The organism is Gleimia hominis, assembly GCF_032085515.1.
Taxonomy (GTDB): domain Bacteria; phylum Actinomycetota; class Actinomycetes; order Actinomycetales; family Actinomycetaceae; genus Gleimia; species Gleimia hominis.
Window position 1 is genome coordinate 1 of sequence record NZ_JASXSX010000004.1, and the last position, 108,120, is coordinate 108,120.

General features: G+C 58.0%; 80 protein-coding genes, 2 tRNA genes and 1 riboswitch. Of the genes, 35 read left to right on the forward strand and 47 right to left on the reverse strand.

What is annotated here, in order from left to right; all coding sequences use genetic code 11:
* The first annotated feature begins 662 nt into the window (after positions 1 to 662).
* Entirely contained in the window at positions 663 to 2,159 is a 1,497-nt protein-coding gene (locus tag QS713_RS07875; RefSeq protein ID WP_313274226.1) for a DUF1846 domain-containing protein, read from the forward strand.
* On the opposite strand, the gene QS713_RS07880 is transcribed toward QS713_RS07875, so the two are convergent.
* The 5 genes from QS713_RS07880 to QS713_RS07900 all read right to left on the reverse strand — a co-directional run bounded on the left by QS713_RS07880 (position 2,115) and on the right by QS713_RS07900 (position 9,206).
* On the reverse strand, positions 2,115 to 3,899 hold the full coding sequence (locus tag QS713_RS07880) for an ABC transporter ATP-binding protein (protein ID WP_313274229.1): 1,785 nt from the start codon (positions 3,897 to 3,899) through the stop codon (positions 2,115 to 2,117). The two genes, QS713_RS07875 and QS713_RS07880, sit on opposite strands and share 45 nt — an antisense overlap.
* Positions 3,896 to 5,704, reverse strand: coding sequence for an ATP-binding cassette domain-containing protein (locus QS713_RS07885; protein ID WP_313274231.1), 1,809 nt, complete (start codon positions 5,702 to 5,704; stop codon positions 3,896 to 3,898). The genes QS713_RS07880 and QS713_RS07885 overlap by 4 nt, the downstream gene beginning before the upstream one ends.
* 198 nt (positions 5,705 to 5,902) lie before the next feature.
* Positions 5,903 to 6,715, reverse strand: a complete 813-nt coding sequence (locus tag QS713_RS07890) for a carbohydrate ABC transporter permease (RefSeq protein ID WP_233187391.1) — start codon at positions 6,713 to 6,715, stop codon at positions 5,903 to 5,905.
* A gap of 62 nt (positions 6,716 to 6,777) precedes the next feature.
* Positions 6,778 to 7,740, reverse strand: coding sequence for a carbohydrate ABC transporter permease (locus QS713_RS07895; RefSeq protein WP_102216629.1), 963 nt, complete (start codon positions 7,738 to 7,740; stop codon positions 6,778 to 6,780).
* A gap of 152 nt (positions 7,741 to 7,892) precedes the next feature.
* The gene (locus tag QS713_RS07900) at positions 7,893 to 9,206 is read right to left on the reverse strand and encodes an ABC transporter substrate-binding protein (RefSeq protein WP_313274233.1); all 1,314 of its coding nucleotides are present in this window, start codon (positions 9,204 to 9,206) and stop codon (positions 7,893 to 7,895) included.
* A gap of 249 nt (positions 9,207 to 9,455) precedes the next feature.
* On the opposite strand from QS713_RS07900, the gene QS713_RS07905 reads away from it, so the two are divergent.
* Positions 9,456 to 12,668 (forward strand): glycoside hydrolase family 2 TIM barrel-domain containing protein, encoded by a 3,213-nt coding sequence (locus QS713_RS07905; RefSeq protein WP_313274235.1) that lies wholly within the window; start codon positions 9,456 to 9,458, stop codon positions 12,666 to 12,668.
* A gap of 22 nt (positions 12,669 to 12,690) precedes the next feature.
* On the opposite strand, the gene QS713_RS07910 is transcribed toward QS713_RS07905, so the two are convergent.
* From QS713_RS07910 to QS713_RS07970, 13 genes are all read right to left on the reverse strand, one after another.
* The gene (locus QS713_RS07910) at positions 12,691 to 13,524 is read right to left on the reverse strand and encodes an energy-coupling factor transporter transmembrane component T family protein (protein WP_313274237.1); all 834 of its coding nucleotides are present in this window, start codon (positions 13,522 to 13,524) and stop codon (positions 12,691 to 12,693) included.
* Positions 13,521 to 15,272 (reverse strand): ABC transporter ATP-binding protein, encoded by a 1,752-nt coding sequence (locus QS713_RS07915; protein ID WP_313274239.1) that lies wholly within the window; start codon positions 15,270 to 15,272, stop codon positions 13,521 to 13,523. The genes QS713_RS07910 and QS713_RS07915 overlap by 4 nt, the downstream gene beginning before the upstream one ends.
* Positions 15,273 to 15,311: 39 nt before the next feature.
* Positions 15,312 to 15,863 (reverse strand): ECF-type riboflavin transporter substrate-binding protein, encoded by a 552-nt coding sequence (locus QS713_RS07920; protein WP_313274242.1) that lies wholly within the window; start codon positions 15,861 to 15,863, stop codon positions 15,312 to 15,314.
* Between the two features lie 54 nt (positions 15,864 to 15,917).
* Positions 15,918 to 16,757 carry an SAM hydrolase/SAM-dependent halogenase family protein gene (locus tag QS713_RS07925; protein WP_313274244.1) on the reverse strand — a complete coding sequence of 280 codons (840 nt, stop codon included), beginning with the start codon at positions 16,755 to 16,757 and terminating at the stop codon, positions 15,918 to 15,920.
* Between the two features lie 67 nt (positions 16,758 to 16,824).
* On the reverse strand, positions 16,825 to 18,186 hold the full coding sequence (locus QS713_RS07930) for a peptidase U32 family protein (protein ID WP_313274247.1): 1,362 nt from the start codon (positions 18,184 to 18,186) through the stop codon (positions 16,825 to 16,827).
* A 21-nt stretch (positions 18,187 to 18,207) separates the two neighbouring features.
* Positions 18,208 to 19,086 (reverse strand): heme ABC transporter ATP-binding protein, encoded by an 879-nt coding sequence (locus QS713_RS07935; RefSeq protein ID WP_313274249.1) that lies wholly within the window; start codon positions 19,084 to 19,086, stop codon positions 18,208 to 18,210.
* 2 nt (positions 19,087 to 19,088) lie between these two features.
* Positions 19,089 to 20,129 (reverse strand): FecCD family ABC transporter permease, encoded by a 1,041-nt coding sequence (locus tag QS713_RS07940; RefSeq protein WP_313274252.1) that lies wholly within the window; start codon positions 20,127 to 20,129, stop codon positions 19,089 to 19,091.
* 5 nt (positions 20,130 to 20,134) lie between these two features.
* Positions 20,135 to 21,223: a heme/hemin ABC transporter substrate-binding protein gene (locus QS713_RS07945; RefSeq protein ID WP_313274255.1), complete on the reverse strand. Its 1,089-nt coding sequence runs from the start codon at positions 21,221 to 21,223 to the stop codon at positions 20,135 to 20,137.
* 165 nt (positions 21,224 to 21,388) lie between these two features.
* Positions 21,389 to 23,008, reverse strand: a complete 1,620-nt coding sequence (locus QS713_RS07950) for an HtaA domain-containing protein (protein ID WP_313274388.1) — start codon at positions 23,006 to 23,008, stop codon at positions 21,389 to 21,391.
* A gap of 972 nt (positions 23,009 to 23,980) precedes the next feature.
* Positions 23,981 to 24,053, reverse strand: a tRNA-Ala gene (locus tag QS713_RS07955).
* A 98-nt stretch (positions 24,054 to 24,151) separates the two neighbouring features.
* Complete coding sequence (locus QS713_RS07960; protein ID WP_313274257.1) at positions 24,152 to 25,219, reverse strand: hypothetical protein; 1,068 nt, start codon at positions 25,217 to 25,219, stop codon at positions 24,152 to 24,154.
* A gap of 55 nt (positions 25,220 to 25,274) precedes the next feature.
* Complete coding sequence (locus tag QS713_RS07965; protein WP_313274259.1) at positions 25,275 to 25,961, reverse strand: GNAT family N-acetyltransferase; 687 nt, start codon at positions 25,959 to 25,961, stop codon at positions 25,275 to 25,277.
* Positions 25,962 to 25,975: 14 nt separating this feature from the next.
* A complete protein-coding gene (locus QS713_RS07970) occupies positions 25,976 to 27,187 on the reverse strand; it encodes a molybdopterin molybdotransferase MoeA (protein ID WP_102216645.1) in 1,212 nt (403 codons plus the stop codon).
* A 213-nt stretch (positions 27,188 to 27,400) separates the two neighbouring features.
* Here QS713_RS07970 and QS713_RS07975 point away from each other — a divergent pair, with 213 nt between their 5' ends.
* The gene (locus QS713_RS07975; RefSeq protein ID WP_313274263.1) at positions 27,401 to 28,003 is read left to right on the forward strand and encodes a 5-formyltetrahydrofolate cyclo-ligase; all 603 of its coding nucleotides are present in this window, start codon (positions 27,401 to 27,403) and stop codon (positions 28,001 to 28,003) included.
* 94 nt (positions 28,004 to 28,097) lie between these two features.
* Positions 28,098 to 28,643 carry a large conductance mechanosensitive channel protein MscL gene (mscL, locus tag QS713_RS07980; protein WP_313274265.1) on the forward strand — a complete coding sequence of 182 codons (546 nt, stop codon included), beginning with the start codon at positions 28,098 to 28,100 and terminating at the stop codon, positions 28,641 to 28,643.
* Here the strand turns inward: mscL and QS713_RS07985 are convergent.
* Both QS713_RS07985 and QS713_RS07990 read right to left on the reverse strand, forming a co-directional pair.
* Positions 28,640 to 28,840, reverse strand: coding sequence for a hypothetical protein (locus tag QS713_RS07985; protein WP_313274266.1), 201 nt, complete (start codon positions 28,838 to 28,840; stop codon positions 28,640 to 28,642). The two genes, mscL and QS713_RS07985, sit on opposite strands and share 4 nt — an antisense overlap.
* Entirely contained in the window at positions 28,833 to 33,308 is a 4,476-nt protein-coding gene (locus tag QS713_RS07990; RefSeq protein ID WP_313274268.1) for a prevent-host-death family protein, read from the reverse strand. Before QS713_RS07990 ends, QS713_RS07985 begins: the two co-directional genes overlap by 8 nt.
* Positions 33,309 to 33,407: 99 nt before the next feature.
* Between QS713_RS07990 and QS713_RS07995 the strand changes: the two genes are divergently transcribed.
* The 13 genes from QS713_RS07995 (at position 33,408) to QS713_RS08055 (ending at position 46,603) form a co-directional block, all read left to right on the forward strand.
* Positions 33,408 to 34,208, forward strand: a complete 801-nt coding sequence (locus tag QS713_RS07995; protein ID WP_313274270.1) for a hypothetical protein — start codon at positions 33,408 to 33,410, stop codon at positions 34,206 to 34,208.
* Positions 34,209 to 34,428: 220 nt separating this feature from the next.
* On the forward strand, positions 34,429 to 34,911 hold the full coding sequence (nrfH, locus tag QS713_RS08000) for a cytochrome c nitrite reductase small subunit (RefSeq protein WP_102216650.1): 483 nt from the start codon (positions 34,429 to 34,431) through the stop codon (positions 34,909 to 34,911).
* Between the two features lie 8 nt (positions 34,912 to 34,919).
* Positions 34,920 to 36,374, forward strand: a complete 1,455-nt coding sequence (locus QS713_RS08005; protein ID WP_313274273.1) for an ammonia-forming cytochrome c nitrite reductase subunit c552 — start codon at positions 34,920 to 34,922, stop codon at positions 36,372 to 36,374.
* Positions 36,364 to 37,422 carry a tetratricopeptide repeat protein gene (locus QS713_RS08010; protein WP_313274275.1) on the forward strand — a complete coding sequence of 353 codons (1,059 nt, stop codon included), beginning with the start codon at positions 36,364 to 36,366 and terminating at the stop codon, positions 37,420 to 37,422. Before QS713_RS08005 ends, QS713_RS08010 begins: the two co-directional genes overlap by 11 nt.
* Complete coding sequence (locus QS713_RS08015; RefSeq protein ID WP_313274277.1) at positions 37,419 to 38,114, forward strand: cytochrome c biogenesis CcdA family protein; 696 nt, start codon at positions 37,419 to 37,421, stop codon at positions 38,112 to 38,114. Before QS713_RS08010 ends, QS713_RS08015 begins: the two co-directional genes overlap by 4 nt.
* A 225-nt stretch (positions 38,115 to 38,339) precedes the next feature.
* Positions 38,340 to 39,746, forward strand: coding sequence for a cytochrome c biogenesis ResB family protein (locus QS713_RS08020; protein WP_313274279.1), 1,407 nt, complete (start codon positions 38,340 to 38,342; stop codon positions 39,744 to 39,746).
* Positions 39,743 to 40,645 carry a c-type cytochrome biogenesis protein CcsB gene (gene ccsB, locus QS713_RS08025; RefSeq protein WP_313274281.1) on the forward strand — a complete coding sequence of 301 codons (903 nt, stop codon included), beginning with the start codon at positions 39,743 to 39,745 and terminating at the stop codon, positions 40,643 to 40,645. Before QS713_RS08020 ends, ccsB begins: the two co-directional genes overlap by 4 nt.
* Positions 40,646 to 40,654: 9 nt before the next feature.
* A complete protein-coding gene (locus QS713_RS08030; protein WP_313274282.1) occupies positions 40,655 to 41,221 on the forward strand; it encodes a TlpA family protein disulfide reductase in 567 nt (188 codons plus the stop codon).
* Positions 41,222 to 41,243: 22 nt separating this feature from the next.
* Positions 41,244 to 41,861: a nucleoside/nucleotide kinase family protein gene (locus QS713_RS08035; protein WP_199171092.1), complete on the forward strand. Its 618-nt coding sequence runs from the start codon at positions 41,244 to 41,246 to the stop codon at positions 41,859 to 41,861.
* 321 nt (positions 41,862 to 42,182) lie between these two features.
* Positions 42,183 to 43,169: a carbohydrate ABC transporter permease gene (locus QS713_RS08040; RefSeq protein WP_313274285.1), complete on the forward strand. Its 987-nt coding sequence runs from the start codon at positions 42,183 to 42,185 to the stop codon at positions 43,167 to 43,169.
* The gene (locus QS713_RS08045; RefSeq protein ID WP_313274286.1) at positions 43,166 to 44,047 is read left to right on the forward strand and encodes a carbohydrate ABC transporter permease; all 882 of its coding nucleotides are present in this window, start codon (positions 43,166 to 43,168) and stop codon (positions 44,045 to 44,047) included. Before QS713_RS08040 ends, QS713_RS08045 begins: the two co-directional genes overlap by 4 nt.
* A 50-nt stretch (positions 44,048 to 44,097) precedes the next feature.
* Positions 44,098 to 45,390 (forward strand): ABC transporter substrate-binding protein, encoded by a 1,293-nt coding sequence (locus QS713_RS08050; protein ID WP_313274289.1) that lies wholly within the window; start codon positions 44,098 to 44,100, stop codon positions 45,388 to 45,390.
* A gap of 103 nt (positions 45,391 to 45,493) precedes the next feature.
* Positions 45,494 to 46,603 (forward strand): ABC transporter ATP-binding protein, encoded by a 1,110-nt coding sequence (locus tag QS713_RS08055; RefSeq protein WP_313274291.1) that lies wholly within the window; start codon positions 45,494 to 45,496, stop codon positions 46,601 to 46,603.
* Positions 46,604 to 46,737: 134 nt separating this feature from the next.
* On the opposite strand, the gene QS713_RS08060 is transcribed toward QS713_RS08055, so the two are convergent.
* The 4 genes from QS713_RS08060 to QS713_RS08075 form a co-directional block, all read right to left on the reverse strand.
* A tRNA-Arg gene (locus tag QS713_RS08060) sits at positions 46,738 to 46,810 on the reverse strand.
* A 181-nt stretch (positions 46,811 to 46,991) separates the two neighbouring features.
* The gene (locus tag QS713_RS08065) at positions 46,992 to 47,915 is read right to left on the reverse strand and encodes a universal stress protein (RefSeq protein WP_313274293.1); all 924 of its coding nucleotides are present in this window, start codon (positions 47,913 to 47,915) and stop codon (positions 46,992 to 46,994) included.
* 287 nt (positions 47,916 to 48,202) lie between these two features.
* On the reverse strand, positions 48,203 to 48,967 hold the full coding sequence (locus QS713_RS08070; RefSeq protein ID WP_313274296.1) for a C40 family peptidase: 765 nt from the start codon (positions 48,965 to 48,967) through the stop codon (positions 48,203 to 48,205).
* 7 nt (positions 48,968 to 48,974) lie between these two features.
* Positions 48,975 to 49,113, reverse strand: a riboswitch (cyclic di-AMP (ydaO/yuaA leader).
* A 242-nt stretch (positions 49,114 to 49,355) separates the two neighbouring features.
* Entirely contained in the window at positions 49,356 to 50,048 is a 693-nt protein-coding gene (locus QS713_RS08075) for a metal-dependent transcriptional regulator (RefSeq protein WP_313274299.1), read from the reverse strand.
* Positions 50,049 to 50,321: 273 nt separating this feature from the next.
* Between QS713_RS08075 and serC the strand changes: the two genes are divergently transcribed.
* Positions 50,322 to 51,464: a phosphoserine transaminase gene (serC, locus tag QS713_RS08080; protein ID WP_313274301.1), complete on the forward strand. Its 1,143-nt coding sequence runs from the start codon at positions 50,322 to 50,324 to the stop codon at positions 51,462 to 51,464.
* A gap of 128 nt (positions 51,465 to 51,592) precedes the next feature.
* Here serC and QS713_RS08085 read toward each other — a convergent pair whose 3' ends face one another.
* The 4 genes from QS713_RS08085 to QS713_RS08100 form a co-directional block, all read right to left on the reverse strand.
* Positions 51,593 to 53,092, reverse strand: coding sequence for an MFS transporter (locus QS713_RS08085; RefSeq protein ID WP_313274303.1), 1,500 nt, complete (start codon positions 53,090 to 53,092; stop codon positions 51,593 to 51,595).
* A 255-nt stretch (positions 53,093 to 53,347) separates the two neighbouring features.
* Complete coding sequence (locus tag QS713_RS08090; protein ID WP_313274305.1) at positions 53,348 to 54,841, reverse strand: NCS2 family permease; 1,494 nt, start codon at positions 54,839 to 54,841, stop codon at positions 53,348 to 53,350.
* 67 nt (positions 54,842 to 54,908) lie between these two features.
* Positions 54,909 to 55,832: a DUF3027 domain-containing protein gene (locus QS713_RS08095; protein ID WP_313274308.1), complete on the reverse strand. Its 924-nt coding sequence runs from the start codon at positions 55,830 to 55,832 to the stop codon at positions 54,909 to 54,911.
* Positions 55,825 to 56,202: a cold-shock protein gene (locus QS713_RS08100; protein ID WP_102216664.1), complete on the reverse strand. Its 378-nt coding sequence runs from the start codon at positions 56,200 to 56,202 to the stop codon at positions 55,825 to 55,827. The genes QS713_RS08095 and QS713_RS08100 overlap by 8 nt, the downstream gene beginning before the upstream one ends.
* Positions 56,203 to 56,333: 131 nt before the next feature.
* Between QS713_RS08100 and QS713_RS08105 the strand changes: the two genes are divergently transcribed.
* The 3 genes from QS713_RS08105 (at position 56,334) to QS713_RS08115 (ending at position 61,085) form a co-directional block, all read left to right on the forward strand.
* The gene (locus QS713_RS08105) at positions 56,334 to 57,806 is read left to right on the forward strand and encodes a hypothetical protein (protein ID WP_313274312.1); all 1,473 of its coding nucleotides are present in this window, start codon (positions 56,334 to 56,336) and stop codon (positions 57,804 to 57,806) included.
* 245 nt (positions 57,807 to 58,051) lie between these two features.
* Positions 58,052 to 60,166 carry a TPM domain-containing protein gene (locus tag QS713_RS08110; RefSeq protein WP_313274313.1) on the forward strand — a complete coding sequence of 705 codons (2,115 nt, stop codon included), beginning with the start codon at positions 58,052 to 58,054 and terminating at the stop codon, positions 60,164 to 60,166.
* 193 nt (positions 60,167 to 60,359) lie between these two features.
* A complete protein-coding gene (locus QS713_RS08115) occupies positions 60,360 to 61,085 on the forward strand; it encodes a PspA/IM30 family protein (protein WP_313274315.1) in 726 nt (241 codons plus the stop codon).
* A gap of 12 nt (positions 61,086 to 61,097) precedes the next feature.
* Here the strand turns inward: QS713_RS08115 and QS713_RS08120 are convergent, their stop codons facing one another.
* Complete coding sequence (locus QS713_RS08120; protein WP_376779581.1) at positions 61,098 to 62,018, reverse strand: sugar-binding transcriptional regulator; 921 nt, start codon at positions 62,016 to 62,018, stop codon at positions 61,098 to 61,100.
* 209 nt (positions 62,019 to 62,227) lie between these two features.
* Here QS713_RS08120 and glpK point away from each other — a divergent pair, with 209 nt between their 5' ends.
* The 4 genes from glpK to QS713_RS08140 all read left to right on the forward strand — a co-directional run bounded on the left by glpK (position 62,228) and on the right by QS713_RS08140 (position 68,399).
* Positions 62,228 to 63,763 carry a glycerol kinase GlpK gene (gene glpK / locus QS713_RS08125; RefSeq protein WP_313274320.1) on the forward strand — a complete coding sequence of 512 codons (1,536 nt, stop codon included), beginning with the start codon at positions 62,228 to 62,230 and terminating at the stop codon, positions 63,761 to 63,763.
* Positions 63,764 to 64,258: 495 nt separating this feature from the next.
* Entirely contained in the window at positions 64,259 to 65,851 is a 1,593-nt protein-coding gene (gene glpA, locus QS713_RS08130; protein WP_313274322.1) for an anaerobic glycerol-3-phosphate dehydrogenase subunit GlpA, read from the forward strand.
* Positions 65,848 to 67,128, forward strand: coding sequence for a glycerol-3-phosphate dehydrogenase subunit GlpB (gene glpB, locus QS713_RS08135; RefSeq protein ID WP_313274325.1), 1,281 nt, complete (start codon positions 65,848 to 65,850; stop codon positions 67,126 to 67,128). Before glpA ends, glpB begins: the two co-directional genes overlap by 4 nt.
* 2 nt (positions 67,129 to 67,130) lie before the next feature.
* Positions 67,131 to 68,399 carry an anaerobic glycerol-3-phosphate dehydrogenase subunit C gene (locus tag QS713_RS08140; RefSeq protein WP_313274328.1) on the forward strand — a complete coding sequence of 423 codons (1,269 nt, stop codon included), beginning with the start codon at positions 67,131 to 67,133 and terminating at the stop codon, positions 68,397 to 68,399.
* A 220-nt stretch (positions 68,400 to 68,619) separates the two neighbouring features.
* Here the strand turns inward: QS713_RS08140 and QS713_RS08145 are convergent, their stop codons facing one another.
* From QS713_RS08145 to QS713_RS08165, 5 genes are all read right to left on the reverse strand, one after another.
* Positions 68,620 to 69,579, reverse strand: a complete 960-nt coding sequence (locus QS713_RS08145) for a metal ABC transporter permease (protein ID WP_313274332.1) — start codon at positions 69,577 to 69,579, stop codon at positions 68,620 to 68,622.
* Positions 69,579 to 70,532: a metal ABC transporter permease gene (locus tag QS713_RS08150; RefSeq protein WP_313274334.1), complete on the reverse strand. Its 954-nt coding sequence runs from the start codon at positions 70,530 to 70,532 to the stop codon at positions 69,579 to 69,581. The genes QS713_RS08145 and QS713_RS08150 overlap by 1 nt, the downstream gene beginning before the upstream one ends.
* Complete coding sequence (locus QS713_RS08155; RefSeq protein ID WP_313274336.1) at positions 70,532 to 71,320, reverse strand: metal ABC transporter ATP-binding protein; 789 nt, start codon at positions 71,318 to 71,320, stop codon at positions 70,532 to 70,534. Before QS713_RS08155 ends, QS713_RS08150 begins: the two co-directional genes overlap by 1 nt.
* Positions 71,321 to 71,727: 407 nt before the next feature.
* Positions 71,728 to 72,945 carry a metal ABC transporter substrate-binding protein gene (locus QS713_RS08160; RefSeq protein WP_313274338.1) on the reverse strand — a complete coding sequence of 406 codons (1,218 nt, stop codon included), beginning with the start codon at positions 72,943 to 72,945 and terminating at the stop codon, positions 71,728 to 71,730.
* Positions 72,946 to 73,213: 268 nt separating this feature from the next.
* On the reverse strand, positions 73,214 to 74,953 hold the full coding sequence (locus QS713_RS08165; protein WP_313274340.1) for a pyruvate dehydrogenase: 1,740 nt from the start codon (positions 74,951 to 74,953) through the stop codon (positions 73,214 to 73,216).
* Positions 74,954 to 75,326: 373 nt separating this feature from the next.
* Between QS713_RS08165 and codB the strand changes: the two genes are divergently transcribed.
* Both codB and codA read left to right on the forward strand, forming a co-directional pair.
* Positions 75,327 to 76,685, forward strand: coding sequence for a cytosine permease (gene codB, locus QS713_RS08170; protein ID WP_313274342.1), 1,359 nt, complete (start codon positions 75,327 to 75,329; stop codon positions 76,683 to 76,685).
* The gene (gene codA, locus QS713_RS08175; RefSeq protein ID WP_313274344.1) at positions 76,669 to 78,054 is read left to right on the forward strand and encodes a cytosine deaminase; all 1,386 of its coding nucleotides are present in this window, start codon (positions 76,669 to 76,671) and stop codon (positions 78,052 to 78,054) included. Before codB ends, codA begins: the two co-directional genes overlap by 17 nt.
* A gap of 246 nt (positions 78,055 to 78,300) precedes the next feature.
* Here the strand turns inward: codA and QS713_RS08180 are convergent, their stop codons facing one another.
* The 9 genes from QS713_RS08180 to QS713_RS08220 form a co-directional block, all read right to left on the reverse strand.
* Positions 78,301 to 79,815, reverse strand: coding sequence for a xylulokinase (locus QS713_RS08180; protein ID WP_313274346.1), 1,515 nt, complete (start codon positions 79,813 to 79,815; stop codon positions 78,301 to 78,303).
* A gap of 117 nt (positions 79,816 to 79,932) precedes the next feature.
* Positions 79,933 to 80,718, reverse strand: a complete 786-nt coding sequence (locus QS713_RS08185; RefSeq protein ID WP_313274348.1) for an SDR family oxidoreductase — start codon at positions 80,716 to 80,718, stop codon at positions 79,933 to 79,935.
* Between the two features lie 69 nt (positions 80,719 to 80,787).
* Positions 80,788 to 82,317 carry a lysine--tRNA ligase gene (lysS, locus tag QS713_RS08190; protein WP_313274391.1) on the reverse strand — a complete coding sequence of 510 codons (1,530 nt, stop codon included), beginning with the start codon at positions 82,315 to 82,317 and terminating at the stop codon, positions 80,788 to 80,790.
* Between the two features lie 49 nt (positions 82,318 to 82,366).
* Entirely contained in the window at positions 82,367 to 82,807 is a 441-nt protein-coding gene (panD, locus tag QS713_RS08195) for an aspartate 1-decarboxylase (RefSeq protein ID WP_313274351.1), read from the reverse strand.
* Entirely contained in the window at positions 82,808 to 83,650 is an 843-nt protein-coding gene (panC, locus tag QS713_RS08200; protein WP_313274353.1) for a pantoate--beta-alanine ligase, read from the reverse strand. It abuts the gene before it with no gap.
* 281 nt (positions 83,651 to 83,931) lie between these two features.
* A complete protein-coding gene (locus tag QS713_RS08205; RefSeq protein WP_313274356.1) occupies positions 83,932 to 85,671 on the reverse strand; it encodes a glycerol-3-phosphate dehydrogenase/oxidase in 1,740 nt (579 codons plus the stop codon).
* Positions 85,672 to 86,009: 338 nt separating this feature from the next.
* Positions 86,010 to 86,888 (reverse strand): Rossmann-like and DUF2520 domain-containing protein, encoded by an 879-nt coding sequence (locus tag QS713_RS08210; RefSeq protein WP_376779580.1) that lies wholly within the window; start codon positions 86,886 to 86,888, stop codon positions 86,010 to 86,012.
* Positions 86,878 to 88,713: a PH domain-containing protein gene (locus QS713_RS08215; RefSeq protein WP_313274361.1), complete on the reverse strand. Its 1,836-nt coding sequence runs from the start codon at positions 88,711 to 88,713 to the stop codon at positions 86,878 to 86,880. Before QS713_RS08215 ends, QS713_RS08210 begins: the two co-directional genes overlap by 11 nt.
* Positions 88,714 to 89,205: a PH domain-containing protein gene (locus tag QS713_RS08220; RefSeq protein WP_313274364.1), complete on the reverse strand. Its 492-nt coding sequence runs from the start codon at positions 89,203 to 89,205 to the stop codon at positions 88,714 to 88,716. It abuts the gene before it with no gap.
* A 247-nt stretch (positions 89,206 to 89,452) separates the two neighbouring features.
* Here QS713_RS08220 and QS713_RS08225 point away from each other — a divergent pair, with 247 nt between their 5' ends.
* The 4 genes from QS713_RS08225 to QS713_RS08240 all read left to right on the forward strand — a co-directional run bounded on the left by QS713_RS08225 (position 89,453) and on the right by QS713_RS08240 (position 93,436).
* Positions 89,453 to 90,184, forward strand: a complete 732-nt coding sequence (locus tag QS713_RS08225; RefSeq protein WP_313274394.1) for a response regulator transcription factor — start codon at positions 89,453 to 89,455, stop codon at positions 90,182 to 90,184.
* A 5-nt stretch (positions 90,185 to 90,189) separates the two neighbouring features.
* Positions 90,190 to 91,692, forward strand: coding sequence for a sensor histidine kinase (locus tag QS713_RS08230; RefSeq protein WP_313274367.1), 1,503 nt, complete (start codon positions 90,190 to 90,192; stop codon positions 91,690 to 91,692).
* Positions 91,693 to 91,763: 71 nt separating this feature from the next.
* Positions 91,764 to 93,011 (forward strand): HD domain-containing protein, encoded by a 1,248-nt coding sequence (locus tag QS713_RS08235; RefSeq protein WP_313274369.1) that lies wholly within the window; start codon positions 91,764 to 91,766, stop codon positions 93,009 to 93,011.
* Positions 93,012 to 93,145: 134 nt separating this feature from the next.
* Entirely contained in the window at positions 93,146 to 93,436 is a 291-nt protein-coding gene (locus tag QS713_RS08240) for a WXG100 family type VII secretion target (RefSeq protein WP_102216698.1), read from the forward strand.
* A 217-nt stretch (positions 93,437 to 93,653) separates the two neighbouring features.
* Here the strand turns inward: QS713_RS08240 and groL are convergent, their stop codons facing one another.
* Together groL and QS713_RS08250 are read right to left on the reverse strand one after the other, a co-directional pair.
* A complete protein-coding gene (groL, locus tag QS713_RS08245) occupies positions 93,654 to 95,276 on the reverse strand; it encodes a chaperonin GroEL (RefSeq protein WP_313274371.1) in 1,623 nt (540 codons plus the stop codon).
* Positions 95,277 to 95,506: 230 nt separating this feature from the next.
* Complete coding sequence (locus tag QS713_RS08250) at positions 95,507 to 96,100, reverse strand: LytR C-terminal domain-containing protein (RefSeq protein WP_313274373.1); 594 nt, start codon at positions 96,098 to 96,100, stop codon at positions 95,507 to 95,509.
* Between the two features lie 215 nt (positions 96,101 to 96,315).
* Between QS713_RS08250 and QS713_RS08255 the strand changes: the two genes are divergently transcribed.
* Together QS713_RS08255 and QS713_RS08260 are read left to right on the forward strand one after the other, a co-directional pair.
* Entirely contained in the window at positions 96,316 to 96,996 is a 681-nt protein-coding gene (locus QS713_RS08255) for a uracil-DNA glycosylase (RefSeq protein ID WP_313274375.1), read from the forward strand.
* A 10-nt stretch (positions 96,997 to 97,006) separates the two neighbouring features.
* The gene (locus tag QS713_RS08260; RefSeq protein ID WP_313274378.1) at positions 97,007 to 97,864 is read left to right on the forward strand and encodes an SGNH/GDSL hydrolase family protein; all 858 of its coding nucleotides are present in this window, start codon (positions 97,007 to 97,009) and stop codon (positions 97,862 to 97,864) included.
* A 169-nt stretch (positions 97,865 to 98,033) separates the two neighbouring features.
* Here the strand turns inward: QS713_RS08260 and QS713_RS08265 are convergent, their stop codons facing one another.
* Complete coding sequence (locus QS713_RS08265; protein WP_313274380.1) at positions 98,034 to 100,421, reverse strand: Rib/alpha-like domain-containing protein; 2,388 nt, start codon at positions 100,419 to 100,421, stop codon at positions 98,034 to 98,036.
* 469 nt (positions 100,422 to 100,890) lie between these two features.
* On the opposite strand from QS713_RS08265, the gene QS713_RS08270 reads away from it, so the two are divergent.
* Both QS713_RS08270 and QS713_RS08275 read left to right on the forward strand, forming a co-directional pair.
* Positions 100,891 to 102,366 (forward strand): NAD-dependent succinate-semialdehyde dehydrogenase, encoded by a 1,476-nt coding sequence (locus QS713_RS08270; protein WP_313274383.1) that lies wholly within the window; start codon positions 100,891 to 100,893, stop codon positions 102,364 to 102,366.
* A gap of 306 nt (positions 102,367 to 102,672) precedes the next feature.
* The gene (locus QS713_RS08275) at positions 102,673 to 105,048 is read left to right on the forward strand and encodes an ExeM/NucH family extracellular endonuclease (protein ID WP_313274385.1); all 2,376 of its coding nucleotides are present in this window, start codon (positions 102,673 to 102,675) and stop codon (positions 105,046 to 105,048) included.
* A 149-nt stretch (positions 105,049 to 105,197) separates the two neighbouring features.
* On the opposite strand, the gene QS713_RS08280 is transcribed toward QS713_RS08275, so the two are convergent.
* Complete coding sequence (locus QS713_RS08280) at positions 105,198 to 107,987, reverse strand: class I SAM-dependent DNA methyltransferase (RefSeq protein WP_313274386.1); 2,790 nt, start codon at positions 107,985 to 107,987, stop codon at positions 105,198 to 105,200.
* Positions 107,988 to 108,120 lie beyond the last annotated feature (133 nt).

Here is a 108,120-nt window from a genome sequence, read left to right on the forward strand (position 1 = left end):
AAACAAAAGAAAAAACAAAAACAAAAAGCAAAAAAAGCCAAGAAAACACACTATCAAGTTCACAAACAACCCCACCAGCGAGTCGGTTTGAAACTCTCCGTTTCGCGCCTCGCTCGCGGCGACAGATATAAACTTTACTGATGGCGTCTAACCGCGTCAAGCTCGGGTTGAGTGAGTCGTAACACATCGAGTTTTGCCTATGGCTTGTCAGATGATCTCCATGATGGTTTGCAGATAGTTTTGCGTTGTTTACGCGCTTAACCGACGTGGGATGGGAGCGTAGCTGGAGGAGTTGGTTGTTTACGCGCCTAGCCGACGTGTGGTGGGAGCGTAGCTGGAGGAGTTGCTAGGGCCTCAGGAATCTGGTTGAAAAATGAGAATGAAAGCCATAACTAGGCGTTATAAACTTAAGGCGCGTACGCACTAGACTAGCGGGGCGTAGGCAATGCCGGCGCAGGCAATACGCGGACAGCGGGCAAGCAACACGCGGACGGCGCGCAGGCAATAAACTCGAGGTGCGGATGCGAAACGTCGCTGCCCATACAGGTTGGATATCGCTGTTTAGGCTGGCTATATCTGGAACTGGGCGGACTCGTTAGCAAAGCTTGCGCCATTAGTTCCAAAGCAGTCACGGAGTTCCAGAGCAGTCACGGGAGTTAGGCATGACAGTTAGTCAGACCGGGTTTGACCGCGAGCGTTACATCGCTTTGCAGTCTGAGCATATTGAGCAGCGACGCCACGACCTCGGGGGCAAACTGTATTTGGAAATGGGGGGCAAGCTGTTCGATGACCTCCACGCGTCGCGCGTGCTGCCCGGTTTTACGCCCGACAACAAGATCGTCATGCTGGAACGAATCAAAGATGAAGTGGGAATTCTTGTTGCCGTTAATGCGCACGACCTAGAGCGTGAGAAAGTGCGTGCGGACTTCGGGATTTCTTACGAGGACGACGTGCTCAGGCTCATTGACGCGTTCCGCGAACGCGGGTTCCTCGCAAAAACGGTGGTGATCACCCGGATGAGTGAACGTTCGCAAAAGGCCCAAGAATTCAAACACCGCCTAGAAAACCTGGGGTTAACGGTAAAAATCCATCGGACAATTCCCGGCTACCCGGCGGATACCGACCTGATCGTATCCGAACAAGGGTTTGGGCAAAACGAGTACGTGCAAACAGAACGCAACCTAGTGGTGGTGACCGCCCCGGGGCCTGGGTCAGGTAAGCTCGCGACCTGCCTATCGCAGATTTACCACGACCACATCCGCGGAATCACATCCTCATACGCAAAATTTGAAACTTTCCCCATCTGGAACCTGCCACTGGACCACCCGGTGAACCTGGCGTACGAAACCGCAACTGCCGACCTGAACGACGTCAACTTAATCGACCCCTTCCACTTAAGCGCCTACGGCAAACAGGCAGTTAACTACAACCGGGATGTGGAAGTATTCCCACTGCTCGCCGCCCTGTTGGAACGCTTAAACGGAAAATGCCCCTACGCCTCCCCAACGGACATGGGCGTGAACATGGTCGGCATGTGCATCAGTGACGACGCGGTGTGCCGCGACGCCGCAAAACAAGAGGCGGTACGCCGCTACTACAAAGCACTGGTGGCCGAAAAGGTGAACGGACGCGACCCGGTTGAATCCACGCGCATCCGCACCACCATGGCGAAAATGGGGGTGCAGAAGCAATACCGCAAAGTCGTTGAACCCGCCCTGACTCGCGCACAGCAAACCGGCGGGCCCGCTTCGGCCATTGAGCTGAAAGACGGGGCGATTATTACGGGTAAAACCTCCGCACTGCTGGGCTGCTCGGCGGCGATGCTGCTGAACGCACTGAAATATCTAGCGGGTATTGACGACGAAGTGCGCCTGCTGTCCCCCGAAGCGATCGAACCTATCCAGACTCTTAAAGTTACCCACCTTGGCTCACGCAACCCGCGTTTGCACACCGATGAGGTGCTAATCGCCCTGTCTACCTCTGCCGCGCGGGACCAGAATGCCCGCAAAGCACTCGATCAGATTCACGCGCTGCGGGGCTGCGACGTGCACACCACCACCATTTTAGGCAGTGTGGATGAAGGGATTTTCCGCAACCTCGGGGTGCTGGTGACGTCAGAACCGGATTTTGCTCGCAAGAGCCTGTACCGCAAACGCTGAATCCCCCACCTGTTCCTCCAGGTTCTTTACCACTGCCTGAGGACTGCCCTGCGCGACGACCCGGCCGCGGTCCAACACCACCACCTGATCCACGTGCGCGAGGTGATCGAGCTGGTGAGTGATCTCAACGATCGTGACCCCCGGGTGGCGTTCCCGCAGTTTCCGCCGCACGCGCCCAGCCAACGCGGGGTCAAGGTGAGCGGTGAACTCATCGAGGAACAAGACCTTAGAGTTACGCAACAACGCCTGCGCCAGCGACACGCGTTGCCGCTGCCCACCGGACAGGGCTTGGCCGCGCTCACCCACCGAGGTTTCTAAACCGTTAGGCAGAGCCCGGACCTCATCGGCAATACAGGCATCCGAAAGCGCCTGCCACAACTCCTCGTCAGACGCATGCGGATTCGCTAACCGCAAGTTGTAGGCAATGGAGTGGTTGAAAAGTCGAATATCAGACGTTACTAGGGCGACCGTGCCACGCAGATCATCCACCGGCACATCCCGCACATCGACCCCACCCAAGCGGATCTGCCCCGCTTGCGGATCAAAATACCGCAGCGCGAGGCGCGCCAACGTGGACTTACCCGACCCGGTTGCCCCGATTATCGCGGTCCACTGCCCCGCATTTGCCCGCAAGCTAACCTCACGAATTGTCGCGGCTTCATTTCGCGCCTGAGGGTAGGCGAAAGTGACATCGTCGAAGCGTAGGTCAAGTGGCCCGGTGGGCAGTTCGTCTTCCCCGTCTTCTAGCTCCAAGGTGCGCGAGCGGAGGGCAAACACGCGGCTGGCGCTCGCAAGGGCAGCGTTGAGTTCCACGGACAGTGCGGACACGTCATCGATCACTCCCCAGGCTCGCAGCACCGCGAACGTGAGCACCAGGAGGTTCTCCAGCGGCATCTGCCCGGTGAGTACGTATCCGGAGCCCACCGCTAGTAGCAGCACAGGTGCACCGAACCTCAGGCATAAACTGAGGGCTTTACGGATGCCTTCCCACGCTCCCGCGCGCGTCATGAGTGGCAGCATTCGCGCGGTAATTGCTTGCAGTTCTTGTTCGCGCGCTGCTTCGCGTCCGTAACCGGCCACTTCGCGGGCCCCGTTGATGGAATCCGTGAGGAACGTGGTGGCGTGCGCGCGGGTGCGCAGCATTTTGCCGGTGATCTCGTAGCTTCGTTTGTTACCCAGCATTGGCACCACTAGCGCTGCTACCACCAGGATGGCGACAACGAGAGCGGTTATGACCAGGGGGTTCATTACCGCACTCACGATGACGATCAGCAGTGGAATCAAAACCGCGGTGATTGTGGGCGCAATTGTATGGGCAAAAAACACTTCGATGTGGTCAATGTCGCGCGTGAGTCGGCTCAGCAGCTGCCCGGAATGGGAGGCGTACATGATGGCTGGTGCCTGCGGGTAGAGCCGTTCGAACGCGTCTGCGCGCAGCAGTTCCAACGCTTTGAAAGCCACGTAGTGCCCGAGGAACTGTTCCAAGTACCGCAGCAACGCTTTCGCCACCGAGAGCGCCACCATTATGCCCCCCAGTTTCCACAAGTAGGTGCCGCTACCACCCGGATTTTGCGCGAGGGTGAACACGGCGTGCACCGGGAGTATGAATAGGGCGAGTGCGCAAACTTGGTCGAGGATACGCGCTAGCGTGGACCCCCAAAGGGGTGATAGTACGGGGCGGGTTACCGTCAGAAGCCAGCGTGCGATCTGGCGACGGGAAGCGGGTTGCGTTTGGCTCATTTTCCAGCTCCTCGGCTTGCGGCGACGCGGGTTTTTTCGACCCGCCCGTTTTCAACTTGGTAGACGCAATCCATGATTTCTAGGGTTTGAGGCCGGTGCGTCGCCATGATGATCGTATGCTCACCGGTGAGCGCCTGGATCGCTTCTAAGAGTTTACGTTCCGATTCCAAATCTACTTGGGATGTGGGTTCATCCAGCAGTATCAGCGGGCATTCGGACACGATTGCGCGCGCGAGTGATAGGCGTTGCGCTTGCCCTGAGGACAGCCCGAGCCCACCTTCACCCAGGCGAATATCCAGGACCGTATCCGCCTCCGTGCGCGCCGCGAGTTCGCCCGTGAGGCCCACGGTTTCCAGAGCGTGCAGCATCTGGTTTGTTGTTGCCTGAGGGTTAGCGAGCTTTAGGTTGTAGCCGATGGTGCCAGTGAAAAGCCAGGTGACTTGATCTACGTATGCCGCGCGAATTCCACTGTTAGCACCGCTGGCGGACGCGGTTGCGTGCTGCACTGCCACGCGACCGGATTGTGGCGTGACTTCGTTTGCAATCAAACGCAGCACAGTGGTTTTTCCCCCTCCGGACGGCCCTACGAACGCGACCCGCTGCCCCGTTTCGATAGTGACATTTACATCACTAACTCCGCTGTCTCGACCCGGGTACGTGTAGGAAACGTGGTCGAGCACAACCGCAGGATCCGCCGCATCTGCGCTCGAGTCGCCTGGGTTGTGAAAGCGGCCAGCACCACGCACCATGTTTGCGTCCCGGTCATCTTCCGCATTTTTGTCTGAAGTCGCTTTATCTGCAGCTTGCCGCTCGTGCAGGTTTTGCCGATCGTACAGGTATCGTCCAATCGCTCTTTGCGCTGCCATGCCAGCCATGCCGATGTAAAAGAACGCGCCGACGTGGTCGATGGGTTCCAGCAGCAGCATCGCGAGCCCGAGCATGGTTACGCCTTGCCCCAAACTGATGGTCCCGTGGGTTAGCTGCACCGCCGCCAGCATGGTCGCCATCGTGACGATTGACAGGGAGAAAGCGATATCAACCGCGAAAATCAGAACCTGGTTCCCCCGCAGCAATCGCATGGTTGACCGACGATTGGTTTCCCCCACCCGGTTTAGATACTTTGCTACGCGCTCTGCCGCCCCCAGTAGCCTGAGGGTAACGAGCCCGGCAATGGCATCTAAATACTCGGCTGCTAATGTGCCGCGGGCCCGGCGGGAGCGGTGCGAAGTTTTAGAGAAGAACTTTTCGAACCCAACTACTGCAAGCGGGACGAGGGGTACGAACACGGCCATTACGATTCCCGAGAGTGGGGAAACAGCTACCCCCATGGCGACTAACACGAATACTGGCGCGGTGAAGGAAGCGATGATTTCCGGTAGGAACCCCTGGCGGTATGCCATGAGTTTTTCTGCTGACTGGGTGGCTAAACTAACCACTCGCCCCGCCTGCTGGTCACGTCCACCGTGCGCGTGCGCAAAAGTTGCCGTTTGGATGCGTGCCTGCACCCGCGCCTCCTCAATGGTTTGGCTCCGGTGCAGCACAATCTGTTTGCAAATATTTGCAGCTCCGATGCAGGCAACCGACAGGCTCGCGAGCCCCCATGTGAGGCCCGTGACCGCAGTGCCGCCGTGCAGCGCATCCACGCCTTTCCCCACGCAGACCAGAACCACGCAGGTGGCGGCGGTACTGACCCAAGTTAGCGCGATTACCAACCTGTTAGCCCGGCGCGCCCTCTGGGTTATGAGGAGCTTTTTACTCTGTTTGGCAGCTCGGTTCTGAGCTTTAACCATGGATATTACGCCCATGATCCCCTTACCTGTGTACTACAAACGGCACGGCAACTAAGGGTAGCCTAACTCGAGCTCGAGTTAGGTGTCAATGTGTCAGCAAGCCGCCGCTGGTCCGGCAACCAACCTCTCCCCGACACGCCGGTGTACCACTACGCAGATACCAGTGCCCGACCGGTCAGCCGTCGGCCGAACCATAACCGAGTGGCCCGCGATTTAACCTTTCACAGAGCCGCTCATTAGCCCACCGACGAAGTATTTGCCGAGCGCGATGTAGACAATCAGCGTGGGGAGCGACACGATTAACGCCCCCGCCATTGACGCCCCGTACTCCGTCATTATCGCACCGTTGGCGAGGTTGTTGAGCGCAAGTGTCACCGGCCCGCGTTGCGTTCCTCCACCGAAGAACAAGGCGAACAGGAAGTCGTTCCACGCGGCGGTGAACTGCCAGATCAACACCACCACAAACGAAGGCAGAGAAATAGGCAATACAACCGACCAGTAGGTACGCAGCATGCCCGCACCGTCTACCCGCGCAGCCTCAATCAGTTCGCTGGGCACGGACTCGTAGTAGTTACGGAAAATCAGCGTGGTGATTGGAATGCCGTAGACCACGTGGCACAGAATCAGGGCGGGAATTCCCTGCGGCACCTCCATCGCCAAAAGCATTTTCAGCAGAGGAATCATGAGCGCCTGGTAGGGCACGAACATGCCGAACAGGATCAGGGTAAACACCACGTTTGCGCCCGGAAATCGCCAGCGCGAAAGCACGAATCCGTTCATGGATCCCAGCATTGCGGAAATAATTGATGAGGGAATCACCAGTGCGAATGTGCGCGCAAGCGCGGGCGCTAGAGCGTGCCAGGCTTTCGCCCAGTTACCAAAATTCCACTGTTGCGGCAGCATCCACGTGCGCGATGGGTCCGCATCCCCTGCACCTTTGAACGAGGTGACGAACAGGACATACACGGGGATCAGCACGAGTGCTAAAGACACGATGAGGGCCAGGTAGCGAAAGGCCTTCCCCACGTTTACCCGGTGGTTCTCACCGGCTGCTTTTACCGTGGGGCCGGATTTTAGAGTTACAGTGCTCACCGGTCACTCCTTGCATCGTGAATCAGGTAGGGAATAATCGCGAGCGCCACCAGGATCAGCAGCACCGCACCAACGGCGGCGGACATGGAGTAGTCACCGTCCGTCATGTAGTTAAACATGTCAATTGCCGGCACTTTGGTTGAGAACGTACGCTGGTCGGTTATGGACATGATCAGGTCGAATGATTTTAGCGACATGTGTCCGATAATGATCACTGCCGAAAGCGCCACGGGCGCCAGTTGCGGGAAAATGATCTGCTTGTAAATCTGCCACTCGGACGCACCGTCCACGCGCGCGGCCTCACGCAAATCATCTGGAATCCCCCTAAATCCAGCTAGGAATAAGGCCATTACGTAACCCGATAGCTGCCAGATCGCGGGGATTGCGATCGCTAGAATCCCAAAGGAAATGTTCGCGGTCCACTGGTTTTGCAAGAAATCAAGCCCCAAGATTTGGAACAGGCGGTTAAGCCCTGAGGCCTGCTCGCCCTGCCCGGAGTTCAGCAACCACTTCCACACCACACCAGAAGCGATGAAGGACACAGCCATGGGGAACAAGAAGATCGAGCGGAAAATGCCCTCGCCTTTAATCGGTTTTTCTAAAATCCACGCCCACAAGAAACCGAGAATCAGCGTGCCCGCCAGGAACGCGACGGTTAACAGCACGAGGTTCTTCAGGGAGTGGCGGAAGTCCGCATCTGCGAACAACTCTTTGTAGTTTTCAAACCCGATGAAAGAACTGGCTTTCGCTCCCGTGGACTGCGCTACGGTGTGCGCATCGATCATGGACATGTAGAAGTTGTGTCCAATCAACCCATAGACGAAGAAACCCACCAGCAGTATCGACGGGAGGATCAGCAGGATGGGTGGGCCAAACTTGCGGATCCACTGCGAAAATGTGATGCGGTGGCGAGCGCGCGGGCGCGTCTTGGTTGCCTTGGTCTTAGCTGTATGTGTCATACGTTTTTCCTTGAGTTACCCGTTCTTTCGGGCCAATAAGTGGGCCTAGTTTGCAGACCCGCTCGTGAATACTGAGTTCGGGCGGTGCCATCCGTTGGGGTGGGGTGAGTGCCGCACCTGGCCCCACCCCACCTCAACTTGATTCCGGTTCGTTATTTACCTACGGAATCTGTGGCTTTCATCAGCGCCTGCTGGAACGCATCCAAATCCGAACCGCCTTCGACGAACTTGGAAACCGCGTCGTTAATGTCGTTAGAGACCTTAACGGGCAGGGCGGCGCCGTGCGCGATCGACGACACAATCGTGTCTTTACCAAACGATTCCATCGCGTTTTGCTGGTATTCAGAGAACTTCCCTTTCTCCTCATCCGTCAGGTCTGCGCGCGCCGGGATGGAACCTTTAACGGTGCTGAACGCGATCTGCCCGTCCTTTGAGGAAATCGTGGTTAACCAAGCTTTAGTCCCACCGGGGTGTTTTGCACCCTTGGGAAGCGTGAAGGAGTCCGCGAGGAAGTCGAACACTCCATCGGTGCCGGGCACGGGGAAGTAAACGTAGTCTTCACCAGCTTTCTTCTTCTGCGTGTCGAACGAGGCCACCGCCCAGTCACCCATCACGTGGTACGCCGCTTTACCGTCTACCACCGGTTGCATGGCCGGCTCCCAATCCTCAGAAATCAAAGATTTGTCGGTAAAAGAAATGATCTTCTCAAAGTGCTCAAGGGCCTTCTTTACCCCGTCTGAATCCCACTTGGTTTTACCATCAAACAAGCCGTTGTATTCTTCCGCCCCGAGGTCTGCGATGAGGATTGTTTCTAGCAGCTCGGTTTGCGTCCATGCCATCCCCACGGTGATTGGGGTTTTGCCAGCGGCTTTGATTTTCTCCATGTCGGCAATCCACGCGTCAATGTCCTTCGGTGGAGTCTTCGCGTCCACGCCGGCTTCTTCCAAGACCTTCGGGTTTGCCCACACCACGTTTGCGCGGTGCACGTTAGATGGAACTGAGTACAGCTTCCCATCAACTTTGAGCTGGTCAATAAGGGTTTCTGGGAAAGCGTCTTTGAGGCCCAGCTCGTCGTAAAGCCCCGTTAGGTCCTCAATCTGATCCGCATCAATGTAGTCCGACAGTTCCGCACCCGCGTGGGCTTGGAACGTGTCCGGGGGGCTACCTGCCGCGAGGTCCGCCGCGAGCTTTTGTTTCGCTTGGCTCCCACCGCCACCGGCGATGGCTGCGTTCACGAACTTGGTTTTAGGGTTCTGATCTTCGAACACCTTCGTCAGGGCCTCAAGCCCTAACTTTTCGGAACCAGCTTCCCACCAGGTAGCTACTGCAACCTCGGAAGCGTCTCCTTCCCAAGGTTTCTTGTTGTCGGATGCTCCGGAGTCAGAGCCGCCACCTGAGCCGGATCCACAAGCGGCTAGGAGCAGTGATGATGCTCCCAGTATGGCCAGTAGTCGCGTTTTACGCATTCTGTTTACCTCTTTGTAACTGACATTATTTGGGTTGTACGAACCGCCTGGGGTTACCCACGCACAAGGTTCTGCGCGTGGATGCGTTCAAAAACGGTTCCGGAACGTTGCTTAGCAAGGCGCTTTCTTCGCAGCCGTCGTCGCCCGGTCCGGCGCTTGCCAAGCATTAACCTGAGTTGATTATGTCATCTTTCGACGCGTTTTTTGATGGTCTCGAGGTCCTAATTGCGTCAATGTTAAAGTGATCAGGTGAGTACTTTTGAATGCAACGCTGCAGATCAACGGTTTGACGACGCCCTCTTCGTTCCGCAGGGTGGGCGGGTGTGCCCACCGCGGTCGTATCCGCCCGCACACGCAAACCAATCCCTCAACGGGGTGTGGAACTTTAAGCTACATAAAACGGATCCCACGCCAACTAGCTTCGCGGCGGATTCAAAAGTGAGCGTGCCCGCGCCTGAGCAAGCCGCGGACGCCCGCCCCATGCCGGTGCCGGGGCACTGGGTGCTGCCGCCCGGCACTTTTGGCACGCCGCAGTACACGAACGTGAACTTCCCGTTCCCCGTGCTGCCGCCCCTACCGCCCGACGAGAATCCAACGGCAGATTACTGGACGACGTTCACTCCCACAGGTTCTGTACCGGGTGACGCCGCGCAAGCAGACGAAGAACACCGCGTCGTACCAGAAGAACAGGGTGGGGCGCGGCAGGTGCGGTTGCGTTTTGATGGGGTTGAATCCATGCTGCACGCGTGGTTGAACGGTACTTACTTAGGGTTTTCCACCGGTTCGCGGCTCGCGGTTGAGTTCGACATTTCCGACCTGATCAAGCCCGGTACTAATCTTCTGCAGGTCCGTGTCCCCCAGTTTTCCCGCGGTTCTTACCTGGAGGATCAAGACCAGTGGTGGCTGCCGGGAATCTTCCGGGACGTGTCGGTGCAGTACGTGGATGCCATTGAGGACGTGTGGGTAAACACCGATTACACCGACGGTCAGGGGCGTATCCGCCTGCGCGTGCGCACGGACGCGAACGACGCTGCCGCGCGCGTGAACGACACGGCGCTCGCGGTGTCGTGGCGGCGCGACGGCAAGTGGTTGGATTCCAACTGGGTCAGCGTGGGTGCTGTGCAGCCGTGGGAAGCGGACCGGCCGGTGCTCTACCCTTGCTCCGTTACGGTCGGTACGCAAACCCGCGAGCTACCGGTCGGGTTCCGCCGCGTGAACATCGACCACGGGGTGTTGAAAGCAAACGGTCACCCGTTGAAACTCGTGGGGGTCAACCGCCACGAAGTGCGTTCCACCGCCGGGCGCGTATTTGACGAATCTTTTGCCCGCCGCGACCTGCAAGCCATGAAAGCCTTGGGGATTAACGCAATCCGCACCTCCCACTACCCGCCGCACCCACGGTTTTTAGACCTGTGTGACGAACTGGGTTTTTGGGTGATGCTCGAATGCGACGTGGAGACCCACGGGTTTGAAGGCTCCGACGGGTCGTGGCCGCAAAATCCCTCAGACGACCCGCAGTGGCGCGCCGCATTCCTAAATCGAATCGAACGCACATTTGAGCGCGATAAAAACCACGCTTCCATATTCTGCTGGTCCCTAGGCAACGAATCCGGTACCGGCCAGAACCTGCAGGCGATGAGCCAGTGGTTACGCCACCGAGACCCGCACTGCCTCATACATTATGAAGGTGACTACGGGCTGCGGTACTCGGACTTTTATTCGCGCATGTACGCAACTGTGGAAGAGGTGGAGGCGGCTTTGGACACCTCCCACGGCGCCCCCATTGCGGTGCCGAACCACCCGGCGGCACGCATAACGGATACGGATGTGCAGCGCGTGCACGCCAGCCCCGTGCTTTTGTGCGAATACTTGCATGCCATGGGCACCGGTCCCGGTGGGGCAATTGACTACCGCAAGTTCTTTGCCCATCCTCGGTTCGCCGGTGGGTTCGTGTGGGAGTGGCGCGATCACACACTCATTGCCAACGGCCAGTGGTGCTACGGCGGGGATTTTGACGAACCGGTTCACGACGGCAACTTTGTGTGCGATGGCCTGGTTGATTTAGAGACTATTCCCGATTCTGGGGCGTTGAACTGGGCGAACCTGTATGCCCCACTCACCCTGGAAGAAACTGATGGGCGCTGGCAGGTGCGTAACAACTGGTACCGCCATCCCCTTTCCGAACTGTATATTCGTTGGAATACGCTGCCGGGAACGCCGCCGCAAACAGGGCAGGTTCCTTTGCCGGAGGTTGCGGTAGGTGAAACCGTCCCCTTAGATTTCGTGCAGGAACTAGATTTGCCTGAGGGCGCTCGGTTGCGCGTTGCCATAATGGATACCCTTTTGCCGGGGCTCGGCACCTACCCGGGGCCGCAGGTGGAGCCCGTGGCCGGTTACCGGCCCGCGCCAGTGGGGTATTGCGACAACGACGGGGCCCGCACGGTCACGTTCACGCAATCCTCAAGCCGGCCCTCCCCCGTCGATACCGAGCAGACTGCGGCCTCGCCGGGCGGGTTTACCGTGGATGAACGCGGCCTCCTCAAGCGGGTAGGAAATGTGGAACTACCCGGGTTGAGCCTGGCTGTCTGGCGGGCTCCAACGGATAACGACCGCGGGCATGGGCCCAGTGACTACTGGGGATTGCGCGAACCGGGCCAGTTGGGCGGCGGGTTGAACCAGGCGGGGCCGTCTAACGCGGACCGCTGGCAGGCCGCGCGGCTGCACCAGATGACCCGCAAGTTCCTGGCGCTAACAGAGGAAGACGATGCAGTGGTGGTGCGCGAATACTGGGCTCCCCCAGCAACCGACTTCGGGGCCTACACCACGGTGCGCTACGAGCCGGCGCAAAACGGCGTGCGCGTCACCTACCGGTTCAACCCCGTTGGCCCGTGGCCCGCAGCGATCAGCCGGCTGGGCGTTTGCACCTGGCTGCCGGACACAGCTTGGCAGGTGCGGTGGCAGGGCGCCGGGCCGGGCGTTAACTACCCCGACCTTGCGCACGCAAACTGGCAGGGCGTATTCACCGCGCCGGTGAGCCAGATGGTGGAGCGGCACGTCAGACCTCAAGAAGCGGGAAATCGGGGGCCATTTACGTGGCTGGAACTAACCCGCCTAACAGCGGCAGACGAGCCAAGAACAGGTGTAGCCGACACGTCGAAACCCGCGGGGGCAAGCGGAAGCACGCATTCGAGCGCGCACACTAGTAAGGATGGGCTGGCGGTTAGGGCGCAAGACATGTCGTTTTCCGTGTCGCCGCACTCTGCGCGCACGCTCGATGAGTGTACGCATTGGGATCAGCTCCCCCAGTCGGAGCGGACATACTTGTGGATTGATGCGGCCCAACATGGGATTGGAACGCGTTCGTGCGGCCCGGATACGCGCCCGCAGTACGCCCTGCGGCCCGTCGCAACGGAGTTCAGTTTCACGCTCAGTACGCTCAACGCGCTCAGCGCAGTCGAATAAGCTCCGGCCGGGCGGGCTTAGGCTACGAAATGAATGGGTTCCAGAACCGCCCGTGGTTCACGAACCACAGGGCGATCGTGCCGGCCAGCAGCAGCGCGGAGAAGCCGATTAGCAGCCAATCAGGGAGCCGCAGTTGCCGCCGGGCATACCAGGTGCGGCGCTTTTCGCGGCCGAATCCGCGCAGTTCCATCGCGGACGCAACGGATTCAATGCGGTCTAAGGAACTGAGTAGTAATGGCATGAGGATGGACACGAGGTTGCGCACGCGCTCCCTCAAAGGCGCATCAGAAGACGTGTCCATCCCCCGGGCCTGCTGTGCTTTAGAAATGGTGTTGAAATCTCTTTGCACGTCGGGAATGTAGCGCATCGATAAGGACACGGCGTATGCAAACCGGTACGGCACGCCAACGGAGTTCAAGGACGACGCGAACTCGGGTGGGCGGGTAGTGGTGATGAACAGCAGCACGCTGGGCAGCACCGCGAAATACTTCAGGGCGACCGCTGCTTCGTAAAAGATCTGTTCCCACGTGAGTGACCACCGTCCCGGCCCATCCCAAATCGCGTGGCGAGTGCCGAACAGTTCCACCCCGTACTCGGGGGCGAACACGTAGATCAGCACGATGTTCAGCAGCATGAACCCAGTGATAATACCAAGCACCAGCTTCAGGTCCGCTAGTTTTATGCGCGACAGCGCCCACGCCACCAGGTTGATAGCGGCGAGGAACCCGAGCAGGCGAACGTCGAACGTGATCATCGCAGCCACCACCAGGGCCGCAACGAAAATTAGTTTGGAGGTCCCGGCCAACCGGTGCAGCAGCCCCGGCCGGTTCACGTATCCCAGGATTGGTGTGCTCACGCGCGGATCCCCCGTTTCTGCCGGTCCACTTCTATGAAACGCCGCACCAGTTGCGATGGGTCCGCAACCGCGCAGGTTTTCGCTAGTTCGTAAAGGCCCGTAGTCACCAGGTCCGCTCGCTTAGTAATGGTTTCGTCGGTTAATACTTTTGAGGGGTGGTCGTCAGCAATGATCGCACCGTCACTCACCACGAGTACCCGGTCGGTGTACTCCACTGCAAGGTGCATGTCGTGAGTAATGAGGATAACCGTGGTTCCCTGCTGGTTCACGCGAGCGAGGAAATCCATGAACTCGGTGTAGTGCGCGAAGTCTTGCCCAGCGGTGGGTTCGTCAAGGATCAGTACGGAGGGTTCCATCGCGAGGATCGCGGCGATGGTGACGCGTTTTTTCTGCCCGTGGCTCAGCGCCGAGATTGGCCAGGACCGGTACGGCCACAAACCACAGGTTTTGAGGGCGTTTTCAACTCGCCGGTGCGCGTCACTACCGGTGATCCCTCGGGCTTTTAATCCCAGTTGCACTTCGTCGCGAATCATGGGGCAAGACAGCATCTGTCCGGGTTCTTGCAAGACGAAGCCCACGTGTTGCCCGCGTTTTGTAAGCGACCAGTTGGACGCGTCCTCACCATTAATCGAAACGGTGCCCCCGGCAAGGGGAATGAACCCGCACACGACTCGGGCGAGCGTGGACTTGCCCGCCCCGTTTGAACCCACGATCCCCACCATCGCCCCGTGGGGAATGTCGACGGAAACGTCTTCCAAAGCTACTACGTCAGCCTGTTCCCCACTGCGTTCGTAGGTGGCGTGCACGTGTTGTAAGCGCAGCGCCGGCGTTTGTGCAGCAACAGTTTCGCCGCGGGTCTCGTTGCCGTCACTCACCCATTCGCGCACCGCTTGTTTTTGCGTTTCAGTGAGGTTCATGCGGCGCACGTTCGCGGGGTGGGCAGCGGCGTCCACGTCCACCCCCGCGTACCGCAGCGCAGTCACGTGCAAGGGCGGGCGAATCCCATGTTCTTCGAGCAACCCCGATGCCACCAGTTGGTCGGGCGTAGTGTCCGCCACGATCTGCCCGTTGTCCATGAGGATCAGCCGGTCCACATCGCGGTGCAGCACGTCTTCAATGCGGTGCTCCACAATAACTATGGTGCGCCCACCTTGGTTGTGCAGGCGGTCGATCAGTTCAATGGTTTGCCGCCCAGACGCTGGGTCTAGCATCGCGAGTGGTTCGTCGAACAGGAGGATGTCCACGTCATCCACAAGCACACCGGCCATGGCGACGCGTTGTTTTTGCCCACCAGATAGGTCCTGAGGGGACGCGTCCAGGTAGGGTTCCATGTCCACTGTCCGCGCGGCGTGCTGTACGCGCGGGAGCATGTCCGCGTGGGCTACCGCTTGGTTCTCCAGTGAGAACGCGATATATTCCGCTACTGTCAGGGACACGAACTGGTTTGAGCTGTCTTGCAGTACGGTCCCCACGTGGGTTGCTACCTGCACCAGACTTGCCCGGTTCGGGTCCATGCCCGCCACTTGGATCTGGCCAGTGTGTTTACCTTTGTAGTGGTGTGGGATTAGCCCGTTGAGGGCGTGTAGCAGTGTGGATTTACCGCATCCAGATGGCCCGACGATCGCGATTTTTTCGCCCGCGTTAACCCGTAGGTTTATGTCCTTGAGGGTAGGTTTTGACTGTTCGCGGTAGGTGAATGAGTAGTTTTCGAGCTCGATTATTGGTTCGTGTGCTCGCTTGGTCGCCATTTATTCCTCTAGCTCGTTAACTTTCGCGCAGCCCCGTGGTTAATCCTCTAGTTTGAGCGATCCGCTCTTGGTGCGGGTGCGGGCGTACACGATGAGGATTAGTGAACCTATCACGCAGGTGGTGATGGAGTTTGACACGAACGCGAGCGCGCCTTGGGTGAATACTTTGCTGGCTGGTTCTGAGTAGATGAGGATGTCCCCCAGTGGGGCAACCAGTATCCACGCGAGGGCGTGTGCGATCACTACCGCCACGTTGAACCGCACCAGGGTTTTCTTCCCGAGCTCTCCCTCCCGCACTTTGTTGTGCAGCATCGCGGCACCTACGATCAGGCCGAATACTACGGACGCGATCTCCCACGACGCCCAGATTCCGTAGCCGGTGGCGTCTATTAGCACGTGTCCGATAGCGCCGATTGCGAGGCCAGAAACGGGGCCGTAGAGCGTGGCGAACAGTGCCAGCACTGCGTATTGAATGTTGATGGACGTGTTGGGGATTGGGGCGGGGATTATGAGGAACCGGCCGAGTACGAAGAAGATGGCCGCTCCAATCCCGATTGCAACCACCTGGGTGATGGGCGATACCTTATTCATCGGTTTCCTTTCGAGGTTTCATCTGGGGTGTCTTATCTGGGAAATAACTCGCTGTTATTTAACGTGTGTGAGGGAAACGTGCCAGGCGCTACCGGTGTCGATATTGAATGCCCGGGCGTACGAACCGCGGTTGATAGCGGCGGCCATGCGGTCTAGGGAGTTGACGTAGATTAGTGACTCCCCTACTTCTACGGCTGCGAAGCTGGGGGCGTAGATCATTTGGTTCGAGTGCACAACCCGGCCTTGGTGCATTACGCGCAGTTGGAACCGTTCGCCGAACTCGGGGTTGATTTCGTTGAACAGGGTGCGGGGAATCGACGTCCACAAAGACCCGTAGCGCACGTCGAGCGCGTCGATGTTACCGTAAACCGTGTCGCCGTCGCGGTAGGGTTTGTCCCACGGTAACCGCACCATGTCTGCGACGTTCAACTCCCGCCCCACCTGCTCGTAGTTGATGATGCCGGCAGCTAGGCGGGCTCCGGTGTAAGCGTAGATGTCGCGCCCGTGGAACGTGTATGAGGCTTCGGAGCCTTTGCGGCGGTTGCTGTGCTCATCGATTTCGCGTAGTTGCTCTACCCCAAAGATGGCGTCCACGTGCGTGAGGGTGCCGTTGTCTGGGGTCACTACGTAGTGACCTGTTTTGGTGCGCGCCACAACGGAGAGGCGATCCGACCCCACTCCCGGGTCAACCACAGACACGAATACGCTTCCTTCGGGCCAATAATCTATTGCTTGAGCGAGCCGGTATGACCCTTCCCAAATGTCGTACGGGGGGATGTTATGCGTGAGGTCAAAGATCCGTAAATCTGGTTTAGTGTCTATAGCAACGCCGTACATCGCTGCCACAGCTCCGTCGTCTAATCCGAAATCTGATTGTAAAACTAATGAGTGCACGCCTCTAGTATTGCAACTCCAATCTGAATTTAGATTTTGCGTCATCTATTGAGACAGGCGCTGTACCTCACCCTCCGTGGTAGAGGTTAGCCCGCACCCGCACCATCGCCCCCTCCGGAATGGAATGCTCACCGCTGTAGGGCAGAGAGAATACGTGGGCGGGATGGTTGATTTCACTCACTGCGTTCCCCTCGGCATCTTGCAGGCCTGAGGACGGCACGCGCATAACCACCGGAGCTGTGCCCGGGAAAAGGATTTCAATCTCTTTACCCGGAACTAGTTTGTTCTTGGCATGCAGGTAAAGGCGTTGGGCCTGCGCGTCAAACTTGGTGACGATTCCCGCGAGCAACCACGTATTAATGTAACCTCCGCGTTTCACGTTTTCACTCGCCGGGTTGTCCGGATAGTAAAACCCCGTCGAATAGGTCCGGTGCGTCACTTTGTTGGGTTCCTGGGCGAGCCATGGGGAGAACTTAACCGGGGTCACTGGGCGCGCTCCCGTTTGTGGTTTGTGCACTTGGTCGTGAAATGGTTGCAGTTGCTCCCCACTGTCGGTTTCAAAACCGCGTTGCCGCATGTATTCGTTCACTGCGGTTTTGTATGCGTTCGTCATTGCTGCAACGTAGTAGGCGCTTTTCGCACGGCCTTCAATCTTGAGGGACGTGACCCCAGCATCCAAAATGTCATCCACGTGCTTAATGGTGTTCATGTCATTGGAGTTAAACAGGAACGTCCCCTGGTCCGTGATCTCCACGGGAATGAACTCCCCGGGTTTGCGTTCTTCCACCACGTGGTACTTGTATCGGCAAGACTGGGCGCAGTCCCCGTGGTTGGCGTCCCGCCCCGTGGTGTGCTGGGAGATCAAGCAGCGGCCAGAAAACGCCATGCACATGGAGCCGTGCACGAATGCTTCCACTTCTAAATCCGGTGGGGTGTTTGCCCGCAGTTCCCGGATCGCGTCCAAGCTCAGTTCCCGCGCCAGAACCACGCGGCTGGCACCTAGTTGCGCCAGAGCGTTCGCCGCCTGGTAGTTAGTGACTCCCGCCTGGGTGGAGATGTGAATCTGCGTGTTCGGAGCGACTTCCCGGGCCGCCATGAGCACCCCAATGTCCGTTACTATTAACGCATCCACCCCGATGTCTCCCAGCTGCCCCATGTACTCATTCATGGACGCGACTTCTGCGGAACTGGGCAGAATATTGCAGGTTACGAATACGCGCCCACCCCGCGCGTGAGCGTATTGCACGGCTTCAGCCACGTCCTCCAGCGTGAAATTCTTAGGGGCACTGCGCATGCCGAACTGCTGGCCACCGAAGTAAACGGCGTCCGCTCCGAAGTCGAACGCGGTTTTTAAAGTCGCTAAATTACCGGCCGGGGCCAGCACTTCTGGGCGGGTACGGCGGTGGATACCGGGGAATCTTTCAGTCACGAACCATAGTGTAGCGAACCGCTACGTGGACGCTCCTTTTTTTGGTAGCCGCTGCTTTTTTGGTAAGAACACGAGTTCACCGCCCGGTAGTTGCTCCACGCGGATCGGCCAACCGTATGCTTCTTCTAGTGCGCGCGCGGTAAGAACGTCTTTTGGCTCCCCGAATGCGGCAATCCGCCCGTCCTTCATGAGGGCTATTTTGGTGCAGTATGCTGCGGCGAGCTGGATGTCGTGCATCACCGCGATCACTGTGCGCCCTTCTTCTACTAGTTCGCAGCAGTTCGCCATTAGCCGCTCCTGATGCGCCACGTCCAGCGCAGCGGTGGGTTCGTCCAAAAAGATCAGGTTGGCTCGCTGCGCGAGCACGCGGGCGAACGTGACGCGTGCGGTTTCCCCACCCGACAGTTGCGTCACTTCCCGGTCTTTGAGGTGTTCCACGCCCGCCGTTCTAAGCGCGTCTTGCACTACCACCCGCACCTCTTCTTTGGTTACACCCCACGGCGTGCACCCCATCTGCACGATGTCCTGCACTAGAAACGCGAATGGGAACGCGCTGGTTTGCGGCATCACAGCCCGGGTGCGCGCCAGTTCTTTCGGAGCATAGTCACTCACTTCCCGGCCCCGTAGCAGCACCCGCCCACGTTGCAGCGGCAAGTCCCCGCACAGGGTTTTCAGCAGCGTCGTTTTTCCCGTCCCGTTGGGGCCGAGCAACCCGATGAGTTCACCCTCATGCGCATAAAAATCCACGCTATCTAATACTTGGTTAGATCCGTACGAAAACGACACGTTGTTCGCTTCCACGATTTTTTTGTTACCAACCATTTCCATTTCTACCGGACTTCCCACGTTGCCAACCGTTTCCACTTCTACAGGCCTTCCCACGTTGCCAACCGTTTTCATTGCTACAGGCCTTTCACCTTGAGGTTCGTGCGCAGGAGGATGAAGAACGTGGGGCCACCTACGAGGGCGGTGAAAACCCCGATGGGAAGGTCCGCGAATGAGATGAGGTTGCGGGCCGCCAGGTCGGACAGGGAAATGAGGAGCGCCCCACCGAGGATCGATGCGGGCAGGAGCACGCGGTTTATTGGCCCCAGCACTAACCGCAGTACGTGCGGCACAACGAGCCCAACGAAACTAACTACCCCCACGTATGCAACTGCCGCTGCGGTGAGCAATGCGGTAACGATAATTGCTTGCAGACGCAAGGACCTCACGTTGGTGCCCACGTGGCCGGCAGCTGCTTCTCCGAGCGCGAGTGAGTCCAGTGGGTGCGCTAAAAACACGGCCCAAATAATCCCAATGGTACCGGCAACTGCTACGGTTCCCACCTGAGTCCACGACGCCCCGTTGAGGGACCCCATTTGCCAGAACACGATTTGGTCGCGCGTAGTAGTGGGAGCGATGAAAGTGGCGATCGCGGTTAGGGCACCGCACACGGCGGTGACGGCGATACCCGTTAGGACCAGGGTGATCACGCGCGTGCCCCCACTACCGCGGGAAAGCGTGTAGACGAAGAAGGAGGCCAGTAGGCCGGTGAGGAACGCGGCGATCGGAACTGAATACCCGCCCACCGCGGTGGGGGCAAATACGATCGCCACGGCGGCCCCCACTGACGCACCGGAGGACACGCCCACCACACCCGGTTCAGCCAGGGGGTTTGAGAACAGCGCTTGCATCACGGTGCCTGCTACCGCGAGTGCCGCTCCGACGATTACTCCTAGAGCAACGCGGGGGAACCGGATGCTCCACAGAGTGGATTCCACCACCGGGTCCAGGGGAACTTGGGTGATTCCGAACGCGTTCGTGATGGCATGGAGCACTTCTTTAATTGGCACTGGATACTGCCCTATCGCCACGTTCAGCAACGTGGTTACCAGCAGGGCAGCGACCAGCACGATGAAGGTGATTAAGCGTCGTCTAGTTCGGCGCGCAACTTGGTCCATGCGGCTTATTTGACCCCGTAGATTGCTTTCGCGATGTTCAGCAGCACTTCCCCAGATTGGGGTCCGTACGAAAGGGCGATGCCATCTGGGATGGCAACAACGCGCTGGTTTTTACCCGCAGTCGTTTGGGCAACGCCGGGGCGGGCCATGAAGCTGTCCATCCCTCCGGCTGATTCGATGCCGCCAGTCATCGCGAAGATCACTTCTGGGTTGAGTTTAGCGAGCGATTCCGCGTTGGCTGGCACCAGGTCGCGGATATCGTTTTCCCCAGCTAGATCCCGCACCCCAAGGGACTTGAGAAGGCTGGAGGACATGGATCCGAGTATGAAGAAGATACCTTGTTTGCCCCGCACGTACAGGAACGCGCCCCCTAGGGGCTTTTCTGGTGCCCAGGTTTTGATTTTCTCTTCTGCCGCTTTGATCTCCTCGTCCGTGCGTTTAGCGAGGGCGTCACCGGCTTCATCTACGCCAAGTGCTTGCGCCACGTGTTTGGTGAGTTCACCGGTTTTTTCAAAACTGCGTTCACCGTCCATGAGCACCACGGATACCCCGTTTGTGGCACGCAACTGTTCGATCGCTTCGGGCGGACCTATGGAGTGGTCCACGAGAATGAGAGTGGGTTTGAGCGCGAGGATTGCTTCGACGTTTAGTTGGTGTCCGTTTTCGGTTACCGTAGGCAAGTCTTTAAGTTGTTCTTCGGTGGAACTAACGGTTTTCCCAACGATGTTCTTGCCGTACCCGAGGGCGATGACTGTGCGCGACAGGGTGCCGTAAAGATCTAGCGCGAGGATGCGGCTAGTGTCGTTGACAGTCACTTCTTTACCTTCGAAGTCCGTGATTGTCGCCGGTAGTTTTTGTTCGTATTTGCCATCTATGACCTCGGGGTCTTTCAGTTCCGGTACGGTCGTGAGGCCTTTGATGGCACGAGGGTCCGGGAGGTCCGGTGTTTTTTGAGAGGCGCTTGCCGACTGCGTGGGGGCGGTTTTTTCTGGCTTAGTTTCCGCGCTCCCGCACGCGGTGAGGATGAGGAGTGCGAATGCGAGCACGGCGGCGATCAGGCTGATGGTGCGAATCTGACTCTTCGTTTTTAGCATGAGGTGTCCAATCTGCGGGGCGGAGGTTTCCCTCCGCCCCCTTCGGTGTCGCCAGCCAGTTCCAAGTGGTCGGTGGTTAGTGCGGAATCTGGCTGGCGTTCCGGTTCTTGTGGTACCTAGCCGTCACCTGCAGTTTTGGTGAGCAGGTTCGTCTAGGCGATCTGGTTAGGCGCGGCGGTGGCGTAGCACTAGTGCACCGGCGCCTACTACCGCTAGGAGGACACTCGCGTACACGAGGCTGATGTTGTCCGCACCGGTTGAAGCCAATCCACCTGCCTGCTGGCCATCAGCCACCTTGTTGCCATACGCGTCGTATTGAATGAGCTCCCCAGTATTTGGGTCACACGCCGAAGCGGGGGTGGTCGATACGCTCAGTGAGAAGTTATCCATCTTCTCTCCCACTTCGTAGAACCCAGCGAATCCAGCTGCTCCCTTGGCCGTCAGATTCACTGAGGAAGCCGACACGCTCAGCTGATTCCCACTAGCGGTAACGTTCGACAGCGCTACGTTCGCGAAGTGGATCCGCCCGTAGTTCACAACTTTGCCATCAATTCCCGCTGAACTGATGTTGAGGTAGATAGCGCCGCTGTTGCCGTTAATCTGTACCGATGGGTTAGAAATCTTGGTGTTCAAGATACCTTTGTGGCCCGTAAAATGAACGGTACCTTTGAAGTGGAGCGTACCTTGCTTTTTGGCTTTGTCGTACAGGCCGCCGCCCGTTTGGAATCCGAATGCGGAACCCGACCAGGTGGCCCCATTGCTTAGGTCCCAACCACCTTTAGCGATTGATCCGCGGATGTAAGACGTGAACGAGGAACGGAGCGGCCAGCTCATTGATCCGGCCGTGACCCGCACGCGATTCCCATCAACCTTGCATTCTTTCTTTGTAGATGCTTTGGACTTGTTTTGTTTTGCCGGTTTCTTATTCGGCGTGGCAGGAGCCGGCTTGTGCTGCTTAGGCTTCTCAGTAGTATTGTTTCCAGGCTTCTCAGTGGTATTGTTTCCGGGTTTCTCTTCGGAGTTGTTGTTTGCCCCTGGTTCCTCAGTTGGTTTTGATTCCTCTGGATCGTCATTCTCGGGATCGTTTGCACCCGGATTCTCGGGTTCCGGCTTTTCTTCAGCTGCTTTGCTTTGCTGCAGGGTTACTTCGATTCCCGACATGTCTTTACCTGCGTCGTAGAACCCACCGAAAGCTGCCACCCCGGATTCTAGGAGCGTTCCGCTTTTGGCTTTGAATGTAATTTGGTCGCCTTCAGTTTCAACGTTAATTTGAGGGATGCTTGCGATGTCTACGCGTTTGTAATCGACCAGTTCCCCTTTGGTGGTCGTATCTACGTACTTGCGGGATTTAACCTCGGCGGAAATCACGCCGCTTTGCGTGCCACCAGCTGCTTTATCGCCGCCAGTTAGTTTAATGGTGGGGTTCGCGATGGTCATTTCTAGGATCCCACCGTGCCCCGTCATCTGGACTGTGCCGTGGAATCTAATTTCTCCGCCTGGTTTGTTGGGATCTAGTTGCTGACCCGTTTCAGTTTTGAAGTTAAAGCTTTGGACTTTGCCGTTACCATCTTTGATTGTGGAGGCGCCATCAGAAACCTCAATTTTACCGTGGGCAATGGGGCCCTGAATGTAGCCCAGAAAACTGTCGCGCACAGCCCAGTTAAGATCCCCCGTTACCATCTTTTTGTCTGAGGCCGCACGCTCGTTTTGCGCACTGCTTGTCGCTACAACTGCTCCACCATTAGATGCAGCTGTGTCCACCGCATATGCGGGCAACACTCCCATGCTGGTCACAAGGGCTGCTAACGCGATAATGGAAGAGCTTTTCCGCGTTAAACTCCGTCTGGTTGACACGTTTACTGTTTCCTTTCAGTTATTCAAATGCCTAAGTGCACGAAAGTCCGTTCAAGACGTGCCTACATAAGCGAGTTACCTGAATAAATGCATGGATTCTACGAATAAAACCCATTCCACATATTCAGGTAAGCCTTGCCTAATTTAACATAAGAATAGCTGTTGTGTAACCCCCGACGTACCGTACATGTATTGGCCGCAAAGATCCGGTGGTGCCTGACATATTCTGACCGCATGCCGCGCGCTTAGAGGTATTAACGACGATGTGGTGTTGATTTAGCACGAGTTAAGGTTGCAAAGAAATTAATGGCGGCTTACCAGTTAGCATCGAAGGTTGACAAGAGAGTGCTTCTCGATTCTGCTGCGACCTATGTCAACCCGCTCCCGTTGGTGTGCCTCCACGTTTTCTTTAAGTTGGTGTGCCCCCTGTCTTCTTTAATTTGATGAAAATGGGAGGTTTTGAGCCCGCTGAGAAAGGTTCGACCAAAAGCCAAGGATCTTGTGGTCCGCCTTGCCAAAGACCGGATTATTCCTGAGGGTGGGCGGTGCAGACTGAGTGCTAAGTCGACAGCACCGAAGCTGGGGCGTGGCATACGGGTCGCCAGTGGATCCAGGCGCTCAACCAAGCTACTTAACTTTAAACCAGGGTGAATAAGATCTTGCACTCACGATTAATGCTCTTCTTCTCGCACAGAAAAAGTGCAGGATACGCAGGCAATCAAACCAACTGAAGATTCCTGTTGTATTACCTGGTGTGCGGAGTTGCGGCGTTTAGGTGACTAAGAAGAATAATCATTTATACGCAGCAGTAAGTAGGGTACTACGACACTGATCTCACGTTAGCTGGATTTAGTTCGGTGGGATCGTCTGCTTCTGAACGCCCACACCTAAGAAATATGGTTGTGGAGCTAGGGGGATTCGAACCCCCGACCTTCTCATTGCGAACGAGACGCGCTACCAACTGCGCCATAGCCCCTTAGAGCATAAATAATCTTACACTCTCACCACGTCAAAAGCACATTCGCTCAGTGTGTTCTCCCGCACGCTCAAGAATGCTTCTGACGTGGCGCAAGATCACTGGGCACGACGCTGCTGCAAAACCTCTTCAAGGTCAAACGCAACTGGAGCGTTCTGCGCAGCCTCATCAGACGACACCGCATCCGTACCCATCGGTGTTGCCGCAACCGGCCGGGCAGGCACCTTCGCTACAACCTGGTCGCCCTCAGACACGACATCAATCTCCCACTGCCTACGCGGCGCCTTCGGAGCCTTCTGGTACAGCGGTGCCGGCACCGGACGGGGAATCCACCCGCCGGGAAGCGTCCCCTTAGATTCAGCACCCTCCTCAGGGGAATCATCAAGATTCGTATGCTCACCATCAGTATCACCATTGGAGCCCACAGGAGTTTGCGAATCGCCCGCAGCATCCGAATCAGCTGACGAACCATCGGCTTCCGGCACGTCGCTAGAACGCTCATAAGATTTAGAGGCATGTTTGTCAATCCGCGTGCGCAAGGATTCCCACCGACCTTGCTCGCGTTCAATGTTAGACCGCAAACGCTCCAACACAGCATCCTCGTCAGCAGCGGCAGATGCGGACCGTCGGTATGCCAAACGCCCCTCAACAACCACGCCAATCAACGCCACGGTTGGAACAACCACCCACGCGGGTGAAAACGATCCGAACACCGCAGCTACCACAAACGCAACCAGGAGCATCAAAGAAAAGCCCGCCGCGAAAAGACGCCGCTGCCCAGCCGCGTTCTCACGTGCAATCCGCGCCGCACGCGCGGACCGCAACCGCGCCAACTGCCGCGACGTGGCAGGAACCTCACGAGACGTATCACTCAGCCTGCTCATAACACCGACTTCCCTACTCTGCACCCCGAAACCATCACGCTCCCGACCAGCCCGAGGCCACTGGCCGCCCGGGGATGACGCCAACAACCGTGGTTGCTCACGGCGCACCTCCCCGCACACTTGCATTCGGCGAACATTCCAGTCCAACACCGTTAACCCCGAAGAGAAACGCGATTCAACCGGTAGATTCACCTTGTATTCACGAGCACGAATCAAGTTAGGCATTGCGTAACCGCCCAGCAGTAGTGCAAACACCACCACCAGCCACCCAACAAAACTCACTCCCCTATAATTACATGCTTGTGATTCGTTTTTTAGTGCCCCCTCGGCGTGTCCTCTAGACGCTCGGGCGCGAGCCATACAGCGCCGCCACCAAACCACCCTCAGGCAAGGTCTGCTCATCAATCGCAAAAGAAGCATGATCACGCCACCGGCCAGCAATACACATGTAGCGCTCACGCACCCCCTCATACCGCAAACCCAAACGACGCACAAGACCAATTGAAGGTCCGTTCTCGGGGCGAATATTAATCTCCACCCGGTGAACCCCAAGCTCACCAATCAGCAAATCAATACACGCGGCCACAACAAACGTGCCAATCCCCTGCCCCGCGTACTTCTCTGCCAACCAATACCCCAGCGAAGTGGAGCACAACGCGCCCCGCACCATGTCGGACGCCGTTACTAAACCCGCAACTTCCCCATCTACCTCCACCATCATCGGCAGCGTAGTGCCCTCACGGACCTCCCGATCACACCGCTCCTGATACTGCGCAAGCGTGGGCAACTGCTCAGTAGATTTTGGTGGCAAACTCGCCTCCCACGGCGACAAAAAACGCCGGTTTTGGGCACGCACATCCTCCAACCGCCGATGATCATCACCCAGCGCAGGACGCAAAACTATCGTTCCCACCCCCACCGGGCCCTTAACGTACCCGCGGCCCACCGGGTCCTCAAACACCAACAGGCACTGGTTGTACGGCACTCCCCACACGCGTGCCGACCCGTGCGAAAACCAGTGCAATAAACCGCGCATACTCAATCCAAAATCATGCACGCCAACGTGTCGCCCGGCTGCACATCAGTCACATCCTCCGGCACAACCGCGAGCGCATTAGAATTCGCCAACGCCGACAGCAGCAGGGCCGTCGGCGTGCCCTGCACCGTTGCCCTGTACCCGCCGCGGGGTTCGCCCGACAGGCGGACCCGCACAAACTCGCGCCGCCCTTTAGGGGAATACCAGCCACTATCCACCCGCGCGTGCACAGTGGGGCGATTCAGCTGACTCCACCCCTGCATCGCCCGAACCGCGGGGCGGACATACACCTCAAACCCCACCTGTGCCGAAACCGGGTCGCCCGGCAAGCAGAAAATCGGGGTGCCATCCCCCACCTTGCCCACGCCGAGTACGTGACCGGGCCACGCCGCCACGGAATCGAACCGGACGGTGCCGAGCAACCCCAGTACCTCCCGGACCGTGTCCCCGGACCCGTACGAAATCCCCCCGGTCGTCACAATCAGGTCCGCACGCACCAACTGGTCTTCGATTGTTTGCCGCAGCGTAGCGCGCTCATCGGGTACCGCTGCCACCCGGAACGTTTGCGCGCCCGCGTCCGCAACCGCTGTGGCGAGCGCGTGTCCGTTCGCGTCAAACACAGAACCGGGGCGCGCCGGCTGGCCGGGTTCCACGATTTCGTCGCCAATAGAAATGATCACTACGCGCGGCCTGGGGTGCACCAGCACCCGGTTGCGCCCAACCCCTGCGATCAGCGCGATTTGCCGCGATGACACGCGCGTGCCCCGTTTGATCACCACGTCCCCGGCCCGCACATCTTGCGCGCGGGGGCGGATATTCTCCGCTTCCACTACTTCGCGCGTCACCTGTACCTTCGCTTCCCCAAGGTCCGTGTGTTCCAAGGCCACAACCGCGTTCGCTCCAGTTGGAATCGGGGCGCCTGAGGCGATGCGCACCGCCCCGTTTTTAATGGTCGCCATCGGGTCCACATCACCTGCGTGCAGTTCCGCGGTGACGTTCAGTTCGATGGGGTTGTCTGCACTTGCTCCTTCGAGGTCCCCGGTGCGCACCGCGTAACCGTCACACCCCGCCAGGTCCGCTACGGGGAGGTCGAAGGGCGCTTGCACGTCTTCTGCGAGGACGCATCCGATCGCGTCCGCTAAAAGCACTTCCAGAGGTGGTTGCGGCCCCACCGCTTCTTGACAATCGCGGTAAAACCCGGCAACGGTGCGCATCTATAGCTCCAGTTCCTCTTCTGTTCCCTACCTATGGTGCAACTTTGCTGGGTAACCGCGTGTAGCTGCCCTGCAAATCTAGTTGCTGTGGTTTCACCTGTGGGCAGCGTGGATTCTTTAGTGCTGCGCGCAGTGAAACTAACGCTTCAAGTACGTTAGTTTACCATTGTGTGCGCGCCGGTTCGCAGTTCATCCACATGGGATAATGAGGTCATGGAACCCACTAAGCGCGCGTGGCGAAACCAGATGCGGGGCCTGCACGCAGCGCACCTAGGCGAGCAGCGCGACGTGTCGAAGATGCTGCTCGACTGCCTGGATCACTGCGCTGAGCGTCTTCGCCAGTTAGTTATTTTTCGCCCCCTAAAGCACGAAGCCACTTTTTTTAGTGCGCTTGAGGCCTGGCACACCGCACACGTGAGCCTTTACGAACCCGTGGTTTGGCAGGCGGAAGGGCGGAAAATTGCGGAACTTCCGGTGGGTTTTAAACCCGTTGGTGCCTCACTTGAACACGCGGGTACCGAGTTGCACGTTAAGCCGAACGCGTCGGCCGAAGGTCTGGGCGGTGCCCCGCGAGTGGACGCCGTGTTGCTGCCCGCTCTGGCGGTTGACCGGACCGGCACCCGCTTGGGGCAAGGCGGTGGCTGGTACGACCGCGCCCTGCCAGGGCTGATCAGTCAAAACCCCGAGGTACCTTTAATTGGGTGCGTCCCCTCTTACGCGCTCCTGCCCGCACACACGCTTCCACGGGAGGCTCATGATATTGCCCTCACGCACTTCGTGACCCCATTCGAGTGGGGTGCAGTAAAAGACAACTAGCGGGGTTTAGATACAGCCCCGCAGGCACATGGCCGCCCAGCCGCGCCGCCCCGCAGGCACATGGCCGCCCAGCCGCGCAGCCCCGCGGGAGCTCATGGCGGCAGGTAAACTGGCACACGGACGAATGTTAGTTCCGAGAATGATGGATGCGCTGGAGGTTAAGTTGTTTAAAGGTTTCAAAGAGTTCATTTCCCGTGGGAACGCAATCGACCTGGCGGTCGGCGTGGTTATCGGCGCAGCGTTCTCCGCGATTGTGAACGCATTGGTGGAGAAGTTCATTAACCCTCTCATCGGTGGATTAATTGGTAAACCGAACTTCGATAACTTCTTGGAGTTCCACATCGGTGACGCCGTCGTCCTGCCGGGCGCGATTTTGACAGCGCTCGTGAACTTCCTGATAATCGCGTTTGCCCTCTACATGTTCATTGTGCTGCCTATGAACAAGTGGAACGAGCACGCGAAAGCCCGCAAAGATGCGCAAGAAGATGCTGCGGAAGAAACCCCGGATGCGGACATTGCTTTGCTAACCGAAATCCGGGACCTGCTGAAAGAAAACGCGGTCCACGCAAACCAGACGCACCCGCGGGCCCGAGGAAAACACAGCGCCGAACCGGTGGTTGACGCGCGCACCCGCGACTAGTGCACCTGCCAGTGGGGTGGGACGTCCGCGAGAATCTGCTTATCTCGCGGCGTTAACCTCGCCTCGCGCTGCACCTCATGGGATACGCGGGTGGGCCGAATCTGTTCCCAAGATGGGGCGCGCCCCTGCGCAAGTGCCTGCTCATCTACTTTAGATAGCTGCACGGCGCGGCGGCGTTTCTTACCGCTTTTAGTCATCTGAATCCCCTGCAGAATCTGCGCTCGGGTCCGTTCCCTGCAGCTCGTCGTTATCCACGGCCTCATCCAACGCGTCTTCTGACTGCGCGCTGAGCCACTCTGAATCCGAAAGCGCCTCAAACTCCAACATGGGTTCCTCCGGCGGTTCCACAGGTGTTTGCGCTTCAGAAGAACCTTCCGAAGTTTCGGCTGCTTCCTCAGCCCGCGTGTCTTCGGGCGCCGGCGAGGTCGACTCGGATGCTGGCACCTGAGAATTCGCTTCGAATGCTGGCACCTGGGGGGTCGACTCGGATGCTGGCACCTGCGGGCTCAGTTCAGATTCAACTGACTGCGCGTTGTCCACTGGTTCGCTCGCGTGCCCCTGTTCCAAATCACCTTTATTACCACCGGGGTTCGTGCGCATAACCACGTTCGTGAGCACCGCAGTGATTGGCGCGCCCCGCCGCGTAAGGCCAATTGCGGAGGTGAGTTCCTCCACCATTTGCGCGGTTGTGCGCCGCTTACCATCGGAACGCACCCAACGGGCCACGTCATCTAACTGATCGTCACTGTAAGCCGCTAACGGTAATCCGCGCGCCACTTTCAGTTCTTGCTCCCGACCCCGGTTCGGTGCTTCCCACACGTGTTCCCCACCGTGGATCTGCGCATCCGCCTTCATGCGCACGCGCCGCATGGCAGCCGTTTCCATGCCCGGTTCCACCAGTTCCTCATCGTCATCATCAACCACAATGGGTTCCGGCACCTGCGAATACGCGTCTGACTCGGCGTTCGAACCCGGCGCGTCCGCCGCCGCATCCGCATCAGTGCCCACGCGGCGTTCCAGCGCGTCCATCACCATGTTCAAAATCGTGTCCGCTTCTTTTTGAGGGTCAATGAACACCACCATCGCTAACTCGGTGCGCACAGACCAGCCGTACTCCTCAAGCAGTGCGGGCCAGAACCGGTCGCGGCGGCGCAGCGAAGGCTCGTTCACATAATGCGCGTCGTCGGTCAGTACCGCCACCAGCAACTCACCGGGTAACTTCGGGTGGCCAAGAGCAAGTGGAATCCGGAAGCTCCCCTCCACCCCAAGGTTAGGGATCACTGTGACCCCCACGTTGTACAACCGGTCAGCCAAATCAATCAGCAACTGATCGGGCGCCGCCTGCGTGGTTGGCCAATCCGTGTTCTGCACCTGACTGCCCTGCGCCATGCTTAACAGGTCCAGCAGCATGCGCGGCCCGTCACTGCCGAACCGGTCGCGGTCAAAGTCCTCCGGATGTACCGCGGACACGATGTGCAGTTTCTCCCCCGCAGCCATCAGAACGCGGGCGAGCAACTCCAGGCCCTCAGAAGAAGAAATCTGCCCAAAATTGTGCAGTACGCGCCCGTGAGGGGTTTTGGCGAACCCAACCGACAAAATCACGCGGTCGCGCCGCACTCCCGTGGCGTCTTCCGGGGTGATCACGCAAAATGGTTCCGGATTCGACTGGTCAAAGAAGTTCGCTAACGCCGGGGAAGTCTGTACGGTGTCCATAACCGCTGCACGCACCCGGTCGGCGTGCACACTAGAAAGTGTGGCGACGGCCAAAGACTCCTCTGGGTGCATTAATGCGTGCTCCACCACCAGGTCAACCACCGCATCCACTTCCTCTTTCGAAGACTCCACGGCGGTTGCGCCGGGTGCGGGCATTCCCCGCCCGTCCACGAACGTGATCGACAGGGCCGACCCGGCGCGCGGTACCGGCACCATAGCTCCCGCATTGGGCACGCTGTAGGCCCCCAGTAGTTTCGCCACATGCTCGTTCACGTGTTGCGGACGCGGATGCACTTGCGTGCGCGCCAACAGTGGTTGCAGCGCCTCAACGGATTCAGACTGCGCCCCGCCAGCCACCACAACCACCAGCTGTTTAGCCCGCGCCACAATCGGCACCAGTTCCGCTACCGGGAGTTTCTCTACCGCATCGATCACCACCAGGTCCAACGGCTCGTCCAAATCAGTGACGAGCGGCACCAGCACCGGTGTGGTAATCAAAATTGGGAACAGGTCACGCACCAGCTCTAGCTCGCGGAACTGGTCCACCGCTGGCATAGTCAGCGTTCCCGCCGCCAAGGCCTCACGCAACCGCGCATCCTGGTTCGACCAGCGCGCCATCGCCCGGCCCCGCTGCTTTTGAATGGCATCCGATGTCTCTACCGCGAGCGACTTCACCTGCGCTTCATCCAATGCTCGGAACTGCTCAATCCACTGCGTGAGTTTAGACGGGTCGAAACCGCCGAGCGAAGATTCCGCGGCGAGCATCACCCCGAGCGCAGACGCCCACCACGCCAAATCCAGTTCTTTTTCCACCATCGAGTCCGGGGCTTTGCGGGCCCTCAGGTCTTTCACGAGCGCGTCCAACCCCAAGTTGTGCAAGGTCTTGAGGGTGCGGATCCGCTCCGGCAGCGCACTCGCGCCCGCGCGGTCGCGGTTCAGGCTGTCGAGCAGCAGGGAGAGTTCGTTAATGTCCATCTGCGTTAAGTCACCGTACGCGCTGCCGAGGTAAGGGCTGAGTTTCTCCAGTTGCCCCCGCACCGTTTGCGCGTGTTCATTCATTTGGGTCAGACCCGTGGGCAGTTTTGGCCATCCCCCAGCTTCGCAGTATCGGCGCCACACGTCACGCTGTTTTTGCACTTTGCGTAGTTCTTCGTGCAGGTCTTCGACGTAGCGGCCGGGGCGCAGCAAGTCTTTGGCTTGTTTTGTGAGGCGTTTACGCAGTGAGCGTTTCATCTCTACCCCGTTTTCGCGCCGCCAGTTTCTTGAGGCCGTTGCGATCACCATGTCTGCAACTGAGGATTCGAAGATCGCGGGTTGGAACACGTCGAGGCAATCGCGGACCCCGTCTAGCATGTCCAGTTGCTCTTCCCACTGCGCAACCGTGGTGGCGGGCAGCAGACCGGTTTGCCCCGCGGCTGCGGACATGTTGACCCGCAGGTCCGGGAGGAGTTCGCGCGACAGGTACGCCACGCTATCGACTACGGGCCCCACCTGTTCTGGCGAAGAGATGATGATCCCAAACCACGGGTCCGAATCACCGTTGGTGAAGATGCGTTGGCGCGTGGCGTCAATCAACGCTTCTTTAGCGGTTTCCGCGCCCCCTTGAGCGAGTTTAGTTAGCACCTGGGCGTTGAACCGAACTTTTGTGCGTGGCCCGGGGCGGGCGCCCGTAAGGTCGGTCAGCACCTGCAGGGCGTCGTAGGCACTGATTCCCCATTGTGGAAATGGTTTATGCAGGTGGTAGGTGTGTGACGAAAGCCGGTCCCGCACCTGTTTAAGCTGCTCACGGGTGGATTCGATCGCGTTCGCATCCGCGAGCGCCACGTTGCCCGACATGATTTTCCCCAGCACAGAGGTCATGTGTTCGTCCGCTTCCGAGGTGGCGGCTAGGCGCGCGTACGCGTGGTCGAGCCCCGCTTGGTCTAGTTCGTGCATCAGCGCGGTGGAACGAGGTTGGTCGCCACTTACGTACATCACGCGTTTACCTGCCTTAGCACCCGCGGCAAGCATCGAGGCAACGACTGGGCTCGCCCCGGTTGTGGACGCGGTTTCTAGCATGAGGTTCACGCCCGCGGCAGCAGCTTCAACTTGGTCTAAGGTTTCTGGCAGCTGGTCACCCACCCCGAGTTCGTGCCAGGGGTCACGGTCGTTCGGGTTCGGTTCAGGCAGGGTGCTGGGGATCTGCGCCCGCGCGTGCGCGTCACCCGCCAGTGCCTGCACCAGCGGGGAAGCGCTGATTTGCTCCCCTTTAGTTGCTAGTTCTTGTTCGAGCGCGTAGGTGGCGGACAGGAACATGCCAACCACAAGTTCCTCGCGCATTTCAAATCCCGGGAGGCACGCGCCGAGTTGGTTGCGTAGCTGCGCCAGAGCTGGCGTGGGAGTGAAGCCGTGTTCTTGCAGCGTTAGGGCCCGGACCTGGTCGGTGTCGATGTTGCGGCCCACCGCATGCACTGCGCGCAGCACTGCTGGCGCCACTTCAATCTCCCCGTGCAACGTTAAGAGCGGATCGCCCGCCTCGTCTGCGCTCAGCAGCACGGGGTGGAGAAGCAGGGGGCTCGTTTGGGTATCTTCCGCCCCGTTCCACCGCACGGATCCGATTCCCATGTGTAGGGTCGCGCCGCCGTGAATCCGCATTGATTGGGCGATGTCCGCCCGTTGCGCGTGCACGATTCTGACTGCGTTTTCGTACGCTTCTTTTTCTCGCACGAGGGAGGACAGGCGGGTGGGGCGCAAACTGTATAGTTGCGCCATCCCTCCCGGGTGTGCGCCCGTGAGGTTCAAGTAGCTCGCGCTGTTCCTTTTTACCTGTGACTGCTGTTCTAGGCTGCGTCGCCACTGCTCTAGGTGATGGCGCATGTCAGCGTGCTTTGCCGCGCCCTCAGGCGGATTGTCCTCGACTTCCTGAGGGGGGTTCGAAACAGGTTTTGAACGCGACGAAAAGAAAGATACCACATGGTTACACTATCGAAACGCGCCCGGGTTTCGCGTGAGGCGCGGCGACGTTCGCCACGGGCGTGCAAACGGGTAATATATGACAGACAGGGAGGGCGGATGTTTTCACGACGGGTTTTTTCTACTGCACTGGCGCTGGCATTATCGTCTACGGTCGCGGTTACTGCGTGTTCGAACGCGGCGTCACCTAAACCCGTTCCGAGTGATTCAAATACGCCCACCAGTGAGCCGTCTCAGCCGGCAACGCAGTCGCATTACGCCACTACTTTGCGGGCCAAGGCCGCGCACGTGGGGCAGGCGGACATGAGTGTGGATGCCACGCCGGGCCTACAGTTCGGCGCGGGAGTGAACGGCCGCTCGGTGCGGCTTTTCAGTGTTATCGACGAGCCGGTGTTCAATACCGGTGACGTGATGACTGCGCGGTTCGCACTCTACGACGCCGAGGGGCAGGAGCTGTCGCGGGCGGTGCAGACCCAGCGGTTCTGGGATCAAGCGACGGTCATTATGTCCGTGTTGATGAAACTCCCGGAGGACATTGACGCCACTAGCGCGGACGTGCAGTTCACGGTTGAGCCCGACGATAAGCCAGCACCGTCGATGGATACTGGTGCGCGTCTAGACACCGAAGATACCGACGAGGTTCAGACCACCGGTAGGTTCAAGGTGCGGAACGCGGGCGCATTGGACGCCACCAAAACTCTGGCGAACGTAATCTGTTACAACGAAAAGGACCTGATCGTAGGTGGGGACGTCACGCATCCGGGGGTAATTGCAGCCGGACAGAGCCGCGCCGTGAAAGCTGAGTTGGTTACCACGGGCACACCGGCCCGCTGCGAGGTGTTCCCCACCGTGTTCCAAACCCTCAGCCGAGAGGATTCGCAAATACGCAAAAATAATTAGCGTAATTAAAGCACTACCCCGCCTGCCGCGCGAGCGTTACAGGCGGGGTAGTTTTACCCGTATTTGCTGGTGAAAACGGGTTGTCGGGGGCCTTAAGTCACCCCTTGACACTGTGTCATAAAGTACTCTTGAGGTATCAGGCAACGGCCCGTTACCTGCATGTATCTGGTTACGCACCCGCCTTCACTGGCGGCCGCAATGAAGAGGAGGTCCGGGACTCATGGGTGAGCCCAATCGCTTCAAGCGTTTACTAACACCTTCATTCATCGTGCAATTTTTAGCTGTATTTGTGATCGGCTCCCTCATCGGCGTTGGTCTGTTCACGTTTGTTTACGCCAAAGGCTACTCGTATTTAACGAACGACCCCAACGCGTGCAACAACTGTCACGCTATGAATCACGAATACGACGGGTGGATTGCTGGTAGTCACGCGAACGTCGCCACGTGCGGTGATTGCCACACGCCTCACGACAATCTAGTTCACAAATACTATGTAAAAGCCGAAAACGGGTTCTGGCACGCACTGAAGTTCACCACAGGCTGGTACCCCGAGCACATTCAGGCGCGGGAAGTTAGCCGGCGCATAACTAACGACGCGTGCCTGCACTGCCACGCAGACCTAACGGACGAAATGCATCTGACGGCCGGGAAAGAACAAATCCAATGCACCCACTGCCACGCCGAAGTGGGCCATAAGAGATGAGGAATGCCATGAGCAACACCAACAAGCTACCGCGCAGACGGATACTTGTATTATCCGTGGCGATCGTAGTGACCGCACTCATAACTATGAGCATCACCGCGCTCCTCATCAATATTTTGGAGCGCAAGAACGAAGGGTCAGACAAGTTCACTAAAGTAGTGGAGTTAACGGAAGACACCGTGGACCCCGCCGTGTGGGGCCAGAACTTCCCCATCCAGTACGAACAGACTTTGAAAACCAAAGAAATGACGCCCACCGTGTACGGTGGTTCCACAAAAGTTGCACACAAACCCACTGACAAGGACCCCCGCACGTTCGTGTCATCCTCCCGGGTCGAAGAAGATCCGCGGCTCAAAGTGATGTGGGATGGCTACCCGTTCGCAGTTGACTACCGGCACGCCCGCGGCCACGAGTACATGCTGGAAGATCAGCGTCTGACTCGCCGCGTCACGGAGTTTGAACAGCCCGGTGCGTGCTTGAACTGCCACGCCTCTACCCCAACGATTATGCGCAAGCTTGGTGACGGGGACGTGAATAAGGGCTTCGCGAAAATGAACAAGATGCCCTACAACGAAGTGACGAAACTAGCTGAACACCCCGTGAGCTGCTTGGACTGCCACGATCCTAAGACCATGAACCTGCGGGTCACCCGCCCGGCGTTCATTAACGGAATCAAGGCCCTCAAGGCTGGTGAAGGCGTTAAGGACTACGATCCGAACCGGGACGCGACCCGCCAGGAGATGCGCTCGTTCGTGTGCGGCCAGTGCCACGTGGAGTACTACTTTAAAGGGAAAGAAGAAAAGACCCTCACCTTCCCGTGGAATAACGGTTTGAACATTGACGACATTTGGCAGTACTACAAGGAGAACCCACACGTTGACTTCGTTCACGCTGGGACGGGCGCGAAGATCCTCAAGGCCCAACACCCCGAGTTCGACATTTGGTCCAACTCAATCCACGCGGACAACGGGGTGAGCTGTTCGGACTGCCACATGCCGTACGAACGCAATGGGGCGAAGAAGACTTCTAACCACCAGTTGCAAAGCCCGCTGCTGAACATCAATGCCTCGTGCATGACTTGCCATAAGTCCACGGAAGAAGAGATGAAGAACCGCGTGGTGAACATTCAAGACCGGTTCATCCACTCGCGCGACCAGGCGTTCGACTCCCTCACCCAGTTTGTTCACAAGCTGGAGGCCGCCATCAAGGATGGCACCGCTACGCAGGAGCAGATTGAGCAGGCCCGCGAATACCAGAACAAAGCGAGCTTCTACCTCGACTACGTGTACTCAGAAAACTCCTACGGGTTCCACGCCCCCGCCTACATCCACCGGATCATTCAAGATTCCCTGGATGCATCCCGCAAGGGCATGCTGGTGCTAGACGGTGCGAAACCAGACCAGTTGGGCCCGTCCGACATTACGAACAACAACACGAAAGAAATCAAACAGCGTGGGCACTAAGCACTATGCACAGCGCGGAGCCGGGGAAGGTAACCACAACCCCGGCTCCGGCCATCCGAACTACGCGCACGAACTCGTCGACTTTTTAAACACCGCCCCCGAGCATTTACAGCCTTGGGTGGACGCGCACCTCGACGCCATCAAATCCGGAACCGACCCCGCACTGCAAACGCTGCAGGCCGCAACCGAACCGGGGCAACAGACCGAACCGGCGCAGGCAAACGCAACCGTAACCCGGCCGGCGGAAGAGTCCGAACCGGCGCAGGCGACCGGGGCGAGCGCAGGCAAAGACGAGGATGCAGCGCAAACGCTGCCACAGCCTCAGGACCCAAAGGACCACAAAGCGGACCCGAACCACAAGGATGGTTCGCACCGGCAAGAGGCCGCGTACGTCGTTACGGGCACTAACGCGGATCAGGAGGCGGCGCTCGCGGAATTGGGTGAGGACGAGGAAGATGCGCAGCCGCAGATTTCTACGCCTCATTCGCGGCCCGCAAGGCGGATGCCAAAGCGGTCTCCCCTGTCGAAAGGTGCGCGTTTAGCGGTGGGAACCCTACTGATTGTTGCGGTCGTGGGGGGAGTTTACTGGCTGGGCACCACGCATGGGAAGCAGTCGTTCGAAGCTGCCCACGGGAACATGACGAGCCAAATGGAACAAGATTCCGCGCAGTTGTTTGAAAACATCCAGGAGTTGGAACGCAAGAAAGCCGCTGACCCAGACAACGTCGAGATCTTGAACCAGTTAGGCATCAGCTACCTGGATGCGAAAGATGTGTCATCCGCACAAGACAACTTAGAACGCGCCTTGCAGCTGGACCCGAAGAACACGACCGTGCTGTACAACCTCGGGTTCCTCTACATGTCTTCCACTCCGCAGCAGCTCGATCGGGCCCGCGAAGTGTGGCAAAAAGTAGTTGAACTAGACCCCAAGTCTGATAAGGCAAAGACGATTCAAAACCACTTGCCTATGCTTGAAAAAGCGCAGCAAGAAGCACAGAAGAAACAAGAAAAGGAACCATCTGCCCCAGCAGAAACGAAAGACCAATGACCTCTCCCGTCACCCTCCCCATCGCCCTGCTCGCCGGATTACTGGCGTTCGCATCCCCGTGCTTCCTTCCAGTCGTACCTGTTTTTGCAGCCTACGTGGCGGGCACTGAGCAGCAGCGAACCCGCACGGCCCTGAAGCAGGCGGTGGTGTTCACACTCGCGTTCTCCGCAGTGTTTATTGGGTTTTGGCTCGTTGTGGGAGCAGCCGGCAGTTTAATCGCCCAGTACAAAGACCTGATCCGGATCCTCGCCGGCATCCTCGTCGTCATTATGGGCACCATAATCGGCGGTTTTATCCGCATTCCTGCGCTGTCACAAACCCGCCGCGCCACCGTTAACCTCAACCCCGACGAAGCTCCCACACTGCGCCGCTCCACCCTCTTGGGGCTCGCGTTCGGCGCGGGGTGGACGCCGTGCATCTCCCCGGTGCTGGGGTCGATCATCATGCTCGCATCCTCAAGCGAGTCCATGTGGAAGGGCACGCTTTTGATGGTGGTTTTCTGCCTGGGCCTTGGAATCCCCTTCATCCTCGTCGCCACCGGTGTGGGGTGGATGAGTGATCAACTCGCGTTCATGCGCCGGCACCAACGGGGAATCCAACTAACCTCAGCGGTATTACTGATCGTCACCGGAATCCTCATTATCCTCGACTTTTTCACTAAACTATCCGCATTCATTCCAACCCTGGGGTAGGTGCAAACTGAACCAAACCAACACGCAAGCAAACCGAACCCGCAAGGAAACCAGCCAGATCCTACCGACGAGGCACTCGGGCTAACCGGCGGGGGCAGCAAAACAGGATCCCCCGAAAATACGAGCCACGTGCAAGACAAAAACGCAAGACAGAAAACGTAAAACAGAAAACGTAAAACAGAAACCGGAAGACAAATAACCGTAAGAGAAGGAAGGGAAGAAGCTGTGGAGCAACCTTCACGCACCGAACCAACCGTGAGCGTGCGCAACGTGTTCAAGAGCGTGTACCGCATGCTTTATTCCAAGGTCCTTGGGATCGTCGTGATCCTCGCGATGGCGGCATTGGCGCTGGTGGGCACCATGTTGATGCAAGCCCCGATGTCGAAGCGGCACGACCCAGAGGGATACGCGCAGTGGCTACAGACGGCAGATCAGAAGTACGGGATCTGGTCGAAACTGTTCGACTTTTTGGGGTTTTACAACCTGTGGACCTCCCCCTTATTCCTTGCGGTCACGTTCCTGCTGGGCCTGTCAATCGTCGCCTGCACGCTCCACCGCATGCCCGTGATCTGGCGTAAATCCATGCGTCCGCGCACAAAAGTGTCGGACCGGTTTTTTGAACACGCGCAGTACCGCGCGCAGATTCCCGTCAGTGTAGACCCGGCGACCGCGGAAGAAATTATGCGTTCGGCCATGCGTAAATGCCACTTCCGGGTGCTGCCCGCAAAGGAGCATAGCGTGTACGCGGACAAGAACCGCTTCGGCCCGTTCGGCACCGCGATTGCGCACGCCAGTTTCGTAATCATCCTCCTCGCGTTCGCCGTTTCGGGGAACACGGGTTTTGAGGAAACCATCGAAGCCCCCGTCAACACCCCCAAGCCGGTGGGTGGGAACACTGGGCTCACCCTCACCGCCACCTCCTTCAAAGACAGTTACGACAAGGACGGGCACCCCCTCGACTACGTCAGCCACCTGGTGGTGTCCGAAGGCGACCGGGTGCGGGGCCAGCAGGACGTGCGGGTTAACTCCCCCCTCGTGGTGGACGGCGTGCGTTTCCACCAGTCTTCTTTCGGTATCGCCGCGGTAGTTAACGTGAAAAAAGATGGGCATGAGGTCTTTGCTGGCGCCATTCCCCTCAAATACTCTGACGACGAGCAGACAAAGGCGATTGGCCGGGTCGACCTCGAAAAAGAGGACCTGCAGATCATTCCCGTGACCGCGGCGTCGGGCCGGCCCTCACCGGAAATCGCGCCCGGCACTGCTCTGGTGGAACTGTACCGGCTATCCACCGGCGAACCGCTCGCACACGAAGTAATCACCCAGGGGAAAACCGCGAAACTAGAAGGGTACGACGTGACGTTTGACCGCGAACAGACGTACACGGGAATCCTGGTGCGCGAAGACCCGGGGACCACGTGGATGTGGGTGGGGTCCGCACTCCTCATTATTGGGATGCTCATGACATTCGGGATGCGCCACCGCCGCCTGTGGGGCCGCGTGAGTGCCCGCTCCGACGGAGCAGTCATCCACCTCGCATCCGTTGACACTTTGGACACGGTTTACGAACGCCAGTTCCGCCAACTCGTCCACGACATTGACCAAGCTGCCGCAAGAAAGGCTGAAAACCAATGATTTCAATGCTCATCGCACAATACGCGCTGGTAGTGGCCATTATCTTCACGGTCCTCGCCCTGGGGGCGCAAATCCTGGTGGTTACTACCCGCCAGCAGCAAACCGCCGCGCAAACTTCCCGTGCCACCGTGAGCGTGGGAGACGGCCCCGCCGAATACGTCAGCAACGAAGCCCCCGGCAGTGCGAAAGAACGCAAGTACTACTTCTACGCCGTCGCGTTCACCGCGGTCGCATTCGTGCTCCTCACCGCGTACCTAGTGCTGCGGATGATCCACACTGGGCACGGCCCGTTCGCGAACCAGCATGAGTTCTCCGTCGCGTTCGGCTGGGGTATCCTGCTGGCCCTCCTGTTCTTCATGTGGCGCTACAAGGTCCGCACGATCGCCCTGTTCGTCCTTCCCGTAGTAGCCCTCATGCTGATTTACGCCACGCAGCTGGACACGGAAATCCGCCCGCTAGTACCCGCGTTGAAAAACAACCTGCTGCTAACTTTCCACGTGGGGTTCGCGGTAGTGGCCTACGGGGCGGCATGCGTGTCGTTTGGTGCAGCCGTAGTCTATTTGGCGCTTCCCTACCTACCGTTCAAACGCCTTCCCCGCCCCGAAGTGCTTGACGAAGTCGGTTACCGCGCCGCAGCCTTCACGTTCCCCCTGTTGACAATCATGATCATCCTGGGGTCCATTTGGGCGAACGTCGCGTGGGGCCGCTACTGGGGGTGGGATCCGAAAGAAACCGCTTCGTTCGTCACCTGGCTCATTTACGGCGCGTACCTACATGCCCGCGTCACTCTCAAATGGAAAGGCACGCGTTCGGCAGTGCTCCTAATTTTGGGTTTCGTGGCAGTATTGTTTACATACTTCGGGAACCACTTCTTCGATTCCCTACATTCATACGCGTGAGGAGGGCACATGGCACACAACCCTGCGGAGAATCCCACCCCTAAAAGTGGGAAACCGACCACGGCCGTGAACTTCGGTGTCCTCGCGATCATTATTGTCGCGGTTGTGGCAGCGGTGATTTTTACGCAAACCGGCCGCAATAAGGACACGCAAGTGACGCCTCAGGCGCAAGAAGAAACACAAGTTACGCACCTACCGCAGTTCACTGCGAAAGACTTGGATGGGCAAACGTTCGACTCGAAATCTCTGGCGGGCAAACGCACGTGGATCGTATTTAACGCCACCTGGTGTTCGTCTTGCCGCGCGGAAATCCCGGAGGTGCAGCGCCTGGCGGAACGCAACGACGTGGAAATGCTTGCGATCTATTTGAACGAAGACCAGTCAATCGTGGCGCCGTACGCGCAGCGGTTAGGGCTGACGTACCGGCAGATTCCCGACCCGGATGGAAAGATCACTGCGTCTTTTGGCATAGTGTCTGTTCCCAGCCACGTGCTCATCGGAAAAGACGGGTCCGTGCAGATGCAGCACCTGGGTGGGATCAGCGAAAAAGAGATTGAGGACGCGCTCGAAAACTAGCGGCAACAGGGTAGGAATACACATGCAGATTTTGAACATTGAGGACCTCCACGGGCGGCTGCGGACCCTGGAGGCAGCGACGTCGGAACGCGTGCTCGTGGGTATTACGGGGGAACCGGGCGTGGGGAAAACAACGCTCGCTGAGTCCCTGCTGGGGCCCGCGGTGGGGTGGGTTCCGATGGATGGGTTCCACCTTTCCAACAATGTTTTAGAACAGCTGGGGCTGCGGGCGCGCAAGGGAGCACCTGAAACATTTGACGCCCACGGGTACGCGGCGCTACTGCGGCGCCTGCGGCATGAAACCCAGTTCCCGGTCTACGCCCCGGTTTACGACCGCGCGGCAAGCGCCGCCATCGCCGCCGGCACCGCGATTACCCCCGAGCACCGCGTGGTCCTATCCGAAGGGAACTACCTGCTGCTCGACACGGACCCGTGGGCGGAACTGCGCGATATCTTCGACGAAATCTGGTACCTGCAACTCGACGACGACGTCCGCCGCGAACGTCTACTCGCGCGCCACATCGCTTCGGGGAAAACCAGTGCCGCAGCCCACGACTGGGTAGAACACGTAGATCAGGTGAACGCCGCGCGTGTGCGCGAAACAATTGGGCGCGCAGACCTGATTGTCCGCGGCCGCTAGAACGCCCGCGGTTCCTGGGGCGATTTGCCTGGTTCTGGCCGGTTTTCGCAGCTGCCAGTTTCACCCGACCCGGTTCTGGCTGGCTTCAGCCGGTGTCGCTTTCGGCTGATGACTCCGGCCTTGGCTCGCGGCATTGGTCCGGTTCCGGCTATTGCGAGCCGATTTGCGGAAAGTATTGCGCAAAATAAGCTGAGAAACGGTAGCTTAAATCACTAAACCTAGGACTTTCTTCCTTTCCATCCGTTAACCTTGCATTAACACACCGGCTCTATAGTTTCACAGTGGAACTTAATAGGGCCTCTTGTTACAGCAAGTAGAACTATGGAAAAGACTTCATCAACACCAACATGCACTTCCACGCAGTCACCTGCGGGCACGCCAACAGCATCGGCGTCTTCGGAAACTAAAACTCGTAAACCCCCACGATCAGACCGGCCAGACCGATCCGAAATGTGGCTCGCGATCATACTTTTAGCACCCAACTTGGTGCTGCTCGCGATCTTCACTTACCGGCCTTTGATCGACAACTTTAGGCTGTCGTTCACTAACTGGAACATCTCTTCAGATTCGTTCGACTGGATCGGTTTCAACAACTACGTGGAGTGGTTCCGCTCCCCCACCACGTGGCAAATCGTTTCTAACACTGTTATCTTCACGCTCGCCGCCGTGCTCGGATCGCTCGCACTCGGCCTCTTCCTCGCACTCATCCTCGACCAGAAACTGCGTGGCCGCGGGTTCGTCCGCTCCGTCGTGTTCGCCCCCTACATCATCTCTGGGGCAGCAATCGGCATTGCTTTCCAGTTCGTGTTCGACCCGGCAGTCGGCCTGATATCCGACATCATGGTGCGCCTGGGCTACACCGCCCCCGACTTCTACCAGCGGCCCGGCTGGGCCCTGCTGATGATTACCACCACGTACATTTGGAAAAACCTCGGGTACACATTCGTCATCTACCTCGCCGCCCTGCAAGGCCGGCGCACAGACCTCGACGAAGCCGCGGAAATCGACGGCACCCCCGGTTGGCGCCGCTTCACCAAAGTACTACTGCCCCAACTGCGGCCCACCACTTTCTTCCTATCCATCACCGTGCTTCTGAACTCAATGCAGGTGTTCGACATTATTAACGTGATGACCCGCGGCGGACCTCAAGGGACAGGCACAACCACGATGGTGTACCAGGTGTACCAAGAAACCTTCGTGAACGCCCGCGCCGGTTACGGCGCAACTGTAGCGTCAATCCTGTTCCTCATCCTGCTGGTGATCACCCTCATCCAGGTACGTTTCATGCAGAAAGGTGAACGGCCGTGAAATGGTTCCGCCGCGAAACCGGCACCCAACCCGATGAACAAACACACTTCCAAAGCCAATCCACAGCCTTCAAAGTTATCGGCTACATAGCCATGGCCGTGGCTCTGCTTGGAATTCTCGTGCCGATCTACTGGATTCTCGCTGCATCATTCAAAACCCAGCCAGACATTTACACGGTGCCCGCCAACTATTGGCCCAACCCGTTCACCACCGAGAACTACCACACGGTCCGCACCCAAATCCCCTTCACCTCATACCTGCGGAACTCAGTGATCATCACCGTGGTGCTCTCTACCGTAAAAATCGTGCTCGGCGTCCTGTCCGCATACGCGCTGAGCCTACTGCGATTCCGCGGCCGCAACCTCGTGTTCATCATCGTCATCGCGTCCCTCATGGTGCCCAACCAGATCACCGTGATCTCAAACTACGCGATCGTCGCGGACCTCGGGCTAAAAAACACGTTCGCGGGCATCATCCTGCCACTTGCCGGCACCGCATTCGGCACGTTCCTAATGCGCAACCACTTCCTGTCCCTGCCCAGCGAGATTATTGAGGCAGCCCGCATGGACGGCGCGGGCCCACTCAAACTCCTCACGCGCGTGGTACTGCCCATGTCCTGGCCCACCCTGTCCGCATTCGCACTCATCACGATTGTGAACGACTGGAACGAATACTTGTGGCCATTCCTCATGAGTGACGACGAACGCACCGCCCCACTGCAAATCGGCCTCACGTTCTTGCAAAACAACGAAGGCCTCACCAACTGGGGGCCTGTGATGGCAGGGACCGTGCTCGCCGTCATCCCCGTACTCGTCGTGTTCTTACTCCTGCAAAAGAACATGATTAAAGGCCTCACCTCCGGGGCCGTGAAAGGTTAAAGACTTGTCCGCACTCTCCCAGGTTTGTGCAAGATAAAGAAAAGGAAATCATGAAACTAAGAAAGATGCTCGTCGCTACCGTCGCAGCTGGCGCACTTGTCCTCAGCGGCTGCGCCGGCGGAAGCGGTTCCGGAACTAAACAAAACGACGCTTCCGGCGATGTCACAATCGATTTTTGGTCAAACCACCCCGCTAACTCCCGCGAAACCGAAACGGAGCTGATTAAGGCGTTCGAAAAAGAGAACCCGAACATCAAAGTCAAACTCACCGACGCGGGTAAAGACTACGAAGAAGTCGCGCAGAAACTAAACGCGGCCCTGTCTGGCTCCCAGGTGCCGGACGTGGCGATCGCATCGGACGTGACATGGTTCAACTTCGCGTTCCAAGGTCAAGCCGCACCACTGGATGACCTCCTGAAGAAGGTCGATGCGGACACCGCTGATTACGTCCCAAGCTTGTACGACGAATACAAGTTTGAGGGCTCGCACTACGCCGTGCCGTTCTCTCGCTCCACGCCGCTGTTCTACTACAACAAAGAACTGTGGAAGAAAGCTGGGCTACCCGACCGCGGCCCCAAGACGTGGGAAGAATGGGATAGCGACTTCGCACCGAAACTGAAAGAACTCTCCGGGGTGACCCCGCTGTCAATTCCCGACGGCGCGTCCTATATGGACTGGTACTTCCAAGGCATGCTGTGGTCGATGGGTGGTTCCTACTCCAAAGATTGGGACATGAACCTCTCCTCCCCCGAATCTGTTAAAGCTGGCGAGTTCTTGCAAAAACAGTTCAAAGACGGATACTTCGCAGCAGCGAAAGACGCGACCGTGACGTTCACTTCCGGTAAAGCGGCCGCCATGCTGGAATCCACGGGGTCACTGCAGAACGCAGCCAAAGATGGGCGCGTAGACATCGGCACCGCGTTCCTCCCCGCACCAGAAGGTGTGCCCGGTGCCTCCACCGGTGGGGCGGGCCTGTTGATTCCGAAGAAGTCGAAGAACCAAGAGGCAGCGGCGAAGTTCATTGCGTTCATCACGAACGCGCAGAACACCGTGAAGTTCTCGCAGGCCACCGGGTACATGCCGGTGCGCACCTCCGCGGTTGAACTACCGGAAACGAAGGACTACGTGAAGGAACACCCGAACTTCAACACGGCTTTGCAGCAGCTACCTGAAACGCAGAAGCAAGATGCGGGACGCGCATTCGTCCCCGGTGGCGGCGCACGGATCGGGGCTGCGCTAGATAAGATCGCGCAGGGCGCAGACGTGGCAGACACGTTCAAAGCCCTCGACGAGGAACAGCAGACGATTATCGACCGCGATATCAAACCGAAACTGAAGAAATAACTCCAGGCGGGGCTGCTGCGCCGCGCGTGGCAGCCCCTAAAACTGGTTTCAAACAGTTACTGCAACTAATCAAAATAGTTAAAAGATGTAAAGGACTTCCCTCGTGGCAAGTGTTACGTTCGACAAAGCGACCAGGCAGTTCTCTGGCGCCCCAAAACCCGCTGTTGACCAGCTGGACCTAACCATTGAGGACGGTGAATGCGTGGTTTTCGTTGGGCCCTCAGGCTGCGGAAAATCCACGTCCCTACGCATGGTCGCGGGCCTAGAACCCGTAACTTCCGGACGGGTACTGATAGACGGTAAAGACATGAGCGGGCGGCGCCCCCGGGAACGGGACGTGGCCATGGTGTTCCAGTCTTACGCCCTGTACCCGAACATGACAGTCGCGCAGAACATGGCGTTTGCCCTCGAGAATAAGAAGGTACCGAAATCTCAGATTGACGAACGCATCAGCTGGGCGGCAAAACTGCTGCAGTTAGACGACCTGCTTGGCCGCAAACCCGCGGCCCTGTCTGGTGGACAGCGTCAACGCGTCGCCATGGGCCGAGCCATCGTGCGCAAACCCGCGGTGTTCTGCATGGACGAGCCGCTATCAAACCTCGATGCGAAACTGCGGGTCACGATGCGCGGTGAGATCGCGGCGCTGCAACGCGAACTCGGGGTAACGACCGTGTACGTGACCCACGACCAGACGGAAGCCATGACGATGGGGGACCGCGTGGCCGTGATCCGCGATGGGCAGCTGCAACAAGTGGCCCCACCGATGGAACTGTACTCCAACCCAGTGAACACGTTCGTCGCTGGTTTTATTGGCTCACCAGCAATCACCATTTTCGACTGCCCCCTGGAATCGGACGGGTCAATCCAGATCGCGGGTATGCGCCTGCAGGTACCGCGCGACGTGGTACAGAAGGCGCGGCAACACGTGTTGGTGGGGATTCGTCCGGAGGCGTGGCGGCCAGCTTCAGAATCAGAGCAGGCCCTGACGATTACTGTGGACCTGGTAGAACTACTGGGGTCGCAAGCGTTCGTGTATGGCACCCCCGCCCCCGTTGAGGGCGCTGCTGGCCACGTTCCTACTTTCACGCCGGAGCGGATTGCGATGGCGCTGCCGAAGAAGCACTCTGCGACTGCTGGGGGCGTGTACCGCGCGAGCGTAGACCCGGCAGACGTGTACTACTTCGATAAAGAAACCGGGCAGACCCTGCGCTGACCGCCGCCAGGCAGACCCTGCGCTGACCGCCGCCAGGCATAGTCTCGGTCCAAAGTCGATTCTAAACCCAAAGGGCCCCTCCTGCCGTCTTCCGGTAGGAGGGGCCCTTTATTGCTTGTGGTGTGTTGTTGTAGTGCCCCCGAGACGATTCGAACGTCCGACACCCGCTTTAGGAGAGCGGTGCTCTATCCCCTGAGCTACGAGGGCCACTTCCCCACTCGATAACCCCGGTGGTCCTGATGACCCCGATGGCCTCAACCGTTTCAATCGACACGATGGCCTCAATGGTATTGATAGTGGGGAACTAACTGGTCTAGTTTAACAGTGTTACCCGCGGTAAACCGAACTGGTGTTGTCGGTTCGGTTGGATTTTATGGGCCGACCTGGTTTATTTGCGTTCCCACGAGGGCACGTCGTCCTCGTCGGGTTCGTTACTGGAGGGCACGACCATCACCGGGCACGTGGAGTGTGCCAGCACGGTTTGCGAAGTGGAGCCAAGTAGGAGACCTTGGAAGCCACCTTTGCCACGGTTACCCACGACCACCAGGTCCACAGCTGTAGAGAACTCCGTCAGCAGCGCGGCTGGGGAGCCGTCGAGCACGTGCTGGTACACCGCCACTTTGCGCCCGTCCAGGGCCTCGTCAATCGCACTGTCCAACCCTTCCGTGATCGACTCGGTCAGGGCCTCCCGGTCTACAGTGGCAGGTAACCACGCGAACATACCCGTGCCAGAAGCCATCGGGATGGCAGCCACGGCGGTGAGTTCGCAGTCCCACGTCTGCGCTTGATCCACGGCTGCCCGCAACGCGTTCGACGCCGTTTCGGACCCATCGACGCCCACGACAATCCGTTTAACCGGGGTGAATGGGGATCCGGATGTGTGGCGCGGCACGACCACCACGGGGCAGCGCGCGTGCGCAGGCAAGGCGGAAGAAACGGTGCCGAGCAACCGGTCGGCGAGCCCACCGTTTCCTTTTGACCCAACGACAATCATGTCGACTTCCCGACTCGTTTCTACGAGCACGCCAGCGGGGTCTCCCGGTTCGATGGATCCGGTAATGTCAACGCCTTGCTCGCGGCCGATTTGCACGGCTTCGTCAACGGCCTGCTGCGCGTTCTTCTTCAACGCTTCATCATCAGTGGGGGTGAAGCCACCGTCGAGCGCTGCGGAACTGTATGACGCCAGCGCGTACGTGCAGATCACGTGCACCATTGCACCGTTTTGCAACGCTAGCGACACGGCCCACTCAACCGCCCGCTTGGACTGGTTTGAACCGTCGACGCCAACCAAGATTACTTGTTGCCTGGTCATTACTGCCTCCTAAAAGAGTCTTAACTCTATTTTGCCCTGAAAATCCTCGTCGCGAGCAAAGATGAAGTTGAACCGGCGGATTAGATCGCGCAAACATCCGGCTTCCGTGCGTGGTATAGACCTCACCGTGCGTGGTATAGGCCTCACCGTGCGTAGTACGGGCCACCGGGAGCGCGGCCACGTGTTGCGCTGACAATGTTTTGAGGGTCCGGCTACTACCGGACCCTCAACGATTCAATTATCCCAACTGCCGCGGTTAAGAAAGATCTCTCGCTACGATTGGGTGCTTACAGGCGGACGAACTCGTGGTAGGCGCCCATCACGGGGCCGTATTGCACGCCCATACCAGGATTGAGCGCTTCCACGACCATGCCGTTACCCGCGTAGATCGCTACGTGGCCGTAGGGGTAGTAAACGATGTCACCGGGTTTCGCTTCCGCTGCCGAAACCTTGGTGCCCATCTGTCCGATTCCACCGGATGAGTGAGGCAGGTTGTAACCCAGTTGTGCGAACACGTACTTCACCAGGCCGGAGCAGTCGAAACCAGCGGGGGATTCCCCTGCCCACACGTAGGGCGAACCCACGTATTGCATGGCGATACCAACCGCGCCACCCGCGGTGCTGGCAGGAGCTGCCGTGTGCTCCGCACCGGCTACGTCTGCGTCTGCGTCGGCGTCCGTGCGCTGCGCGCGATCTGCGGCCGTGGTGCGGCCAGCGAGCGCGTCTTCAGCTGCTTCGGTGGTTACCTGCGGGGTTTGAACTTCAACGGCGAGTTCATCTGAAACTGTCCACGAAACATCTTTGGGGGCAACCACAGCGGGGTTAACGGACGGCGCAACAGCGCGGTCTATCGTCACGTTCGCAAGTGGTTTTTTGCCTAGATCTAGGTTCGTGTCAGGGGTTGCGTAAGCGACACCGGTTCCTACAGCTGTGATGGCCATACCGGTTGCGGATACGACCGCTGCGGAACGCTGTCCAAGTTTTGCATTCGTCAAAGGCGTTACCGGTCGGCATGCGCGCCGATGGCGGGCCTTATACACGTTTTTTGCCACTATGTCTTAGTCTCCTCGAAACGAGCCTGCGAGGTAAGCTGTCGGGTTAGAGATCGAGATTCTCCGCCAGAGACTGGCTTCACCCCAAGGGATGCTTCCCACGTTTGGGTCCCCCGCGCTCCATCTTCCTGCGGGTTCCTACTCGAAGCAGATGGAGCCTCGGCTTCAACGAGTAGGAGTTGGGACCTGATTAACCCAACAGGAATAACAATATACGAGAAATAACGGAATTGTCACATCTTGATAACGGATGTGAATAGATCCACTTGAAACGCGCACACAAAACCGGTTGCGATCCCGTTTTCCCGGTCAAAACACACTCTTGTTTCCCGGTCAAGAATGCTCTTGTTTCCCGGTCAAAGCACTCTTGCGGCCAGCGCTCGCGTTGCTAGTTGCGTTCCACAAACACGTGAGGTTCTAGGACCTCGGGGACTGCGATGTACTCATCTTTTTGCTGCCCATCCACGTTGGGGTGAAGTTGCACCTGCCCGCGAGCAAACTCCGCGCACATCACCCACCCGGGTTTTACCCCGAGTTTCGCGTATTCTTCGAGCACCTGCGCGTCTGCTTGGGCAGGTTCACCGAGGCGCGACAAGGTTAGGCCGCATACGCTCGCCCCTTCGCCCACAGCTTCGCGAATGGATGCGAGGGAAACTTCTTTTTCGTTCAGCTTTCCCGCGCCGGGCACGGGGTTTCCGTACGGGTCGTATTCCGCATTCGGCAGCAGGTCGGTGAGGCGTTCTTCCACCACTTTCGACATGACATGTTCCCACCGGCACGCTTCTTCGTGCACGAGGTCTACGCGCAGTCCGATTACGTCGAGTAGGAGGCGTTCGGCCAGTCGGTGTTTGCGCACCACTTCGCGCGCGAGGTCGTGCCCTTCGGAGGTGAATTCCAGGACCCGCCCCTCCCCGACTGTTACGAGTCCGTCGCGTTCCATGCGGGCGATCGTTTGCGACACGGTGGGGCCGGAGTGTTCTAATCGTTCGACGATACGGGCCCGCATTGGGGTCACGCCGTCCTCAATCATTTCGTAGATTGTTTTTAAGTACATTTCGGTCGTGTCGATTAGATCGCGCATTCGAAGCCCCTTCTTGCTGGTACTGTTCCAGTTTGCCAGATGCTTGCAGTATTATCACGAGGTTTTACTTCGCGCAGCGCAAAATTGCGCGTCGGCCGTGATACGTGCAACATTGGGACCTTTGTCGCCCCGATGATTGGACTGCGTTTCAGCTTCCACATTTACCGGATTTAGGTAACGCCTGCGGCGTTTAATACGAGGCAGCGGGCAGCGTGGGTTGTGTACACGCGCGCAGATTCTGGTTTTCCCCTGCGCTGGCTTAGGTTGGAAGGTATGGAGCACACAGTTTCTTCCCCTGTTATTCCCCCGCATCTTCTGCCGGCTGATGGCCGGTTTGGGGCGGGGCCGTCGAAGGTCCGCGCGGAGTCGATTGCGCAGATTGGGGCGTGCGGCCTGATGGGCACGTCGCATCGGCAGGCTCCGGTGCGTTCGCTGGTTGCGCAGATTCGCGAGATGGTGCGTGACTTGTTTGCGCTTCCCGCTGACTATGAGGTGGTGCTTGGGAACGGGGGTGCCACGGCTTTTTGGGCGGTTGCGTGCACGAGTTTGATTCGCCGCCGCAGCGTGTTTGCGACGTTTGGGGAGTTTGGGTTCAAGTTTTACGATGAGGCGCGGCGCACCCCGTTCTTGGACGTTCCGGCACGTTTTGACGCGCCTGCGGGGCAGTTAGCGACGGTGGAGCCGGTTGAGGGTGCGGACGTGTATGCGTGGCCGCACCATGAGACATCCACGGGTGTGTTGGCACCGGTTCGGCGGCCGGTGGGTGCTGAGGGTGCGTTGGTGCTGGTTGATGCCACGTCGGTGGCGGGCGCGGTAGTAGTGGATGTGGGGCAAACTGATGCGTATTATTTTTCGCCGCAGAAGGCATTTGGGTCCGATGGTGGGTTGTGGGTGGCGGCGCTGTCGCCCGCGGCGATTGAACGGGCCGCACAGTTGGAGCGGCTGACTGACCGGTGGATGCCGCAGTTCCTCAACTTGAATCTTGCGGTCCGTAATGCGCGCAAAGATCAGACGGTGAACACCCCTGCGTTAGCGACGTTAGTGATGCTGCACGCGCAGCTGGAATGGATGCTAGACGCCGGTGGGCTTCAGGCGTGTTTTCAGCGGGTTAAAACCAGCACCGATGCGATTTATGAGTGGGCGCAGAACCGACCGTTCACCACCCCTTTTGTAGCAGATGAGGCGCTGCGCAGCCCGGTTGTGGCGACCATTGATTTTGAGGGGGTAGACGCCGCTCAAGTGGCCCGCGTGTTGCGGGCAAACGGGGTGGTGGATGTGGAGCCGTACCGGAAGTTGGGTCGCAACCAGTTGCGCATCAGCACGTTCCCCGCGGTAGATCCCGCGGATGTCACGGCGCTACTAAAGTGCATCGACTGGGTAGTAGACAACGTGTCCTCTACGCGTGCGGGTCAATAGGGTCATCCACGGGAGCGTCAAGAGCGTCGTTACGGTCATCCAAGGGCGTCACTAGACTCATCCACGGGAGCGTCAAGGGTGTCGTTACGGTCATCCAAGGGCGTCACTAGACTCATATATGGGTATCGTTAGGGTTCGTCCACGCGATCGGATTCCGCGTCTAGCTGTTCTTCAGTTTCTTCGCTTTGTGGCTGTCTGTTTTCTTCGCTTCGCCGTTGCCCGTTTTCTTCGCTTCGCCGTTGCCCGGCATCTTCGCTTTGTGGCTGCCCATTTTCCTCAGCTTGCTGCTGCGATTCCGCCTGCTGCTCCTGCGCTTCCTTCTGCTTCCGAGCTTTTTCTTCCTCTAGGCGACGGCGCCGGTCTTCAGCGCGTTCACGCGGGCCGTACATGATGATGGGGTGGCGACTGAACCGGGCTTTCACCCGCACATCCCAAGAATGTACCGCCCACAACCCACAGATAACCGCAACAACTATGGAAATCAGCCCGCCGGCAATGAGCGCCCACCGGCCACCCGCCACGTCCGCGATCCACCCGATTATGGGTGCGCCAATCGGGTTGGCTCCCAGGTAGACCATCAGATACAGGCTCATCACGCGGCCACGCATCTGCGGATCCGTGGACACTTGAATCGCCGCGTTCGCAGCCGTGACCATGGTGAGCATCGCAAGCCCGGTTGGGACCGCCAAGATCGCGAAAGTCGCGTACGTGGGGGCAACGCCCAGCAAAATGTTGAACATGCCGAACAGGACGGCAGCAATCACGACGAGCCGGACCCGCGGGTATTTACGCCGGGCCGCCAGTAGCGCCCCGATGAGCGCACCCACTGCCATGAACGAGCCCAAAATCCCGTATTCACCCGCGCCTTTACCGAACACGTCCGTGGCCATGACTGCGGAGGTCATCTGGAAGTTCATCCCAAACGCCGACACAATGCCGGCAACAATCATGATCACCACGATGTCCGTGCGTTTGCGGACGTAGCGAAATCCTTTGCGGATCTGGTGTTTCTCGTGGGGCACGTGTTCGATTTCGTGAAGTTCGCCCAGCCTCATGAGCAAAATTCCGATAACGGGCCCAAAGAACAGCAGGAAGTTAACTACGAATACCCAACCGGGGCCAACCCATTCGATCACAAGGCCCGAGATGGCGGGGCCAATTAGCCGCGCCACGTTGAACGCCGCCGAGTTAAGCCCAACAGCATTGGGCAGGAATTTGAGTGGCACCAGTTCGGATACGAATGTTTGGCGGGCGGGTGAATCGATAGTCCCGATAATCCCCGAAATGAACGCCAGTGCGTACACGTGCCAAAGCTGTGCTGTGTTAGTAAGAATCAGTATCCCAAGTATTAGGGACATTATGCCGTTGAGGGATTGGCACAGCTGCACTACGCGGCGCAGGTTCATGCGGTCGGCAATCAGGCCGGCCCACGGGCTAAACAGGAGGGTGGGGATGAACTGGAGTGCGGTCACGATGCCAAGTGCGGTCCCGGACCCGTTTGTGAGTACGGTTAGCACAACCCAGTCTTGGGCTACGCGCTGCATCCACATTGCCGACGAAGCCACAATGTTCGCACCAAACCACAACCGGTAGTTAAAGAACTTTAATGATGCGAAAGTGGACGACACCCGGGCTCCTTCAATATTTAGCTTCAACGGTTACCGCTTGTGCGCATGTGTTCACTATGCGTACGCTCTTGGGGCGGTAGTGCATGTGTCACTGTTATTTGGCGGCTCTGTAGTTGCCAGGTTATCAACATTGCGTTTGATGTTTCTAGGGCAGTTGGATCGTCTTAGCTCAGAGCAAACTCGTGGCCCAGCGTTTGCTGGGCCACGAAATATTTTATTCTTCTTTTTTAAGGGTACTATACGCTTTTCTTAAGATTATGAGACGCCAAGCAAACTTTGGATGGGTCCGAGCATGAAGTAGATGGCGAACAGGATGCCGATCACCCACATGAGCGGGTGGATGCGGTTCTTTTTGTTGTCCAGGTTCGCAACGATGTAGGCGATGAAGCCAGCGCCGATCCCCACCGAGATGGAGTAGGCGAACGGCATGAACGCGATGGTCATGAACGCGGGGATTGCGATGCGCGGGTCCGACCATTTAATGGACGCAACCTGGGACATCATGAGGAACCCGACGAACACGAGGGCGGTGGAAGCTGCTTCCGTGGGCACCAGCTGTACGAGCGGTGCGAAGAATATGGACAGGAGGAACAACCCACCGGTCACGACGTTCGCGAACCCGGTGCGGGCGCCCTCCCCGACCCCGGCGGACGATTCTACGAAAGACGTGTTTGAGGAAACGCCACCGAGCCCACCGGCAATTGCAGACAGGGAGTCGATCAGGAGGATTTGGCGGGTGCGCGGCGGGGTCCCGGTTTTGTCCAGTAGGCCCGCTTCGGAACCGATCGCCACCATTGTGCCCATCGTGTCGAAGAAGTCCGCGAGCATTAGGGAGAACACGAGCAGCACCACGGCCAGGGGCCCGAGTTTGTGGAATGCGCCGAAGAAGTCCACTTGCCCGAGGGAGGAGAAGTCGGGTAGGGACACGATGTTGCCTTTAATTTCGGGTACGGACACGCCCCAGCCGGTGGGGTTATCTTCTGATTTGGGGCCGAGTTTGGCCACCAGTTGGATTAGTACCGCCAGGGTTGTGGACGTGACGATACCGATTAGGATCGCGCCTTTAACTTTGCGCACGTACAGGATGATGGTGAGGAACAGGCCGACTACGAATACGAGTGCGGGCCAGCCCGCGAGCGAGCCGTGGACACCGAGTTCTACGGGCACGCCGGAACCAGGGCGGATCACGCCGGCGTTCAGCAGGCCAACGAACGCGATGAACAGGCCGATCCCTACTGAGATGGAGGTTTTCAACTGGTTGGGGACGGCAGAAAAAATGGCCTCGCGGAAACCCGTGAGGACCAGGATTGTGATTAGTACACCTTCCCAGAAGATCAGCCCCATGGCTTCTTGGAAGGTGAGGTGTGAACCGACTACGAGCGTGAACGACACCATGGCGTTCAGCCCCATCCCCGCGGCGAGTGCGAGTGGGTAGTTGGCCACTACGCCCATGAGGATCGTGGTTAGACCGGCGATTAGGGAGGTGCCGGCCGCGATCGCGGTGATGGAGATGGAACCGTCGCTGGGCAGTGCCGTGGAGAGAACGATCGGGTTGATGACCAGGATGTAGGCCATCGCGAAGAAGGTTACGAATCCGCCGCGGATTTCGCGGCTGAAAGTGGATCCGCGTTCAGTTATTTGGAAGAAGGAATCTATCTTGCCCACTTTAGGGGGTGTCACTGTGTCTTTAGTTTCCACCTCTCCTAGTGTGCCAAACGCGCGGGTTGTTCTCGAAATGGGTGGGCACATTATGGACAGTTCGCCGCGCTGGCAGATGGAAGCGTTAACCTGAGTTAAAGAGTGTACCTACCGCGAGTTAAGACAGTACTTCAATGTTGTTTTCGTCTAGGTGCGTGGGAGTAATGGGCCACTGTGACGGCTGATTTTTGATTCCCGTTTCCGAGTGCGCGCCGCACGCGTGTTTGAGCGCTACGACCCGCCCGTCGTCCGCGGACCATTCATTTGAGCACACCCCGTATTTATCCCCTAGTTTCCCCTCGATTGAAAGCAGGAACCCGCAGGAGTCACAGGTGGCGTCGAACTGAGGCTTGTTATTGTGTTCAAAGCGTTTGCGGTTTCGCCGTCCCACCGAGCGGCCCGCCCGTTCTTTCGCGTCCCGGCGGGCACGGCGGCGACGTCTAGTTTCCCACCGTTCCACCGTTTCTTCTTCCCCTTGTTGCGACAGTTCACGCGGCCGTTTCAGCGGCGCGGCGTCTTCGGTTTCTCGCGCTTCTAAGCGTTCGTCGTTTTTCTGGTAGGGCAGGATGTCGGATGGGGTAACGTCGGATGGTTCCAGACGGTCTTCCCACGGGACCCAGTCTGGCGCCAGGAGCGCACCTTTGCCGGGCAGTAGGTTCACTTCACACATGGTGACTTGGCGTTGCCGGGGGGCGCGCGCCACGGTCACTGCCCAGTGCCACCCCACGTACCCTTCTTTGAGGCATTCATAGTAGTGCGTGTGAAGCCTCTCCCCTTCGGCGACGTCACCGATGTGCTGCCCAATGTCGTCGGGGTGCACACTTTGGCACGCGAGTTCACGCGCTTGCTTTGACGCACTTTGGAGCACTTTATCTACCCGCACGCCACCTGCACGTTTGGTTGCACGCGTGGTTTCGCGTTTAGTTTCGCTTTCGCGCTTAGGTTCGGTAGGTACCGCCGCTTTCTTCGTCTCTGGGTGCGGCGTGTTGTGCTCATTTTCCACTACTTGGTTTGAGTTGTTCTGCTTATTGTTTTTAGGCATCAAAATCATCTGCTACAGCACGTAAAAGTTCAGCGATTTTACGTGAATTGTCTGGGTATTTTCCGCGCCGCAGTTGGTGGGAAGACCCGTCTAATAGTTTGATTAGATCCTCTACCAGCCCAACCATTGCTTGTGGTCGCCGGCGCCTTAGTTTTCGAATAGAAGGTGCTTCAGGTAGTACCTCAGCAGTAATCGCTTGAGGTCCTTTCCGCCCATCCACAATCGAGTACTCTATGCGACTACCAGCTTTGGGGCGCGGCGAACCACCGTTCAATGCGGATGCGTGTAAGAACACGGATTCTCCATTGTCACCTTCGATAAAGCCAAACCCTTTGTCTTCATCGAAAAACTTCACCTTACCGGTGGGCACAGTGCCTCCTTAGTTTTGCGCGGTCCCTCATACGGGATTACTGGATTACCCTCTATGATAGTGGTTGCAGGCAAGGGTTGCTTAAACTGTTGAAACAGCGCGGTGAATACCAGGATGCAAAAGGGGGCTGTGTGGGCACGGTGGCGATTGTAGGCGCGGCACTAGGGGTGGCGGTAGTGGCCGGCGTAGTGTATGCCGTGAAGACGCGCACATCCTCCGCCTCAGACGCCGACTCGACACGGTCGCACGCGCACGAAGATACAGAGGCGGAGACAATTAGTTCTGCCGGTACTGCCGGTTCTGCTGGTGCTGCTGGTCCTGCAAGTAGTTCTACGGAGTCTATGGGCTCCACTAATTCTGACGACACTAGTGAGTCTGCCGCGAATGCGGATTCTATTGTTTCTGCGGAGTCTGCCGGTTCCGTTGAGGCTGCGCCCCGCGAGGCCGCGAACGAGGATGACCCCTTAGGTGCTGCGCGCACAGATTCCGGCAACGAACACAAAAGCGAAACTGGGACTGGGGAATCAGCTGAAGCGGCGGTGATTGCGCCGGCGCGCGCGCAACCAACCGTGGAAGAGTTTGAATCAGTGCTGCGTGATGCCTGGCAAGAACTGTGGTTGTCACGCTGGGTGTTGGGCCGGCGGGCGTGCGCGGATTTAGAGAACGCGATTAAGAATGCTCGCGCGTTATTGGCCACTCTATCTTTGGACACTGCCCATTCCCCGCTCTTGTCGTCCACGGTTGAAGCGTTAGAGCACGCGGAAGAACCGTTGCGGAACCTGCGGTTAGCGCAGTGGCAACGCGGCCTAGCTCCCACGCAGTGGCGGCGAACCAACCCGCACAGGGTGGCGATCACAACAGGACGCTACGTGAGCCCGGACCCCAGTGATGGGCTAGCCCGCCTGGCTTCCGAAACATACTACGGGTTAGAACAAGCACGGTTCGACATTGCGCGAATCACTCCCATCGCCGGGTCGCAAACGGCCGCGATACTGCGTTCGTTGCTCACGCGAGCCCGCGAGCAACTGGAGAAAGCACAGCACGAGCAACTGGAACGAGTGCAGCAAGAGCAAGTGGGACAAACTCAGGTGGGGCAAGCACAGGAGCAGCGGGCCCCACGCACTGAACAAGAGCCTGCGTCCGCGCAAGAACCAGCGGCGGCGCAAGAACCGGCGGGGAACACTACCGGCACGCCACAATCCCTGGGGATGCAAGACCTGCTTGCGGCAGAGAAGCACTTGGTGAATGCCGCGTGGGCGCGCCGCGCTATCCGGTTGAGCGCTAACTACGTGCGCGCACGCGCGGATGTGAACACGTGGGCGGATCCGAACCACGCAAACGTAGAACCAGAGCAGTGGTTCAAATACGCCCGCATCGGCATCCGCATGGTCAACGTCCTGTGCGACTGCGCGTATATTTACACCCCGTTTCACGCAAGCGCGAGCACACGCAAGAACCTGGGCCGGGCCCAGATACTCTTCACTGACCAGGTGAAACACGTGCAGGCCGGGGCAGAACCTCAAGCGCATACGTGCGAAACCATTACCGAACTCGTGGCGAATACGCTGGAGGCAATCATGCCGGCATTCGAACCGCAAGAATAGTCGCGTCCAGGGTCAAGACACGCCTCGCGCTTGGAGGCCGGATGCCTGTGCCGCACGCAAGCCACGTGCCTGTGTCGCACGCAAACTGTGTCTGACCGCGCGCAAGCCACGTGCCTGTGTTGCACGCAAACCGTGCCTGTGCCGCACGCACGCCATGCCTGACCGCGCGGAAACTACGCAGGCACGCCGAATAGTCGGCCAGGAGACGCTGACAAAACCGGAAGATATGCGGAAGAATAGGACACATGAAGTTAGTACACGTCACGCGCCGCCCCGGCCTGTGGATCTGGGTGGCTGTAACTGCAGTGATCACACTCTTAACCGCAGGGCTAACGGCCGGGTTAAACGCGGGAACGGCCCGGGCGGAACCACCGCAATCACTGGATGGAATCGTTACGGACCCCGCGGGCTTTTTAGACCAGAAATCAGCTGATAGTGCCCGTGAAAGCCTAAGTGCGGTGCGCGACAATGGGACAAACGCGTCCCTGGTGGTAATCAAAGATTTTGGTGGCGCAGACCCATACGGTTGGTGCACGGACGCTGCGCAGCAGTCGAACCTCGGGGGCGCGGACGTCGTGTACGTAATCGCCTACGAGCAGCGGCAATACTCCGTGTGTTTCGGATCCGCGCTCAACGGAGACGCAAAACGAATCAACCAGGCGGCAAAACAGGCGGCGGGCAAACTGCGGTCCACCCCTCTTACCGGCTCTAATGTGGCGGATGCGACCGAGGTTTTCGCCCACAAAATCGAAGGAATCACGCCCGGTGACACCAGCGGATCGGGCAGCAGTAGTGGGGATGATTCCGAAGATTCAATCTGGGGTGTGGCCGCCACAATCGCGATCGTTGCCCTGTTCGGCGGCGCGTGCGCGTGGTTCATATCCAGTCGCAACAAGAATCTGAAAGGCACTGCCACCATGCGTGCCCGCGGAGTGCGGGGCCGGCAGGTGGATCCGCAGAAAGCCGTGCAAGACGCCAGCCGCGCCCTCATGGAAGCAGACAACTCGGTGCAGGCTGCGGCGGACGACTTGGCGTTTGCCCGCGCCCAGTTCGGACAGCTCGACACGCAAAAGTTCGCACAAGCTGTGGACCATGCGAACGCGCTTTTGGACCGCGGGTTCAAGCTGCAACGCGAACTCGACCAGGGTGGCACCGATCCATCGGCTGGTTCGCATGCCGACCGCTCCCCGTCGGGCGCAACCACGGGCCCCACCCAGCAGTCCGCCCAGGAGCGGCTGCAACTCGCTGAGCAGATCCAGACGCTCGCACAGCAAGTACAAACCACGCTCGAAAAACACGTGGACGAGTTCCAGCGGTTACGCGACGTCGAAACCAACGCGGAGGACACCCTCAAGCAACTACGCACCTCCGTAACAGAAGCGGCGGCGAAAACCAAGCAGGCGGACGCGGAACTAGCGGGCCTGCGCCGCACCTACCCGCAGCAAGCTCTGCGTTCCATTTCGGATAATCCCACCCAGGCACGCAACTTGCTTGAGGCAGCCAACCAGGCTCTGGATGATGCGCAGGAACAGTTGGAATCGGACCGGTCTGCAGCAGTGCAGCAGATCAATATTGCGCAGCGGGCCCTCACGCAGGCTTTGAAAGAAATCCATGAGGTCATGGGTGCGTCCCAGGATCTGGATAGAGCCCAAGAGCGGCTAACCCAGGCGATCGCGTCGATCAGTTCCGATATTGCGGACACGCACCGGTTGGCGCCAAACGACACGGCGTTCGAACCACTCGTAGCTGCGGCGCAAAAAGCCGTTAAGCAAGGGCAAGAAGCGCAGGCTGGAAATGCGGACCCACTGGCTGCGCTCGCGAACCTGCGGCGCGCTGAAGACACGCTCGATGCCGCGCTCGCCAGTTTGCGGGGCGAAGAACAGCAGCGCGAACGCGCGGCCCAGCGGTTAGAAGACCGAAAACTGCACGTGGATCAGCTGATTGACCGGGCAGACCGGTACACGCGGACCCACCGCGCGAGCGCATCCATGTCGGCCCGCAGCGCCCTGAAACGCGCGCAAGAACTGCGCGGTCAAGCGCAAGCGGTGGAACAAGACGATCCAGAGCGAGCCCTCCACCTGCTCGGCCAAGCCCAAGAATCCGCGCAAGCAAGCATTGACGAAACGTTATATGCACGCCAGCAAGATAACCTGTCGACTTCGAACTCGGGTGGAATCGACTTGGGTACCCTCATGCTCGGGGGACTCCTGTTTGGAGGTGGACACAGCTCCGGGTGGGGTGGTTCCAACAGCTCGTGGGGTTCAGATTCGAACTCGTGGGGCTCCGGCGGTTCATTCGGCGGATTCTCCGGCGGGTTCGGTGGTTTTTCCGGCGGTGGCGGCTCGTCCGGCGGCTTCTAAACACTCGCCCGCAGCCTCTAAGCACTCGCCTGGCAGTTTCTAAACAGAGCGGATCTCAGGTGATCCACAGGTTATTTTCAGCAGTAACCAACGCCTCATTTTATATACTTAAAGCAACAGTTTGCGCGGCTCTCATCTTGCTGCAGCAGACATGAACATGACGGTTATCAAATCGCATTACGAAAGGTTCACAATGGCTCAGAAACAAACGATTTTAGGGCGTATTACCCAGTTGGCAAAAGCGAATATTAACGCTTTGCTCGACCGGGCCGAAGACCCGCAAAAAATGCTGGACCAACTGGTGCGCGACTACACAAATTCGATCGCACAGGCAGAAGAGGCTGTTGCTCAGACTGTAGGGAACTTGCGGTTAGCAGAAAAAGATCTAGAGGCTGACCATGCGAACGCGAAAGAATGGGGGGCTAAAGCAGCGGCGGCATCAAAGAAAGCAGAGCAGGCTCGCGCAGATGGTGACACAGCGGGCGGCGAAAAGTGGGATAACCTCGCGAAAGTAGCTTTAGGTAAGCAGATTGACGCCGAACGCAGCGCGAAAGAAGCCGAACCGCTCATTGAGTCGCAGCGCGAAGTGGTAGAGAAACTGAAAGCGGGGCTCAGTGCCTCACGCGATAAGTTAGAAACCCTAAAAACTAAACGCGACCAGCTGGTCGCCCGCCAGAAGACGGCGGCTGCGCAGGCGAAACTGCAAGAAACCGTGGGGTCAATCGACGTGCTCGACCCGTCTACGGAGCTGTCGCGGTTTGAAGAAAAAGTGCGGCGCGAAGAAGCCCTCGCCCAGGGCCGGGCGGAAGTGGCCGCGGATTCACTGGACGCGCAGTTCGATGAGTTGGAAGCCGCGGGCGATCAAGCGGAAATCGAAGCGCGCCTAGCTGCCCTCAAGAACAATGGGCAAGAACAGTAGTAACTGAAGTACCTACCTGGTGGCGACGCGTTCCAGAACTCGCCGTGCAGTGTGGTCGTCGACCACCAGGTCGGTCACTACCCCCGCTTTTAGTGCCCCAATTAGAGGAATCGCCTTCGCCTCCCCCGCTACTACGCACAAGCGCCGGGGAATGCGCCGCAAAGTTTGCGGGGATGGGCCAGAGGCACGCCGGTTAATATCCATATCCGCATACGTGCCGTCCTCGCGGATCAGCACGGTACACACGTCCCCCACCACACCGGCACGGCGCGCGGCCTGCAGCTCCGCCTCATCCAAATAACCTGCGGAATACACGTGCGATGGCACTTCCCCACCGAAGGCCCCCACCCCGAACATGGCGACATCCGTTTTCTCAATCCGATCCAGCACCGCCATGACGGACCGTTCGCGCCACAGAGCCCGCTTAGTGTCCTCATAATCAAAAAACGCGGGTACCGGAAAGTGGATCATGTCCGCCCCAATCGCTTCTGCGGCGTGGGAAATCGTGGAATCAATGTAGCGCACGCCCGTCCCCATCGCCGACGCTGCCCCATTTAACTGCACGACCGTGGTGCCGGGAATGTCTTTATTGGGCAGGTGCCGCGTCACTTCCGCCGTCGTGTTCCCCCACGCGATCCCAAGCGTGCAGCCGGGTTTCAAAATATCCATGAGGCGTTCGGCCGCCACGCGCGCCACATTATCTAAGCGGTTCACCCCCGTGTCGTGCGTACGGACCCGCACCACGGTGGAGCGAATGTTGAACAGGTTATTGAGTTCACCCGCGAGCGTGCCGCGTTCCCCGGGGGATGCCGCAACTGTTATTTGCACGAGGCCGGATTCGCGGGCGTACGCTAACAGTCTAGAAACGGACGAACGCGACATCTGCAGGTACCTGGCAATGTTTTCCATCGTCTGCCCCTGCAGGTAGTACATTGAGGCCGCCTCGTGGGCCTGCGTATCACGAATACTCACGCTTACAGTGTGCCACGAGTCCTACTGTTCGGCGTCATTCCGGGGTTTACACCCAGTTTTGGTGTGATTGATACCGCATTTTACGAGTTTTGCGATAGACTCGAACTAGTTTTGTGGCTTAGCTCCACGACTATTCGACTTGTCCGCTACACATGGAAGTGAGCACGTAGATGCATACTCAGGAGAAATACGTTCTGGCCATCGATCAGGGTACGACATCGTCAAGGGCTATTGTTTTCAACCATTCGGGCGAGATTGTCTCGGTGGGGCAACTGGAGCATGAGCAGATTTTCCCTAAGGCCGGTTGGGTGGAACACAACCCGGTAGAGATCTGGTCGAATGTGCGTGAGGCCGTTGCGCAAGCCCTGTCGAAGGCACAGATTAACCGCCACCAGCTGGCGGCAGTGGGGATCACGAACCAGCGTGAAACCGCGGTGGTTTGGGATAAGAACACGGGTGAGCCGGTTTACAACGCAATCGTGTGGCAGGATGCCCGGACTTCTGAGATTATCCGGGAACTCGCTGGTGATGAGGGTCCAGATAAGTACCGTGAACGCTGCGGTTTGAACCTGACCACGTACTTCTCGGGCCCCAAGATCAAGTGGATTCTTGACAACGTTGAGGGCGCGCGTGAACGCGCGGAAGCAGGCGACCTATACTTCGGGAACACGGACTCGTGGGTGCTGTGGAACATGACGGGCGGTGTGAACGGGGGCGTGCACATCACGGACGTGACGAACGCGTCGCGTACCATGCTGATGGACATTAACACCCTCAAGTGGCGTGAAGATATTTGTGAGGACATGGGGATCCCAATGTCGATGCTGCCGGAGATCCGGTCTTCATCTGAGATCTACGGTTACGGCCGTAAGAACGGGTTGCTGATTGACACGCCGATTGCGGGTATTTTGGGTGACCAGCAGGCCGCCACGTTCGGGCAGGCTTGTTTCGAAAAAGGCATGGCGAAGAACACGTATGGCACCGGCTGCTTCATGCTGATCAACACCGGTGAGGAACCCGTGCAGTCCGAGAATGGTTTGCTCACCACCGTGTGTTACAAGCTGGGCGATAAGCCTGCGAAGTACGCGCTTGAGGGGTCGATCGCGGTAACCGGTTCGTTGGTGCAGTGGCTGCGCGACAACCTCAAGATGATTAGTTCTGCCCCAGAAATTGAGGGGTTGGCTAACTCCGTGAAGGACAATGGGGGCGTGTACTTTGTGCCCGCTTTCTCCGGCCTGTTCGCGCCCTACTGGAAGGATGATGCGCGCGGCGCGATCGTGGGGCTCACCCGGTTCAACAATGCGGGCCACTTGGCACGTGCAGTACTGGAAGCTACCGCATTCCAAACGCGTGAGGTACTGGATGCAATGAACGCGGATTCTGGTGTGGATCTAACGGAGCTGCGTGTGGACGGCGGTATGATCGCGAACGAAACCCTCATGCAGTTCCAGGCGGACATTCTGGGTACGGACGTGGTGGCTCCAGAAGTTGCAGAAACCACGGCGCTGGGCGCGGCGTACGCAGCTGGGATTGCCGTTGGGTTCTGGGATGGGGAACAGGACGTGATCGACAACTGGAATGAGGGCAAACGCTGGACCCCGGATATGGACGAGGAGCCGCGTGAGCGCACCTACCGGTTGTGGAAGAAAGCTGTGACCCGCACGTTCGACTGGGTTGATGACGACGTGCGTGACTCAGAGAAGTAACTCAGAAAAGTAACTCAGAGAAGTAAAAAGCACCGACAATCAGTCAGCCAGCCGTAGCTGCTGATAAACCGGTAGCTACGCGCAATCAAGTGGTGGCACGGACCGTTTCGGGTCCGCGCCACCACTTTGTGTTTGCGTTTGTATAGGCGCGGACGCGCACATGCGTTTACATAACCGCCGCGTTGCCTAAATAAAGCATTTGAGTAGATTTTTCACTCAAAGTGTGAGAAACCAAAATGCCCTCCCTCGCCCCAACCCACCGCGCACCTAACGCCCATGACCTGCACAAACAAGGGGATGCCCCCTCAGGAAACTGCACGTACGTGCACGCCAACCACTAGCCTGCGGGAATCTGTTACCCCTGGCTTCTAAAGAAAAACCCAACTAATAGGGTGGAAATGTAAGTGAACATTCGTGCAGACGATGTTGTCATTCAGTATCGTCCTATGCGCTCTCCCACATAGATGCACTGCTTCTGAACTACAAGGAGTCGTAATGAAGAAGCTTGAAACCGATGTCGTGGTCATCGGAGGTGGCGCCACCGGTGCGGGCGTACTCCGCGACCTCGCGATGCGTGGCTACCGCGCGATACTGCTTGAACGCGCCGACATGGCTCAGGGCACCACTGGGCGCTACCACGGCCTGTTGCACTCCGGTGGCCGCTACGTGGTTTCCGACCCGCGGTCAGCCACGGAATGTGCAGAAGAAAACGAGATCATCACCCGCATCCACCCGGACGCAGTGGAAGACACCGGGGGCCTGTTCGTAGTCACTCAGTACGACGACCCGGCGTTTGGCGACAAGTTCCTCAAGGGAGCAAAAGAAACCGGGGTGTGGGCCGAAGAGATTTCGATTGACGAGGCGCTGCGGCGCGAACCGCGGTTGGATCCGAAAACGAAACGGGCGTTCGCTGTACACGACAAGACCGTGGACGGTTGGGCAATGGTGTGGGGCGCGGTGCGGTCCGCACAAAAATACGGTGGCCAGGTGATGACCTACCACCGGGTAGAAGACATTATTGTAGAAAACGGCCAGGTAGTTGCCGTGCAGGCACACGGCACGAAAACTGGTAAGGACGTGCGGATCGACTGCCGGTTCGTAATCAACGCCGGCGGCCCGTGGTCGGGGCAGATCGCCGCGATGGCGGGGGCGCACGACGTGAACGTGGTTCCGGGCCGCGGCATTATGATTGCGATGAACCACCGGTTGGTGAACTCCGTGGTTAACCGCTGCATTTACCCAGCGGACGGGGACATCATTGTTCCGGTGCACACCGTGTGCATTATCGGCACCACGGACGTGGCGGTTGACGACCCGGATCACCTGGAAATCCCCCGCACGGAAGTGCAGCAAATGCTTGACGCGGGCGAAGCGATGATCCCCGGGTTCCGCAGCGCGCGGGCGGTACACGCCTGGGCGGGCGCGCGGCCTTTGGTGAAGGACACGCGCGTGGCTGCGGACGACACGCGCCACATGTCGCGCGGCATGTCGATTATCGACCACAAGCACCGCGACGACATCGCGGGTCTACTGACGATCGCGGGCGGTAAACTCACCACCTACCGGTTGATGGCGAAGAACATTGTGGACGTGATGGTTGACCAGTTGGGTGACGACAAGGTCTGCACAACTGATAAAGAAGCGATGCCGGGCACCGAGGTGGGTGACACCTACCAGGTGACGCACCGGTTGGAAGAGCGGGAGCACGACCGGTTTGATTCGCAGATCATTTGCGAATGCGAAATGATGAACCGCCGCATGTTCGAAGAACTGTTGGAACGCCAGCCAGACGCGACGTTCGACGATCTGCGCCGGCAACTGCGGTTAGGGATGGGGCCGTGTCAAGGTGGTTTCTGCTCCACCCGCGCTGCGGGCATTACCCAAGAGGCCGGCCATGGCAGTGCGGAGGATGTTACGAGTTTGCTGCGCCTGTTCCTCAAGAATAGGTGGATCGGGTTGTGGCCAATACTGTATGGGCGCCAAGTGCGCCAGACCGCGTTGGACGACTGGACTTACCAGGGCATTTTAGACATTGAGAACGTGCCCGAGGTGGATCCGAAAACTGTGAAAGCGCAGGATGTGCGATGAGTCGAGTAGTTGTTGTTGGTGCTGGGATTGCCGGTTTGACGGCCGCTTTGCGTCTTCGCGAAGCTGGGCATGAGGTAGTGCTCGCATCTAAAGGTATTGGTGGCCTGCAGTTGTCCCAAGGCACGGTGGATGTGCTGGGGTACCTGGAGGGAAACCGGGTGGATGATCCGCTGGGCGCGATCGACACGTACGGTTGGAAACCGGGTTTGCACGGGCCGCATCCGTACCAGGTGATTGGTTCGGGCGCCACGAAAGCAGGTGTGGAGTACTTGGCGCGCCTGTTGGGTGAGGATTACCTGGTTGGTGACCCGCATGTGAACAAGTGCTATCCCACGGCGATCGGTGGGGTTCGTCCCACGAACCTGGTGCCACCATCGATGGCAGCTGGTGAGTGTAAGGACGGCGCTCGGTTCATGATTGTGGGCTTGCGGCAGTTGAAGGATTTCTACCCGCAGTTGTGTGCGGGGAATTTGAACCGGACGGATCTGCCTGGGGGTGGCCGAGTTCAGGCCCGTCCCGTGTGGGTAGATTACGAGGTGCGGGAGAATGAGATTGACACTTCCGCCCTGAATTATGCGCGTGCCCTGGAAGATCCGCAGGTCCTGCAGGGTCTGGCGGATAAGGTTAAGGCCTTTTTGCATGAGGGTGAGTCCGTGGGGATGCCCGCCGTGTTGGGGGTGCACGGCACTGGGGTTTGGCAGCAGTTTGAACAGCTGGTGGGTGCCCCCGTGTTTGAGATCCCGCTGCCACCACCATCGGTGCCGGGAATGCGGCTGAATCAGCAGCTGACACAGCTGGTGAAAGATAAGCGCGTGTTCTTGATGCTGTCGGCTGAGGTGACGGGCGTGTCTGCGGAAGGTAACCGGGTTACGCACGTGACCGTTCAGGTTGCAGGGGCTGCGAAAGAGGTTGCCGCGGACGCGGTTGTGCTAGCTGCGGGTGGTTTTGAGTCCGGTGGTTTGATGATGGATTCGTATGGAACGATTTCGGAACGCGCCCTGGGGTTGCCGGTGACGGCGCGGGAGATCCCGGATTTGATTCACGGTGATTACTGGGGAGATCAGCAAGCTCTGTTCTCTGCGGGCGTGGCTGTGGATGAGGCGATGCACCCGCTAGATGAGGATGGCAACGTAGTTTATTCGAACGTGCATGTTGTGGGTGGCATGATTGCCGGGGCGATGCGTTGGCAGGAGAAGTCTGGTGAGGGCATTGCCTTAGGCTCCATGATCCGCGCGACAGATGCGATTGGTACGGCCGCTACTGAGGAGGAGAAGTAGTTATGAATCCGATTGAGATGGCCCGCGAGTCCGTGGCACGCGCCTCGCTGGATAACTGCGTGAAGTGCACGATTTGTGAGACTCAGTGCCCGGTTGCGCGGGTAACTCCCCTGTTCCCTGGGCCCAAATATGTGGGTCCGCAGGCGGAACGTTTGCGCGAAGGTAAGTCTGTGGACGTGTCTTTGGATTTGTGTTCAGGCTGTGGGATTTGCACCACCGTGTGCCCTCAGGGTGTGAAGATCGCGGAGATTAACGCACAGGCCCGGGCGGTGATGAAAGCCCAGCACGGGGCGCCGCTGCGAGACCGTTTGATTACGCAGACGACACTGATGGGGCAGGCGATGGCACCGGTGGCGCCGATTGCGAACGCGGCGCTGGGAATTAAGCCGCTGCGTAAGGTGATTGACAAGGTGATGGGGATTGATGAGAACGCCCCCATGCCGACGGCCCACGGGCAGACTTTGCGTTCGTGGTTGAAGAAACGCAAGCGCACGAGTAAGCCAGCTACGCGCGGTACCCTCGTGTTCTTCCACGGTTGTGCCGGTGGGTATTTTGAGGTGGAAACGTCGAAGCATTCCATTGAGGTTTTGGAGCACCTTGGGTACGAGGTGCTGGTACCAAAGCAGGGGTGCTGTGGGCTGGCGGAGCAGTCGAATGGTTTGTTTGACGGCGCGCAGAAGAAAGTGTTGAAGCTGTGTGATGACCTGATTAGTTCCGGTAAGGACCTGACGATCATTTCTTCTTCCGGTTCGTGCACGGGCATGTTGAAGCATGAGGCGCGCGAGATCATGGGGGTGGATGACCCACGGTTGGATGATGTGAGTACCCGCATCATGGAGACCAGCGAGTTCTTGTGGGACCTGTATTTGAAAGGTGAGTTACCCACGAACTTCCGTGAGTTGAATATGAAAGTTCCGTACCACCAGCCGTGTCAGGTGAAGAGCCAGGGCATGGGGATGCCTGCGGTGCCACTGATGGAGTTGATTCCCGGGGTTGAGGTGGTGGAGTCTGGTGAGCCGTGCTGCGGGATGGCTGGGACTTACGCCCTCAAGTCAGATAAATACGAGATTGCAGCGAAAGTGGGCGCTCCCCTGTTCGATCTGATTCGCCGCACGAACCCGAAGATTGCGGCGTGTGAGACGGAGACGTGCCGGTGGCATATTGCGAAGGGATCGGGTGCGAACCTGGTGCACCCGGTGAGTTTGATTCACTGGGCGTACGGTCTGCACGATGACCTGTTTGAGGGCGCGGTGCGGCCACCGAAGAAATAAGTGAGCGAACGTCCGCACAGGCGGACACGCGAGCGAACATGCGGCGGGCGAGCACGCGGACGCACAGGCGGACACGCGAACGTCCGCGCCAACGGACACGCGGCGGGCGTGCAAAAGGACGCACAATCGGACATGCGAGCGAACACGCAGCGGGCGTGCAAAAGGACGCACAAGCGGGCTTTGAGCTACTTTAATCGGTAGCCAGAGCCCGCTTTCGTGTTCACCGGTTTCGTGTCTGCCCAGCTTCCGCGTCAACCGCTTTCGCCTCCGCTACTTTCAAACGCGCGCCCGCATGCGCGTATCCCCTCCCCCGCTTTTGCGTGGGTTTGTGCAGTTTCTTCATGAGGTCCCGCGCGAGCGTAACCACGAGGTACACGATGCCCGCGAGGCACGCGATGGTGCCACCGGCGGACAGGTTCCAGTGCACGGCGACCGCCAGGCCCACCAGGCCGATACCGATCCCGAGCAACGGGGTTGTCCACAGGAGAGTACGCATGGACCTCACCTGGGGGTACAGGCATGCGGCGGGCGCGGCGATCAGCGCGATCGGGAGGATTGTTCCAACCGCGGGGATTACAGTTACGGTCGTCAAGCAGATGGCCGCTAGGATCACTGCTTCAGCTAGTGCCTCATGAAAACCGGCGGCACGGTAGGCAACGGGGTCGAAACTGTAGAACGTCAGGTAACGGCCCCCAAACCCCACGACCACCAGCAGAAGCAGCAGGTTCACGGCCAACGCACCCACGTCCACCGTGTTCACGTGCAGCAGGGAACCGGTTAGGAACGAGTCTATTTTCAGAGGCAAGGGGGCGAACCACTTGTTCAGAAAATAGCCGAGCGCGAACCCGAACGTGAGAATAATGCCGGCACTGGCCTGAGAAGACTGGCCGGGTACGCGCGCCAGGTAGCGCATTAACCAGATTGTGGGAATACAGATGAGGATTGCACCGACGAACAACATGATCGACAGCGTGCCGTAACTGGCGCGGGTTGCGAACACGGACTGGGCGATCCAAGCTGCTACCACCACCCCGATAATCGCGCCGGGGAAGGTGGCGTGAGTGAGGGATTCGGAGAAGAAAATCCGCGAGTGCGCCACCGCAAGCGCACCCACGATACCGGTGGCGGCGCCCATGAGGATCACTTCAACTACGGGTAGAAAGAGGATGTCCCAGATCATTAGTGTGCCTCCACGAATTCTGTGCGAGCGGAAGCGGTTTGTTTGCGTCCGGTTCGCAGCGCAGTGCGGTCGGTTCGCAGCGCAGTGCGGGCTGCGAGGGCAACGAAGTACAGGGCGATTACGGACAGGGCGACGGATGCTTGTGGAGAGACGGGGCGGGGCGCGGGGATGAGCATCATGAGCATGCCCAGGTACCCGCCGCCGATCCCCACCGCAATGGATATCGCCAGCATGGATCGCACGCGGCCGGCCAGTAGGCGCGCGGCCGCGCCGGGCACCACCAGGTAACCGATGACGAGCAGGCTACCCACTGCGGACGACGCGGCCGCCACGACCGCTGCGATCGCAACGTTTAGTACTAGGTCCGCGCGCAGCAGTGAAATCCCGCTGGCTGCGGTCCCAACCCTGTCGAATGCGCAGTAAATCTGGCCGCGCCACGCCAACACCACGAGCACGCCCGCGGCCAGGCACACGACGAGCGCCTGGGTTAGGCGATAGTCCGTCACTTCCAACAGCCGGCCGAACATGAGTGCTTCCAGCTGGCCAGACATGTCCCCTTTCTTGAGGGACAAGACAATTCCGAATGAGAAGAATGAGGTGAGCACTACTGCGGTTCCGGCTTCAGAGGTGCGCCCCACGTTTTGTCGGCTGAAGTAGGTTAACGCAAGGGCGGCGAGAACCGCGACAGCGGACGCTACGGGGATGATGGAGTCGATGCCGCCGTACACGGCGCCGGCAACGATGCCGGGGAACACGGAGTGGACCATGGCTTCGGCGTTGAACTCCGCGCACCGCAGGTTGATTACGACCCCGATGATGCCGCCCACGGTTCCGAGTACCACCAGCATCAGCAGGGGGCGGAACAAGAATGGTTCACTAGCCAGCAGATCCAGGCCGGGAATGTAGGTGCAGAGGATTCGCAGTTGTTCAAAAAGATTGGACATGGTCTCCATTACTGCACCTCCTGGTGGGCGTAGTATTCGTCGTGTCCGCCGTAGGCTTGGGCGAGTAGCTGGGAGCCGAAGATGTCGTCGCGGCTACCGAATGCAACTTGGTGCCCGTTGCCGAGCAGGCAGATTAGCTCACACACTTCGCGCGCCAGAACCAGGTCGTGGGTGGAAACTGCAACCGCCACCCCACTGGCTTTGACGCTGTTAATTATGCGCAGGAGGGCGTCGCGGTTGGGTTGGTCGAGTCCGTTAAAAGGTTCGTCTAATAGTAGTAGTTGTGGGCTTGAGGCTAGGCAGCGCGCGACGAGCACGCGTTGTTGTTGGCCGCCCGATAGGTTGCCGAACTTGTCGTCGGCGCGGTGCAGTAGGTCTACTTCTTTTAGGGCGGTTTGTACGCGTTCGCGCCCGCGTTGGTTTACCCGTTGCCAGAAGCTCATTTTTGGGTACAGGCCCATTTGCACTACGTCGCGTACGGTTACGGGGAAGGTTTGGTCGAGGTCACTGACTTGGGGGACGTATCCGATGGAACCGCGGGGCGCGTGGCCGGGTTGGTGCCCCAGGACCTGCACTTGACCTTCCGCTACGCGCACCATCCCTAGGACGGCACGTAGCCAAGTGGTTTTCCCCGATCCGTTTGGGCCAATCAACGCCATCGCTTGCCCGGGTTGCAACTGCGTGTTAACCCCCGTGACCACAGGGTCTCGGGTGTAGGCAAAGGCCGCATCCGTTATTTCGATGGCGGTGTTGGTGTGCTGTACGTCGTGCAAGTGTTCGCTCTCCCTCGTTCGCATCTGTGTTCTTCTGGTGGTCCGCATTTTGCCTCCCCTCATGAGCTGCATACTCATGAGGCAGCCCCGTCGGGCTAATCCCTCATGCAAGTTGGAGGACCTCATACAAATCGGAGGCCCTGAAATGCGGTAGGCGACAACGCAATGCGCAGTACCAGTGCACATTTGGACTGTGGAGAGGTTTAAGGCGGTTCCACTTTCAGTAGCAGTACTGTTCGGTGGTTCAGCTACAAGTTCCAAATGCACGCGTTACGAACGCATTGCGTTGCCAAGTCAATATTTAGTTATTCTTGAGGCGCTTTTTACTGCCTGTTTCATGAGCGGCTCTTAAGCCGCTTTTGGCGGCCCGTTTCAACGACAGTTTCAAGGCCCGTTTCAAGGGCCGTTTTAAGCCGCTTTAGGCGACTTCATTATTTTTTCGGTGCCCATTGGGAGAGACGGTCGGGCACCTGCGCTACTTTGCCATCCCACGCGGTAACCAGGTTGGTCACGTTGTGGAGGATGGACCCGATGTAGGTTTCCCCATCGGATCCGGGTTCCCCCAGGGAGTCGCCGTAGAGGGCTTCGTCTCCGATCACAGCTTTTACGCCGGCTACTTCCGCAACTTTTTGCACGGATTTGGGGTTGTTGGAGTTTTCCGCGAAAATCGCTACCGCTCCCGCATCTTTAACCTGCTTTGCAGTTTCTTTAATCTTATCTGCGGTGGCGTCTTGCTGGGAGTTGAAGTCCGACAGGGCGGCCCCTTCAAACTTCACGTTGAACTCGTTTGAGAAGTACCCGAACGCGTCGTGCGAAGTAAATAGCACCCGCTGTTTTTCCGGTACGCTGTCGAGTGATTCTTTCGCCCACTCGTCGAGTTCTTGTAGCCGCTCTAGGTACTTGTCCACGTGTTTCTTGAACAGGTCTTTATTCTTTGGTGACGCGACCTCTAGTGCGTGCCCAATGTTCTTCACTTGCACCATCGCGTTGTGCGGGGAAGTCCACACGTGCGGGTCGAACCGGAATTCTGGTTCGCTCTCCCCTTCTTCGGGCGGGAACGGCCACTTCGCCACGTCGACTTTGTCGATTCCTCGGTCTACTTTGTAGGGCAGTTTAGATTCTTTTTCTTGCTGCCCTTTGAGGTCATCAACGTCCGCCGCGCCCGCTACCCCAGCGGTGATGACCATCGTGCCTTTAAAGCCGGTGGACTGCACGGCTTGGTCGAGGAAGTGTTCTAGGTCCACGCCGGAGACGAAGAACAGGTCTGCATCCGCGAGCGCTTTCGATTGTTCGGGCGTCATTTCGTGTTCGTGGGCAGATGCGTTAGGAGCAAGTAGACACGTGAGGTCCAGCGTGCTCTTAGCGTTATCCCCTTCCGCTCCGAAGTGCTCTTTTTTGCCGTCAGATCCCATTCGGTTGAACGATAGTTGCGCGTCTTTGGAGTTATCGGTTGCTAACTGCGTGATGTAGTCGCACACCTGGGTGGTGGATGCAACGGCTTTCACGGTTTGCGTATCCGCGTTTGCCGATTCGTTTTCTTTTGCTGCTCCGGTTGTTTTATCTTGGCATCCCGCCAAGCCTGCGACTAGCAGCATGGTCGCAAGAGCGCCTGCGATGCGCTTTGTACTCTTATTGATAATCACGTTCATTAGCCTAACTTAGGTTACCCAAAGTTTCAATCCCTCGATATATTTCTACCTTACCTATCTATATATATTTATCGCCTTCACTGATCTTCTTGTAGGCATTCTCACACGGCCGCGTCTAACACAGGGTCCGCAGCTCAGAAATACCAGGCGCAAGAGGTTAAAAGAGGGTGCCAAAAAGGGCGGGTGCGTCGAAGCACACCCGCCCTATGGGGATCTAATGAATCCTCACCGATGCGGCAGTCGAGCCGTCGGTGGGGTTCGGATTATTCTACGGCCGAGGGATGTTCCTCATGTTGGAAGTAGCCATCGAAATGGCCTCCCCCATACCGCCGGACATCACCATTTTTGACATGGCGGTGGCGAAGCCGATCAGCTGCTCACCGGTGATTTTGGGGGGCAGCGAAAGCGCGTTCGGATCCGTGAGGACTTCCACCAGTGCCGGCCCGTTGTGCGAAAGGGCTTCTTGCAAGGTGGAACGCACATCTTTTGGATCAACCACGCGTTTCGACCAGAACCCAGCAGCCTTGGCGATACCGGCGTAGTTGACGTCATGCACGTCGGTGCCAAAGTCCGGCAGGCCGTCTACCAGCATCTCTAGTTTCACCATGCCCAGCGTCGCGTTGTTGAACACGACCACGGTGATAGGCAGGTCGTGGCAGCGGGCCGTCATGAGCTCACCGAGCAGCATGGACAGACCCCCGTCACCGGACACGGAGATCACTTGCCGCCCCGGGTACGCGGTCGCAGCCCCCACGGCTTGCGGGAGTGCGTTCGCCATAGACCCGTGTAGGAACGAGCCGATTAGCCGCCGCGTGCCCAGCGGGTCGATGTAACGGGCGGTCCACACGTTGCACATGCCGGTGTCCGCGGTGAATACCGCGTCTTTGTCCGCGAGTTCGTTCAACACGTGCGCAACAAACTCTGGGTGGATCGGTTTCATGTTCTCCACGTTCTTCGTGTACGCGTTCACCGTGGAGGTCATGAGCTTGCGGTGGCGCTTCAGGGTGGACTTTAGGAACCGGTCGTTCTTTTGTTCCACGAGGGGCAGCACGGCTCGGCATAGTTCGGCCACGTCCGCTTGGATCGGCAGGGTTATTTGGGTGCGCCGGCCAATCGCGTGTCCGCGCACGTCCACCTGCACGGTGGGAACGTCGGGGAGGAACTGGTCGTAGGGGAAGTCGGTGCCAAGCATGAGCAGCAGGTCGGCGTCTTTCATCCCTTCGGCGGCCGCGCCGTAGCCCAGTAGACCGGTCATGCCCACGTCGAACGGGTTGTCGTATTGGATCGCGTCTTTACCGCGCAGAGAGTGCCCAACCGGGGCGTTTAGACGCGCCGCCAGTTCCAGTACTTCACTGTGCGCGCCGGTAACACCGATACCTGCGAAGATCGCAACTTTCTTCGCTTTGTTAAGCATTTTAGCTAGCTGCGCCACGTCTTCGTCGGCCGGCACCATTCGGGGGCGGCGCGCTGGGATGTAGCGTGGCGTGGGTGCGGTCGTCTCCTCATGGGAAACGTCGCCGGGCAGGGTGACTACGGAAACGGATTTGAGGGACTGGGCCGTGCGGATCGCATCTGCGAACACGCGGGGGGCCTGGTCTGGGGTTGACACCATTTCGCAGTAGTCGGAGCATTCGGCGAAGAGTCGGTCCGGATGCGTTTCTTGGAAGTAGTGGCTGCCGATTTGCACGCTCGGAATGTGTGAGGCGATTGCGAGCACGGGGGCGCTTGAACGCCACGCGTCGAACAGGCCGTTAATTAAGTGTAGGTTCCCGGGTCCGCATGAACCAGCGCAGACGGCTAGTTCGCCCGTTAGCTGCGCGTCCGCGCTTGCGGCGAACGCAGCGGCTTCTTCGTGACGCACGTGGATCCAGTCGATTCCACCTTTTTTGGAACCACCAGTTTTACGTACGGCGTCCACTACCGGGTTGAGGGAGTCTCCGACGATTCCGTAGATCCTCTTCACACCCGCGTCCACTAGCTGAGCAACTAACTGCTCTGCAACGTTCATTGAATCCTCCTTAGCGAACCGCGCCTTGCGGACATTTCGCTATCGTCCCCATCATATTAAGGAAAACGGGGGTTCGTGTTGTGAGGTTCCTTGCAGGCCCCACACACCGGCTTTTAGTTACATTAAGTGTCACGAAAACCACTTCCGCGGATGTGGCGCGTAGCGATGGAAAGTGGTGCAGTTACTTCGGTGGCGATTGGCTTTGGAACGTACCGTGAAAATCAGTTAAGCGGTTGCAGTGCGAACTGTTTTGCGCAGCTATTCGTGCGCAACTTCACCCTTGAGAAACTTGTGGTGAACATGGTGGGAGCAATAAGCTAGTGGCAATTTGAGCCAAAATCGGGTGGCTCTAGAAGAGAGAGGGGAACGGTTCATGGCTTCTGCGCCAACAGTTACAAAGCAATCGACGCATTCGTCGCCTCCAACACCGGATGTGCCAGTGCGAAAAACAGATGAGGATTTCTCTTTTTCCGCTGTTCCTATTTCTAGCCGACGTTCCTTTTGGGCCGTCGGTTTTGTTATGCTCGGGTTCACGTTTTTCTCTGCGTCCATGTCGGTGGGTGCGAAGCTGGGTAACGGCTTAGATCTGGGTGGTTTCGCTGCCGCAGTTATTGTGGGCGGCCTGATCCTCGCGGTCTTCACAGGTTCGTTGGCTTACGTGGGTGCGAAAACGGGGATGGGAGTGGACGAGTTGGCGCGCCACTCGTTTGGCCGCTACGGCTCTTTCGTTCCTTCATTTTTGATTGCGTTTACGCAAATGGGTTGGTTCGGAGTGGGGGTGGCGATGTTCGCGATTCCCACGGGTGAGCTGCTGGGGATTTCCCCGTGGCCCATCGTGTTGATCGCGGGTGCGTTCATGACGGCTTCTGCCTTTTATGGGATTAAAGCCATTGAGATTGTGTCTTTCGTTTCCGTACCCCTCATAGCGATTTTGGGGACTTATTCGATGGTGACGGCCACGAATGCGGGTGGCGGCCTTGCGAATATTTTTGCCCATTCCACGGGGATGCCGGTTATCACGGGTGTGGGCATGGTTGTGGGTTCATTTATTTCCGGAGGGAGCGCGACCCCGAACTTCACCCGCTTCGCGGCTACGGCAAAGTCGGCGGTGGTGACCACGGTGGTGGCGTTCTTGCTAGGTAACACTTTGATGTTCTCGTTCGGCGCTGTGGGCGGGGCGTTCACGGGTAAGGACGACATTTTCTATGTGATGATCGCGCAGGGCTTAGCGATTCCAGCGTTGTTTGTGCTGGGTGCCAATATTTGGACGACCAATAATAACGCGCTTTACACCACGGGTTTGGGGTATGCGAATATCACGAAGCGTCCAACCCGTCCGATGGTGCTGATTGCTGGCGCCTTGGGCACACTCAGCGCCCTGTGGTTGTATGACAACTTTGTGGGTTGGCTAAGTTTTTTGAACGCAACACTGCCCCCGATTGGGGCGATACTGGTTGCAGATTTTGTAGCGAACCATAAGCGGTACATGCAGGTAGTGCGCCGGGTTGAAGAGGCGGATCGGCGCGGTTTCGTGGCGGACACGCACTCGGCGGGGTCGGCGCGTCCAGTGGCTTGGTTCTGTGTTGCTGGCGTGGTTGTTGGCGCAGTTGTTGGGTGGACGGTCCCGGTTGGGATTGCGTCTATTAACGCGGTGGTTGCTGCGGTGTTGGTGTACGCGGTTGGTCAAGTAGTGGAGAAGTTGAGGAAGGGTCGTAATGTCCACACTGCTTAAGAACGTTCGGATTGAAAACGATGCGCACCTGTCGAATATTCTTGTGCGCGACGGCAAGATTGCGCGCATTACCGCGGCGGACGACTCCCCTGCTAGCTCCGCGGCCAATGCACCCCAAGATGGAACTGCCACCAAAAACTCCCCCAGCGGCAACACTACCGTCGAGTCCCCCAGCGGCAACGCTTCCGTCGAGTCCCCCAGCGGCAACGCTTCCGTTGATGAAGGTGCGACCGTTGCTGAAGGCGTGGAGGTTCGTGATTGTGGGGGCCGTTTGGTACTGCCCCCGATTGTGGAGTCGCACGTGCATTTGGATGCGACGATGACGGAGGGCGATCCCCATCCGAACGAGTCGGGAACGCTGTTTGAGGGCATTGAGATTTGGTCCAAGCGTAAGCAGCGTTTGACGGCTGAGGATGTGAAGGAGCGGGCGCTGCGGGCGATCCGTCAGCAGGTGCGGTTCGGGGTTCAGTTTGTGCGTTCGCACGTGGATGTAACGGATCCGAATTTGACGGCGTTGCGGGCGTTGTTGGAGTTGCGTGAACAGTTGCGTGACCAGGTGACGTTGCAGTTGGTGGCGTTCCCTCAGGAGGGAATTGATTCGTTCCCGAATGGGCGTGCTTTGATGCGTGAGGCGGCTCAAATGGGGGTGGATGCGATTGGGGCGATTCCGCATTTTGAGTTTACGCGGGAGTATTCAGTTTCGTCGTTGAACTTTGCGTTTGAGTTGGCGCAGGAGTTCGGTTTGTTGATGGATGTGCATTGCGATGAAATTGACGATGAGGCGTCGCGCGGTTTGGAAACGTTGGCTACCCGGGCGTATGAGGCGGGTGTGGGCGCGCGGGTGACGGCGTCGCACACGACGGCGATGCATTCGTACAATAATGCGTATTTTGTGAAGTTGTTGCGGTTGTTGCAGCTCAGTGGGATTAATTTTGTGTCTAATCCGATGGTGAATACGCATTTGCAGGGCCGATTGGATACGTATCCGAAGCGGCGTGGGGTGACGCGCGTGCCGGAGCTCACGGAGGCGGGTTTGAACGTGTCGTTTGGGCAAGATGACATTGTGGATCCGTGGAATCCGCTGGGGACGGGCTCGTTGCGGGACGTGACGTTGTTTGGTTTGTATGTGACGCAGATGATGGGTGCGGCGCAGATTGATGGTTCGTACCGGTTCATTACGCATAATGGGGCGCGTACTTTGAACCTTGAGGGGTATGGCATCGCGGAAGGCAATGATGCGAACTTCATTGTGTTGGGCGCGAGGTCGTGGCGGGAGGCATTGGCGTTCCATGCGCCGGTGGTGGCGTCGTATCGGCGAGGCCGGTTGTTGTTTGAGTCCACAGAACCAGATCGGCAGTGGCATATGTAACATTTTCACGGCTGCTGCATGCCGCCGCGCACACTAAACCAGGCAACTAAACAGGACACTCCTGTTTAACAGCTAAACAAAAAGGGGGCTGAGTACACAACGTACTCAGCCCCCTCTTATTCGCTACTTGCAACTACAAAGAGTCGGTCTAACTACATTTTAAGACTGCCCTAGCTGCACGCTTACGCCATCAAAGAAGTAGTTTCTCCCCGACTTACGCATGCACACAGCTGTCTAACTGCGGGCTTACAACTCCCCCAGTTCCACGGCTACGTCTTGGATGTCGTGGAATATGTCCTGCAGGGCCGGGAAGATCTTGCGGTGCACACCCATCCATTTGCGGTACCGGTCGTGGGTTTTCGCATCCGGTGTCGTCCGCTCCCCCAAATGCGCCATCGCTGAGGCCGCATGCGCCGCATCGTCGTAATAACCAATCCCCACGAACGCGAGCGCCGCCGCCCCCTGCGCCGATGCTTCCTCAACTTCTGAACGCACAATCTCCACGCCGGTAACATCACAAATAATCTGCCGCCACAACGCAGACCTGGAGCCACCACCTACCGCGCGCAGCTCACGCACCGGCGCCGCCCCACCACGGGCTAGACCCTCAAGATTTAAAGCCAACTCAAACGCCATGCCCTCCAACAAAGAACGGTACGCATGCGCCCGCGTGTGCCCAGACCCATAACCAACAACCGCGCCCCGCGCAAACGGATCCCAATACGGCGCCTGCACCGCATTCCAATACGGCAGTGACAACAACCCCTCGCAACCCGCTGGCACCTGGGCGGCAGCGGCTTCCAACTTGGGGTCCGGTGCGCCCTCCAACGCCGGATCGTTGAACTCCCGGCGGAACCAGTTACCAAGCACCGAACCGGAGTTCTGCACCGACTCCAACACGAACCAACCCGGAATCCCCGCCACTAACGCGCGATACTGCTTAGAGAACCGGTACTCATCCGCATGCACACCCGCCACAATCGACGTCCCAATATTCACATACGCCACCCCCGGCTCCGTCGCCGCAGTCCCCAAACCAGCCGCCTGCCCATCACCCAAGCCCGCGACCACAACCACGTCCTCAAGCCCCCACTGGGCAGCAAGCTCTGGTAACAGTGGCCCCACGACCTCACCGGGCTTAGCCAATTCCGGCATCTGCTCCGCCCGCACACCAGCCATATCCAACAGGGTCGGCGACCACGTCTGCGCCGCAATATCAAACAAATTCAACGTATCCGCACTACCCGTCGACGACACCCACCGGCCCGTCAACCCATGCGCCACATACGCATGCACATCCACCACCAGGTGTGCGCGCTCAAACACCTGCGGTTCATGCTCCTTCAACCACGCCATCTTATACAACGCCGACGTCGTATCCGCCGGCTTCCCCGACAGCTCATGCACCGCATCCGAACCCAACCGGTTGATCTGCTCACCAGCACGCGAATCCAACCACAAAATCGCCGGACGAATCGCCTCCCCACGCTCATCCAACGCCACAAACGTCTCCCGCTGATGCGTAATCCCCATCGCCTTCACCCGCGCCCGATCCTGCGCCGACAACTGCGCCACCGCCTGCGCAACCGCCTCCTGCGTAGAAGACCACCACTGACGCGGATCATGCTCATACTGATGCATATGAGGCGTGAAAAACTCAATGCGCGACCGACCCGTAGCCAACACGTGGCCACCCGCATCAATCACCACAGCCTTTGTGGCGGACGTAGACGAATCAATCCCAATAACTAACGGCTCCAACGCAATATCCTTCCACGCACACAGCGAACTAGCCTTACAAAAACTGCTATACCCCTATCGTATCGAACAGTCGGCTACACTCGCCCCGCAGGCACGCAGGCGCGTTCCCGCAGTTCCCTAAAGTACAGGCGTGCTTCCACCATCCACGCGCAAGCCAGTGCCCGTAATGTACGCAGCTTCTTTAGACGAATAAAACACCACGGCCGCGGCTAGTTCCTCAGGCTTCCCCAAACGCTTCACAGGAATACTATTTTCAAAACGTTCCCGCACGTCCTGAGGGGAAACGCCCTCGCGCTGCGCCGCGTCTGCATCCAACTGATCTATCCGCGGCGTCAAAATCCGCCCCGGATGCACTACGTTCACGGTCACGCCACTTGCCCCAACCTCAAGGGAAAGTGCTTTCAAATACCCTGCCAGCGCCATCCGCCCCATCGAAGACAACACCAGCTGCTCAGAAGGTGTTTGCACCGCCACTGAACCAACCGCAATAATCCGCCCCCAACCCTGCTTCTGCATATGCGGTAAACAGCGATTAACCAGCGCTATATGCGGCTTCACCAGGCGATTCATCGCCTCGTCCACATCTTTAGGTTCCACCGTCGTGGGTTTCCCCGGCCGCGGCCCCGGACCATTGAGCACCAGCACATCAATCGGCCCGAACACGGCCTCACACGTAGCTGCCGCATGCTCCACAGACGCTAAATCCTCAACGTCCATAACCGCGCCATCAGCTTCCCCGCCAGCCTCGAGCACCTGCTCCACCACTGTTTGCACGCGCGCTTGAGTACGCCCCGTTACGAACACGCGCGCGCCCTCAGCCGCTAACTCAACAGCGCTAGCACGCCCCAAACCCGACGTGGACGCGGCTACGAACGCCACTTTGTTGGTTAACCCCAGATCCATCAGAGCCCCTCCTCTGGTTACGCGTCACATTTCTACAAGACTAACGCGTAACCAGTTCCAGCGGCTCCATTACGACAGTTTCTTCACCAGTGGGAACGTGATGGTCTCGCGAATCCCCTGGCCGGTGAACGCCATCAGCAGGCGATCCAGGCCCATGCCCATCCCACCCGTGGGCGGCATGCCCTGCTCCATGGCTTCCAAGAAGTCCTCGTCCAAACTCATGGCTTCCTCATCACCCTGCGCCGCCGCGAGCGACTGCTCCACCAATCGTTCGCGCTGCACCACCGGGTCCACCAGTTCCGAATACGCGGTCGCCAACTCGAACCCACGAATATACAGGTCCCACTTCTCCACGACACCCGGTTTCGAACGATGCTGACGCACCAGCGGCGACGAATCCACCGGGTAATCACGCACAAACGTGGGTTCATACAAGTCATCACCCAACGCGGCCTCAAAAATCTCTTCCGCAATCTTGCCATTCACATAGTGATCCGGAATATCCAACCCGAACTCACCGGCAATGGCCAGCAGCTCCTCACGCGGCGTATCCACCGAGAATTCCCGCCCCAAAGCGTCCGCAGTTGCCTCAAACATAGAAATCTCACGCCAAGAACCCGACAGGTCGTACACGGAACCGTCCGGCAACGTCACCTGCTCCGAACCCATCGCATCCCGAGCCGCCTTCTGAATAAACTCCCGCGTCCGCCGCGCCATCGAATCGTACGTGCCATACGCCTCGTAGGCCTCCAGCATCGTGAACTCCGGGGAATGCGAAGAATCCGCCCCCTCGTTACGGAAGTTACGATTAATCTCAAAAACCTTGTCAACCCCGCCCACAACGGCGCGTTTCAAAAACAACTCCGGGGCAATACGCAAAAACAAGTCCGTGTCATACGCGTTCATGTGCGTCGTGAACGGCCGAGCCGCCGCACCCCCATGAATCGTCTGCAACATCGGAGTTTCAATCTCAATGAACCCCGCGTCATGGAAGTACTCCCGCAGCGAATACACCACGTTCGCACGCACCCGCACCATGTCCCGCGCTGCAGGGCGCACAATCATATCCAAATAACGCCGGCGCACCCGCTGGTCCTCCGACAGGGTCATCGCAGTACCATCATCAGTTACAAACGCCTTCGGCAGTGGCCGCAACGCCTTCGACGCAATCCGCCACGCAGCTTCATCTTCCGTGGCCTCCGCGAACACCGACAGTTCCCCGCGTTTAGAACGAATCGGACGGCCCCGCACAAACAGGTGATCACCCAAATCCACCAGCGATTTGAAAGACTTCAAAGAATCCGCGCCCACAGCCTTCGCCGAAAGCATTGCCTGCAACTGGTTCCCCGCCCCATCCTGGAGCACCACGAACTGCAACTTACCGGAACCACGCACCGCCATCACGCGGCCAACCAAACCCACAACATCCTGGGATTCCTCTTCTTCCCCCAAAGATTCGTAGGCCTCACGCACCTGCGCGATCGTGGTGGTTATGGGAAGTTCAACCGGATACGGATCCACCCCCGCATCCAACATTTCCTGCCTTTTGTTTGCCCGCACCCGCACCTGTTCAGGCGCGTTTTCTAGAAAGTCTTTCATTTTACTCACGCTCTAATGTTACCTAATGCAATACTCGTGTCCGCCTGCTCTACCGCAACGGACTACGTAACGGACCTTCGCCTCCGGTGGCGTTTTCTAACCCGGCGGGGACCGAGGCTGGGTCGTCCCCCACATGTATCTGCCGGTTGCGTTCGTCTACAAGTACGACGCGGCCACGCCACCCTTCCAGCTGAGATTGTGGGACTTGCGCATACGCAATTATTATAACGACTTCCCCTTTATTTATGAGGTGAGCGGCCGCCCCATTCACCTGGATTCCACCGCTGCCGGGCTGGCCTGCAATGGCGTACGTAGACAAGCGCGCTCCCGAGGTGACGGACACAACGTCCACCTTCTCCCCCTCAACGATGCCGGCCGCCTCCAGCAGGTCCGAGTCAATCGTTATCGACCCCACGTAGTGCAGGTCCGCGCTCGTAACTGTGGCCCGGTGGATTTTGCCACTCATCAGAGTCCGATAAACCTCTGCCATTCATTTCACCTCAAGAATCAAATTGTCAATCAGCCGCGTAGCCCCCACTTTTGCTGCCACCGCTAGCACCCCCGTGCCATGCGTGATGGGTTGGAACGTGGTGGGGTCAACGAGCGCCACATAATCCACCTCAATGCCCGGCTGCGTCAGTGCTTCTAGGGTTTTGTGCACAATCATTTTTGCGTCCGCACCGGTTTGCGCTGCCTGTGCGCCCGTTTGCAGTGCTTTTGATAGCCCGAGGGCCTTTGCGCGCTCGGATTCCGACAGGTACGCGTTGCGCGAAGACAGCGCTAGGCCGTCGCTGCTACGCACAATCGGAGCCCCAACAATCTCAATCCCCATGTCTAGGTCGCGCACCATTTGCCGCACAATCGCCAGCTGCTGGGCGTCTTTTTGCCCAAACACGGCCACATCCGGGCGCACCAAATTGAACACTGTGTTAACTACCAGGCACACACCCGCAAAATGCGTGGGCCGCGTTTTCCCTTCCAGCACCTTGGCTGTGGGCCCCGGGTCGATCCGCACCTGCGCTTCGCCATGCGGATACATTTCTTCTGCCGATGGGGCAAACACAAGGTCCGCTCCCACCTGCGCTAGGGCGTTCAAGTCTTTTTGGAGGTCCCGTGGGTAGGCCTCAAAATCCTCGCCGGGCGCAAACTGTGTGGGGTTCACAAAAATGCTCACCACCACATGGCCGGCGCGCTGCGCCGCTGCCTTCACCAATGACAAGTGCCCCTCATGCAGAGCCCCCATTGTCATAACTAACCCCCGCTGCCCAGACATGCTTGTCAACGCACGTTTGAGTTCCTCACGGGTTTTAACAACCTTCGGTTCGTTTACCACGACCCCTCCTTCGCGGTAAATCTTACCGCGCCCGCGTGCTAACAACGAAAACCATCAAACAGGTGGGGCACTTTCTTAACAAGAGAGGATATAGCCGCGGAAACCGCTGCACTCTAATGACCGCGCGGGCCCAGTTGCAGCCTGGTAAGCCCGCAGGCCCAGCCGCAGTCTAATAAGCCCGCAGGCCCAGCTGCACTCCAACAAGTGGAGGCTAAGCCGGGCCTGCGGGACCGCACCCGCCGCAATGGCACTCGAAATGGTGCCACCGCGTTTAGTTGCGCCTAGGCGAGTGGGCGGCGTGGCACAATCTCTGGGTTAGCGGTTACCACAGACGCGGCCTGCTCATCGGAAGGCAATGTCTCTGCCTTCGCCAGGTCCGCGGTGCGCTGCCGGTAAGAATCCAGCTCCCGCTTGCGCGTTTGCTCATCCCAACCCAACTCTTTACGCATCAAATCCGCCACTTCCGGAGCTGCAGCCACCCCGCGGTCACGCTGCTCCAAATCCAGACGCACCCTGCGGACCAGCACGTCCTCAAGATGCAAAGCACCTTCAAAACGGACGGCGGCCACAACCTCAGCACGCAAGAACTGCGGCGCTTCCTTCAAAGGCTGCGCCAAATCCGGGTCTTCCTCAAGCAAATCCAAAACCCGGTCAATCTCCGCCCCATAACGATCCAGCAGCGACTCCACGCGCGCAGCTGTCCACCCGTATTTACTGGCAATCGCAGGTGCACGCCGGGCTGTAGCGAAGAATCCTTCCGCACCCACCAGGGGCACGTTTTCGGTAATCGAAGGCCGACGCTTCGCTTCTGCCTCTCCAAGCGCGAAATCCACTGCGTCTTGCGCCATCGGCCGGTATGTGGTGAGCTTACCGCCCGCAATCACCGTCAAGTTCGGGGCCGCAGCCGTCACCGTGTGCTCGCGAGACACCTTGGTTGACTGCGTCTTATCGCCCTTCACCCCAGGTTGCAGCAGCGGGCGTAATCCCGCGTAAACACCAATAATGTCCTCGCGCGTCAACGGGTCCGCAAGAATCTCGTTCGCGTGGTCCAGCACGTAATCCACATCCGCTTTGGTAGCCACCGGGCGCGAAATGTCCTGCTCGTACGGCGTATCCGTCGTGCCAATCACCCAGTAGCGCTGCCACGGAATAATGAACAGCACGGACTTCTCGGTACGCAAGAAGATCCCGGTTTGCGCGTTAATGCGTTCGCGGGGCACCACAATGTGAATCCCCTTCGAGGCCAGCACCTTCAACCCACCGTCGGTGCCCCCGAGTTTCTCCGTCTCTTCGGTCCACACCCCGGTTGCGTTAATAACGTGGCGCGCCTTTACTTGCATTTCTTTGCCCGACTCTAAATCGACGATACGCGCGCCGTTCACCGCTCCACTAGCGGTCTTGGTAAGTCCCACCACCTGGGTGCGCGAGGCCGCGAGCGCTCCAAAGCCAGACGCGGTCCGAACCAGGTCAACCACCAGGCGCGCGTCGTCAACCCGGGCGTCGTAGAACCGGATGGCGCCTGTTAGCGCAGACGGTTTAATCCCGGGGAACAGTTTCATGGCGCCGCTGCGTGAGTAGTGCTTCTGCACGGGCACGGATCCGCGGTGCGCCCACTGTGCCATCGCGTCGTACATGCCGACCCCTACCGCGGAGTACGCGCGTTCCACCACGGGGGTTTTCAGTGGCCACAAGAACGGTTGGGCTTTCACCAGGTGGGGTGCGGTTTTAGTAAGAAGCAGGCCGCGTTCCTTCAGCGCTTCTGCAACCAGTGCGAAATCGAGGTTATATAGGTACCGCAGTCCGCCGTGAACTAGTTTTGAGGACCACGCGGAGGTACCGCTGGCCCAGTCCCCCGCTTCTACAACGGCTGTGCGTAGCCCGCGTGAAGCGGCGTCGAGCGCGATTCCCGCTCCGGTTACGCCACCACCGATCACGAGGATGTCCACGCCCTCTTCGTCCGTCATATCTTTCAACGCCTGGGCACGGGAGTGAGCCGTGAGGAATGTGTTTTGCTCTCGCATTCTGAACCTCCTGTTGTATTGCTACGGCTGTGCTTAGAACCAGCCGTGGTGTTGACGGCTGTGTCAAGCGTTTGAGGCACTACCCGCAGGGCACTAATCCCGAGGCAATACCTCCAGTCACCAATTTAGGTTACAGCAACGTTACTAAATTCGAAAGTTTTCTCAACGAGAACGCACAAACGTGCACGAGGGGGTTGTGGAGACGAAAGAATGGTTTCAATTCCTAGCTGAGCCGCGCTGAGTTGCGAAGCCAATCTACCGGCCTCGCCCAGTTTCGCGGTTGAACTACCACCCCGCCCAGTTCCGCGGCCGAACTACCATCGGGGGGTTCGGCGGGCTTACCGGCGGTAGAGCAGTTCGGCGTGGATCGCTTCCGCAGTGGCGTCGTCGATTAACCCCACTTCGTTGGCTTCCTGCGCGGTCGCTTCGGCCATGTCCATGTAGGTGCGTGCCACGCTTGCCAACCCCGCGTTGCGCAGCGCGTCCACGTGCGCGCTGATCGTACCCATGTCACCACGCACCACCGGCCCCGTCAGCCCCACTGCCCCTTCCGATAGAGCGCGTTCTAGCGCTGCGTTTAGCAGTGGTTGAATATACTCGGCGGGTTCATCTATTCCCGCTTTGCTAAGCGCTGTTACTGCTTGGGACACAATCGTCACCAGGTAGTTCGCGCCGTGCGCTAGCGCCGCGTGGTACACCGCCCGGTCTTCTTCTTCCACCACGTAGGGGGTCGCTCCCATTTCCATCACGAGGGCCTGGCCGATCGCGATTCCAACCGCGGGTGCGGTTACAGCTACGGGGCAGTTCACCAAGCGGTCCACGTCCAGCGACGTTCCCGTGAAAGTCATGGCCGGATGCAGGGCGATCGGGATCGCCCCCGCTGCGGAGGCGCCCGATAGTGCCGCTACTCCGTGCGCTCCACAGGGGTGCACCACAATCTGGTTGGCGCGCCAGACCTCCAGTTTCGCCAGCCCATCTACAACGGGTGCGATCTGGTCGTCGGGCACCGCTACAATCACCAAGTCACTAGCCGCCACCACTTGGTCCGCGTCCGTCACCCGGGCGTTGGGCAGCAGTGCCGCCACCCGATCGTTGCGCTCTTCAGATCTTGAACGGGTTACCGCCACCACTGAATGGCCTGCCCGCTGCAGCGCCAGGCCGAGCGTGGGGCCAACTCGGCCCGCACCCACAACTCCAATACGGAATCTAGCTGGCATGGCGGGCCTGCGTTTCTTGCCCAAGTTTCATCTGTTTCTCTACAACCTCAGGGCCGTCGGTAAACAGGTTCTCTGCGGGAATATCGCGCGCTGATTCAACGCGCTTACGCCACGCCTCAGGCTCTTCAACACGCCGCGCCACTCGCGCCCGCGCAGCCACTAGGGCCATAACGTTCCTCCCCACCTGCTCGTCAACGTGCGCTAAAGACTGGCTACCAGTTAGTGAAACCAAGTGGAAGTCCAGGCTCCGCAGACGCCGCTTAGTGCGCCACGGCCCGGTGTACAGTTTCACCGATTGAACCCGCGGGTAGGCAAACATAGCGAGCTTGCGCGTGATCCGCCCCGAGCGCAACGCCACCACCCGGTCGGTTAACGCAATCGCGTTGCGGTCATAAGTGATCCAGTCGAAAATCCGCGCGCGGCGCGGGCAAACTTCGTAGATTGGGCTTGGCCCACGGTCTTCGATCCCTGAACGCACAAGTTCCATCGGGTCATCGATCCCCAGGTCCGGGTACACCATCCAGACGGCACGCAGCATGTCAGACATACTGCCAACAGGTAAGAGCACGTCCCTGTCTTCCGACCCGCCTTCGCCACTACCTTGGAATCCGGCTTGGACGATACTGACTTTGTACCAGCCGAAGATCCGCCATAAGAACGGTTGCTTGATTTCTAAACCGTGGATGCGCGCCGGAGCGATTGTTTGCGCGCGGGTAGAGGTGAGCCCCGCGCGGATCCGGATACCATCTGCAGTTACGAATGCGCGGAAGTTGAAGTTTTTCGCGAAGCTTCGCAGTGGCACACCAATCGTCGCGACCCCACCGAGGACGATCCCAACGAGCTCGGACACTGCGGAGTCAAACACCGCCCAAAATATGACTGCGCTAGATAGAAACGCTATACCGATAACCAGTACGAATATCATCCCGAAGTTCACAAACAAGGATCCAAGCAGTCGCGGCCACGGCACCTCAATTATGGGCCGGCCGTCTTCTTGCCACGAATCAATTTCGACCGCGTCCGCCCCGTTGTTCGCTTGAGGCCCATTTCCTACCCCGTTGTTCGCTTGAGGTCCATTGGCCGCACCATTATCCGCTTGGATACTCGTTTGAGGGGCGTTATCCGCTTGAATACTGGCCTGAGGTCCAGCGGCCACACCATTTTCCGCTTGAGGTCCAGCGGCCGCACTATTGGTCACGCCTGCCGGCGCGTCGACGCCCTCAGCACTTTGGGTGACGCCCTCAGTACTTTGATTGGTGCCTTCAGCGCGCGTGGCAGACGCGTCTGCAGTTTTGGTGCCTGCTCGGCGCACTAGGATTTCGCGCCGAACCGCTTCCAACTCGTTGGTTTTCAGCAGGCCAAACGACAGGTTTGAATCCGCCCCACCTGCAACCTCAATGTCAATCTTGCCTAATCCAAACAGGCGCCCCACCAGTGAGTGGGTAATATTCACGGTTTGGATCCGCGACAAGCGGGCGTGCCGCTGGTTGCGCGCCAAGATGCCGTTGCGGTAATAAACCGCGTTTTCCGTAACCGCATACCCCATGTGGCGCCAACTGAAATAGCAGTACACGCCCACTATCAGCGCAATTAACAGCAGCGCACCAAGCACCACCATGACGATCTTGAGCACACTGGAGTGCTGCACTAAGCCGGAGTTAGCGATGTCCTCATAAAGGTCGTAGTTCTGATAGAGCAAGAACCCAAACAGAGCTGTGAACACTGCCCAGGACTGCGCTAGCGGAGTAATGGGGTGGAGTTTACGCCACGCGGCTTCGTCTACGCCCGAGCCGATTATTGATTCGCGTTTTTTGCGCTTCGCCATTTACAGCCCCGCCATCTCAGCTTCACCGCGAGCGGCAAGTTCGTTGCGCAAGCGCGCGGCCTCGCCCGACGGTAGCCCCGGGATTGACGCGTCAGTACTTGCAGACGCGGTGTGTAGTTCCACTTCCGCGATCCCGAAGTGTCGAGCGATCGGCCCCTCAGAAACATCTACGTACTGCAACCGGCCGTAGGGGATAATTGTTATGTTCCGAAACATGATTCCTTTGCGGATCAGCAGGTCCGATGGGCCTTCCGCATACCCAATTGCCCGCACCTGGCGCGGCACCAACCAAAACAACCATACGAACAAGGCCACGAGCGCTGCGACCGCAATCCAAATCCACCGGCTCAGGACCACTGCTAGTGCCACTGCCGGCAAGATCGTTACGGCGGCACCAATCCCCAGTGAAACCACGCGGACTTTCAAAAGATCAGGAGAAACCCGTTTGAACTCCACGTCGCTAGGATTGAAAACTTCCGTATCTGGTTGCATGCAGAATACCTTTCTGTGCGGGCGCCACAAACGCCATTAACTCTGGCAAATAGTGTTTCACAGTGACTTAAACCGCTCAAGTACACAGTTTAGGCTGTTAACGGCGGACGATACCGCACTTCTAAATGCGTAACAATGCCACGCTCCCCCACCATTTTCGAAGGCACCACTCGACCCCACAACTCGACCACACAAGAGTTCAGCGTCCATTCAGGGAGTTTTCAGCGTGAGGGTGTTGAATTACCTCATGAGCACTACGATTGACCGCGCAAACTCACAGTCGCAGACGTTTGAAGCAAAACTACTAGTTGTCGACGATGAACCAAATATCCGCGACCTGCTGGCGTCCTCACTGCGATTTGCCGGCTTCGACGTGTCCACCGCCGCGAACGGCGCCTCCGCCTTCCACCTTGCCACTACAGAAAACCCAGACCTCATTGTCCTAGACGTCATGCTGCCCGACATGGATGGCTTTACCGTTACCCGCCGGCTGCGCGACGCAGGCGTGCGCGTACCCGTACTCTTCTTAACGGCGCGCGACGACATGCAAGACAAAATCCAAGGCCTCACTGTTGGTGGGGACGACTACGTGACGAAACCCTTTGGGCTAGAAGAAGTGGTGGCACGCATCCGCGCAATCTTACGGCGCACCAAAGACACCGAGGAAGATGACGGCATCCTACGGGTCGGGGACCTAGAAATGGACGAGGACGCACACGAAGTGCGCCGCGCTGGCACTGAGATAGACCTGTCCCCCACCGAGTTCAAACTGCTGCGCTACCTCATCCTCAACGAAGGGCGCGTGGTATCCAAAATGCAGATCCTAGACCACGTGTGGGAATACGACTGGGATGGGGAAGCAGCCATCGTAGAATCATACATCTCCTACCTGCGCCGCAAACTCGCGGTGCCCGGCGCCTCTGGCGAACTAATCCACACGCGCCGCGGATTCGGATACATGCTGAGGGCTGAAAACTGACCCGGATGTGGCAACTACCAGGCATTTTCAAAACCGGGTTTTGGCGTTCAATCACGCTTCGAACCCGCCTGGTTGTACTGTTCACACTGATCCTCTCGGTAGGATTCACCCTGGCAGCCACCGCACTGCTAGGGATCTTACAAGCACACCTCGTGGGCCAAGTAGACCGGGAACTAGAAGAATCCGCGCGGCGCACCGCAGTATCCACCGCCGAGGCACTTTTGAACTCGCGCGAACCCAATATCCCCTCAAACTACTACTTCCACTTCAAAACAGTGGACGGCAGCGAAAACTCCCTAATTACCCCCGAAAGTGCAGACAGGTTCGGCGTGCCAGTAACCGGGGAACTACTGCCCATGGGCGTGTACCCCCAAGGGGCGATGACGCGGCCGGTGAAGGTACCGTCCACTAAAGACGGTTCCTCCTGGCGGGCAGTCGCGGTGCCGATCAGTGTGAACAACCAGCCCTACGGCGTGGTCACGATCGCGCTGCCGCTGACGGATACCGACGAAACCCTGGTGAGCACCGCGCAGTACTTTTTGCTGCTCGGAATCCTCATCACCGTGGTTGGAGCCACTACCTCCTACTACATGGTGCGGTTGGCGCTGCGGCCCCTCAAGCGAATAGAAACCGTGGCGAAACAGATTTCGGTAGGGAATATTTCGCAACGCATCGACCCCGAACCGGAAACGTCGGAAGTGGGGTCGCTTACAACCAGCCTGAACCGTATGCTGGCACGCATTGAACAATCATTTATGGAACGCGACGCCACGCAAGCGAAAGTGCGTCGGTTCGTGTCGGATGCATCCCACGAACTACGCACCCCGCTGGCAGCGATCCGGGGGTATGCGGAACTGTACCGCATGGGGGGCGTACCGGAATCGGGCACTAAAGACGTGATGAACAGGATCGAATCGGAAGCCACTCGCATGGGCACGCTCGTGGAAGACCTGCTGACACTCGCGCGGCTAGATGAGAAACGGGAACTGAACGTGGAACGCGTGGACCTCATGGAACTGATTCGAAACGCGTCCTTTGACCTGCGGGCCCTGGATTCCTCGCGGGTAGTGCAGGTGCTATCCCTAGACGATGGTGAAGATGCACCCGAAACTTTCTACGCGATGGTGGACCGCGATCAGATGACGCAAGTGTTCACGAACATCATCGGCAACATCGTGCGCTACACGCAAAACGGCACGCCAGTGGAGTTCGCGGTTGGGAAAACAGAGGACACACTGATTGTGGAAGTGCGCGACCACGGACCTGGCATTTCCGCTTCCGACCAAGAGAAAGTGTTCGCCCGCTTCTACCGCACCGACGTGTCGCGCTCACGTGAATCCGGTGGTTCCGGTTTGGGGCTCGCGATTGTCGCGTCCATTATGGCGTTGCATTCGGGGAAAGCCAGTTTGATGCGCACGGAAGGCGGAGGACTCACCGTGAAACTGCGTTTACCGGCCCTGCAGATCACTAACGAAGACGATCGCAGTGAACCAACCGACCCGGCATGACATGGCCGCGCGAGCGATACGTTTTTTGGGGCCCACTAGATTGTTATTAGTAAAAGGCTTACTATATTTCGGTGCTTGATTTGTCTGAATCAAAAGTGCAGCCCAAGCCGCCCGCGTGGCTTCCAAAGTCGTTTCGGGACGCGGCGGTAGCAAGTGGCGCGAGTGCAGGCCGCTCGCAGATAACAGCCGAAGCGGATCGCCTGTTAGATAAGTGGAATGCGCCGGGCCGGCATTTTCACAACGCGAAGCTGCTTGCGAAAATCCTGTCGGCCTTCGACACGATCAGTGAATGCGCGCATGATCCCGACTTGGCGCGCCTCGCGATCTGGTACGGGGGCGCGTTTTTAACCCGGTCTGTTCACGACGATGAGGCGCGGATCCAGGTGCATAAATCCGTTTGCGTGCGCGAAGTTGTAGCTGGCCTCCGCACCCTGGGGGTACCTGAGGTTGACCGGGTAGTTCAGCTGGTTTCGTACATGTTCGCGCTGCGGGCACCGCGCGAGGACACGGATGCGAACGCACTGATTGACGCGCAAATGTCGGTGCTGGCGGCAGTGCCTCAGGAATATAAGAAATACCGGGTTGGGGCCCGTGCGGAGTGCCCTGCTTTTTCAGATTTTGCGTTTGAGGTATCGCGCCGCCGGTTTGTGCTGAACCTGCTTAAACGTAAAACGATTTTCCGATCCCCCAATGCGGGCGTGTGGGAGGATCCGGCGCGGCAGAATCTGGAGGCCGAGTTGGCGAATCTAGATGCGGCGATTGCGAAGGTGGATCCGGATTTTACTGATGAACCTGCGGGCGGCGTGGTTGATGATGAGGAACCCACTTCTGGCACGCTCGTGATTCGCCGCAGTGTTAAGAAACCTCCGCGGAAAACGCGGGAAAGCAGCGAAAGCACTGAGTCTTCTGGTGGCGCTTCGACTAGCGGCAATAGGCCTACCTCCGATCGGGCGTCTGAGCAGCCAGCGAATAACCGCGATGGCGGTGGGGCGTCTGGTGATGCCTCAAAGAATAAACCTGAGGACGCGAACACGCGCGAGGCTGACGCGGGAGACCAGAGCGCATCTAGCCTCGAATCGGAACCGGACTTCTTAAAGCCAGCTCCGAAACCGCAGGTGAAACGCAAGACCGCTAAAGAACAAGCCCGGGAGTCGGCTAAGCAACAGGCTTTTAAGGAACAAGCCCGGGACTCAGCTAAGCAACAGGCTTTTAAAGAACAAGCTCGGGAGTCGGCTAAGCAACAGGGCACTGAACCGACTGGAGGACAGGCACGCAGCGAGGCAGCTAAAGAGCAGACGCGCGACTCAGAGGTGAACTAACAGGTTTTCGCTCCTGCTTTATCCACAGGAATTATGAGTGCACAACCAGGCCAGTGGGGAGGGGCGTTGGTTTGCTTCTGCGCGCACACTGGGATTGTCAGTGTTTGACTAAAGCGCAGTAAGGAGCGTTTAACATGGCAGTTTTTCAAGTAGATTCCGAAGAAGTAGCACGCTGTTCCGCGTTGGTCCGCTCGTCCGTTGAGTCGGTGCGTTCCCAAGTGCACGCCCTGATGGGTAACTTGCAGGCGTTAGAGGCGTCTTGGCAGGGCGCTGCGTCTAACCAGTTCTCCTCTGTGGTGGCGAACTGGCGGGCAACCCAAGCGCAGGTTGAGGCGTCGTTGGATCAGATTGGTTCCCAGATGTCGGTTGCGGCCGCTACCTACTCGGATGCAGAGGCGCAGTCCTTGTCTTTGTTCGCTGGGTAGGGCGAGCTGTGTCGGACTTGTCGGATGCGTCATGCCGATAGCGTTCGACAGGTAGCGTTTTTCTAGACGGTAACAACTAACAGGTAGAACTGTATACAAAAACAGTTGGGGTGCGGCTGTTATAACCGCACCCCAACTGTTCAGTTCTTCAGCAACCCCGTTTGGTCAGGCACCCAACTTCCGTTGCGCACCTAACTTACGGGTCGTCACTGTCGATTTAGTACATGCCACCCATTTCGTCAGCGCCCGCAGCAGGTGCCGGAGCCGGTGGTTCCGGCTTGTCCGCCACAATCGCTTCGGTGGTCAGGAACATGCCAGCAATCGACGCTGCGTTCTGCAGTGCCGAACGCGTCACCTTAACCGGATCCGCAATGTCAGCCTTCAGCATGTCCTCGTACTCACCGGTAGCGGCGTTGAGGCCCTGGCCGGTGGGTAGGTGCTTCACCTTGTCCACTACAACGCCACCTTCAAGGCCTGCGTTGTGCGCGATCTGGCGCAGTGGTTCAGTTACCGCTACGCGCACGATGTTAGCGCCAGTGGCTTCGTCACCTTCGAGTTTCAGCTCTTCCAGCACGGATGCAGCGTGGATAAGTGCAACCCCACCACCGGGGATGATGCCCTCTTCCGCAGCAGCCTTCGCGTTCCGAACCGCGTCTTCAATGCGGTGCTTGCGTTCTTTCAGCTCCACCTCGGTGGCAGCACCGGACTTGATTACCGCTACCCCACCAGCGAGCTTAGCTAGACGCTCCTGCAGTTTCTCTTTGTCGTACTCAGAGTCGGAGTTCTCGATCTCCTGACGGATCTGGGATACGCGCCCGTCAATCGCTTCCTTGGTGCCATCGCCATCAACGATGGTGGTCTCGTCCTTGGTCACCACGATCTTGCGGGCTTTACCAAGCACGTCCAGGTCCGCGGTCTCTAGAGACAGGCCAACGGTTTCAGAGATAACCTGGCCACCCGTGAGGATCGCCATGTCCTGCAGCATCGCCTTGCGACGGTCACCGAACCCAGGTGCCTTAACGGCAACGGACTTGAACAGGCCGCGGATCTTGTTGACCACCAGGGTGGCGAGTGCTTCACCTTCAATGTCATCCGCCACGATCAGCAGTGGCTTGGATGCCTGCATTACTTTCTCTAGCAGCGGCAGCAGATCTTTAACAGTGGAGATCTTGCCTTCTACCAGCAGCACGTAAGCGTCTTCGAGCACGGCCTCTTGACGGTCCGCGTCCGTTACGAAGTATGGGGACAGGAAGCCCTTGTCGAAACGCATACCTTCGGTGGTTTCTAGAACAGTTTCGAAGGAGTTCGTTTCTTCTACCGTGATTACGCCTTCGCGGCCAACCGTGTCCATAGCTTCCGCGATGAGACGCCCGATTTCGGCGTCGTTAGCGGAAATGGAGGCGGTAGCGGCGATCTGGTCGGTGGTCTCTACGTCCATGCCGTCTTTGTGGAGCTGCTCCACAACTTTTTCGACCGCCAGGTCGATACCACGCTTGAGGGCAACCGGGTTCGCACCGGCCGCTACGTTACGTAGACCTTCGTTCACGAGGGCCTGAGCGAGAACGGTTGCGGTGGTGGTGCCGTCACCAGCTACGTCGTCAGTTTTCTTAGCGACCTCTTTAACGAGTTCCGCACCGATCTTCTCGTACGGCTCTTCCAGGTCGATTTCTTTAGCTACGGAAACGCCGTCCTTGGTGATGGTGGGGGCGCCCCACTTCTTTTCGAGAACTACGTTACGCCCCTTGGGGCCCAGCGTTACCTTGACGGTGTCGGCGAGGGTGTTCAGCCCGCGCTCCATGGCGCGGCGTGCTTCCTCGTCGAAAGCAATCATTTTTGACATTAGTGATATTCCTCCGCTGTGCGGTTACGGCCCGTCAATGCCCGCGACGGACGACCACTATCTACACGCTCATGTCTCGCATAGCAGTGGCCTCACTGACCAGCCTTACGATTATCACTCGAACCTTGCGAGTGCTAAGTCCTAGTTTGGCACTCTCCGCCGGTGAGTGCAAGGTGGAACAGCTAAAAGGAATCGCTAACTGCGAAACCGGGTTTAGTCGCTACAGTTCCCTACCCTTGGTAGTCACCTTTGAGGATGATGATGATTCCGGCGTTCCCAACCGCACGGTCGTTGTTCTGCAAGTTAGAGATACTCAGTACCTCACCGGCATGTTTAGCAGCTTCTTCGTAGTCTTTTCCGTAGTAAATGGTGGTCTGCTCCGTAATCCAGTCGGACGCGTTACCGTTACTTACCTGGGTGAAACCGTCGTCGCTGAGTTTGCCGCTAACTTGCGCGGCGAGCCCGTTTCGCCCAGTGCCGTTCAATACGGATACTGGGAAGTCTTTATTTATGGGTTCTTCAGATGGTTTCTGCTCTTCGGAAGGCTCCGGGGTGGGGCTGGTTTCTTCCTTGGGGGTAGTGCTCGCTTCAGGCGTGGCGGAGGCGGATTGGCTCACCGTTGGTTTCGGTGTTTCCGCTTCTTTTTTTGGCCCGGATCCAGTTACGAACCACGCTGCCCCCCACGCGAGTAGGGGCACTGCGATTACGACAAGTAGAAACGGCAGAACCGTTTTCCACTGCGATGGACGCGCGCGGTGTGCACCCGTGGGGACGTTCTTGCCCGCTTCGTCAAATTCATCTTCTGGATACTGATGAGCACTCATGGATTTCACACTACCGGGTTTGCTGGCTTGGTAGCTACGACGCGCCGATTTCGAAACCACGTTTGGATTGGTTGGCGCAGATTATGTGACCGGTTATGTAACAGGTCATGTGACCGGCAATGTGAGGACAGCCGGGCGGGTAATGCAAGTTTGGCGGAATGAGCAACGTGGTTTGCGGGTGAACGCGTGAGGTGGGGAGCGGGTAGGGTTGGGTTGTGGCTAGTGTGAAACCGTTGTCTGAGTTGATTGACCCGGGTTGGGCTCGTGTTTTAGCGCCGGTTGAGCCGGTTATTCACCAGTTGGGCGATATGTTGCGTGAGGAAGTGCGTGCTGGTAACCAGTATCTTCCTGCGGGTACGGATGTGTTGCGCGCATTCACGTATCCGTTTGAGGAAGTAAAAGTGCTGCTGGTTGGGCAGGATCCTTATCCGACGCCGGGGCATGCGATGGGCCTGTCGTTTTCTGTTAACCCGGGGGTGGCTTTGCCCAGGTCGCTGGTTAATATTTATGCGGAGTTGGAGTCGGATTTGGGGATTGCGCCGGCGAAAACTGGGGATTTAACGGCGTGGTCACGCCAGGGCGTGTGTTTGTTGAACCGGGTGCTTACGGTGCGGGCGGGTGCGCCGGGGTCGCATCGGAATCGTGGTTGGGAGGATGTGACTGAGCTTGCTATCCGCGCCTTGGTTGCGCGTGAGCAGCCTTTGGTGGCGATTCTGTGGGGTAACGATGCGCGCAAGTTGAAACCGTTATTGGGTGGTGTGCCGTGTGTTGAGTCGGTGCATCCTTCACCGCTTTCGGCGCGCCGCGGGTTTTTTGGCTCCCGCCCGTTTTCTAAGGTGAATGCGTTGCTTGAAGAGCAGGGTTGCGATCCGGTTGATTGGCGTTTAGAGAAGTAGGAGGGTTATTTTGAGCAAATCACCAGTAGATGCGGATGCGGTTGCATCCGGTGTGGGTCGTTGGGCTCGGTATGTGGCGATTGGGGATTCGCTTTCTGAGGGCCTGTGGGATCACTATGAAGATGGTGCGCTGCGTGGGTGGACGGACCGGTTGGCGCAGAAGCTTTCAGCTAGACGTTTAGACGCGGGGTTACCGGCGTTGCAGTATGCGAATTTGGCGATTCGCGGCAAGAAGATCCGTCCGATTCTTAACGACCAGTTGCCTGAGGCGTTGCGGATGGGTGCGGATCTGGTTTCGATCACAGCTGGTGGTAATGACGTGTTGCGCCCGAAGGTGAACGTGGCGGAGTTGGTTAACCGGTTAGAGTTGGCGATTGTGCGTGCGCGTGAGGCGGGCGCGGACGTGTTGTTGGTTGCGAGTGCGGATCCGAAGGGTTCACCGTTGTTGGAGCTTACGCGGGGCCGGGTGGCGGCGTTTAATTGCGCGATTTGGAGTTTGGCGCGCCGACATGGTTGCAGTGTGGTGGACATGTGGGGTTTGCGTGGTTTGAAGCGTTGGTCCGCTTGGAATGAGGACCGGCTTCATATGAGCCCGCAGGGCCATGAGCTGGCTGCGGAGGCTGCGCTTGTTGGGCTGGGGTTGGAACCTGATGACCCTAGTTTTGATGGGCCGAGGACCCCGTCTTCTTCTAATCCGCTTTCGAATCCGCTAGCGAGTGCCGCTGGTATGGGTGCGGGGCGGCGGCCTTCGGACCGGGTTTGGTTGCGTAAGCATGCGATCCCGTGGGCGCAGCGGCATTTGAAGGGGCGTTCTTCTGGGGATGGTCGGAGCGCAAAACGCCCTGATTTGGTGGAGATTTACCCGTGACCGGTTAGTTTCAATTTGTAGATGCAGTTGAGCATTCTTAGATTCCGCGTAAGCGGTAGGCATTTCAATTGCGTGTAGTGCGTAAGAATCGGCTGGTGGGTTTGTTTCCCACCAGCCGATTTTCCTCTTTTTTACTGTGCGAGGAACACTGTTTTGTTATCCCGAGGTTCTAGCGACGGCGTCGGCGTGCAGTCAATGCTGCACCTGTGCCCACAAGAATCGTTATTCCTGCCAAAGCTGCAGGTATCGTAATCTCAACACCTGTGCGGGATAGCTTGGTCTTTTTACCTGGTTGATCCTTCACCGTAGTTGTGCCCGGCTTATCCTGGTTAGAAGTCGGCTTATCCGGTACTGGTGCTGGAGTCGGCTTGTCCGGTTTAGGCGCGGGTTCGCCTGGCGTAGATTCAGACTGCTCCTTAACCGTTACCGGTACTTCAACCACACGCGAGGACCCATCGGGGAACGTGACCTTCACCTTACCCGTGTACTCACCAGGCTTGTTCACATCCACCACACCCTCAGGCGTGATGTCCTCAACCTTCGCACCCTCAGGCAAGCCAGTAACATTGTCCGTCAGATCAACCTGATCACCCTTATGAATAACCTCAGGAACAACCTGCTCATCCTTCACCACTGGCACCGGGGTGATGGTCCCAGCTTGGACACGGTCCTTAACCGTCACCGGTACTTCAACCACACGCGAGGACCCATCCGGGAACGTGACCTTCACCTTACCCGTGTACTCACCAGGCTTATTCACATCCACCACACCCTTGGGCGTAACATCCTCAACCTTCGCACCCTCAGGCAAGCCAGTAACATTATCGGTCAGATCAACCTGATCACCCTTATGAATAACCTCAGGAACAACCTGCTCATCCTTCACCACCGGCACCGGGGTGATGGTCCCAGCTTGGACACGGTCCTTAACCGTTACCGGTACTTCAACCACACGCGAGGACCCATCGGGGAACGTGACCTTCACCTTACCCGTGTACTCACCAGGCTTGTTCACATCCACCACACCCTCAGGCGTGATGTCCTCAACCTTCGCACCCTCAGGCAGGCCAGTAACATTATCGGTCAGATCAACCTGATCACCCTTATGAATAACCTCAGGAACAACCTGCTCATCCTTCACCACTGGCACCGGGGTGATGGTCCCAGCTTGGACACGGTCCTTAACCGTCACCGGTACTTCAACCACGCGGGAGGACCCATCCGGGAACGTGACCTTCACCTTACCCGTGTACTCACCAGGCTTATTCACATCCACCACACCCTTGGGCGTAACATCCTCAACCTTCGCACCCTCAGGCAAGCCAGTGATGTTATCCGTCAGATCAACCTGATCACCCTTATGAATAACCTCAGGAACAACCTGCTCATCCTTCACCACCGGCACCGGAGAAATAGGCAAGCCAGGAATAACCTCGTTCACGGTGACAGCCGCCGAGGCGGAAGCTGAGGTTTCTTCCACGGGCCTGGTCAGCGTAATGTCGCTGTCAAAGACTGGTTTCGCGTGTCCCGAAATAACCACGAACTTGAACGTTAGTTTATCCCCAGGTTTAAGAAAGAAGGGAGCAGGCGCTTTATACGATGCTAAACGGTATTCACGTGGCGCTGCCTCATTTTGTATCTCGATTTTCTTGCTGCCAGTTGTGCCATTTCGGTTAGTTACAATTCTTGATGTGACATCTGTTGGCACCTCATCGCGCTCACGAGTAATTTTAAAGACTCGTTTCTCTTGCACAGTACCCATGTCATACCGAAGCGGTGACTCATCAGCTAAACTACCGTCTTTAAGACGAGGTGCTGAGGTGAAAAAGGTCCAATCCGTCAAAGCCGCACCGTACGCGCCATCTGGGATGGTAAACGAATCCTCAAATAACCAACTTGAGAGTTTTACGCCGTTGACTGCAGAATTGGTATTAAGCCAAGTGACTTCCTTTGACCCTTGCTGAACATACGCGTACGCAACCCTGCCTTGCTTCGCTTCCGCTTTACCTTTAGCAACCGTGCCTGCGGTAGCGTTACTGCTTACAGTTGCAGGAATCGTCGCAGTTATTTCACTGGGAACAGTGAAGCGGGTACCAACAACTTCAAGTTTCGCATCATGATGCTCGTTATAGTGCGCAACAGCCTTAGGATTGTTTGGCTCCAATTTCTCAGAATACGGAGTGCCGAATGTAGCCTTCCAACAGTTGTCACCGTCTTTTTGCACCGAAGTTGGTTTTGCGTCAGCACCAAAATTATCCGCCGACAGCTCCGCGTCAAATGGTGCGTTCGGATCCTGGCACACATCAACAGTCAACCAGCGCTGCAGTTCACGCTCCTCGTCAATTGCTTGTTGAGGGGTGACCTTCAAATTGTAATTAAACTTTTCGCCCGGAATAACGTTGTAATTATCGTTATCATCGGCTTCAACATCAGTCCCCAACTGTGCTTTCACATCAAACGGGGCTGAATCACGATCATCAACTTCATTAACTTTCACCGGTGAATCCGGCGGAAGTTCCTGCAAAGTCGCAGCTGACGCCATTGTCGGTAAAACCATTGCGGTTACCGTGGCAAGAGCTAGCAGCGATCTATACTTCTTGCGCACTTAAAAAAATCCCTCTCGAACGAAATTTGGGTAAACAAAACCCCAAACACTAATTACTGTATAAGCAGTACAAGGAATACACAACCAGCCCGAAGGTCCCACACGACTATTTGTGATATTTTTATCTGAAACTCACCAGACATCGTACCTTACACAATAGATGACAACTACCAAATCAAGTTACCCACCCACATCACCCACAAAAAACTATTCAAGCTTTAGGTGTATTTATCCCCTATTTGGCTTTACCACGATACGGCTGGGCCATTGGTCCTTTTTGATTAAATATTTAATCAGCAAATGTTCTATAACTACAGGCCACCTACCTTCTGGTCTTATCACCCGGCCTTCCGTGCCGGCCACCGCGCATGAGGTGCCTTAGCACGCTAGGTTGGAAGGGAGGAGTTGAGAGGAGCTGACCATGACGGTCAACGTTAAAGAACTGATCAATCGTGTCCCAACCGGCCTGCTAATCAATAATGAGTGGGTCGATGCGAAAAATAATGAAACTTACGAGGTAACTAATCCTGCTACCGATGAGGTCCTGGCTGAACTGGCTTCTGCAGGCGAGGGTGATGCGCGCGCAGCCTTAGACGCTGCGTGTCAGGCGCAAGCCGACTGGGCTCGCACCTCCCCGCGTGAACGCGCTGACATTTTGCGTCGCGCATTTGAGTTAGTGCATGAACGCGGAGAGGAATTCGCTGCCCTCATGACCCTAGAAATGGGGAAACCACTTTCGGAAGCGCAAGGGGAAGTTACGTACGGCGCGGAATTTTTGCGTTGGTTCAGTGAAGAGACCACGCGTCTTTACGGGCGCACGGCCACTTTGCCTGAGGGCGCGTTGCGGATGGTGACGCGGCGTAAACCCGTGGGCCCGTGCCTGCTGATCACCCCGTGGAACTTCCCCCTGGCGATGGCTACCCGCAAGGTAGGGCCCGCCGTTGCTGCGGGATGCACGATGGTGTTGAAACCGGCGAAACTAACGCCACTTACAGCTCAGTATTTTGCACAGACAATGCTGGATGCGGGCCTGCCTGAAGGCGTGTTGAATGTCGTGTCTGGAAAGAGCGCATCCGCGATCTCCACGCCTTTGATGGCGGACAAGCGGCTGCGGAAAGTGTCATTCACCGGGTCCACTGCCGTGGGACGCACCTTACTTAAAGCTGCTGCCGACAACGTTTTGCGCACGTCCATGGAGCTGGGTGGCAACGCTCCGTTCATAGTTTTTGAAGACGCGGACATCGACCAGGCGGTTGCCGGTGCGATGGGTGCGAAAATGCGTAACATCGGGGAGGCCTGCACAGCTGCGAACCGGTTCTTGATTCACGAGTCCGTCGCAGATGAGTTCACTGAAAAACTCGTGAGCGCCATCAAAGCCCTGAAAGTTGGTAACGGCATGGAAGAAGGGGTGACGTGCGGGCCACTCATCACCTCAGACGCCGTAGAAAACATGGAAGCCCTGGTGAAAGACGCGGTCGATCACGGCGGGAAAGTACTGGTAGGTGGCAGCCGAGTAGATGGTGCCGGAAACTTCTTTGAACCCACCGTGTTGCGCGGCATGGACCGGGGCGCACGCGTGTTCCAAGAGGAGATTTTTGGCCCCCTGTCCCCCATTTTCACGTTCAAAACAGAGTCTGAGGTAGTGGCTGCTGCTAACGACACGGAGTACGGTTTGGCCTCATACGTCTATACGGAAAACAGCGACCGCATGTGGCGGCTGGCCGACAGTTTGGAATACGGGTTGATGGGCTACAACGCGGGCGTGATCTCGAACGCAGCCGCACCGTTTGGTGGGGTGAAGCAGTCGGGCTTGGGCCGCGAGGGCGCAGCGGAAGGAATCGAAGAGTACACGTCCGTGCAGTACATCGGGGTGCGCGACCCCTACGCAGGCCAATAGGGCCGAAGCGAGCGCGCCCCACTTACTAGCCGGGGAGTGTGTGAAAACGCTTGGGCTTGCTTCGAGCGCGCGAAGCAGGGTCCCCCGGAAGAGCGTGCGAAGCGAAGTACCCGGAAGAGCGAAGCAGCGCAGTAAAAAGGTAACTAGCGGGTTCATAGGAGGTTACGTTTGCCGGTAGGTTACTGCGCGTAGGCTATCTGCCCGCCCGTTGTGCTGACACCAATGGGCGGGCAGTTATAGCATTCTTATGTCAATAGTGCAGCCAAGAATTAATAACTTGTAGTCAACCGGATTGAAAGTGTTGCCATGCATTTGCTTAGACCAGTTACCGCGTTGCCACTGGCGGCGTCGCTTGTTTTCGCGTTTTCCAGCCCGCTCGCAGTTGCAGCCGAACCTTCTGAAACACCCGATTCGACTTCTGAATCTTCCGACCAGGCTTCTGAATCCCCCGAGCAGGCTTCTGAATCCCCCGACCAGGCTTCTGAAACGCTGCTAATTAGTGATATTCAGACCTCTCCGAAAGATTATGAGGGCAAACAGGTCACCACTAGTGGTGTAGTCACTGCCGTCTTGGAAGGCCGAGGTGGGTTCACCATTCAAATGCCTACCAGTGCGGTGCCAAGCGGGTACGGGAACTCGCAGGCAGTGTTCGTAAAAGTCAGCGCCGATGGGGCGGATAAGGCAACCGCTGTAGCGGACGTGAAGGTTGGTGACGCAGTTACGGTTACCGGGCAGGTGGATGTTCCGGGTGGCCTCACTACCCTCATGGCAAATAATGTGGAAACTACCGCGCGTAATCAAAGCAACTTGGTTACGGTACTGCAAGTGCCAGCGCCAAAAACGGACGCTGACGCGCAGAAGCTGCAGAGCATGGCGATAACCCCCAAGGGAACGTTCCGGCTGGCGGATTCCTTCCCGTTAACGAGCGTGGGGCAGCTGATTTTAACGGATGGTGATAAGCCACCGGTGCAGCCCACCCAGATGGGACGGCCTGGTTCACAGCAGGCGAAAGCCCAAGCAGAGTACAATACGGCGCACCGCGTGGTTATTGACGATGGTAGCGATGCCGTGTTCGACTCGAATAATGACCAGGCGGAAGTAAAACCGCCAAAGCAGCTACCGTTCGTGGGCAGCGACTGGAATAGTGGCCCCACTTTGGGAGCCGAAGTGAGCTTCAAGACCCCCGCGATCGTCGCGCGCGCCGATAAACAGTGGGTGCTTGACCCAACCGAATCCAACCCCGCGACAGATGAGTTTGTTAGTTTCACAAAAGTTGCGGAAGCAGAACCCGCGGACGTGGGTGGGAACCTCAAAGTCGCTACGTTCAACGTGTTGAACTACTTCACCAGCCTCGGTGTGGACGCCACTGACACCGATGAGGATGGCAAGCCTCTGTGTTGGCCCACGATGAACCGGTGGGATCAGTCGGTTCCGGTGGCTGGGAACTGGGATTGCCCGCGTCGCGGCGCATGGGACAAAGCGGGGTTGAAACGTCAGGAAGACAAGATTGTTGCGGCCATTAACACGCTCGGACGCCAGGGCGCAGCGGTGATTGCGCTACAGGAGATAGAGAACGACCCGCTTTTCCAAGACGATCCTAACCAGAGCCTCAAGCAGTTAGTGAACGCGTTGAACCAAGCGGATTCGACTCAGGGGTGGAGCTACGTGCCCACCCCGAAGGAAACCCCGAAATACGGGGCGAAAGATATGATTCGCCAGGCATTCATTTACAAGCCTGCACAGGTAAGTTTAGTGGGGAAAGCGAAGTATTTAGATGACGCGGCGTACCAGTCGGCTGCGGATGCGCGCGCTCCGATTACTCAGGTTTTTGAGCACAAGATAACAAAACGGCGGGTACTGGTGATTAATAACCACCTCACGTACAAGGGTGGCACCGTTGTGGGTGAAGACAATAAGAATCCCGGTGACACGCAGGGCCCGGCGTACGACACCGGTCGTAATAATGGGGACCGCACGCGTCAAGCAAAGGCATTGGCCAGGTTTGCGCAGCGGGAGCAGGCGAGTTCTAAAGCCGATTTCACGCTGCTGGTTGGTGACTTTAACGCGTATTCTGGGGAGGATCCCATCCAGGTCCTCAAAGACTCCGGGTACGCGGATCTGATGAACACTACTGAGCATGCTTCGAAACGTTCCATGACGGATTGGGCGGAGTACACGTATTCGTATGGGGGCATGCTCGGTTCGCTGGACCACATTATGGTTTCGAAAGCCGGGATGGGGTTCTATGCGGGCCACGATATTTGGACTGCGAACGCGTATGAGAGTCAGGCGCGCGAGTACTCGCGGTACATGGCGACCGGCACGGACTACTACCGGCCGAATGTTTTCCGCGCGTCAGACCACAACAGTGCGATCATTGGTTTCAACCTGAGCAAGAAGGCGGATGCGGAGAATCCGGACGTCCCTAGCACAGGTAACCCGGATAAGCCGGGTTCGCAGGATCCTAACCAGCCCGGTTCCGGTGGCCAGTCTGGTTCCGGGAGCCAGTCTGGTAATAAGCCTGAGGGCGGCAATGCGTCTGAAAACCATGCGGGTGGCCACGTGAACAATGGTGGGAAGATAGCGAAGACCGGTGCGGATGTGGCAGCTGCGGTTGCGCTCGGTCTGCTAGCTGTGGCTGCTGGTACTGGGCTGCTTGCCTTGAAACGCCGCAAGCACTAAGCGAATCGTGGCAGGGCGGCTTTTGCTACGGAAACGAGTTTGCGATTAGCCGCTCTGTCCGTTCAGGCTGGCTTGCAATTGGCTGTTTTCACCAGCTTTGAACGGAGCTCTTTTCGATGAAACAACTTTTAGGAGTTCAAAGACCCAGGCTATTTCTTAGTCGCCTCGGCATAGAGCTGGAAAAGCAGCTGCACAATCTCTTCTTCACTAGCGCCATCCGGTAGCCCGTATGCGCGTTCGACAAGCTCATCCAGGCGCTGGTGGGCCTTAGTCAGATCTGCATACAGCCACGAATTATCTGGGTCATAGAGATCCGCGAGCGTGGCGCCATCTGCTAGATAAGGCTTGCGGGCATCAATGACGCCCTGGGCGGCGCCAGTGATCTCCTCGCGCTGAGTATCGGTAACAGTAGGGAAAACGAAGTTATTATAAACAATGGTATTCGCGTATCTGTAGTCACTTTTTAGACGCCCACCAACCACGCGCATCCAGGCGTTATGCACCCTAGACATAAGCATCCCAAAGATGAACCGCGAATCGGTCGGCACAAAATACAACATATTCCCCGGAATCATGCCGTTATCCACGAACCCCATGGGAATATAGTCGCGCCGCTCGGAAGAAACTTGCGGGACGCCGATATAAGGCCATCCAACGAATTTTCCAGCGGGCCTAAAAATATGTGGTCTATCCGCGAGCTTATAAGCATCACCCGTTTTTATTTGGGCCAGTCGGTATCCTCTACAGCTTTGCACGTAATCCCGAACATGCGGCAGCTTATTTAGCTCTGACGGAGTAATCTCCGGTAGCCACAGGCAGTAGCGGTCCTTACCGTTGATAAATTCCGCGCCCATCGAGAACGGACGAATCCACTTTTCTGCCTGCGGCTCGGCGGCTAGAAGCTCCTCGCGCTCCTCAGGGGAAAGAATAAGGTTGCCACCATCGGCTGGCTTAAAGCCTTGAGACATCGCGGGAACATCACAGACCGGGTTTCTTCGCCTCGTGATAAACACGTCCGGGGCTTCCGCTAAGTACGCGTTGATGTGCTCCGGGTGGCTCGTCTCAATGAGCGTATCTGCCCGGTAGGTAAACAGCTTTTTATCGCTGCGCTCCACAAAGCTAAACCCAACGATCACTACGTGCACGGCCGCTGGGTCCGCCGAATCTGCCCGCCACCTGAAGGTCCGGTGCGCAAAATTAATCACCACGCCGCGATCCATCAAGGGCTCCCACAGTGGTTGTACCTGCTGGCCCTGAGTAATCGAGTTCGTCGACACCAGGGCCGCCTGGGCCGTTGTTCCTTCCATATAGTCGGCCGCCAGGCGATACCAGCAGGCAACATAGTCAAGATTGCCGCCCTTTTTACCGAATACGCGCGCCCGGTCCGCCTTCTGCGAGGCCGTCAGCCGCGAATAGCCAATAAACGGTGGATTCCCAATTAAATAGGAACACTTCTCCGGTGCCAACACCTGCTTCCAGTCCAGCTCTAATGCGTTCGCATGCACAATATTCGGACTGTTCTTTAAGGGCAGGCTCTTCATGCCCTCCTGGAGGACAATCTCCGTTTCTTGATCCGCCTGCAGCTTCGCAATCCACAGCGCCGCCCGGGCAACGGCGACAGCAAAGTCGTTGACTTCGATGCCGTAAAACTGGCTGGTTGTCACCTTAATGGGCGATTGACCAACCTGATCAAACACCAAAAAGGTCTGGTTCTGCGCCAACTCAGAAATAACCTTATTTTCTAGCCTGCGCAAACTGATATACGTTTCGGTTAGGAAATTCCCACTCCCGGCGGCAGCATCGAAAAACGTCAACGACGCCAGCTTTTCTTGATACTTCCGCAGCCGATTGTGTCGCGCCCGGTCCCCTAGCTCGGGATCATGCACAATCTGCTCTAATTCCGCGCGTAGATCATCAAGGAACAGTGGGTCAATGACCCGGTGGATATTCTCCGGGCTCGTATAGTGCATCCCACCTTCATGCCGGGTTTCCGGATTCAGTGTGGACTCAAAGACACCACCAAAGATCGTCGGGGAAATATGGGACCAGTCCACACTCTCCGAGACCTCAGTGACTAAAAACTCCTTAATCTCTTCGGTAAAGTTCGGGATCTCCACCTCGTGGTCTGCAAAAAGACCGCCGTTGACATAAGGAAATCCGTCGAAAGACTGCACGCTATACGGGTCCCGTTTCGCATCTGGGGTGTCTAAGTACTCAAATAAATCATTCAAAGCAACCCGAATCCGCGCAGTCGAAGAAGCCTTAATGTAACGCCCAAACGCCCCGTGTTTAAACAACCCCGCGTCCTCTGCGTACAAGCAGAAAACTATCCGCACTAGCAACACGTTCAAGCTGTGCTGTGATGCCGGCGCATCCGGGTCAATATACTGCCCACGCAGCATACTGTGGAGCTGACCGATCTTAGCGCCGGCTGTTAAAGACACCGCCTTTTCACGGCGCGCACGCTGCGACTGTGGATCGACCAGGAACGATAAAAGATACAGCTGCTCAGGCAGTTCTTCCAGTAAGAACTCGTCGTAATTATTAGCAGGGTCAACGTCGTTTAAGCTATGGATCCGAAAGGATTCGAAGTTGCACACGATAATCGTGTCTGGCCGCTGCGAATTAGGCTGCGCATCCGCATACGCCTTCGCCTGTTCAAATGGGGTGACCATCCGGCCTTGCCGCAGCTCCGGCTTATCCAAATCAATACCAGCGGATTTTTGCTCAATGAACGTTTTCGCATCTGGGATGAGCGCATCAATCCACCCGTTCTTCACAGTACGGGATTCAAACAGTACAGAGGTGGTGACGGATTCCATGCCAAGCACGTTCGCGCATAAGTCCAGCCAAAAAGAATGCGTATCCGATTTCTCAAAACCACGCCCACGCCAACGATGAGCAAAATCCGCAGCAGCTGCACGTGATGAAAACGGCATCCCATACCTCGCAAAACCTGAAACTAGAACGAAACAAGCATAGCAGCAGCTGCTAAAAGTGGATGTTTAGCGACCCATTTTGATACAGGGCTTGGGGTGGGTGCGTTTGTGGGAGAGGTGGGTGCATTTTCCG

Excerpts from the sequence above, each read along its gene's own strand:
- QS713_RS07970 (WP_102216645.1), bottom strand. The coding sequence starts at position 27,187 with ATGCGCACCGTTGCCGGGTTTTACCGCGATTGTCAAGAAGCGGTGGGG.
- QS713_RS07975 (WP_313274263.1), top strand. The coding sequence starts at position 27,401 with ATGGAACCCACTAAGCGCGCGTGGCGAAACCAGATGCGGGGCCTGCAC.
- QS713_RS07895 (WP_102216629.1), bottom strand. The coding sequence starts at position 7,740 with ATGACACATACAGCTAAGACCAAGGCAACCAAGACGCGCCCGCGCGCT.
- glpK (WP_313274320.1), top strand. The coding sequence starts at position 62,228 with ATGCATACTCAGGAGAAATACGTTCTGGCCATCGATCAGGGTACGACA.
- QS713_RS08265 (WP_313274380.1), bottom strand. The coding sequence starts at position 100,421 with ATGGTTTTACCGACAATGGCGTCAGCTGCGACTTTGCAGGAACTTCCG.
- QS713_RS08090 (WP_313274305.1), bottom strand. The coding sequence starts at position 54,841 with ATGTGCCCACCCATTTCGAGAACAACCCGCGCGTTTGGCACACTAGGA.
- QS713_RS08035 (WP_199171092.1), top strand. The coding sequence starts at position 41,244 with ATGCAGATTTTGAACATTGAGGACCTCCACGGGCGGCTGCGGACCCTG.
- QS713_RS08065 (WP_313274293.1), bottom strand. The coding sequence starts at position 47,915 with ATGACCAGGCAACAAGTAATCTTGGTTGGCGTCGACGGTTCAAACCAG.
- QS713_RS08115 (WP_313274315.1), top strand. The coding sequence starts at position 60,360 with ATGGCTCAGAAACAAACGATTTTAGGGCGTATTACCCAGTTGGCAAAA.
- QS713_RS08075 (WP_313274299.1), bottom strand. The coding sequence starts at position 50,048 with ATGCGCGATCTAATCGACACGACCGAAATGTACTTAAAAACAATCTAC.
- QS713_RS08110 (WP_313274313.1), top strand. The coding sequence starts at position 58,052 with ATGAAGTTAGTACACGTCACGCGCCGCCCCGGCCTGTGGATCTGGGTG.
- QS713_RS07940 (WP_313274252.1), bottom strand. The coding sequence starts at position 20,129 with ATGGACCAAGTTGCGCGCCGAACTAGACGACGCTTAATCACCTTCATC.
- QS713_RS08185 (WP_313274348.1), bottom strand. The coding sequence starts at position 80,718 with ATGGATCTGGGGTTAACCAACAAAGTGGCGTTCGTAGCCGCGTCCACG.
- nrfH (WP_102216650.1), top strand. The coding sequence starts at position 34,429 with ATGGGTGAGCCCAATCGCTTCAAGCGTTTACTAACACCTTCATTCATC.
- QS713_RS08280 (WP_313274386.1), bottom strand. The coding sequence starts at position 107,987 with ATGCCGTTTTCATCACGTGCAGCTGCTGCGGATTTTGCTCATCGTTGG.
- QS713_RS08120 (WP_376779581.1), bottom strand. The coding sequence starts at position 62,018 with ATGTACTACCTGCAGGGGCAGACGATGGAAAACATTGCCAGGTACCTG.
- QS713_RS08250 (WP_313274373.1), bottom strand. The coding sequence starts at position 96,100 with ATGAGTGCTCATCAGTATCCAGAAGATGAATTTGACGAAGCGGGCAAG.
- codB (WP_313274342.1), top strand. The coding sequence starts at position 75,327 with ATGGCTTCTGCGCCAACAGTTACAAAGCAATCGACGCATTCGTCGCCT.
- codA (WP_313274344.1), top strand. The coding sequence starts at position 76,669 with ATGTCCACACTGCTTAAGAACGTTCGGATTGAAAACGATGCGCACCTG.
- QS713_RS08015 (WP_313274277.1), top strand. The coding sequence starts at position 37,419 with ATGACCTCTCCCGTCACCCTCCCCATCGCCCTGCTCGCCGGATTACTG.
- QS713_RS07880 (WP_313274229.1), bottom strand. The coding sequence starts at position 3,899 with ATGAGCCAAACGCAACCCGCTTCCCGTCGCCAGATCGCACGCTGGCTT.
- QS713_RS07875 (WP_313274226.1), top strand. The coding sequence starts at position 663 with ATGACAGTTAGTCAGACCGGGTTTGACCGCGAGCGTTACATCGCTTTG.
- QS713_RS07995 (WP_313274270.1), top strand. The coding sequence starts at position 33,408 with ATGTTTTCACGACGGGTTTTTTCTACTGCACTGGCGCTGGCATTATCG.
- QS713_RS07920 (WP_313274242.1), bottom strand. The coding sequence starts at position 15,863 with ATGAATAAGGTATCGCCCATCACCCAGGTGGTTGCAATCGGGATTGGA.
- QS713_RS07945 (WP_313274255.1), bottom strand. The coding sequence starts at position 21,223 with ATGCTAAAAACGAAGAGTCAGATTCGCACCATCAGCCTGATCGCCGCC.
- QS713_RS08240 (WP_102216698.1), top strand. The coding sequence starts at position 93,146 with ATGGCAGTTTTTCAAGTAGATTCCGAAGAAGTAGCACGCTGTTCCGCG.
- panD (WP_313274351.1), bottom strand. The coding sequence starts at position 82,807 with ATGGCAGAGGTTTATCGGACTCTGATGAGTGGCAAAATCCACCGGGCC.
- QS713_RS08030 (WP_313274282.1), top strand. The coding sequence starts at position 40,655 with ATGGCACACAACCCTGCGGAGAATCCCACCCCTAAAAGTGGGAAACCG.
- QS713_RS07885 (WP_313274231.1), bottom strand. The coding sequence starts at position 5,704 with ATGGGCGTAATATCCATGGTTAAAGCTCAGAACCGAGCTGCCAAACAG.
- QS713_RS08050 (WP_313274289.1), top strand. The coding sequence starts at position 44,098 with ATGAAACTAAGAAAGATGCTCGTCGCTACCGTCGCAGCTGGCGCACTT.
- QS713_RS08095 (WP_313274308.1), bottom strand. The coding sequence starts at position 55,832 with ATGCCTAAAAACAATAAGCAGAACAACTCAAACCAAGTAGTGGAAAAT.
- QS713_RS07900 (WP_313274233.1), bottom strand. The coding sequence starts at position 9,206 with ATGCGTAAAACGCGACTACTGGCCATACTGGGAGCATCATCACTGCTC.
- QS713_RS08155 (WP_313274336.1), bottom strand. The coding sequence starts at position 71,320 with ATGCGAACGAGGGAGAGCGAACACTTGCACGACGTACAGCACACCAAC.
- QS713_RS07950 (WP_313274388.1), bottom strand. The coding sequence starts at position 23,008 with ATGGGAGTGTTGCCCGCATATGCGGTGGACACAGCTGCATCTAATGGT.
- QS713_RS08140 (WP_313274328.1), top strand. The coding sequence starts at position 67,131 with ATGAATCCGATTGAGATGGCCCGCGAGTCCGTGGCACGCGCCTCGCTG.
- QS713_RS08150 (WP_313274334.1), bottom strand. The coding sequence starts at position 70,532 with ATGGAGACCATGTCCAATCTTTTTGAACAACTGCGAATCCTCTGCACC.
- QS713_RS07985 (WP_313274266.1), bottom strand. The coding sequence starts at position 28,840 with ATGACTAAAAGCGGTAAGAAACGCCGCCGCGCCGTGCAGCTATCTAAA.
- mscL (WP_313274265.1), top strand. The coding sequence starts at position 28,098 with ATGGCGGCAGGTAAACTGGCACACGGACGAATGTTAGTTCCGAGAATG.
- glpB (WP_313274325.1), top strand. The coding sequence starts at position 65,848 with ATGAGTCGAGTAGTTGTTGTTGGTGCTGGGATTGCCGGTTTGACGGCC.
- QS713_RS08225 (WP_313274394.1), top strand. The coding sequence starts at position 89,453 with ATGAGCACTACGATTGACCGCGCAAACTCACAGTCGCAGACGTTTGAA.
- QS713_RS08220 (WP_313274364.1), bottom strand. The coding sequence starts at position 89,205 with ATGCAACCAGATACGGAAGTTTTCAATCCTAGCGACGTGGAGTTCAAA.
- glpA (WP_313274322.1), top strand. The coding sequence starts at position 64,259 with ATGAAGAAGCTTGAAACCGATGTCGTGGTCATCGGAGGTGGCGCCACC.
- QS713_RS07935 (WP_313274249.1), bottom strand. The coding sequence starts at position 19,086 with ATGAAAACGGTTGGCAACGTGGGAAGGCCTGTAGAAGTGGAAACGGTT.
- QS713_RS08160 (WP_313274338.1), bottom strand. The coding sequence starts at position 72,945 with ATGAACGTGATTATCAATAAGAGTACAAAGCGCATCGCAGGCGCTCTT.
- ccsB (WP_313274281.1), top strand. The coding sequence starts at position 39,743 with ATGATTTCAATGCTCATCGCACAATACGCGCTGGTAGTGGCCATTATC.
- QS713_RS08205 (WP_313274356.1), bottom strand. The coding sequence starts at position 85,671 with ATGCGAGAGCAAAACACATTCCTCACGGCTCACTCCCGTGCCCAGGCG.
- QS713_RS08005 (WP_313274273.1), top strand. The coding sequence starts at position 34,920 with ATGAGCAACACCAACAAGCTACCGCGCAGACGGATACTTGTATTATCC.
- QS713_RS08275 (WP_313274385.1), top strand. The coding sequence starts at position 102,673 with ATGCATTTGCTTAGACCAGTTACCGCGTTGCCACTGGCGGCGTCGCTT.
- QS713_RS08040 (WP_313274285.1), top strand. The coding sequence starts at position 42,183 with ATGGAAAAGACTTCATCAACACCAACATGCACTTCCACGCAGTCACCT.
- serC (WP_313274301.1), top strand. The coding sequence starts at position 50,322 with ATGGAGCACACAGTTTCTTCCCCTGTTATTCCCCCGCATCTTCTGCCG.
- groL (WP_313274371.1), bottom strand. The coding sequence starts at position 95,276 with ATGTCAAAAATGATTGCTTTCGACGAGGAAGCACGCCGCGCCATGGAG.
- QS713_RS08215 (WP_313274361.1), bottom strand. The coding sequence starts at position 88,713 with ATGGCGAAGCGCAAAAAACGCGAATCAATAATCGGCTCGGGCGTAGAC.
- QS713_RS08145 (WP_313274332.1), bottom strand. The coding sequence starts at position 69,579 with ATGATCTGGGACATCCTCTTTCTACCCGTAGTTGAAGTGATCCTCATG.
- QS713_RS07915 (WP_313274239.1), bottom strand. The coding sequence starts at position 15,272 with ATGGCGACCAAGCGAGCACACGAACCAATAATCGAGCTCGAAAACTAC.
- QS713_RS08230 (WP_313274367.1), top strand. The coding sequence starts at position 90,190 with ATGTGGCAACTACCAGGCATTTTCAAAACCGGGTTTTGGCGTTCAATC.
- QS713_RS08210 (WP_376779580.1), bottom strand. The coding sequence starts at position 86,888 with ATGCCAGCTAGATTCCGTATTGGAGTTGTGGGTGCGGGCCGAGTTGGC.
- lysS (WP_313274391.1), bottom strand. The coding sequence starts at position 82,317 with ATGAAAGACTTTCTAGAAAACGCGCCTGAACAGGTGCGGGTGCGGGCA.
- QS713_RS08165 (WP_313274340.1), bottom strand. The coding sequence starts at position 74,953 with ATGAACGTTGCAGAGCAGTTAGTTGCTCAGCTAGTGGACGCGGGTGTG.
- QS713_RS08270 (WP_313274383.1), top strand. The coding sequence starts at position 100,891 with ATGACGGTCAACGTTAAAGAACTGATCAATCGTGTCCCAACCGGCCTG.